103 protein-coding genes (2 of these 103 running past the window's edge) are annotated in these 115,343 nt (G+C 70.9%); 33 read left to right on the forward strand and 70 right to left on the reverse strand.

Features of this window, described 5'->3' with window-relative positions; all coding sequences use genetic code 11:
* The 4 genes from ACQPZF_RS32330 to ACQPZF_RS32345 form a co-directional block, all read right to left on the reverse strand.
* On the reverse strand, nt 1–105 hold the beginning of the coding sequence (locus ACQPZF_RS32330) for a helix-turn-helix transcriptional regulator (protein ID WP_433263484.1). The gene continues 384 nt to the left of window position 1, outside the view; 105 of the gene's 489 nt are visible here — the first part of the coding sequence; the start codon lies at nt 103–105; its stop codon lies off the left edge, out of view.
* A 191-nt stretch (nt 106–296) separates the two neighbouring features.
* Complete coding sequence (locus ACQPZF_RS32335) at nt 297–458, reverse strand: hypothetical protein (RefSeq protein ID WP_433263486.1); 162 nt, start codon at nt 456–458, stop codon at nt 297–299.
* Nucleotides 459–867: 409 nt separating this feature from the next.
* A complete protein-coding gene (locus ACQPZF_RS32340; RefSeq protein WP_433263488.1) occupies nt 868–1,998 on the reverse strand; it encodes a CaiB/BaiF CoA transferase family protein in 1,131 nt (376 codons plus the stop codon).
* Nucleotides 1,998–3,122, reverse strand: a complete 1,125-nt coding sequence (locus ACQPZF_RS32345) for an acyl-CoA dehydrogenase family protein (protein ID WP_433274800.1) — start codon at nt 3,120–3,122, stop codon at nt 1,998–2,000. The genes ACQPZF_RS32340 and ACQPZF_RS32345 overlap by 1 nt, the downstream gene beginning before the upstream one ends.
* A gap of 130 nt (nt 3,123–3,252) precedes the next feature.
* Here ACQPZF_RS32345 and ACQPZF_RS32350 point away from each other — a divergent pair, with 130 nt between their 5' ends.
* From ACQPZF_RS32350 to ACQPZF_RS32360, 3 genes are all read left to right on the forward strand, one after another.
* A complete protein-coding gene (locus tag ACQPZF_RS32350) occupies nt 3,253–3,696 on the forward strand; it encodes an N-acetyltransferase family protein (protein ID WP_433263490.1) in 444 nt (147 codons plus the stop codon).
* 271 nt (nt 3,697–3,967) lie between these two features.
* Nucleotides 3,968–5,170 (forward strand): acetyl-CoA C-acetyltransferase, encoded by a 1,203-nt coding sequence (locus ACQPZF_RS32355; RefSeq protein WP_433263492.1) that lies wholly within the window; start codon nt 3,968–3,970, stop codon nt 5,168–5,170.
* Nucleotides 5,170–7,233: a 3-hydroxyacyl-CoA dehydrogenase NAD-binding domain-containing protein gene (locus ACQPZF_RS32360; protein ID WP_433263494.1), complete on the forward strand. Its 2,064-nt coding sequence runs from the start codon at nt 5,170–5,172 to the stop codon at nt 7,231–7,233. Before ACQPZF_RS32355 ends, ACQPZF_RS32360 begins: the two co-directional genes overlap by 1 nt.
* Nucleotides 7,234–7,320: 87 nt before the next feature.
* Here ACQPZF_RS32360 and ACQPZF_RS32365 read toward each other — a convergent pair whose 3' ends face one another.
* From ACQPZF_RS32365 to ACQPZF_RS32385, 5 genes are all read right to left on the reverse strand, one after another.
* Nucleotides 7,321–7,785, reverse strand: a complete 465-nt coding sequence (locus tag ACQPZF_RS32365; RefSeq protein ID WP_433263496.1) for a hypothetical protein — start codon at nt 7,783–7,785, stop codon at nt 7,321–7,323.
* Nucleotides 7,786–7,844: 59 nt separating this feature from the next.
* The gene (locus ACQPZF_RS32370; RefSeq protein ID WP_433263497.1) at nt 7,845–8,960 is read right to left on the reverse strand and encodes a helix-turn-helix domain-containing protein; all 1,116 of its coding nucleotides are present in this window, start codon (nt 8,958–8,960) and stop codon (nt 7,845–7,847) included.
* A gap of 612 nt (nt 8,961–9,572) precedes the next feature.
* Nucleotides 9,573–13,025 carry a phosphodiester glycosidase family protein gene (locus ACQPZF_RS32375; protein ID WP_433263499.1) on the reverse strand — a complete coding sequence of 1,151 codons (3,453 nt, stop codon included), beginning with the start codon at nt 13,023–13,025 and terminating at the stop codon, nt 9,573–9,575.
* A 115-nt stretch (nt 13,026–13,140) separates the two neighbouring features.
* Nucleotides 13,141–14,133 carry an AraC family transcriptional regulator gene (locus ACQPZF_RS32380; RefSeq protein WP_433263501.1) on the reverse strand — a complete coding sequence of 331 codons (993 nt, stop codon included), beginning with the start codon at nt 14,131–14,133 and terminating at the stop codon, nt 13,141–13,143.
* A 248-nt stretch (nt 14,134–14,381) separates the two neighbouring features.
* Nucleotides 14,382–14,942: a DM13 domain-containing protein gene (locus tag ACQPZF_RS32385; RefSeq protein WP_433263503.1), complete on the reverse strand. Its 561-nt coding sequence runs from the start codon at nt 14,940–14,942 to the stop codon at nt 14,382–14,384.
* Nucleotides 14,943–15,061: 119 nt separating this feature from the next.
* Between ACQPZF_RS32385 and ACQPZF_RS32390 the strand changes: the two genes are divergently transcribed.
* Both ACQPZF_RS32390 and ACQPZF_RS32395 read left to right on the forward strand, forming a co-directional pair.
* Nucleotides 15,062–15,460, forward strand: a complete 399-nt coding sequence (locus ACQPZF_RS32390; protein WP_433263504.1) for a hypothetical protein — start codon at nt 15,062–15,064, stop codon at nt 15,458–15,460.
* Nucleotides 15,457–16,554, forward strand: coding sequence for a winged helix DNA-binding domain-containing protein (locus ACQPZF_RS32395; RefSeq protein WP_433263506.1), 1,098 nt, complete (start codon nt 15,457–15,459; stop codon nt 16,552–16,554). Before ACQPZF_RS32390 ends, ACQPZF_RS32395 begins: the two co-directional genes overlap by 4 nt.
* A 10-nt stretch (nt 16,555–16,564) precedes the next feature.
* Here ACQPZF_RS32395 and ACQPZF_RS32400 read toward each other — a convergent pair whose 3' ends face one another.
* Nucleotides 16,565–16,960, reverse strand: a complete 396-nt coding sequence (locus ACQPZF_RS32400) for a hypothetical protein (RefSeq protein WP_433263508.1) — start codon at nt 16,958–16,960, stop codon at nt 16,565–16,567.
* Nucleotides 16,961–17,191: 231 nt separating this feature from the next.
* On the opposite strand from ACQPZF_RS32400, the gene ACQPZF_RS32405 reads away from it, so the two are divergent.
* From ACQPZF_RS32405 to ACQPZF_RS32415, 3 genes are all read left to right on the forward strand, one after another.
* Nucleotides 17,192–18,223, forward strand: coding sequence for a LacI family DNA-binding transcriptional regulator (locus ACQPZF_RS32405; RefSeq protein ID WP_433263510.1), 1,032 nt, complete (start codon nt 17,192–17,194; stop codon nt 18,221–18,223).
* Between the two features lie 355 nt (nt 18,224–18,578).
* Nucleotides 18,579–18,959, forward strand: a complete 381-nt coding sequence (locus tag ACQPZF_RS32410; RefSeq protein WP_433263512.1) for an RNHCP domain-containing protein — start codon at nt 18,579–18,581, stop codon at nt 18,957–18,959.
* A gap of 24 nt (nt 18,960–18,983) precedes the next feature.
* Entirely contained in the window at nt 18,984–19,400 is a 417-nt protein-coding gene (locus ACQPZF_RS32415) for an RNHCP domain-containing protein (RefSeq protein WP_433263513.1), read from the forward strand.
* Between the two features lie 105 nt (nt 19,401–19,505).
* On the opposite strand, the gene ACQPZF_RS32420 is transcribed toward ACQPZF_RS32415, so the two are convergent.
* The 11 genes from ACQPZF_RS32420 to ACQPZF_RS32470 all read right to left on the reverse strand — a co-directional run bounded on the left by ACQPZF_RS32420 (nt 19,506) and on the right by ACQPZF_RS32470 (nt 38,679).
* Nucleotides 19,506–20,927: a GH1 family beta-glucosidase gene (locus ACQPZF_RS32420; protein ID WP_433263515.1), complete on the reverse strand. Its 1,422-nt coding sequence runs from the start codon at nt 20,925–20,927 to the stop codon at nt 19,506–19,508.
* Between the two features lie 4 nt (nt 20,928–20,931).
* Nucleotides 20,932–21,765 (reverse strand): carbohydrate ABC transporter permease, encoded by an 834-nt coding sequence (locus ACQPZF_RS32425; RefSeq protein ID WP_433274802.1) that lies wholly within the window; start codon nt 21,763–21,765, stop codon nt 20,932–20,934.
* Between the two features lie 16 nt (nt 21,766–21,781).
* A complete protein-coding gene (locus ACQPZF_RS32430; protein ID WP_433274804.1) occupies nt 21,782–22,642 on the reverse strand; it encodes a carbohydrate ABC transporter permease in 861 nt (286 codons plus the stop codon).
* A gap of 119 nt (nt 22,643–22,761) precedes the next feature.
* On the reverse strand, nt 22,762–24,036 hold the full coding sequence (locus ACQPZF_RS32435) for an ABC transporter substrate-binding protein (protein WP_433263517.1): 1,275 nt from the start codon (nt 24,034–24,036) through the stop codon (nt 22,762–22,764).
* A gap of 335 nt (nt 24,037–24,371) precedes the next feature.
* Nucleotides 24,372–26,876: an ABC transporter permease gene (locus ACQPZF_RS32440; RefSeq protein WP_433263519.1), complete on the reverse strand. Its 2,505-nt coding sequence runs from the start codon at nt 26,874–26,876 to the stop codon at nt 24,372–24,374.
* Between the two features lie 4 nt (nt 26,877–26,880).
* Complete coding sequence (locus tag ACQPZF_RS32445; protein WP_433263521.1) at nt 26,881–27,633, reverse strand: ABC transporter ATP-binding protein; 753 nt, start codon at nt 27,631–27,633, stop codon at nt 26,881–26,883.
* A 967-nt stretch (nt 27,634–28,600) separates the two neighbouring features.
* On the reverse strand, nt 28,601–31,588 hold the full coding sequence (locus tag ACQPZF_RS32450) for a helix-turn-helix transcriptional regulator (protein ID WP_433263523.1): 2,988 nt from the start codon (nt 31,586–31,588) through the stop codon (nt 28,601–28,603).
* An 11-nt stretch (nt 31,589–31,599) separates the two neighbouring features.
* Nucleotides 31,600–31,788, reverse strand: a complete 189-nt coding sequence (locus ACQPZF_RS32455; protein WP_433263525.1) for a hypothetical protein — start codon at nt 31,786–31,788, stop codon at nt 31,600–31,602.
* Nucleotides 31,789–31,950: 162 nt separating this feature from the next.
* The gene (locus tag ACQPZF_RS32460; RefSeq protein ID WP_433274806.1) at nt 31,951–34,287 is read right to left on the reverse strand and encodes a chitinase C-terminal domain-containing protein; all 2,337 of its coding nucleotides are present in this window, start codon (nt 34,285–34,287) and stop codon (nt 31,951–31,953) included.
* 468 nt (nt 34,288–34,755) lie between these two features.
* Nucleotides 34,756–37,608: a BTAD domain-containing putative transcriptional regulator gene (locus ACQPZF_RS32465; RefSeq protein ID WP_433263526.1), complete on the reverse strand. Its 2,853-nt coding sequence runs from the start codon at nt 37,606–37,608 to the stop codon at nt 34,756–34,758.
* Nucleotides 37,609–38,022: 414 nt separating this feature from the next.
* Nucleotides 38,023–38,679 (reverse strand): DedA family protein, encoded by a 657-nt coding sequence (locus tag ACQPZF_RS32470; RefSeq protein ID WP_433263528.1) that lies wholly within the window; start codon nt 38,677–38,679, stop codon nt 38,023–38,025.
* Between the two features lie 53 nt (nt 38,680–38,732).
* Here ACQPZF_RS32470 and ACQPZF_RS32475 point away from each other — a divergent pair, with 53 nt between their 5' ends.
* On the forward strand, nt 38,733–38,882 hold the full coding sequence (locus tag ACQPZF_RS32475) for a hypothetical protein (RefSeq protein WP_433263530.1): 150 nt from the start codon (nt 38,733–38,735) through the stop codon (nt 38,880–38,882).
* Nucleotides 38,883–39,227: 345 nt separating this feature from the next.
* Here the strand turns inward: ACQPZF_RS32475 and ACQPZF_RS32480 are convergent, their stop codons facing one another.
* Nucleotides 39,228–39,419, reverse strand: coding sequence for a DUF397 domain-containing protein (locus ACQPZF_RS32480; RefSeq protein WP_433263532.1), 192 nt, complete (start codon nt 39,417–39,419; stop codon nt 39,228–39,230).
* Between the two features lie 7 nt (nt 39,420–39,426).
* Nucleotides 39,427–40,287: a helix-turn-helix domain-containing protein gene (locus ACQPZF_RS32485; RefSeq protein WP_433263534.1), complete on the reverse strand. Its 861-nt coding sequence runs from the start codon at nt 40,285–40,287 to the stop codon at nt 39,427–39,429.
* A 101-nt stretch (nt 40,288–40,388) separates the two neighbouring features.
* On the opposite strand from ACQPZF_RS32485, the gene ACQPZF_RS32490 reads away from it, so the two are divergent.
* Nucleotides 40,389–40,790, forward strand: a complete 402-nt coding sequence (locus ACQPZF_RS32490) for a hypothetical protein (RefSeq protein ID WP_433263536.1) — start codon at nt 40,389–40,391, stop codon at nt 40,788–40,790.
* 264 nt (nt 40,791–41,054) lie between these two features.
* On the opposite strand, the gene ACQPZF_RS32495 is transcribed toward ACQPZF_RS32490, so the two are convergent.
* The 4 genes from ACQPZF_RS32495 to ACQPZF_RS32510 form a co-directional block, all read right to left on the reverse strand.
* Nucleotides 41,055–43,271 (reverse strand): SulP family inorganic anion transporter, encoded by a 2,217-nt coding sequence (locus ACQPZF_RS32495; protein WP_433263538.1) that lies wholly within the window; start codon nt 43,269–43,271, stop codon nt 41,055–41,057.
* Between the two features lie 310 nt (nt 43,272–43,581).
* A complete protein-coding gene (locus ACQPZF_RS32500) occupies nt 43,582–44,196 on the reverse strand; it encodes a rhomboid-like protein (protein ID WP_433263539.1) in 615 nt (204 codons plus the stop codon).
* A gap of 24 nt (nt 44,197–44,220) precedes the next feature.
* Nucleotides 44,221–45,660, reverse strand: coding sequence for an NADP-dependent phosphogluconate dehydrogenase (gndA, locus tag ACQPZF_RS32505; RefSeq protein ID WP_433263541.1), 1,440 nt, complete (start codon nt 45,658–45,660; stop codon nt 44,221–44,223).
* 96 nt (nt 45,661–45,756) lie between these two features.
* Nucleotides 45,757–46,341 carry an isochorismatase family protein gene (locus tag ACQPZF_RS32510; RefSeq protein WP_433263543.1) on the reverse strand — a complete coding sequence of 195 codons (585 nt, stop codon included), beginning with the start codon at nt 46,339–46,341 and terminating at the stop codon, nt 45,757–45,759.
* An 84-nt stretch (nt 46,342–46,425) separates the two neighbouring features.
* Between ACQPZF_RS32510 and ACQPZF_RS32515 the strand changes: the two genes are divergently transcribed.
* The gene (locus ACQPZF_RS32515; RefSeq protein ID WP_433263545.1) at nt 46,426–46,890 is read left to right on the forward strand and encodes a MarR family winged helix-turn-helix transcriptional regulator; all 465 of its coding nucleotides are present in this window, start codon (nt 46,426–46,428) and stop codon (nt 46,888–46,890) included.
* Here ACQPZF_RS32515 and ACQPZF_RS32520 read toward each other — a convergent pair.
* Both ACQPZF_RS32520 and ACQPZF_RS32525 read right to left on the reverse strand, forming a co-directional pair.
* Nucleotides 46,887–47,660 (reverse strand): hypothetical protein, encoded by a 774-nt coding sequence (locus tag ACQPZF_RS32520; RefSeq protein WP_433263547.1) that lies wholly within the window; start codon nt 47,658–47,660, stop codon nt 46,887–46,889. The two genes, ACQPZF_RS32515 and ACQPZF_RS32520, sit on opposite strands and share 4 nt — an antisense overlap.
* Before the next feature lie 406 nt (nt 47,661–48,066).
* The gene (locus tag ACQPZF_RS32525; protein ID WP_433263548.1) at nt 48,067–48,663 is read right to left on the reverse strand and encodes a LysE family translocator; all 597 of its coding nucleotides are present in this window, start codon (nt 48,661–48,663) and stop codon (nt 48,067–48,069) included.
* A gap of 59 nt (nt 48,664–48,722) precedes the next feature.
* Here ACQPZF_RS32525 and ACQPZF_RS32530 point away from each other — a divergent pair, with 59 nt between their 5' ends.
* The 3 genes from ACQPZF_RS32530 (at nt 48,723) to ACQPZF_RS32540 (ending at nt 51,127) form a co-directional block, all read left to right on the forward strand.
* Entirely contained in the window at nt 48,723–49,232 is a 510-nt protein-coding gene (locus ACQPZF_RS32530; RefSeq protein WP_433263550.1) for an Lrp/AsnC family transcriptional regulator, read from the forward strand.
* Nucleotides 49,233–49,379: 147 nt separating this feature from the next.
* Nucleotides 49,380–49,694: a hypothetical protein gene (locus tag ACQPZF_RS32535; protein WP_433263552.1), complete on the forward strand. Its 315-nt coding sequence runs from the start codon at nt 49,380–49,382 to the stop codon at nt 49,692–49,694.
* Nucleotides 49,695–49,744: 50 nt separating this feature from the next.
* Nucleotides 49,745–51,127 carry a pyridoxal phosphate-dependent decarboxylase family protein gene (locus ACQPZF_RS32540; protein ID WP_433263554.1) on the forward strand — a complete coding sequence of 461 codons (1,383 nt, stop codon included), beginning with the start codon at nt 49,745–49,747 and terminating at the stop codon, nt 51,125–51,127.
* A 174-nt stretch (nt 51,128–51,301) separates the two neighbouring features.
* Here the strand turns inward: ACQPZF_RS32540 and tesB are convergent, their stop codons facing one another.
* Nucleotides 51,302–52,228, reverse strand: a complete 927-nt coding sequence (tesB, locus tag ACQPZF_RS32545; protein ID WP_433263555.1) for an acyl-CoA thioesterase II — start codon at nt 52,226–52,228, stop codon at nt 51,302–51,304.
* Between the two features lie 9 nt (nt 52,229–52,237).
* On the reverse strand, nt 52,238–53,662 hold the full coding sequence (gene pyk / locus ACQPZF_RS32550) for a pyruvate kinase (protein ID WP_433263557.1): 1,425 nt from the start codon (nt 53,660–53,662) through the stop codon (nt 52,238–52,240).
* A 106-nt stretch (nt 53,663–53,768) separates the two neighbouring features.
* Here pyk and ACQPZF_RS32555 point away from each other — a divergent pair, with 106 nt between their 5' ends.
* A complete protein-coding gene (locus tag ACQPZF_RS32555; protein ID WP_433263559.1) occupies nt 53,769–54,086 on the forward strand; it encodes a VanZ family protein in 318 nt (105 codons plus the stop codon).
* Between the two features lie 93 nt (nt 54,087–54,179).
* Here the strand turns inward: ACQPZF_RS32555 and ACQPZF_RS32560 are convergent, their stop codons facing one another.
* Nucleotides 54,180–54,833: a DUF2461 domain-containing protein gene (locus ACQPZF_RS32560; RefSeq protein ID WP_433263561.1), complete on the reverse strand. Its 654-nt coding sequence runs from the start codon at nt 54,831–54,833 to the stop codon at nt 54,180–54,182.
* An 82-nt stretch (nt 54,834–54,915) separates the two neighbouring features.
* Here ACQPZF_RS32560 and ACQPZF_RS32565 point away from each other — a divergent pair, with 82 nt between their 5' ends.
* A complete protein-coding gene (locus tag ACQPZF_RS32565) occupies nt 54,916–56,868 on the forward strand; it encodes a helicase-associated domain-containing protein (protein ID WP_433263563.1) in 1,953 nt (650 codons plus the stop codon).
* Here ACQPZF_RS32565 and ACQPZF_RS32570 read toward each other — a convergent pair whose 3' ends face one another.
* Together ACQPZF_RS32570 and ACQPZF_RS32575 are read right to left on the reverse strand one after the other, a co-directional pair.
* A complete protein-coding gene (locus ACQPZF_RS32570; RefSeq protein ID WP_433263565.1) occupies nt 56,869–57,348 on the reverse strand; it encodes a nuclear transport factor 2 family protein in 480 nt (159 codons plus the stop codon).
* Nucleotides 57,349–57,572: 224 nt separating this feature from the next.
* Nucleotides 57,573–58,415, reverse strand: coding sequence for an RNA polymerase subunit sigma-70 (locus ACQPZF_RS32575; protein WP_433263566.1), 843 nt, complete (start codon nt 58,413–58,415; stop codon nt 57,573–57,575).
* A gap of 92 nt (nt 58,416–58,507) precedes the next feature.
* Here ACQPZF_RS32575 and ACQPZF_RS32580 point away from each other — a divergent pair, with 92 nt between their 5' ends.
* Nucleotides 58,508–59,911 (forward strand): MFS transporter, encoded by a 1,404-nt coding sequence (locus ACQPZF_RS32580; RefSeq protein ID WP_433263568.1) that lies wholly within the window; start codon nt 58,508–58,510, stop codon nt 59,909–59,911.
* Here the strand turns inward: ACQPZF_RS32580 and ACQPZF_RS32585 are convergent.
* The 4 genes from ACQPZF_RS32585 to ACQPZF_RS32600 all read right to left on the reverse strand — a co-directional run bounded on the left by ACQPZF_RS32585 (nt 59,877) and on the right by ACQPZF_RS32600 (nt 63,698).
* Nucleotides 59,877–61,553, reverse strand: a complete 1,677-nt coding sequence (locus tag ACQPZF_RS32585) for an endonuclease (protein WP_433263570.1) — start codon at nt 61,551–61,553, stop codon at nt 59,877–59,879. The two genes, ACQPZF_RS32580 and ACQPZF_RS32585, sit on opposite strands and share 35 nt — an antisense overlap.
* A gap of 84 nt (nt 61,554–61,637) precedes the next feature.
* Nucleotides 61,638–62,627, reverse strand: coding sequence for a serine/threonine protein phosphatase (locus tag ACQPZF_RS32590; protein ID WP_433263572.1), 990 nt, complete (start codon nt 62,625–62,627; stop codon nt 61,638–61,640).
* Nucleotides 62,628–62,638: 11 nt separating this feature from the next.
* Nucleotides 62,639–62,821, reverse strand: a complete 183-nt coding sequence (locus tag ACQPZF_RS32595; protein WP_433263574.1) for a DUF397 domain-containing protein — start codon at nt 62,819–62,821, stop codon at nt 62,639–62,641.
* A 16-nt stretch (nt 62,822–62,837) separates the two neighbouring features.
* The gene (locus ACQPZF_RS32600; RefSeq protein WP_433263576.1) at nt 62,838–63,698 is read right to left on the reverse strand and encodes a helix-turn-helix domain-containing protein; all 861 of its coding nucleotides are present in this window, start codon (nt 63,696–63,698) and stop codon (nt 62,838–62,840) included.
* Between the two features lie 107 nt (nt 63,699–63,805).
* On the opposite strand from ACQPZF_RS32600, the gene ACQPZF_RS32605 reads away from it, so the two are divergent.
* A complete protein-coding gene (locus tag ACQPZF_RS32605; RefSeq protein WP_433263578.1) occupies nt 63,806–64,006 on the forward strand; it encodes a hypothetical protein in 201 nt (66 codons plus the stop codon).
* 49 nt (nt 64,007–64,055) lie between these two features.
* Here ACQPZF_RS32605 and ACQPZF_RS32610 read toward each other — a convergent pair whose 3' ends face one another.
* The 4 genes from ACQPZF_RS32610 to dctA all read right to left on the reverse strand — a co-directional run bounded on the left by ACQPZF_RS32610 (nt 64,056) and on the right by dctA (nt 72,438).
* The gene (locus tag ACQPZF_RS32610) at nt 64,056–64,532 is read right to left on the reverse strand and encodes a hypothetical protein (protein WP_433263580.1); all 477 of its coding nucleotides are present in this window, start codon (nt 64,530–64,532) and stop codon (nt 64,056–64,058) included.
* A gap of 47 nt (nt 64,533–64,579) precedes the next feature.
* A complete protein-coding gene (locus tag ACQPZF_RS32615; RefSeq protein WP_433263582.1) occupies nt 64,580–66,085 on the reverse strand; it encodes a glutamate synthase subunit beta in 1,506 nt (501 codons plus the stop codon).
* The gene (gltB, locus tag ACQPZF_RS32620; RefSeq protein ID WP_433263584.1) at nt 66,078–70,616 is read right to left on the reverse strand and encodes a glutamate synthase large subunit; all 4,539 of its coding nucleotides are present in this window, start codon (nt 70,614–70,616) and stop codon (nt 66,078–66,080) included. Before gltB ends, ACQPZF_RS32615 begins: the two co-directional genes overlap by 8 nt.
* Before the next feature lie 454 nt (nt 70,617–71,070).
* Nucleotides 71,071–72,438 (reverse strand): C4-dicarboxylate transporter DctA, encoded by a 1,368-nt coding sequence (dctA, locus tag ACQPZF_RS32625; RefSeq protein WP_433263586.1) that lies wholly within the window; start codon nt 72,436–72,438, stop codon nt 71,071–71,073.
* Nucleotides 72,439–72,581: 143 nt separating this feature from the next.
* Between dctA and ACQPZF_RS32630 the strand changes: the two genes are divergently transcribed.
* The gene (locus tag ACQPZF_RS32630; protein ID WP_433263587.1) at nt 72,582–73,511 is read left to right on the forward strand and encodes a TAXI family TRAP transporter solute-binding subunit; all 930 of its coding nucleotides are present in this window, start codon (nt 72,582–72,584) and stop codon (nt 73,509–73,511) included.
* A 27-nt stretch (nt 73,512–73,538) separates the two neighbouring features.
* On the opposite strand, the gene ACQPZF_RS32635 is transcribed toward ACQPZF_RS32630, so the two are convergent.
* Entirely contained in the window at nt 73,539–74,909 is a 1,371-nt protein-coding gene (locus ACQPZF_RS32635) for an ATP-binding protein (RefSeq protein ID WP_433263589.1), read from the reverse strand.
* Nucleotides 74,910–75,152: 243 nt separating this feature from the next.
* Between ACQPZF_RS32635 and ACQPZF_RS32640 the strand changes: the two genes are divergently transcribed.
* Entirely contained in the window at nt 75,153–75,683 is a 531-nt protein-coding gene (locus tag ACQPZF_RS32640) for an AMIN-like domain-containing (lipo)protein (protein ID WP_433263591.1), read from the forward strand.
* A gap of 77 nt (nt 75,684–75,760) precedes the next feature.
* Here the strand turns inward: ACQPZF_RS32640 and ACQPZF_RS32645 are convergent, their stop codons facing one another.
* The 8 genes from ACQPZF_RS32645 to ACQPZF_RS32680 all read right to left on the reverse strand — a co-directional run bounded on the left by ACQPZF_RS32645 (nt 75,761) and on the right by ACQPZF_RS32680 (nt 83,392).
* Complete coding sequence (locus tag ACQPZF_RS32645; protein ID WP_433263593.1) at nt 75,761–76,429, reverse strand: response regulator transcription factor; 669 nt, start codon at nt 76,427–76,429, stop codon at nt 75,761–75,763.
* 5 nt (nt 76,430–76,434) lie between these two features.
* Entirely contained in the window at nt 76,435–77,595 is a 1,161-nt protein-coding gene (gene lgt / locus ACQPZF_RS32650) for a prolipoprotein diacylglyceryl transferase (RefSeq protein ID WP_433274808.1), read from the reverse strand.
* A gap of 35 nt (nt 77,596–77,630) precedes the next feature.
* A complete protein-coding gene (locus ACQPZF_RS32655; protein WP_433263595.1) occupies nt 77,631–78,185 on the reverse strand; it encodes a Uma2 family endonuclease in 555 nt (184 codons plus the stop codon).
* 151 nt (nt 78,186–78,336) lie between these two features.
* The gene (gene trpA, locus ACQPZF_RS32660; protein ID WP_433263597.1) at nt 78,337–79,122 is read right to left on the reverse strand and encodes a tryptophan synthase subunit alpha; all 786 of its coding nucleotides are present in this window, start codon (nt 79,120–79,122) and stop codon (nt 78,337–78,339) included.
* Nucleotides 79,119–80,342 (reverse strand): tryptophan synthase subunit beta, encoded by a 1,224-nt coding sequence (gene trpB / locus ACQPZF_RS32665; RefSeq protein WP_433263599.1) that lies wholly within the window; start codon nt 80,340–80,342, stop codon nt 79,119–79,121. The genes trpA and trpB overlap by 4 nt, the downstream gene beginning before the upstream one ends.
* A gap of 11 nt (nt 80,343–80,353) precedes the next feature.
* Nucleotides 80,354–81,163, reverse strand: coding sequence for an indole-3-glycerol phosphate synthase TrpC (gene trpC, locus ACQPZF_RS32670; protein WP_433263601.1), 810 nt, complete (start codon nt 81,161–81,163; stop codon nt 80,354–80,356).
* Nucleotides 81,164–81,372: 209 nt separating this feature from the next.
* The gene (locus tag ACQPZF_RS32675) at nt 81,373–81,858 is read right to left on the reverse strand and encodes a Trp biosynthesis-associated membrane protein (RefSeq protein WP_433263603.1); all 486 of its coding nucleotides are present in this window, start codon (nt 81,856–81,858) and stop codon (nt 81,373–81,375) included.
* The gene (locus ACQPZF_RS32680; RefSeq protein WP_433263605.1) at nt 81,851–83,392 is read right to left on the reverse strand and encodes an anthranilate synthase component I; all 1,542 of its coding nucleotides are present in this window, start codon (nt 83,390–83,392) and stop codon (nt 81,851–81,853) included. The genes ACQPZF_RS32675 and ACQPZF_RS32680 overlap by 8 nt, the downstream gene beginning before the upstream one ends.
* Before the next feature lie 428 nt (nt 83,393–83,820).
* Here ACQPZF_RS32680 and ACQPZF_RS32685 point away from each other — a divergent pair, with 428 nt between their 5' ends.
* The gene (locus ACQPZF_RS32685) at nt 83,821–84,435 is read left to right on the forward strand and encodes a TetR family transcriptional regulator (protein WP_433263607.1); all 615 of its coding nucleotides are present in this window, start codon (nt 83,821–83,823) and stop codon (nt 84,433–84,435) included.
* Between the two features lie 22 nt (nt 84,436–84,457).
* Here the strand turns inward: ACQPZF_RS32685 and hisI are convergent, their stop codons facing one another.
* From hisI to hisF, 3 genes are read right to left on the reverse strand one after another with little or no spacing between them, the layout of a single operon-like run.
* Nucleotides 84,458–84,817 (reverse strand): phosphoribosyl-AMP cyclohydrolase, encoded by a 360-nt coding sequence (gene hisI / locus ACQPZF_RS32690; protein WP_433263609.1) that lies wholly within the window; start codon nt 84,815–84,817, stop codon nt 84,458–84,460.
* Entirely contained in the window at nt 84,814–85,182 is a 369-nt protein-coding gene (locus ACQPZF_RS32695) for a hypothetical protein (RefSeq protein WP_433263611.1), read from the reverse strand. Before ACQPZF_RS32695 ends, hisI begins: the two co-directional genes overlap by 4 nt.
* Nucleotides 85,183–85,956, reverse strand: a complete 774-nt coding sequence (gene hisF / locus ACQPZF_RS32700; protein ID WP_433263612.1) for an imidazole glycerol phosphate synthase subunit HisF — start codon at nt 85,954–85,956, stop codon at nt 85,183–85,185.
* Nucleotides 85,957–86,393: 437 nt separating this feature from the next.
* Between hisF and ACQPZF_RS32705 the strand changes: the two genes are divergently transcribed.
* A complete protein-coding gene (locus ACQPZF_RS32705) occupies nt 86,394–86,597 on the forward strand; it encodes a cold-shock protein (RefSeq protein ID WP_184690597.1) in 204 nt (67 codons plus the stop codon).
* Nucleotides 86,598–86,668: 71 nt separating this feature from the next.
* Here the strand turns inward: ACQPZF_RS32705 and ACQPZF_RS32710 are convergent, their stop codons facing one another.
* Nucleotides 86,669–86,863, reverse strand: a complete 195-nt coding sequence (locus tag ACQPZF_RS32710) for a hypothetical protein (protein WP_433263615.1) — start codon at nt 86,861–86,863, stop codon at nt 86,669–86,671.
* A 55-nt stretch (nt 86,864–86,918) separates the two neighbouring features.
* Between ACQPZF_RS32710 and ACQPZF_RS32715 the strand changes: the two genes are divergently transcribed.
* Complete coding sequence (locus ACQPZF_RS32715; RefSeq protein WP_433263617.1) at nt 86,919–87,305, forward strand: PPOX class F420-dependent oxidoreductase; 387 nt, start codon at nt 86,919–86,921, stop codon at nt 87,303–87,305.
* Between the two features lie 31 nt (nt 87,306–87,336).
* Nucleotides 87,337–88,059 carry a Clp protease N-terminal domain-containing protein gene (locus tag ACQPZF_RS32720; RefSeq protein ID WP_433263619.1) on the forward strand — a complete coding sequence of 241 codons (723 nt, stop codon included), beginning with the start codon at nt 87,337–87,339 and terminating at the stop codon, nt 88,057–88,059.
* Here the strand turns inward: ACQPZF_RS32720 and priA are convergent.
* The 5 genes from priA to ACQPZF_RS32745 form a co-directional block, all read right to left on the reverse strand.
* Nucleotides 88,025–88,756: a bifunctional 1-(5-phosphoribosyl)-5-((5-phosphoribosylamino)methylideneamino)imidazole-4-carboxamide isomerase/phosphoribosylanthranilate isomerase PriA gene (gene priA, locus ACQPZF_RS32725; RefSeq protein ID WP_433263621.1), complete on the reverse strand. Its 732-nt coding sequence runs from the start codon at nt 88,754–88,756 to the stop codon at nt 88,025–88,027. The genes ACQPZF_RS32720 and priA overlap by 35 nt on opposite strands.
* A 64-nt stretch (nt 88,757–88,820) precedes the next feature.
* Nucleotides 88,821–89,456 (reverse strand): imidazole glycerol phosphate synthase subunit HisH, encoded by a 636-nt coding sequence (gene hisH / locus ACQPZF_RS32730; protein WP_433263623.1) that lies wholly within the window; start codon nt 89,454–89,456, stop codon nt 88,821–88,823.
* 9 nt (nt 89,457–89,465) lie between these two features.
* The gene (locus tag ACQPZF_RS32735) at nt 89,466–89,951 is read right to left on the reverse strand and encodes a hypothetical protein (RefSeq protein ID WP_433263625.1); all 486 of its coding nucleotides are present in this window, start codon (nt 89,949–89,951) and stop codon (nt 89,466–89,468) included.
* A gap of 118 nt (nt 89,952–90,069) precedes the next feature.
* The gene (locus ACQPZF_RS32740) at nt 90,070–90,966 is read right to left on the reverse strand and encodes a transketolase family protein (RefSeq protein WP_433263627.1); all 897 of its coding nucleotides are present in this window, start codon (nt 90,964–90,966) and stop codon (nt 90,070–90,072) included.
* Nucleotides 90,967–91,656 carry a thiamine pyrophosphate-dependent enzyme gene (locus tag ACQPZF_RS32745; RefSeq protein ID WP_433263628.1) on the reverse strand — a complete coding sequence of 230 codons (690 nt, stop codon included), beginning with the start codon at nt 91,654–91,656 and terminating at the stop codon, nt 90,967–90,969. It lies immediately after the preceding gene.
* A 71-nt stretch (nt 91,657–91,727) separates the two neighbouring features.
* Here ACQPZF_RS32745 and soxR point away from each other — a divergent pair, with 71 nt between their 5' ends.
* Nucleotides 91,728–92,171, forward strand: a complete 444-nt coding sequence (soxR, locus tag ACQPZF_RS32750) for a redox-sensitive transcriptional activator SoxR (protein WP_433274810.1) — start codon at nt 91,728–91,730, stop codon at nt 92,169–92,171.
* 66 nt (nt 92,172–92,237) lie between these two features.
* On the opposite strand, the gene ACQPZF_RS32755 is transcribed toward soxR, so the two are convergent.
* The 5 genes from ACQPZF_RS32755 to ACQPZF_RS32775 all read right to left on the reverse strand — a co-directional run bounded on the left by ACQPZF_RS32755 (nt 92,238) and on the right by ACQPZF_RS32775 (nt 96,215).
* Nucleotides 92,238–92,375 carry a hypothetical protein gene (locus ACQPZF_RS32755; RefSeq protein WP_433274992.1) on the reverse strand — a complete coding sequence of 46 codons (138 nt, stop codon included), beginning with the start codon at nt 92,373–92,375 and terminating at the stop codon, nt 92,238–92,240.
* A 17-nt stretch (nt 92,376–92,392) separates the two neighbouring features.
* Nucleotides 92,393–92,992: an imidazoleglycerol-phosphate dehydratase HisB gene (gene hisB / locus ACQPZF_RS32760; RefSeq protein ID WP_433263630.1), complete on the reverse strand. Its 600-nt coding sequence runs from the start codon at nt 92,990–92,992 to the stop codon at nt 92,393–92,395.
* The gene (locus ACQPZF_RS32765) at nt 92,989–94,092 is read right to left on the reverse strand and encodes a histidinol-phosphate transaminase (protein ID WP_433263632.1); all 1,104 of its coding nucleotides are present in this window, start codon (nt 94,090–94,092) and stop codon (nt 92,989–92,991) included. The genes hisB and ACQPZF_RS32765 overlap by 4 nt, the downstream gene beginning before the upstream one ends.
* Complete coding sequence (gene hisD, locus ACQPZF_RS32770) at nt 94,089–95,405, reverse strand: histidinol dehydrogenase (RefSeq protein ID WP_433263634.1); 1,317 nt, start codon at nt 95,403–95,405, stop codon at nt 94,089–94,091. The genes ACQPZF_RS32765 and hisD overlap by 4 nt, the downstream gene beginning before the upstream one ends.
* 72 nt (nt 95,406–95,477) lie before the next feature.
* Nucleotides 95,478–96,215, reverse strand: a complete 738-nt coding sequence (locus ACQPZF_RS32775; protein WP_433263636.1) for a hypothetical protein — start codon at nt 96,213–96,215, stop codon at nt 95,478–95,480.
* A 261-nt stretch (nt 96,216–96,476) separates the two neighbouring features.
* Here ACQPZF_RS32775 and ACQPZF_RS32780 point away from each other — a divergent pair, with 261 nt between their 5' ends.
* Nucleotides 96,477–97,775, forward strand: coding sequence for a M14 family metallopeptidase (locus tag ACQPZF_RS32780; RefSeq protein WP_433263637.1), 1,299 nt, complete (start codon nt 96,477–96,479; stop codon nt 97,773–97,775).
* Here the strand turns inward: ACQPZF_RS32780 and ACQPZF_RS32785 are convergent.
* Complete coding sequence (locus ACQPZF_RS32785) at nt 97,756–98,931, reverse strand: aminotransferase class V-fold PLP-dependent enzyme (protein ID WP_433263639.1); 1,176 nt, start codon at nt 98,929–98,931, stop codon at nt 97,756–97,758. The two genes, ACQPZF_RS32780 and ACQPZF_RS32785, sit on opposite strands and share 20 nt — an antisense overlap.
* 98 nt (nt 98,932–99,029) lie before the next feature.
* On the opposite strand from ACQPZF_RS32785, the gene ACQPZF_RS32790 reads away from it, so the two are divergent.
* Complete coding sequence (locus tag ACQPZF_RS32790; RefSeq protein ID WP_433263641.1) at nt 99,030–99,404, forward strand: hypothetical protein; 375 nt, start codon at nt 99,030–99,032, stop codon at nt 99,402–99,404.
* A gap of 318 nt (nt 99,405–99,722) precedes the next feature.
* On the opposite strand, the gene ACQPZF_RS32795 is transcribed toward ACQPZF_RS32790, so the two are convergent.
* Nucleotides 99,723–101,267: an ABC transporter substrate-binding protein gene (locus ACQPZF_RS32795; RefSeq protein ID WP_433263643.1), complete on the reverse strand. Its 1,545-nt coding sequence runs from the start codon at nt 101,265–101,267 to the stop codon at nt 99,723–99,725.
* A gap of 28 nt (nt 101,268–101,295) precedes the next feature.
* Between ACQPZF_RS32795 and ACQPZF_RS32800 the strand changes: the two genes are divergently transcribed.
* From ACQPZF_RS32800 to ACQPZF_RS32820, 5 genes are all read left to right on the forward strand, one after another.
* The gene (locus ACQPZF_RS32800; RefSeq protein ID WP_433263645.1) at nt 101,296–102,069 is read left to right on the forward strand and encodes a carbon-nitrogen hydrolase family protein; all 774 of its coding nucleotides are present in this window, start codon (nt 101,296–101,298) and stop codon (nt 102,067–102,069) included.
* A 301-nt stretch (nt 102,070–102,370) separates the two neighbouring features.
* Nucleotides 102,371–108,730: a polymorphic toxin-type HINT domain-containing protein gene (locus ACQPZF_RS32805; RefSeq protein ID WP_433263647.1), complete on the forward strand. Its 6,360-nt coding sequence runs from the start codon at nt 102,371–102,373 to the stop codon at nt 108,728–108,730.
* Nucleotides 108,727–109,365, forward strand: a complete 639-nt coding sequence (locus ACQPZF_RS32810; RefSeq protein ID WP_433263649.1) for a hypothetical protein — start codon at nt 108,727–108,729, stop codon at nt 109,363–109,365. Before ACQPZF_RS32805 ends, ACQPZF_RS32810 begins: the two co-directional genes overlap by 4 nt.
* Nucleotides 109,366–109,390: 25 nt before the next feature.
* Nucleotides 109,391–110,425: a hypothetical protein gene (locus tag ACQPZF_RS32815; protein WP_433263651.1), complete on the forward strand. Its 1,035-nt coding sequence runs from the start codon at nt 109,391–109,393 to the stop codon at nt 110,423–110,425.
* A 116-nt stretch (nt 110,426–110,541) separates the two neighbouring features.
* Nucleotides 110,542–111,405: a DUF2382 domain-containing protein gene (locus ACQPZF_RS32820; RefSeq protein ID WP_433263653.1), complete on the forward strand. Its 864-nt coding sequence runs from the start codon at nt 110,542–110,544 to the stop codon at nt 111,403–111,405.
* Nucleotides 111,406–111,525: 120 nt separating this feature from the next.
* Here the strand turns inward: ACQPZF_RS32820 and nadC are convergent, their stop codons facing one another.
* The 3 genes from nadC to nadA are packed head-to-tail and all read right to left on the reverse strand — an operon-like array spanning nt 111,526 to nt 115,000.
* Entirely contained in the window at nt 111,526–112,368 is an 843-nt protein-coding gene (nadC, locus tag ACQPZF_RS32825) for a carboxylating nicotinate-nucleotide diphosphorylase (protein ID WP_433263655.1), read from the reverse strand.
* Entirely contained in the window at nt 112,365–113,984 is a 1,620-nt protein-coding gene (locus ACQPZF_RS32830) for an L-aspartate oxidase (RefSeq protein WP_433263657.1), read from the reverse strand. Before ACQPZF_RS32830 ends, nadC begins: the two co-directional genes overlap by 4 nt.
* Nucleotides 113,981–115,000 (reverse strand): quinolinate synthase NadA, encoded by a 1,020-nt coding sequence (nadA, locus tag ACQPZF_RS32835; protein WP_433263659.1) that lies wholly within the window; start codon nt 114,998–115,000, stop codon nt 113,981–113,983. Before nadA ends, ACQPZF_RS32830 begins: the two co-directional genes overlap by 4 nt.
* Nucleotides 115,001–115,064: 64 nt before the next feature.
* Between nadA and ACQPZF_RS32840 the strand changes: the two genes are divergently transcribed.
* A protein-coding gene (locus ACQPZF_RS32840; RefSeq protein ID WP_433263661.1) for an NUDIX hydrolase crosses the window boundary here: on the forward strand, nt 115,065–115,343 show its 5' portion. It continues 411 nt past the right edge of the window; only the first 279 of its 690 coding nucleotides appear in the window; its start codon is at nt 115,065–115,067; its stop codon lies beyond the right edge, outside the window.

Consider the following 115,343-nt stretch of genomic DNA (forward strand, 5'->3'; position numbering starts at 1 on the left):
CAGCCACTCGTCCTTGATCCGGTTCACCTCTTGCAGCTCGGCGTCGTCCGAGCGCTCAGCCGCCCACTGCCGCAGCAGCTCGTCGACTCCGGAGTCCTCGACCATTCTGCCTCCTCATCGGTCGAAGATCAGCCAATGCAGCGCACCGTATTAGCGGGTACCGACAACCGCTAGACCCTGGATTGTCAAAAACCCTGTTACCAGGGCGTTATAGCCCTCATTCCACCCAGACGGTGCAACGGTCGGACTTGACCGTCACCCCGGGTGACCAGACCACCGAGGCCTCGCGAGGTGGACTAGCCGAAGAGCCCCCGGACGAACGTGATGATCGACTCGGCGCCCTGGCGGAGCCAGCCGAGGCCCGTCTTCACCGCCTCCGCGGACTGGTCGGGCTGGGTGATCAGGAGGAACAGCAGCAGCGCGACGGCTGCCAGCGTCACCACCTTCTTGACGTTCACGAGTCCCTCTCCGTCCGTTCACAGGTGCCCGGCCGACAGGCGTGGTGCCCGCCGTGTTACCCGCCATGGTCCCCCATTCACCCGGACGATGAACGCCGGACCCGCCGTGATCCCACGTCTGGGCGTACGATCACGCAGGGAGCTACGCCTGAGCCGTGCCGGCAGTCACCCGAACGGACGATCAAGGGCCGCCGGGCCCCGGCCGATGACCAAGGTACGGGCCACTCGCCCACTCCCCCTGGCACTGACACCGAGGTTCCGCGACATCGTCATCCCTCCGCCGCAAGCCGCGCCGATCACCCGGTTGCGCTGACCCACACACCGTGCGTCATTAGGCCGACACCGGCCGTCCTCATTCTTCCGCGCACTCCGGGCGATTTAACGCGGCCATTTTCCGGTCACCGTTCGGTCACCCCACGACGCCGGCCCGACGTAGTTCCGCGATCTCCTCGTCGGCCAGTCCCAGCGCCTCCAACACCTCGATCGTGTGCTGCCCCGCCGAGGGCGGCACGGAGGGTGTCTCCGCCGGAGTGCGGTCGAAGCGCGGCGCGGGCGCGGGCTGCGCCAAGCCCCCTACCTCCACGAACGTGCCGCGCGCGGCGTTGTGGTCGTGCCCGGCGGCCTCGTCGGGCGTCAGCACGGGGGCCAGGCAGGCGTCCGTCCCCTCCGCCAGCGCCGCCCATTCATCCCTCGTTCGAGTGGCCACGGCCCCGGCGATCCGCGCCCGCAGCGCCGGCCACTGCGCCGGGTCGTGCCGGTTCGGCACGTCCGGGCCGGTCAGCCCCAGCACGACCAGCAGGTCCGCGTAGAACTTCTCCTCCAGCGCCCCGATGCTGACGTACTTGCCGTCCGCGGCGGCGTACACGTCGTAGAACGGGGCCCCGCCGTCGAGCAGGTTCGTGCCGCGCTCCCCCGGCCACGACCCGGCGGCCTTCATGCCGTGCAGGAACGTCGTCAGCAGCGCCGCGCCGTCCACCATGGCGGTGTCCACCACCTGCCCCTTCCCGGACCGCTCGCGCTCGTACAGGGCCGCGAGCACGCCCATCGCGAGCAGCAGCCCGCCGCCGCCGAAGTCGCCGACGAGGTTGAGCGGCACGGTGGGCGGCGCGCCCGCCCGCCCGATCGGCTCCAGCGCGCCGGCGAGCGCGATGTAGTTGATGTCGTGCCCGGCGCGGTCGGCCAGCGGCCCGTCCTGGCCCCAGCCCGTCATCCGGCCGTAGACCAGGCGCGGGTTGCGGGCCAGGCACTGCGCGGGCCCGATGCCCAGCCGCTCGGCCACGCCCGGCCGGAAGCCCTCGACCAGCACGTCCGACCGCTCCACCAGGCGCAGCACCAGCTCCGCGCCCTCCGGCCGCCGGATGTCCACCCCGATCGACCGCCGGCCGCGCCCGAGGACGTCGCCGGGCACGTCGAACCCGCCGGACACCCGGTCGACGCGGACCACCGACGCGCCGAGGTCCGCGAGCACCATGCAGCCGAACGGCGCGGGCGCGAGGCCCGCCAGCTCGACCACGCGCAGTCCCGCCAGCGGCCCGCCCACTAGAGCGACCTCGCGATGATTTCCTTCATGATCTCGTTCGTCCCACCGTAGATCTTCTGCACCCGCGCGTCCGCCCACGCGCGCGCGATCGGGTACTCGGTCATGTAGCCGTAGCCGCCGAATAGCTGCACGCACTCGTCCACGACGACGCAGAGCCGCTCGGTGGACCACCACTTGGCCATGGCCGCCGTGGGCACGTCGAGCCTGCCCTCCAGGTGCGCCTCGACGCACTCGTCCACGAACGCGCGGGTCACGCGGGCCTCGGTGGCGCACTCGGCGAGCTTGAACCGGGTGTTCTGGAACTTGATCAGCTCCCGGCCGAACGCCGTGCGGTCCTTCACGTAGTCCACGGTGAGGTCGACGGCGGCCTCGATGCCCGCGATCGACGCGACGGCGATGATCAGCCGTTCCTGCGGTAGCTGCTGCATGAGCTGGACGAAGCCCTGCCCCTCGGCCGAGCCGAGCAGGTTGTCCGCGGGCACCCGGACGTCGTCGAAGAACAGCTCGGCGGTGTCCTGCCCCTTGAGGCCGATCTTGTCCAGCACCCGGCCGCGCCGGAAGCCGGGCGCCAGCGGGGTCTCCACCACCAGCAGCGAGATGCCGGTCGCGCCCTGGCTCGGGTCGGTCTTGGCCACCACGATCACCAGCTCGGCCTGCGCGCCGTTGGTGATGAACGTCTTGGACCCGTTGATGACGTACTCGTCGCCGCTCCGGACCGCGCGCGTCTTCACGTTCTGCAGGTCGGAGCCGCCGCCGGGCTCGGACATGGCGATCGCGCCCACGTACTCGCCGCTCGCGAGCTTGGGCAGCCAGCGGTGCTTCTGCTCCTCGGTGCCGTAGGCGAGGATGTAGTGGGCGACGATCCCGCTGTGCACGCTGTTGCCCCACGCGCTGTCGCCGGCGCGGGCCTGCTCCTCCAGCAGCACCGCCTCGTGCGCGAACGTGCCCCCGCCACCGCCGTACTCCTCGGGGACGGACACGCACAGCAGGCCGAGTCCGCCCGCCTTGGTCCAGAACTCGCGGTCCACGTGCTTCTGCGCGGCCCAGCGTTCGAGGTTCGGGACCGATTCCTTCTCGAAGAACGTCCGGGCGAGCTGACGGAGCTGGTCCAGGTCGTCGGTCATCCAGGGGGAACGGCGCGTAGGCATGGCGTCGACGGTCCCACCGCCACCGGCCCGCCGCCATGACCGCCACACCCACAACTGCCGGCCGATCGTGAGCACAACTGTCAGGGTGGTGCGCAACACTGCGGACATGAACCTCCGAAGGCTGTCCCCCAGGGACTGGGCGACTTGGCGTGACCTGAGGCTCACCGCACTGGCCAGCGACCCGCAGGCGTTCGCCTCGACGCTGTCGCGCGAGCAGGACTACGACGAGGCCCGCTGGCGCGAACTGCTGCATCCGCGGTGGGGTGTGAAGGTGGTCGCAGAAGCACCGGATCCGGTGGGAATCGTGGCCGGCGTGCCCCACGACGACCATCCTGACGTGCTGTACCTCTACTCAATGTGGGTGATACCGCCGTTCCGCAGGCGCGGTGTCGGAGAGGCCTTGGCCGCAGAGGTCCTCGCCTGGGCGCGCGAGCACGGCTGGCGTCGCGTGCAGTTGCGCGTGTACCGCGGCAACCTCGCCGCCCGCCGGCTCTACGAGCGGCTCGGCTTCTCCGGCGAGGGCGAGGTGATGAGCTTGGCGGTGAGCTAATAAGTCACTCCTTGCGGTCATGGGCTTGCCGGTCACGGCTGCCTACCGTGGGAGCCTGACGTCCCCCGACCACCCTGTCGGGCGGTGGGATGTCCGGCCGGCGACGGGTATCCGGCCGCCGGCCGGGCCGCACGCGGCCGAACGCGCGGGACAGCTCGGCAGCCGATCGCGGGCCGGGTGGCCGAGGGGCCGCCTGACCGGCGCGTCGGCGATCGTGCACAGCTCAACCGACTGTGCGACGACCGTTTACACACACCGGATTGGAAGGGCGATGAGCGAAGCCTTGATCTTCGACGCGGTGCGCACACCGCGTGGCCGGGGGAAGCGCGGCTCGCTGCACAGCGTGAAGCCGATCACCCTGGCCTCCGGGGTGCTCGCGGCGCTGGCGCGGCGCAACGACCTGGACACCTCGGCGGTGGACGACGTGGTTTTCGGCGTCGTGTCGCCGGTAGGCGAGCAGGGGTCGGACATCGCCCGCACCGCCGTGCTGGCGGCCGGGTGGGATTTGAGGCCGGCCGGCGTGCAGCTCAACCGGTTCTGCGCGTCGGGCCTGGAGTCGGTGAACCTCGCGGCGGCCAAGGTGGCGTCCGGGTTCGAGGACCTGGTGGTCGCGGGCGGCGTGGAGTCCATGTCGCGGGTGCCGATGGGGTCCGACGGCGGCGCGTGGATGGCCGACCCGGAGACGAACCTGGCCACGAACTTCGTGCCGCAGGGCGTGAGCGCGGACCTCATCGCAACGCTGGAGGGGTTCAGCCGCGAGGACGTGGACGCGTTCGCGCTCAAGTCGCAGCAGCGGGCGACGCTGGCGCGCGACAAGGGCTACTTCGACCGGTCGATCGTGCCGGTGGTCGACCAGAACGGGCTGGTGGTCCTGGACCACGACGAGGCGATCCGCCCGGAGACCACGCTGGAGGGGCTGGGCGCGCTGAAGGCGTCGTTCTCCTTCCACGGCGACCTCGGGTTCGACGCGGTGGCGATCGACCGGTATCCGTCGGTGGAGCGCATCGACCACGTGCACACGCCGGGCAACTCGTCGCAGATCGTGGACGGCGCGGCGGCCATGCTGATCGGCAACGCCCGCGCCGGCCGCGACCTCGGCCTCACGCCCCGCGCGCGCATCCTGTCCGTCGCGGTGGTCGGCTCGGAGCCGACGATCATGCTCACCGGCCCTGCCCCGGCGGCGCGCAAGGCGCTGGACCGCGCCGGCCTGTCGGTGGAGGACATCGACCTGTTCGAGATCAACGAGGCGTTCTCCTCGGTGGTGTTGAAGTTCCAGCGCGAGCTGGACCTGCCGGACGAGAAGGTCAACGTCAACGGCGGCGCGATCGCCATGGGCCACCCGCTGGGCGCGACCGGCTGCATGATCCTCGGCACCCTGCTGGACGAGCTGGAGCGCCGGGACCTGCGCCGCGGCCTGGCGACGCTGTGCGTGGGCGGCGGCATGGGCATCGCGACGATCATCGAGAGGGTCTGATGGCCATCCACTACGAGCGGGACGACGAAGGCATCGTCACCCTCACCATGGACATGTCGGGCTCGGCGAACGTGATGAACGCCGAGTACCACGAGGCGATGGGCGAGGCCGTCGGGCGGCTCGAAGCCGAGCGGGACGACATCACGGGTGTCGTGCTGACGTCGGCCAAGAAGACGTTCTTCGCGGGCGGCGACCTCAAGCTGCTGATCCAGGTCACGTCGGACAACGCCGGTGAGGCGCTCGGCTTCCTGGAGGATGTGAAGGGCCAGTTGCGCCGGCTGGAGCAGCTCGGCAAGCCGGTCGTCGCCGCGATCAACGGCAGCGCGCTGGGCGGCGGTTTCGAGATCGCGCTGGCCTGCCACCACCGCGTGGTGCTGGACGACGACAAGATCAAGCTCGGCCTGCCCGAGGTGACGCTGGGCCTGCTGCCCGGCGGTGGCGGCGTGACGCGGATGGTGCGGCTGCTCGGCGTGCAGCCGGCGCTGCCGCTGCTGATGGAGGGCAAGCAGCTCAGGCCCGCGCGGGCGTTGCAGGCGGGGATCGTGCACGCGCTGGCGTCGTCCCGCGAGGACCTGATCGCGCAGGCCCGTGCGTGGATCAAGGCGAACCCCGCGCCGCAGCAGCCGTGGGACCAGCCGGGTCACGCGGTGCCGGACGTGAAGTTCGGCGACCCCAACGTGTACGGCCTGCTCGCCGCCGCGCCCGCCGTGCTGCGCAAGAAGACCCACGGCGTGTACCCGGCCCCGGAGAAGATCCTGGCCGCGGCGGTCGAAGGCGCGCTGGTGGACTTCGACACCGCGCTGAAGATCGAGGGCCGGTACTTCGTGGAGCTGGTGTCCGGCCAGGTGTCGAAGAACATGATCTCGACGTTCTGGTTCCAGCTCAACGAGATCGGCGCGGGCGGTTCCCGCCCGTCCACTGTGGACGCTTCGAAGGTGACCAAGGTAGGGGTGCTCGGCGCGGGCATGATGGGCGCGGGCATCGCCGAGGTCAGCGCCAAGGCCGGCATCGAGGTCGTGCTGAAGGACGTGACCCTGGAAGCGGCGACACGCGGCGCCAACGGGAATCCCGGTATCACGCCGACCGATTCCGACGCCGACCTGGCCGGCTGCGACCTGATCATCGAGGCGGTGTTCGAGAACCGCGAACTGAAGAACAAGGTCCTGCCCGCGGCCGAGTCCGCCGCGCTGCCGGACGCCGTGATCGCGTCCAACACGTCGACCCTGCCGATCACCGGCCTGGCGTCGGCCGTCGCCGACCCGTCCCGGTTCATCGGCCTGCACTTCTTCTCACCCGTGCCGAAGATGCGGCTGGTGGAGATCATCCGCGGCGAGCAGACGTCCGACGAAACCCTGGCGCGGGCGTTCGACTACGTGCTGCAGATCGGCAAGACCCCCATCGTGGTCAACGACAGCCGCGGCTTCTACACCTCGCGGACCTTCGGCACGTACGTGACGGAGGCGACGTCGATGATCGCGGAGGGCGTCCAGCCGGCCCTCATCGAGAACGTGGCGAAACGCTCCGGCATGGCCGTCGGCCCCTTGGCGGTGTCCGACGAGGTAACCCTGACCCTGCAACTGAAGATCCGCGACCAAACCCTGGCCGACGACCCGTCGATCGCGGGCGCGCTCGGCGACCACCCGGCGTTCAAGGTGCTGGAGGAGCTGGTCGCGGAAGGCCGCACCGGCAAGGCGAGCGGAGCCGGGTTCTACGAGTACCCGGAGGGCGCGAAGAAGTTCCTGTGGCCGGGCCTGGCGCGGTACGCCCGGGACGACGCCGGCGTGACCGAGCAGGACGTCGAGGACAGGCTCCTGTTCATCCAGTCGCTGGAAACCGTGCGGTGCCTGGACGAAGGTGTACTGACGTCGGTCGGGGACGCCAACGTGGGCAGCGTGTTCGGCTTCGGCTTCGCACCTTGGAGCGGCGGAACCCTACAGTTCGTCAACGCCTACGGACTCACCGAGTTCGTGGAACGGGCGGACTACTTGGCAGACACCTACGGCGAACGCTTCCGACCTCCCGCTTCACTGCGGGAACGCGCCGCCAAGGGCGAGAAGTTCTAGCACCGACATGACGCTGGGGAGCCCGGCCCCAACCGGGCTCCCCAGTCGTACCTGTGTGTGCATGGCAGTTCGAAGGGCCGAGCCGATTCAGACCAGTCCCTTGCCTCGTGCCCAAGGGACAAATCCGCCGAGCCCACAGGGATAGCGGGCACCCGTCTTGATCAGGATGTCGACGAAGCTGCTCGCGCTCGCCGGGGAAATCCGTCCGGCGCGGACGGCCTCGGTGATCACCCAGAGGCTCCCGTGCACCGGTAGACCGGCCCGCGCGGCGACCTCTCTGGCGTCCTGGTCATCGATGATCGCCATCGCGCCGTGCACCTCCGCCCACGCGCACACCGTGGCCTCGCCGAGGTTCGCCCCTCGCGCGGGGTCGACTCCCATCGCTTCCGACCAGCGGACCGTGGCCAACAACTCGTCCAACTCGTCCACGTGCACGACTTCGATCCAGTCGAGGGGCAGCAGGACGTCGTTGCGCTCCAGCTCGCTGATCACCGTGGCGGTCGTGACGTTGCGCCACGGCTCGGGTGATCCGTACGCACAGTCGCCCAACACATCGAGACGGTCGGCGACACTCGCGTGGAACAGCGGTGACGTGTCCCGGACAGCGGTTATCACAGGGGACGATCCACTCCGGTCCGCGTTGGCAGATCAGCCACCGACTCGACCGCTCCGTGCAGCATTTCGAGCGCACGCACTCCGGTGATCAGCGCACGTTGGTACGCGGACAACACGGACTGCTTCCACACGGCAGACGTGGTACCGAGGGAAAGATCCACCGCAGGTGCGCTTCCGAGCACCGACAGGAAGTCGCCGTGCACCGGCTTGCGCGCCGCAAGAGTGCTACCGGAAGCCGCATCGATCAGCCCGTGCTCCTTCGCGGTACGGACCACCAGCGACCACGACACCCGATACCGCGCCGCGACGCGGACCAACGTCGGCCATGGATCGCCGGCTCCCTCCGCCGCGAGCGCTCCACGCAGATCGTCACCCGGCAACAACAACTCCTGGGCGAACGCGTTGATGAGACGCTCCCGTTCGTCACGGCTGGCACCGACCCCCACGTCACTGGAGTAGGGGTCCTGGAGCAGGTGGTGCCCCAACTCGTGCGCCGCCGTGAACCGCCTGCGCCCCGGATCGGCTTGATCCCCGATCACCGAAGCGCCATGACCAGGCGCCTCGTCCACCTGCACACTCGCGCCGTCGGCATCGCGATGCACGACCAGCATGTGCAATCCCCAGTATGCGCAGACATCCGCCAGAGGACCAAGCGGCCCTTCGGGCGCACCCATGGCGCGACGGACGCGCTGCGCGAAGGCCTGCGCGGCAGCCACCGTGGCCAGTTCTTCGCGCGGCCAGTCCGGGACCGCCGCAGCGGGCAGCAGGTCGGCCTGAGCCAGCCAGGCGACATCCCGGGCATGCGCCTCCAACGCGATGTCAAGCCGCCACACCTCGCGCGCAGCCGCATCCGGCTCGTCAACGACGGCGGCCCGCCTGGAGACCACCGCAGCCAGCGGACTGTGCACGAAGTAGCCCAGCGGCACCTCGAACAACTCGGCCAACCGAGCCAAGTCCAGCGCCGACACCTTCCGAGCACCCGACTCCATGCGCATCACGCCCGTGCGGTCGATCCCCAGACGAGCAGCGACCTGGTCCTGCGACAGCTTGCACAGAGTGCGGGCAGCCCGTATCCGACCGCCGATCTGCCTCCAATCGAGCTGCTGCACCATAGCGCGATTTTCGCACAACTCGCAGCTCAGCGCGACCCTCTAGACACCACGACCGCAATCATCACCCTACCGAGCACCCCACCACTCTCCGCGCTCTTGCCCTCGGCGCCGTGGCGCGCGCAGCGCGCACTCCGGTCGGTGGGCTGCGTGTCATCCCCGTATGGCCTGCCCGCAGGGAACCGCGCTTGGGTGGGGAGTGCAAGCACGCTTTTCGCTTGCGCTCCCCACCCAAGGGTGGTGGTCTTTGACCAGGCCATGCGGGGATGGCACGACGCCCTGGTCCTGCTTTTGTGATCATCCTTGGCGGCCTGCCTGTCCGGCGAGGACGCTTGAAGCTCTTCGTCGAAGCGCGATCGCGACCGCTTCAAGACGAAGAGCGGGCGCTCGCCGCTGGGCAGGCCTCCGGGGAGGAAATGCCAAGGCGTCGTGTTCTCCCCGTATGACCTGGTCAAAGACCACCACACTTGTCAAGGAGGTGCAAGCGAAGAGCGTGCTTGCACCTCCTTGACAAGCGCGGTTGCCCTGCGGGCAGGCCATACGGGGAGAACACGAGGCCCCTTCTTTGTGCTCGCGCAGGCTTCCGGTCGGTCGGTGTGCTCGCGCAGGCTTGGGTTATGCCGCCTTGCGGCCTCGTTCGGGCCAGGCGGTGGTTATGTCTGTCCGTTGGGTTACCCCGTTGACAGTTACGGCCACGGTTGTTCTGCCTGGGCGTAGTGCGGTGAGTGTGCCGGTTGTGGGGTTCAGCCAGGCTACGTGCCAAGGGCGTACGCCCGACTTCTGTCCGATGTGGACGTTGAGTGAGCCCTTCCAGTCCGTGCTCACCGGGTACTGCACCGGGACTTGGCGCGTCCCCTGCGTGATGGAAGCGGTTACCTTCGCAGGCGACCCGACGAGGACCGTTTCCGGGGCAGTCAAGGAGAGGGCGTCCACGTGTGGCCTGATTTCCGCTGCTACCCATTCCTGGCCGTGTCGTGGTGACGGGTCCACGCCGAGTAGTGACCAGCCCGAGAAGCCGCCTTCCGCCGGAGCCTTGCCGGAGTTTCCGTTGATCAGGTAAGGCACACCGTCCACTCTGGACGCATGGAAAACACCTACGTGCGCACCGATGAACAGTGCGCCCTTGCCGGTGGTGCGGCGGAAGTCCGCCAGCCAGTCCTCCACCAAGTCGGCTTCCAGCCTGTCGTTCAACTGACTGCCCTTGGTAGGCGTCGGATCACGAGGGGGATGGTGCTGCATCACAACGACGGACTTGACCGCGCTGTGGTCGCGAAGGGTGTTGCGCAGCATCACGGTCTGGTCGAAGCCGCCGCCTCGTAGGGTGCCGGTGGACGAGTCCAGCAGTACGAAACGGGTGCCCTTGTGGTCGAAGACTCGGTTGGTGGTGCCGAATTCGCGGCGGAAGTTGTCGATTCTGCCCGGACCCATGATCTCGTGGTTGCCCGGCACGTAGTACCACGGTAGGTCGTCGCCCAGTTCCTCGGTGAGGACGCGTCGGGCCAGTGCGAGGTCTTCGGGTGCGGCCTCGTCCACGAAGTCTCCGTTGATCACTACGAAGTCCGGCTTCTGCGCTTTGATCTCGCGCAGGGTTCGCCGGGCCGCGCGTACCAGTTCGCTGTCCGGGTTGCGCGCCACGAATTGGGCGTCCGACATCACCGCGAACCGCCACCGATGTCCGTCGACCGTGCCGTCCTGGACCACCACTCGGTCCGAGATCGGTTGAGCCGCAGGCAGATCCACCGCGGGCGGCACCTTGGCCACGATGTCGTCCACCAGTACTTCACCGGTGTACTGACGGTCCGCCTTGGTTTCGATGGTGTAGAACCTGTTGACCCGCAACGGGAACTCCAGACCGGCGGGCACCGCGACCTCCAGGTATCGCCAGCCGGTCCAGGTGATGTACGGGCCGTAGAGGGACCTGGTGAGTCCGGCGTTGTCTGTCACGGTGAACGCCGTCCACTCGCCACGGCCGTGTCCGTACACCCACGCGCCCAGCGCCAGTGGCTGGCCTTCTACCACGATCGGCTTCGGTGGGATGGCGTAAGCCGTGCGGGTGCCGGTGGACTGGCTGAAGTCATACTCGATCTTCAGGCCGGGGCCGGTCCGTCCGGCGACCGGGGCCACCGAGCCCGAGCCGCGTGCCGAGCCGAACGTCCAGGACGCGCCGTCGTCGAAGCCTGCGATCAGTTTCTCTTCCAGGCCGACGGTCACCGGCACACGTACCAACTGCCCGCCGACGCGGGCGGTGACGGTGGTTGCGCCCGGGTTCAGGGCCTTGACTCGTAGCGTGCCGTGGTCGCCTGGCGCGATGTCTACCACCGCGCGGTCGTAGTCCAGGGCGATATCGGTCGGCTCGATGGGCGCGGTGAAGCCTTCGGGGTCGTGGCCTACGACGCCTAGTGTTCCGGTGCCGCCTGTTTCCGGCAGGCTGAGTCGGTTCGAGGTGGCCGACAGCCGGGTGAGCGGGCCGAGCACGGTCAGCTCGACTTCGCCGGTCACGCCGCCGCGTCGGGCGATGGCCTTGGTCGTCCCCTTGGTGGCCGCGCGGAACACGCCGTCCGTGACCCAGCCCACGTGCGGGCGGGACGACTGCCAGTGGCGGGCCTGGTCTCGGGAGGGGCCGTAGGTCTCGTCGTAGCCGTCCGCGACCAGTCGCCGCGTCAGGCCGGGGAACACGCGTTCCGGGTGGCCGCCTGCCACGGTGTCCGCACCGGGTGCTCGACGTGGGTCGATCGCGGTGCGCGTCCAGAAGCCGGTGAGGTTGCCGCTGCCTTCCGGCGCGTAGAGCGCGAGACCGTTGGGCACCGGGCGTTCCCCGCCGTCCGACGGCGTGTTCTCCACGACCACGGCGTCCGTGCCCGGTGTGCGGGCGAGCATGGTGGACGAGCCGCCGCCGTCGAGGTTGAGCGCGTTGTGCGCGCCCATCTCCTTGAGCATCGACGCGATGTCCCGGAGGTTCAAGCCGAGCAGGAACGGCGCTTGGCGGCCGTCCACGGTCAGCAGGAACATCTTCTTGCCGTCCGCGGAGAAGCCGACCGCCGTGCGCGGGTGGAGCGGGTCGTCGGGCGCGACGACCGTGCCGTCCTTGATCAGCAGTTGGTTGCCGCCGATCGCGGATTTCGGTGTGCCGCCGTCGTTTGCCTTGGCGGTGTAGTCGACGGAGATCCGCCGGCCCGGCGTGAGGCCCGCCAACGCGTCCGCGCCCGCCTCACGGCCGACCAGGACGTAACCGTCGGCGGGTATCGGGTCGTCGCCCGCAGCGCCGCGCAGTTCGGTGACGATGTCGTTGCGCACCACCACTTCCGTGACCTTGGTCGCGCCGCGGACGGCGCGGGCGCGGCTGTAGGCGCCCCACAGCGGGTTGAACACGCCGACCGCGCCGACTCCGATGGATGCGCTGTTGAGCTGTGCCAGCGGGATCGTGCTGCCGTCGGGTCGGGTGACCCGGCCGTCGAAGAGGATGTCCATCACGCGGCCGATGCCGGCGGCGTCGATGCCGACCGCCCGCTGGTGGCCGGCGGCGGGCGACTTGACCGTCGTGCCGCTCCGGATGCCGACGCCTTCGGGGGCGTTGGAGTTGTTGATGTCGAAGAAGTCCCCGTTGACGGCGGCCACCGCGCGGGTGCGGTTCGCTTGCGCGGACAGGGGTTCGGCGCTGGTGACGTGGCCGGGGTGCAGGTAGTCGACCTTCGTGCCGGCGGTGAGGTCGACGGTCAGCGCGTCGCCGCGCACCCAGCCGCCCGCGTCGCCCGGCTCGTACCAGTCGAAGGAACTCAGGGACACGCCCGGCGCGACCGGGCGGGTGGTGCGGACGGTCTCGATGCGCCGCGCCGGGTCGACGGCGGACCTGGTGGAGACCGCGTCGGGCAGGTCGAGGACGCCTGCTCCGGCGCGGTCGGGCTCGGCGACGGCCGAGGGCGAGTCGGTCGCTTCGGCGGCGGTGGTGGAGAGAGCGCCGGCCGGTTCGGCGGCGGTGGAGACGACGCCGACCGGTTCGGCGTGGGCGGGTGGAATCGGGATCAGGGCGAGGACCAGGGTGGCCGCGAGTGGCCACACACGTCTGGACACGAGGACTCCGCAGCGGTGTGGTGAACGACTTTCCCGTCGCAAGTTCACCCTGTTGGGAGTTGTCCGCATACGGCCATTCGGCCGCAATCACGGCCGCCGGCAAGCCACCCTCGCACTAGGTAGCAGCTCCCGTCCGGTACGCGCCAGGGCTGTTGCCCGTCCACCGCTTGAACGCCCGGTGAAAAGCGCTCGCCTCGGAGAAACCCAGCCGCAGCGCCAACTCCTCCACCGACTCACCGCCCCGCACCAGGCTCGCCACCGCCTGGTCGCGCAGCAGTTGCTCCCGCACCTCGCGGAACGACGTCCCCTCCGCCGCGAGCTTCCGCCGCAACGTGGGCGCGCTGACCCCCAGCCGCGCGGCCACGTTCTCCAGCCCCACCACCCCGCTACCGAGCATCCGCCGCACCTGGCTGGACGCGTCCGCCCCGTAGTCCCGCCGGGACAGCAGCTCGGCGGGCGAGTTGCGCAGGAACCGCCGCAGCGCGGCCTCGTCCTGCACCACGGGCATCCGCAGGAACCGGGTGTCGAACGTCAGCACGGTCTCCGGCGCGGCGAACCGCAGCGGGCACCCGAAGATCAGGTGGTACTCGGCCGCGTGCGGCGGCTCCGGGTACGCCAGGTCGACCGCGCGCAACGGGATGCGCCGGCCGATCAGCCACGACGAGAACCGGTGCCACAGCACCAGCAGCGACTCGATCAGGAACCGGTCCGGGTCGTCCACGCCCTCGGCGGCCAGCGTGAACCGGGCGACGCCGTCCCGCTCGCACAGCGTCATCGACGGCCGGACGTCGAACAGCCCGTAGAACGCGAGCCCGCGCCGCAGGGCGTCCTCCAGCGAGGAGCAGTGCACGGCGAGCAGGCACATGGTCGGGAACGTGCCGCGCTTGCTGCGCTGCGGCCCGAAGCCCATGAACTCGTCGTCCAGCACTTCCCACAGGTTCTGGATCAGCTTGCTGTACTGAGCGGGCGTCACCCGCGCGCGGTCGTCGGCCAGCAGCGCCTCGGGAATGCCCGCGATGGCGAGCAGCTCCGACACGTCGTGCCCGTGCCGGATGGCGCCCCGCAGGGCGGCCGTGACGTAGTGGATCGCGATGGTCCTCGTGAGCATCACTCACAGTGTGACAGCACCCGGGAATGGCCGGGTGCGGCGGCGCGGCGTGGGGAGAGAGACATTACCGCGCCGCCGCACCCGGTGGCCCACCCCAGTGAGCCGGCGCCTCGTCGATGGGGCATCCGCCCGCCCATCCACGAGGGACGATGTGGCGCCCACCACTTTAAGTGGTCTAGACCAGATACGTCAATACGGCGAAAAGGCTATATCTGGCCCAGACCAATGCGGGATTTCGTGAATACCTGTCACGTCTGTTCCAGCGGTGCTACGGCGAAGCCGGCGGAGAACCTCGCGCACCAGATCACGACGCTGCGCACGCCGGTCAGGTCGGTGCCGGCGGGCACCTCGTACACCTGGTTGCCCTGGTTCGCCTTCAACTTCCCCAGGTTCGTGAAACCGGAGCCGAACGCCGCTTCCGCGGAGTCCGACGCCTTGTCCGACAGGTACACGTAGAGATCCGGGCCGTCGCTGGTGTCCAGCGCCGCGAACTGCACGGCGTGGCCGCCGCCCGGCAGGCGCACGAGGGTCGCGCTGCCGGTCGTCGCGTGCTCCAGCGAGCGGAACGGGCCGGACGCCAGGGCGACCGGGCCGGCGGGCGTGGTCGTGGTGGTCACCACCGGTGTGGAGGCCGTGGGCTCCACCGCCGTCGACGTCGGCGTCGACGTCGGCGTGGACGTCGGCACCAGCAGCGCCTCGTTGGCCGTGGTGTTGGTGAACACCCGCCACGGCTGGAACAGGTACAGGCCCACCGCCAGTGCCACGACGAGCACCGCCGAGACTCCGATCACCACCACACGCTTGGACATCGCACGCCTCTCCGTTTCGTCTGTTTCGACAACTCTGACGAATCGGACACCCATCAGAGTCCCGGAAACGCCTTACGAACTTCTGACGTCTCGCCGGCGGCGCGGGTTAGGGTCGGCGCGTGGGTGAACGGACCGGTCTCGCCGTGGTGGCCTCGCTGATGCTGGGCTGCGCGGTGTTCGGCCCGTTCCCGCACCCGGTGCCGCTGCTGTTCGCGATCGCGGCGATGGGCGCGGCCAACGCCGCGTTCCCGCTGATGCGCACGTTCGGGTCGGCCCTGCTGGGCGGGGTCGCGGCGGCGGGCATCGGGTTGGCGGCGGTGCCGTTCGTGACCTGCTCGTCCGAGCGGTTCACCGAGGTTTTCACCTGCACGGGTGACGCGCCGACGTGGCACATGACCGGCGCGGTGCTGGTCGCGGGCCTGTCCGGCGCGGCGCTCGTGCTGGCACGGGTGCTCGGCGCGGCGAGCTTGGAGCGGCGGCTCGCGGTGATCGAGCGGGCGGTGAAGGAGCGAGAGTGAACGTGACCTGGCGGCAGGTTGCCGCGTGGCGTGTCCGTGCGCACAGCCTGGACGTCCGGCGGCCCGCCGAGGACGCCCTGGACGTGGTGTCCGAGCTGTGCGGCCTGCACGCGCAGTTGATGGCGTCGGCCGAGGCGACGCTGCACGCACGGGTCGACGGGCTCCCTCCGGACTTCGTCGCGAAGGCGCTGTGGGACGACCGGACGCTGGTCAAGACGTGGTCCATGCGCGGCACGCTGCACCTGCTGCCGTCCCGCGAGTACGCGTTGTGGCAGGCCGGTTTCGCCACCTACCAGCACTACCGCAAGCCGGTCTGGCACCGGGGCTTCGACATCACCGCCGAAGAACTCGAAGCCCTGCTGGAGGGCGTGTCGGACGCGTTGAAGGGGCAGGTGCTGACCCGCGCCGAGCTGGCCGACGAGGTGGCCCGGCGGACGTCACCGCACATCGGCGACAAGCTGCGGGAGAGCTGGGGCGTGTACCTCAAGCCGGCGTCGTTCCAGGGCCGGCTGGTGTTCGGGCCGGGTGAGGGGCAGCTCGTGCGGTTCACCCGACCGGACACCTGGATCGACGTCGGCCCGCCGCCGGCCGACGCGGTGGCGGAGATCGCGCTGCGGTTCCTCGCCCAGCAGGGGCCCGCGACGCGGGAGGAGTTCGCGCGCTGGTGGGGCGTCAGCCCGGCGGAGGGCGGACGGGTGTTCAAGACGTTGGGTGATCGGATCATGCCGGTCGAGGTCGACGGTGTGCCGCGCTGGTTCCGCACCGATTCCGCGTCCGCGTTGCGGGACGTCGAGCCGGTGGCCGGCGTGCGCCTGCTGCCCGCGTTCGACCAGTACGTGGTGGCCGCGAGCAGGCACGCCGAGCACCTGCTCGACGGCGGCTCGCCGGCCCGGGTCTACCGGCCGCAGGGGTGGCTGTCGCCGGTGCTGCTGGTGGACGGGCTGATGGCCGGTGTGTGGTCGGCCGAGCGCAAAGGACGCCGCACGGCCGTGACCGTGGAGCCCTTCCGCTCGTTGTCCGCAAAGAGGCGGAAGGCCGTGCTCGCCGAGATCGACCGGATGGCGGAGGCGGCCGACGTGACGTGGGTCGACTGAGACCTGTCGATCAAGCGGTACTGTTCTGCCGCCTTACCGTTTGCGCCAACAACGAGAAAACGCCCACGAAGAGATGTCGGAGGTCGGCCGTGCGGGTGCTCTGGGCTGCGAGCGGCCTGGCCGTGGCGGCGTCGGCGCTGACCGGCGTGCTGATCGGCGTGTACATCGACGGCATGGACGACGGGCAGAAGGCCGAGCCGCCCGCGTCCACGTGGATCACCAGCAGACCGTCCGCCACCTCCAGCACGTCGACCACCGTGCCGAGCGTGGTGACCACCGACCCGGTGACCGCGCCGACGAGTTCGACCACCTCCCGCCCGCCGACGACCGTCACGACGACGACCACGACGCCACCTCCGGCGCCCGAGACGACGACCGTGCCGCCGACCACGACGACGACCTCCACGTCGAGCAGCTACCAGCGCGGGGTCTGGCCGTGCCACGTCCTGAACCGCAACCCGCCGCCGGGGTGTCCCGACTGAGTTCGCCGGGCGCCGCCGACCGGTGCCGGCACGGCGGCATCGTTCCGGCGGGAGGGCGGGTCGCTGGGCGCGTCCCGACGTGAGAGCGCTTCCAAGCAGGTGGGGACGGGCTAAGCTGAGTCGGTCAGGCTCGGTGTGGCGAGGAGTTGGTGTACGTGTCCGTCCAATCGCACTCCAGCGCCCGGCCCACGCTGGAGGACGTGGCGGCCAAGGCGGGCGTCTCGCGTGCGACGGCGTCCCGGGTGCTCAACGCGTCGCCGAGGGTGAGCCCCGAGGCGCACGAGGCGGTGACGGCCGCCGTGGTGGAGCTGGGCTACCAGCCGAACCAGGCGGCGCGGGCACTCGTGACCCGGCGGACCGGCGCGGTGGCGGTGGTCTTCTCCGAGCCCGAGCCGAAGATCTTCGACGACCCGCACTTCGCCTGGCTGATCCGCTCGGCGGCCCGGTCGCTGGCCGACGCGGACGTGCAGATGGTGCTGCTGCTCGTGCACTCGCCGGAGGACATGGCGCGGGCGGAGCGGTTCCTGGCCGGCGGGCACGTCGACGGCGCGCTGATGTTCGCGCCCCACAAGGGCGACCAGTTGCCTGCCGTGGCGCGGAAACTGCCGCTGCCGGTGGTGTGCGCCGGGCGGCCCTGGGGCCCGCTGCGCGGGCTGCACCTGGTGGACCACGACAACGAGGGCGGCGGGGTGCTCGCGACCGAGCACCTGATCTCGTTGGGGCGCAAGAGGATCGTGTCCGTGACCGGGCCGTTGGACGAGCACTCGGCGATGGACCGGCTGGCGGGGTGGCGGTCGGCGGTCGGTGCTTCCGACGACGAGGTGGCGTTGTCGACCGAGGACGGCGGCTTCTCGCGGGAGGGCGGGAAGCGGGCCATGGCCGCGTTGTTGGCCCGGGTGCCCGATCTCGACGCGGTGTTCGTGGCGAGCGACCTGATGGCGGCCGGGGCTCTGGACGCGTTGCGCGAGGCAGGCAAGCGGGTGCCGGAGGAGGTGGCCGTGGTGGGGTTCGACGACCACCCCATGATCGCGCCGCACACCTCGCCGCCGTTGACCAGCGTGCGGCAGGACACCAGCGATCAGGTGAAGCACATGGTGACCCACCTGTTGCGGCTGCTGCGCGGGGAACCGATCCGGGCTCGTCGCGAGGTCCTGCCGACGGTGCTGGTGCGCCGCGCCTCCGCCTGAGCGCGGGAGCCTGGTCGGTGCTGTCCTTGACGGGGCATGGGCCGTCGCCGCGAAAACACGGTGGCGGCCGCCGGGGCCCGGTGGGTAGCGTCCGACCCGTCCGACCGTGAACTCGTGGGCGTCAACGCCCTGGAAAGAGCTGATCTATGCCCCGGCATGGGCCGAGTGTGCCTCCCCACCGCACCTCGGCCGGGTCCTGTCACTGACCGCTCGCGCGCGTCGGTTTTCCCGGCATCCTCCGGTGCGGCTTCGGGCTGCCCGTTTTCCGACACGGCCCGCCCCACGGGTGAGGACCGCTCGGCCCCCTCCGGCCTTCGACCGTACGAAGTACGAGATCCGGCTAGGAGAGTTCCGGGTGTCCAACACCGACAAGAAGAACAACCCATCCCACTCCGGCTCGCGCACGGAGACCTTCGCCTGCGTGTGGTGCGGGCTGACGGTCGCCGCGGCGGCCCCCGACGGCAGGCGGCGCAACCACTGCCCGAGCTGCCTGCACTCCCGGCACGTCCAGGACCACGTCGAGGGCGGGCCGTCCGAGTGCCAGGCGCGGATGTCGCCCATCTCGATCGCGGTGCTGCGCAACGGCGACTGGAAGGTCGTCCACCGCTGCACGCGGTGCGACGAGCTGACCGCGAACCGGGTGCAGGGCGACGACAACCAGCTCATCCTGATGCGGCTGGCCGTCCGCCCGCTGGCCCAGCCGCCGTTCCCACTGGAGGTTTTCGGCGACCTGTGAGGTCGTCGGGGACGGGAGAGGACCATGCCACGGCACAACTCGCGGCACACCGACCGGCGCGTCCAGCGGCGCAAGGACGCACCGCCCGGCGCCGACCGGCGGCCCGGCGGCGCGTTCCGCTGCGCGGGCTGCCGGCTGGACGTGCCGCTCGCCGCGCCCGGCACGGCGCACCGCAACCACTGCCCGCAGTGCCTGAGCAGCCGGCACGTGGACGGCCGGGTGCCCGGCGACCGCGCGGCCGACTGCGGTGGGCGGATGGAGGCGCTGAGCCTGTCGATCCGACCGGACGGCGAGTGGCTGCTCATCCACCACTGCCTGGTCTGCGGTGAGCTGAGCGCCAACCGCATCGCCGGCGACGACAGCCCGCTGGCGCTGCTGAGGATGGCGGTCCGGCCGCTGTCCGACAGCAGCGTCCCGGTGCGGGCGTTGCTGGCGCTGTGACACCAGGACCCCGGCGTCGACCCTGCCCGGTCGACGTCGGGGTTCCGGCGTCGACCCTGCCCGGTTGACATCGGGGTTCCGGCGGCGGCGAAAGCCGTGAGCCGGTCAGCCCAGGTCGTACCCGCTCGTCGGCACGGCGTTGCGGCTGATCACCCGCGCCAGGGTCCGCCCGCTGTGCTTCACCGTCCGCGCCTGCGTCCGGTAATCGACGTGCACGATCCCGAACCGCTGGCTGTACCCCGCCGCCCACTCGAAGTTGTCCAACAGCGACCAGGCGAAGTACCCGCGCACGTCCACGCCCCGCGAGATCGCCGTGTGCACGGCCCGCAAGTGGTCGACCAGGTAACGGGTCCGTGCCAGGTCGACCACCTCCCCGTCACTCACCGCGTCGGGGAACGCCGACCCGTTCTCGGTGATCACCAGAGGCACCGCCACGTCCCGGCCCAGCCGCTCCAACAGCTCCGTGAACGCCCGCGCGTCCACCTCCCACCCGAACCCGGTCAGCTCACCCCGCGGCGGCAGCAACGCCACGCCCCTCAACCCCGCGAAAGGCCCGTCGGGAACGTGGTCGGCCGGCGCGGGGGCGACCCGCGTGGGGCTGTAGTAGTTGACGCCCATCCAGTCGACCGGGCTCGCGATCACCTCCAGGTCCCCGTCGCGGACCACCCTCTGCCAGTCGCCCAGCCACGCTGTCCGCGCAACGACGTCCTCGGGATAACCCCGTCCCGCCAACGGGTCCAGGAACAGGCGGTTCTGCAACCCGTCGACCTTGTGGGCAGCCGCGCGGTGCGCCTCGTCGTCCTGGTCGACCGACACCGAGCACAAGTTCAGCACGATCGAGAACCGGTGGTCGGCCGGGGCCGACGGTCTCATCGCCCGCATGGCCAACCCGTGGCCGAGCAGCAGGTGGTGGGCGGCTTCGAGAGCACCGCGCGGGTCGACCAGGCCGGGCGCGTGGATCCCGTTGCCGTACCCCAGGAACGCCGAGCACCACGGCTCGTTGATCGTGGTCCACAGTTGCACGCGGTCCGCCAGGTGGGCGTGGGTGAGGGCCGCGTAGTCCGCGAACCGGTAGGCCGTGTCACGGTTGCGCCAGCCGCCGTGGTCCTCCAGTTCCTGCGGCAGGTCCCAGTGGTACAGCGTGGCCACGGGTTGGATGCCCCGGTCCAGCAGCTCGTCCACCAGGCGGTCGTAGAAGGCCAGCCCCCGGGGCTCCACCCGGCCCGCTCCGGACGGCTGGATCCGGGGCCACGCCAGGGAGAAGCGGTAGGCGCCCAGGCCCAGCTCGGCCATCAGCCCGACGTCGGACGCGTACCGGTGGTAGTGGTCGCACGCCGGTTCGCCGGTGTCCCCTCCGTGGACCTTGCCCGGTGTGGCGGCGAAGGTGTCCCAGATCGACGGCCCGCGGCCGTCGGCCGTGGTGGCTCCCTCGATCTGGAAGGCGGCTGTCGCGGCGCCCCACACGAAATCCGGTGGGAAGCGCAGCAGCTCCTGGCCGACCTGAGCCTCCGGGTCGGTTGTGGTCATGTGTTCACCCCTTCACGGCGCCCTGCATGATGCCGCCGACGATGTGGCGGGCCAGCAGGAGGAAGATCCCTACCACCGGCAGCACCGCGAGGGACGCGCCGGAGAGCATGAGCGAGTAGTCCGTGTAGTACCCACTGGCCAAAGTGGACAGTGCGACCTGCACGGTGGGACTGTCGTTCGGGTCGAGGACGATCAGCGGCCAGAAGAAGTCGTTCCAGGCCGTCATGAACGTGAACATCCCCATCACCGCCGCCTGTGGCCGCACGGCCGGGAACGCCACGTGCCAGAACGTCCGCAGCACCGAGCAGCCGTCCATGCGCGCGGCCTCGACCAGTTCGTGCGGAACGGATTCCTCGCACGCCTGCCGCATCCAGAACACCGAGAACGCGCCGATCAGCGCGGGCACGATCACCGCTTGCAGGGTGCCGTACCAGTCCAGGTCCGACATCAGCAGGTAGAGCGGGATGACACCGAGCTGGGTGGGCACCATGGACGTGCCGACGACGACGAGGAACAGCGAGTGGCTGCCCCGGAAGCGCAGGCGGGCGAAGGCGAACCCGGCCAGCGTGCCCAGCACGACGTTGGTCAGCGCCACCGTCCCGGCGACGATCAGCGAGTTCTGCATCGCCAGCCAGAAGTCGACGGTGTCGAAGACCCGGCTCAGGTTCTCGACCAGGTTGCCGCCCGGCACGAGGGACGGGATGGCGTCGCCCAGCGCCGAGTTGTCCTTGCTGGCGATCAGGAACGAGTAGTACAGCGGGAAGGCGGACGCGAGGAGGATCACGACCAGCAGCGCGTACGCGATCGGACCGGCGTTCGTCAGACGCCGTGCGGTCAGGGCGGCCACGGCGCGGTCACCCCTTGGACGCGATGCGCCGCGTCAGCGTGAAGTTCACCAGGGCCACCAGGAGGATCAGCAGGAACAGCACCCACGCGATCGCCGCCGAGTAGCCCGCGTCGAACAGCCGGAAACCCTTCTCGTACAGGTACATCACCAGGGTCTGGAACTGCCGGTCCGCGCCGCCGGTGCCGAGCGCCGTGCCGCCCGGGTCGAATAGCTGCGGCTCCACGAAGAGCTGCATGCCGCCGATAGTGGACACGATGACGGTGAACAGGATCGTCGGGCGGATGCTCGGCACCGTGATGGACCAGAACAACCGCCACCGCGACGCCCCGTCCAGCATCGCCGACTCGTACATGTCCTTGGGCACGGACTGCATGGCCGCCAGGTAGATCAGGGCGTTGTAGCCGGTCCACCGCCACATCACCATGGAGCTGATCGCGAGGTGCGACGCCCACGTCTCGGCACGCCAGTCGACCGGGTCGACGCCGACCAGGCCGAGCAGGTGGTTGACGATGCCGAAGTCACGGCCGTAGAGCTGCGCGAACACCAGTGCCACGGCCGCCACGGAGATCACGTTGGGCAGCAGCACGCCCGCCCGCCAGAACGACCGGCCGCGCAGCCCGCGGTCCAGCAGCGCCGCCAGGCCCAGCGCCGCCAGTAGCTGGGGCACGGTGGACAGCACGAACAGGCTGACCGTGTTGCCCAACGCGTTCCAGAAGTTCCGGTCCGCCAGCAGCTCCCGGAAGTTGTCCAGGCCCGCGAATCCCTGTGCGCCGTCGATGAGGTGCCAGTCGTGCAGCGAGACCCACGCGGTGAACAGCAAGGGGTACAGGCCGAAGACGCCGAACACCACGAAGAACGGCGCGACGATCAGGTACGGCGTGAACCTGGTGTCCAGGCGTCCCAGGCGATGGCGCCACGACGGGCGCCCGGCGCGCGGCGGCGGGACGGGACGCCCGGCCCCCGCCCCGCGTCGAGCCGGTGCGACCGTCACTCGGCGGCGTCCCGCGCTTCCTGCAACGCCTGCGCGAAGGAGTCCGAAGTGGACTGCTTGCCGGTTTCCACGCGGGTGAGGGCGTTGTTGAACACGGGCGTGACCTTGGAGTCCTTGGTGCCCCGGTAGGTCGGCTTCAGGCTTTGCGCGGAGTTGCCGAAGATCCGGCCGACGGGAGCCTTGTTGAAGTACTCGTTCACGGTGGAGGTGACTTCGGGGTCCTGGTAGGCGGCCGGCTCGCTCGGCAGGTTGCCGGTCTCCTTGAAGATCCGCTTCTGCTGCTCGGGCGCGGTCAGCCACTTGGCCAGCTCGTAGGCTTCCTTCGGGTGCTTGCCCTGCTTGGGCACGGCCAGGAACGAGCCGCCCCAGTTGCCGCCGCCGCCGGGCGCGGCGGCCACGTCCCACTTGCCGGCGGCCTCGTCGCCCGCGCCGGCCTTGATCAGCGCCAGCGCCCACGCCGGGCACGTGGTGGTGGCGAACGACGCCTGCTTCAGGGCCACGTTCCAGTCCTGGCTGAACGGCTGGAGCGCGCCGGTCTGCTTCTTCTCGCCCAGGCCCGCCGCAAGCTCGAACGCGTCCGCGACCTTCGGGTTGCGGTCGGCGATGTAGGAGTCGTCCTTGGCGAAGTAGCCTTCCTCCGTCTGGTCGAGGATCGCCTTGTACACGTTCTGCGCCGTGTCGACGAACTTCACGTTCGGCGTGGCGGCGGTGAACCTGTCCGCCGTGGCGAGGAAGTCGGCCCACGTCGGCCACAGCGCGCCGACCGCCTCCCGGTCGACCGGCAGGCCGGCCGCCTCGAACAGGTCGCGCCGGTAGCAGACGGCCAGGCTGCCCATGTCGGTGCCCAGGCCGAGCACGAAGTTCCCGCCGTCGGCGGTGCCCTGCTGCCACTTCCAGGCCGCCCACTGGGACTTGAGGTCCTGCGCGCCGTAGTCGGCGAGGTTGACGAACTTGTCCTTGGACTGCCGGAACTGGGCGACGTTGCCCTCCTCGATGGCCACGATGTCCGCCGCGCCCCGCCCACCGGCGAGCTGCGTGGCGAGCTGCGTGTGGTGCTGCTCCATCTTGACCTTGCGCTGCTCGATCTCCACGCCGGGGTGCGCCGCCTGGTACTCCTTGATCAGGTTGTCGTAACCGAAGTCGGAGAAGACGCCGATGGACAGCTCGACCTTCCCGCCGCCGGCGTCACCTCCCCCGCACGCGGCCGTCATGGTGGCGGCCATGGCGATCGCGATGACCGCCGCCGCCCGGCCGACCGGTGTCCTGCTCATCCGTCCTCCTCGACGCGCCCGTCGGGCTCGACCCGTAGTGAGAGCGCTCTCACAGTTGTGAGTGAGTCACCTCACTGTCAAGCGGAGGCTGAACGGTCGACACCGTTCCGTAACTTTCCGGAACGCTTTCGCTCACGGTTAGTAACGACCGACCAACCGTGAGCGAGCGGAACGAGAGGGCGGGGTTGGCTCGGCCCTCGCCCGAGCCAACCCGCACTCAGGTAGAGGGGCTCGGGCGGCGGATATGACGCGCGCACCCAAAGAATCTTGTGACCCGGAGCACACGGGTGGCCCGTTCCGCGCCCCGAACGCGGAACGGGCCACCTGACCCCCCATTACGCCTCGGCCATCCCCGCGACGACCGAGGTGCGGGCCGCCCGCCGAGCGGGCAGGGCGGCGGCGAGGACGGCGGCCACCACCGCCGCCGCGAGCATCACCCCGATCTGTCCGAACGGGACGGTGAACGCGAGCTTGATGGCGTCCGAGGACAGCGCCGTGGTGATCACCCAGCCGAACCCGACGCCGAGCACCAGCCCGATCGCCGCGCCCATCAGCGCCATCAGCATCGACTCGATCACCAGCATCAGCCGCAACTGGCCCCGGGTCAGCCCCAGCGCCCGGAGCAGCGCCGACTCCCGCGTCCGCTCCAGCACCGACAGCGTCAGCGTGTTCGCGATGCCGAACAGCGCGATCACCACCGCCAGGCCGATCAGCGCCCACACGAACGCCAGCACCTGGTCGAGTTGCTTGTTGAGCTGCGCCTTGGTCTCCGCCGCCGAGTCGATCACCGCGAGCGGCGAGGCGTCGGTCACCTTCTCCACCGCCGCACGGCCGTTCGCTGCACCGGGCTTGAGCTTGACCATGATGCTGGTGTAGCCACCGAGCTTCGGGTCGAGCCGCGCGGAGGTCTCCAGCGTCACGACGCCGTCGCTCAGCCGCTGCCCCGACAGCAGCGCCACGACCTTCAGCGACCCCGACCCGTTGTCGGTCTTCACGGTCGCCGTGGAGCCGACGGTCAGCTTGTGTTCCTTGGCGTAGTCGGCGTTCAGCGCGATGGTGCCCTCACGCAGGTCGTCCAGGGCGCCGCTCTCGACCTTCGGCCGGAACAGGTCGCCCAGCGAGTCCCGCGACACACCGGTGAAGTACGCGTTCTCCCCGAGCACCCGCGTCGTCGGCGCGACCTTCGCCACCTCCGGCACGCCGGCGAGCCGGGTCGCCAACTCCTCCGGCAGCGGCCGGTCGTAGACCGAGGACGTCACCGTGTAGTCGGCCGGCAGCCGCTCGTCGACCTGCGCGTTCGCGGTCTCCTTGGCGCTGTTGGCGACCACCGTCACCAGCGCCACGATCGTCACGCCGATCATCAACGCGGCCGTGGTGGCGGCCGTGCGCTTGGGGTTGCGCCCCGCGTTGGCGGCAGCCAGCTTCGCCGGCACCCCGAACAACGCCCTCGGGACCACGCCCAGCACCCGGTTCACCGGCCCGACCAGCAACGGCCCGAGCACCAGCACAGCGGACAGCACGACCATCGTGCCGATACCGCTGACGATCATCGGCAGTTCTTCGCCGTCCATCCGCATACCGAGGACGATCGTGCCGATACCGCCGACACCGAGCAGCGCCGCGAACAACACCCGCAACCTGCCGGTGCGCGACACCTCTTCACTGCTGTCCAACTGGCTGCGCAACGCCGCCACCGGAGCGACCCGCGTCGCCTTGCGAGCGGGCAGCACCGCCGCCAGCACCGTCACCAGCACACCGACGCCGAACGCCGCGAGCACCGTCGACACGGACATCGGCAGCCGGACCGGAACGTCGCCACCGCCGAAGCCGATGATCACCTTCTGGAGCAGCGCGGACACGCCGAGCCCACCGAACAGGCCGATCACCGACGCCACGAGGCCCATCGCGAACGCCTCGGCCAGCACGCCCCGGAAGACCTGCTTGCGACTCGCGCCGACACAGCGCATCAACGCCAGCTCACGGGTCCGCTGGGCGACGAGGATCGTGAACGTGTTGTAGATGACCATCGCCGCGACCACGAGCGCGATCACCGCGAACGCCAGCAGGAACGTGGTGAACTCGGCGGACTGCGAGCTGACCTGCTTCAGCATGTCCTGGGTGAGCTGCTCACCGGTCTGCACGGTGTAGTTGGCGCTGCCCAACGCATTCCGCACGTTTTCGGCGACCTGCTCCTGCGTGAACCCCTCGGCGGCGACACCCACCACCTGGTACGGCAGTCGCTCCTGGTCGAACGCGGCGTAGGCCCCCGGCGTCAGCACCACGTGGTCGTTGCCCGAGATCGAGACTTCGCCGACACCCTGCTTGTAGGTGCCGACCAGCAGGTACTCGCGCTTCTGCTCGTCCTTGCCCAGCAACGTGACCGACTTGCCGATGGACAGCTTCGCCGTCTCGGCGGTGCGGACGTCGACGGCGATCTCGTTGTCACTGCCGGGATACCGACCGTCCGCGAGGTCGTACTCCCGCAACTTCTCCATCTCCGCGAGCGGAACCGCCATCGCGGGCTTCGCCTTGCCGTCACCGGTGATCAGCGGCACCTGCTGGTACGCGCGAGCATCGGCACCCGCAACGCCCGGTGCCTGCCGAATCTTCTCCAGGGTTTCCGGTGTGATCCCTTTGACGTCACTACCACTACCGGACAGGTAGACGGAGACGTCGACACCACGGGCACTTTTGGCGAACTCATCACGCATACTCGCGTTCATCGCGTCGCCGAGCACCAACGTGCCGGTCACGAACGCGACCCCGAGGGCGATCGCGACCGACGACAGGACAAGCCGCGCGGTGCGGGCCTTCAGACCCGCGATGATCGTGCGCAGCATTACGTCACGCCCCCAGGTGCTTCAGGGCGGAGAGCACGGAGTCGGCGGTCGGGCTGTCGATCTCGCCGGCCAGGTGGCCGTCGGCCAGCAACACCACGCGGTCGGCGTACGAGGCCGCGACGGGGTCGTGCGTCACCATGATCACCGTCTGCCCGAGCTTGCGCACCGACATCCGCAGGAAGTCCAACACCTCCGCGCCGGACCGCGAATCGAGGTTGCCGGTCGGCTCATCCGCGAACACCACATCCGGCTTCGACACCAGAGCCCGCGCACAGGCCACCCGTTGCTGCTGCCCACCGGACAGTTCACTGGGCTTGTGCTTCAACCGGTCCCGCAAACCCAACACGTCGACAATCGTGTCGAACCACTGCCGATCGGGCTTGCGCCCGGCCAACTCCAACCCCAGCAGGATGTTCGCCTCGGCCGACAACGTGGGAAGCAGGTTGAACGCCTGGAAGACAAACCCGATCCGATCCCGCCGAAGCTTGGTCAGCTCCTTGTCCCCCAACGACGTGATCCCGGTCCCGCCGATCTCGACCGACCCACCGTCGACGTTGTCCAACCCGGCGAGGCAGTGCATCAACGTGGACTTGCCGGACCCGGAGGGCCCCATGATGGCGGTGAACTTCCCCGCCTCGAACGCGACGCTCACGCCGTCCAGCGCCCGGACAGCGGTGTCGCCCTTGCCGTAGACCTTCACCAGGCTCGCGGCGGCTACAGCGGTACGAGTCCCGACGTCGGACACCAGTGCGGACATGCTCCCTCATTCCCTCTCGTCAAGCGGACAGGGGAAAACCTATGGGCAGCCCACGTACACGGTCGTCACCTCGCCGACGGAACCAGACATCAACCTGCGGTATGACCCGGCCTAGTCCCTACGTCTACCCAGCCCGACACCACCACCTCACCCCAAGCAGAGACGCACGACACGCCCGAGCAACGGGCGCCAGCGCCACACCCCCAGGTGGGCTGCGTGTCATCCCCGTATGGCCTGCCCGCAGGGAACCACCCTTTTCCTGGGGATGCAAGCACGCTTTTCGCTTGCATCCCCAGGAAAAGGGTGGTTGTCTTTTGACCAGGTCATGCGGGGATGGCACGACGCCCGAGTCTTGCTTTTGTGTACATCCTTGGCGGCCTGCCGGTCCGGCGAGGACGCTTTTAGCTTTTTGACCCAGCGATCGCGACCGCTCTTGGTCTAAAAGATTAAAAGCGGGCGCTCGCCGCTGGGCAGGCCTCCGGGGAGGAAATGCCAAGGCGTCGTGTTCTCCCCGTATGACCTGGTCAAAGACCACCGCGCTTGTCAAGGAGGTGCAAGCGAAGAGCGTGCTTGCACCTCCTTGACAAGCGCGGTTGCCCTGCGGGCAGGCCATACGGCAATGCCACTAACTTAAGCTTTCCGCTGGTCAGGGCCAGGTTCGTCCGCCGAACAGGCCGGATGACACTGCGAAAGTTTGTCCACTTAGGACATCGATGCATCGCGCAGGCGCAGATCCCCAGGTCGCCTCTCGCCCCAACGAGCCCGAGATGGCCCGGATCCGGTCGAGCTGAACGCCTTCTGGATCGATTTGAGCTGCGGAAACGTGGCTTAAGTTAGTGGCATTGGGCCATACGGGGAGAACACGAGGCCCCTCTTATGTGCTCGCGCAGGCTTCTAGTCGGTGTGCTCGCGCAGGCTTTAGGTCGCGGTGCAAGCGCAGGCTTTGAGTCGCTGTACATGCGCGGATTTATGCATCGGGAAAGCTCGGCTGTTCCAGCAGGCCTCGGTCGTACGCGATGGCCACCGCCTCAGCGCGTCGGCTGGCACCCAGCTTGGCCATGATCCGGGTGAGGTGGACGCTGACCGTCTTCTCCGAGATGTACAGCTCCTCCCCCACCTCCCGGTTGGTCCGCCCCAACGCCACCAGCCCGAGCACCGACCTCTCCCGAGGGGTGAACGGGTCCACGTGCGATCGGGTCGTCTCCGCGTGCAGCGCGACCCGGGCCCGTCGGGCCACCAGGTGCACGGAGTCCCGCAACGGCACGGCGCCCAGTCGGTCGGCGACGGCGTCGGCGAGCCGCAGCTCGGTGATGGCGGCGTCGCGCTGGTCCGCAGCCAGCAGCGTCTCCGCCAAGCGCCAGCGGCAGACGGCTTCCTCGAACACGGAGCCGAACGCGAACCCGTCGGCTGCCGCGCGCCACAGCCCGGGATCACCGGGGCCGTCGAGTCGACTCTCCTCAGCCGCCACGCGGGCGAGCCAAGCCCGGCCCTCAGGTCCCATCGAACCGGTCCGGGGCGAACCCAGCTCTGCGGTGGTCCGCGCGTACTCCGCCAGCTCATGTCCGGCGCCGACGGCGGCACTCTCCGCCACGGCATCTCGTCGACGCCGGGCGCGGGCCGCGATCTCGGCGTGGCCGGCGACTCCCAGCGCCGCCAGGCGGATGCCGGCCAGTGCCCAGTCTCCGCCTTCCTGGCGGGACCACTCGATGGCGTCGGTGATGCGCTCGACCGCCAGTTCCGGCTGGCCGCGCCACAACGCCAGCTCCGCGCCGGTGCCGCCGGTGATCAACGCGATCTGGAGGTCCCGGTGCCAGTCCGACCGCAGCTCCCCGATCAGCCGCTCGGCCTGCTCGAACTCCCCGCGGCTCACCGTGACGTGGGTGCCGGCGGCGGCCAGCCGTGCCGACACCGTGCTGGACACGCGGAGGCCGGGAGGCTCGGCGGCCACCGCCGCGCTCTCCCACTCGCCGGTGTAGTACCGGGTCAGCACTTGCAGAATGCGCAGCTCCAGGCCGTAAGAACTCCAGGACAGGCCGGTCTCCTTGGCCCGCGCCATGCCTTCGTCGAACACCCGGAGCGCGTCCGGCAGCTCGCCCAGGTCGTAGTGGTGCATCCCGAGGAAGTACCGGGCGCGCAGTTCCGTGCTGACGGCCTCGGCCTCCATCGCGCACGCCACGGCCGCCTCCAGGTGGGACCGGGCGGACGCCACGTCCGTGGCGGCCTCGTCCAGCAGCCCCAGGGTCGCCAGCGCGTCCGCCACCGCCGACTCGGCACCGGCGGCACGCCCGTCCCGCACGGCTTCCTCGGCCCGTTCGCGCGCCTCGGTGTACTTCCGGTCGTGGCGCAGCGCAGCCGCCCACACCGCCAACACCCAGGCACGCGCCGGCGAGGCGGGCCGGTCGCGCACCAGGTGCCACGCCGCTTCGATCGCCGCGTACTTCTCGTCCTCCGTGCCGTCGAGCACCTGCAACGCCTGCGCGAACCGCCGCCACATCTCGGCGGCCTCCTCGGGCGCCTCGGCGTCGACCAGCAACGTCCCGCTGCGGGCGAACGCGATGGCGCGCTCCGGCTGCCCGGCCGTCCCCGCCACCCACGACGCGCGCCGCAGCAGCCGCAGTTCGGTCACCCCGGCCGGGCGCTCGGCGGCGGGCACCGCGGACCACAGCTTCAGCGCCTGCTCCAAGTGCCGCAACGCCTCGGCGGGCGCGCCGGCGGCCTGGGCCTCGTGCGCGGCGTCCACCGAAGCCCGCAGGGCGCAGGCCAGGTCGTGGCTTTCCAGGGAATGGTGGGCCAGCGCCGCCGCCGCGCCCCGGTGATCGGGCATTGCGGCGATCCGCGCGGCGTAGGCGGAATGCAGCCGCACCCGCTCGCCGGGCAGCAGATCGCCGTAGACCGCTTCGCGCAGCAAAGCGTGCCGGAACGTGTAGACCTCGTTCCGGTTCACCAGCAGGACGTGGTGCTGAACAGCTTCCCGCAAAGCGCCGTCCAACGCGACGTCGTCCGTGCCGGCCACTTCCCGGAGCAGGTCGTGCCGCACCGACCGACCGCCGACCGACGCCACCCGGACCACGTGCTGCGCGGCCGGCGACAGCCGCTCGATCCGCGCCAGCAGCACCTCGGCCAGCGTCCACGGGATACCGGACCCGTCGGTGGCGACCGCGATCAGCTCCTCCGCGAAGAACGGGTTGCCGTCCGAGCGCTCCGCGACCTCCAGCACCACGTCGTCCGGCAGGTCGTCCGCCAACGCCGCGACGAACGACCGGGCGTCGATCGCGCTCAACGGCGTCAGATCCAGCCGATGGACCGCCGGCAGCCGCACCAATTCGTTCAACAACGGCCGCAACGGGTGGCTGCGGTGCAAATCGTCGGACCGATAAGTCCCGACGATGAGCAACCGCTGCGACCGCAGCCGGGAGAACAGGAAAGACAGCAGATAACGCGTGGACGCGTCGGCCCAGTGCAGGTCCTCCAGGACCAGCAGCACCGGCTGCGACTCGGCCAGGTCACCCAGCATCCCGTGCACCGCGTCGAAGAGCTGCAACTGGCCGACGTCCTGCTCGGGACGCCGCCCCACCAGGTGCGACGGCAGGCCGGACAGCCCGCTGCTGTCCTGCGACACGGGCAGCGCCAGCTCGGGCAGCAGCCGGCCGAGCGCGGGACGTGCCGAGATGTCGAGCAGACCGGCCTCCCGCACCTGCCCCAGCGCTTCGGTGAAGGGCAGGTAGGGGAGGCCGGTCTCACCCACGTCCAGACATCGCCCGGTGAGCACGAGGGCATCGGCGGCGGAGGCGAGTTCGTCCACCAGCCGCGTCTTGCCCACGCCCGCGTCGCCGGCGAGCAGGACCGCGCCCGCCAGGCCGCGGGCGGCTTCGTCGAGGGCGGCGCGCAGCCTGGTCATCTCCCGGCTACGCGCCACCAAGGGGATACCGGAACCAAGGCGTGCCACGAGTGGCATGTTCGCACACCTCAGGCGGCGTCGCGGTGGCCATTTCGCGGTACCGGCAGCTCCGGGTGTGACCGGTGACCCAGCCGCCGCCACCACGAGCGCTTCGGCGCGGCGCTCTGCCGGGCGACGCGGGCGTGTGCCGCATCGGCGCGCAGGGCCGCCTGCCGGTAGTCGATCTCCGCCTTCAAAGCCTCGGGCGTCCACTCCATGATGACCGACTCCTCGTTGCGTTCGTTCTCGCTGACGAGGAGAAGAGTCGTCCTGAGGTGGACGCCCGGGCATCGGGTGTTCACGTGGGTTCGGGTGCTGGTCCCCTTACCCGCCGCTGTAAGGGGTGGCAAACGGCGGGTAAGGGATGCCTCAGCAGGGCCTCAGCAGGCCCCCAGGTCCTTCCAGACGCCCCACTCGCCGGTGGTGCCGGGCTCCTCGCCCTGCGTCCACCACTTGGCCTGCCACTTCTTGCCCTTGTGGCCGACCTGGTTGCCGCCGTTGTAGACCTTGGCGCTCTCCCAGGCGGCCACCGTGCAGGACGGGTTGGTCGTGGTCGTGGTAGACGTGGTGGTCGACGTCGACGTCGACGTAGAGGTGGAAGTCGAGGTGGAGGTGGAGGTGGAGGTCGACGTCGGGATGCCGCCGTCACCACCACGCGGGTGGTCGGAAGCGATGGCGTAGGACTTGCCGCCGAAGGTCACCTTGAAGTTCGACGGCGACGCGATCGGGAGCTGGTAGCTGAGCGCGACGTCCACCGACGCGCCCGGGGCCAGCGACTGCCACGACGGGAGCGTCAGCTCGACGTGCTGGAAGTCGCCCCTGATCCCGCCGACGTTCGCGCCCGTGTGCCCCTTCGCGGTGACCCGCAGCCCGAACCCGGACTGGTCGGACATCGTGCCCGGAGCGCTGGTGCCGTAGTCGAACTCGATCTTCGTGCCACCCGGCAGGGTGCTCGTGGAGTTGTTGGTGAGCTTCAGCTTCGGGTTGATCGGGTAGTTGTTGTCGCCCAACGCGAACCCGGACACCGTCGCCGACACGTTCAGCACGTCCTTCGGCGGCGTCCCGGCGGCCTTCTGGTTGCCGTACGGGGACGCGCCACGCAGCCCGTCGTTGAGCTTGGTGAGCAGGGTGTCGCCGATGGTGTACTGGTTCTTGGCGCTGTCGAAGCGGTAGTCGCCCGCCAGCTCCCAGATCATCACGCCGCCGAGACCCTTGTCCGCCACGTACTTCGCCTTGGTGGCGATGGACTGCTCGTCCTCAGTGGACAGGAACACCTTCTTGTCGGCGTTCCACAGCCACGGGGTGGTCAGCGTGTTGTCGTAGTGGCGGGTGTACGTGCCGGAGAGCCGGTCGGTCGGGTCGGTCTTCGGGGTCAGCCCGTACTGCTCCAGGTAGTCCGGCGTGATCTCGTTCTCAAGGTTCTTGGCGTGCCACATGGGGTTCGCGCCCGCCGGCGTCTCGGCCCCGGCCTTGTCCAGGTCGTGCCACAGGTTGTCGATGCCGATCGCGCCGTTGCCGCACGGCGTGGTCGAGCCGACGTTGCCGCCGGTGCCGGGCGGGCACTTCTTCTGGTCGGGCAGCGCGGCCTTGCCCCACATCCCGTTCGTGCCGCCGGTGACGCCCTGCCAGCCACGCGTGTAGAACGGCACACCGATGTTGATCCGGCCGGCCTGCATGGCTCCCCGGAAGTAGTGGTACGACCAGTCGGTGTTCAGGTAGCCCATGCCGTCGTACGCGCCGTAGACGCCGCCCTCCGCGAGTTCGCCGTCCTTGCCGTCGTCGTAGAGCGCGGCGTTGGGGCCGACGAAGTGGTTCCACGCCCCGTGCAGGTCGTAGGACATGATGTTGACGTAGTCCATGTAACGCGTGACCTGGTAGGCCTCCTGGCCGCGCAGCAGCCAGCCGGACGCCGGAACGGCAGCGGTCAGCAGGTAGTGCTTGCCGTCGGCGACCGAAGCGCGGTCCAGCTTCTCCCGCAACGTCTTCATGATCTTCTCGTAGCCGGCCCACAGCGTGCCGCGGTTGGCGTCGGAGATCCAGTAGTCGTCCGGGTTGCCGGCGTACTTGTTGGAGGTCGCGTACTCGTAGTCGATGTCGACGCCGTTGAACCCGTACTTGCGGATGAACTCCACGGCGGAGTCGGCGAACGTGTCGATCGTGGCCTGCGACTGGCCCATCTTGTAGAAGCCGCCGGACGCGTTGCGGGTGCCGTCCGGGTTGAGGAAGCCACCCGTCTCGGCCCAACCGCCGACGGACACGAGCGTCTTCACGTTCGGGTACTGCTTCTTGTACTTGTTCAGCAGGTTGAAGTGCCCCTTGTAGGGCAGCGACGGGTCGAGTTCGACACCGGGCCAGGTCATCCCGGTGGCGGCGTTGTCCGGCCCATCGGCCCCGACCGACACCTTGTTCTGCGCGTTGACGTGCGCGAACGCGTAGTTGAGGTGCGTGACCTTGTTCCACGGGATGTCGGACGCCAGATAGGAAGGCGCACCGTTCTTGCCGGTGCGCCAACTGGTGAAGTAGCCGATCACACGACGGGAGTGGTCGGTCCCCATCGTCTCCCGGCCGTCGGTGTCGTAGACCGAACAGTAGGGGACGGCGACACCGGGGGTCTGGTAGAGGCCGTCAGGACGACACTCCTCCCCCGCGGCGGCGCTGGACGTGGATGGTGACACGACAGCGATGACGAGTCCGGCCACCGTGGCGAGCAACGCCATCAGCGGCAGCAGCTTTCTGGACACTAGCCGTACCTCCTGCACCAGGCGGCGGCCGAACGCAGAGTGGAGCGAACGAAACGTAAATAGGTCCAGACCTTTCTGTCAATAGGTCCAGACCACTCAACCGATCACGCAGAACGCCACAACGCGATGAGAGCGCTCTCACGCCACCATGACACCGCCAACCAGCGCAAACGAGCCACGACCGGACCAACCGCCAGGAGCGCCCACCGGCAGGCAGTCGATCACCACCAGCCAAAGCTGAAAAGATTTCGTTTTTTACGCAAAACGGCGGCAGAAGGGCAACCACGGACTCAAGGCCACCGGGAGCACGCAGGTCTGGACTCAAGTCGGAACAGCACGCAAATGGACCACACCACTCGGCTTTGACCAGACCACAGCGAGCGCAGCGAGGACCCCCTGCACCAAAAGCCGGCACCGACCCCCGCACAGCCCGAAGCCCGAAGCTCACCCCACCGAAGCAGACCGAACCCGAGCCAACCGAGCCCGAACCTGATCAGCCTCAGGAGCGTTCAACTCGGTGAACAACGCCAACGCCCGCTGCCAGTGGGCCAACGCCCCGGCCATCCCCTGCCGCTCGAACACACTGGCCAACCGATCATGGGCCAGCGCCTGGTGATAGGGACTCATCGCGGCCGAAGCCACCGACAACGCGGTCCGAGCGGAAGCCACCGCCTCCGACAACTCCCCGGACTCCAACAGGACAGCGGCCAGATCGGTGTGACAGGTGGATTCCCCGCACTGCTCACCGACCTCCTGATAAATCCGCACCGCAGCCCGCAACCAGGTCTTGGCGTCGTCATACCGGCGCATGGCGAGGTACAAGGGCCCGAGGTTGTGGTGCGCCGCGGCCTCCGCCCACCGAGACCCGGCAGCACGGCTGACCTCCAACGCCTCCCGGTAGAACGTCTCGGCCTCGTCCATCCGCCCCAACGTCTGCAACATGTCGCCCACCGTCGTCAAAGCCCGAGCCTGGGCGTTCACATCGCCGGACGACCGCGCGACCTCCAACGCCTCCCGCAGCCGCACCAACGCCTCGTCCCACCGCTGGAACTGCGCCAACGCCACGCCGAGGTTGAACAACGTCACGAAACGGGCCTTGGGATCGCCCAACGAGGTAGCCGCCCGCATCGCGGCTTCCGTGGTGCGCAGCCAAGTCGACCGGTCGGTGCGCAGCCAGAAGAACCGCGACAACGTGTAGGGCAACTGCCAGGCGTGCACGAGCCAAGCCCGTTCCACGCCCTCCCCGGCGAACTCGGCCGCCGCGATCAGGTTGCCCTGCTCGGCGTCCAGCCAGGCCGTCGCATCTCCGGCCCCGGTCAACCGCGGCACCTCCGAAGGCACCAGCTCCGGAGCGACCTGCACGCTCCCACGCCCCACCGGCAGCAGCCCGTCGGCGAGATCGGCGCAGTGCAGGTAGAAGTCCAGCATCCGGCTGGTCGCCTCGTGCCGCAGCTCCGGAGGCAGCTCGGCCGCCAACGTCCGGGTGTAGACCCGCACCAGGTCGTGCGCCCCGTACCGGCCGGGCTCCCCGACCGACAGCAGGTTCGCGGCCGTCAACGCGTCCAGCGCCCGCTGCGCCTCGGACACCCTGATCCGGGCCATCGCCGCGACCACGTACGCCGTCACGTCCGGCCCGGGGTGCAGGCCCAGCAACGCCAGCAACCGCGCGGGCAGCGGCGACAGCGCCCGCCGTGACGCGTCCAGCGCCGCGCGAACGGTCGAGTCCTCGTCCTCCAGGCCCAGCGCGGCCAACCGCCCGTGCTCGTCGTCCAGCTCGGCGACCAGTTCGGCGACCCGCAGCGCGGGCGACACGGCCAGCCGGGCCGCGGCGATCCGCAACGCCAGCGGCAGCCCGTCGCACAGCACCGCCAACCGCCGCAACGCGTCCAGCTCGGTCCCGTCGCGCCCGGCGACCCGGCCCAGCACCTCCACGGCCGCGTCGGTGTCGAGCATGTCCAGCTCCAGCAGCCGGGCGTCGGCGTGCGCCACCAGCCCGACCAGCCGCCGCCGCGAGGTCACCACCACGCACGACGGCGAGCCGGGCAGCAGCGGCATCAGCTCGGTCGACCCGCGGGCGTTGTCCAGCATCACCACCATCCGCCGGTCCGCGACCAGCGTCCGGAACAGCGCCGAGCGCTCCTCCACGGTCACCGGGATGTCCGCCGACGGCACGCCCAGCGTCCGCAGGAACCGGTTGAGCACCTCGCCCGCGCCCAACGGCTCCTGGTTCGGGTCGTACCCGTGCAGGTCGATGTAGAGCTGGCCGTCCGGGAACTCCTCCCGCACCCGGTGCGCCCAGTGCAGTGCCAACGCCGTCTTGCCGACCCCGGCGGGCCCCGTGACGACGAGCACCAGGCCGCCGGACGGGTAGGACCCCAGCAGCCCGTCCAACCGCTCCACCTCGGCGTCCCGGCCGATCAACGCGACCGGCGCACGCGGAAGCTGCGCGGGGATCGTCGGCAGCGCCTGCTCCGGCGTCGGCGCGGGGAGCGCGATGGGCCGGGTGGGCCGTTCGGGCTCGGGGTCCTCCCCCGACAGCACGGCCTGCTGGAGCCGGCGCAGCTCGGGGCCGGGCTCGACGCCCAGCTCCTCGATCAGCACCCGCCGGGCCTCGCGGTACGCGGCGAGCGCCTCGGCCTGCCGTCCCGCCTGGCACAGCGCGCGCATCAGCAGCCCGTGCCCGCGTTCCCGCAGCGGGTGCTCGGCGACCAGCGCGGTCAGCTCCTGGACCAGTTCCGTGCCGCGCCCGGTCAGCAGCAGCAGTTCGGCCCGCTCCTCCAGCACCGCGAGCCGGCGCTCGGCCAGCCGGCCGCGTTCCACCTCGGCGAACAGCCCGGCGACGCCGCCCAAGGGCTCGCCCCGCCACAGCGCCAGCACCTCGTCCAGGGTGCGCGCGGCGCCTTCGAGGTCGCCGGTGGCTCTCAGCCGCCCGGCCGCGACCACGCCGTGCTCGAACGCGTCCAGGTCCACCGCCGAGGGAGCCAGCCGCAGCAGGTAGCCGTCGCCGACGGAGGTCAGCAGCTCGGCGGGCGCGCGGCGGGCGCGGCTGGGCTCCAGCGCCCGCCGCAGCCCGGCCACGTAGGTCTGGACGAGGTTGACCGCGCTGCTGGGCGTGGCGTCACCCCAGACCGCCTCGATGATGTGGTCCCGGCTGACCGGGGTGTTGCGGCCGAGCAGCAGCACCGCGAGCACGGCACGCTGCTTGGCGGCGCCCAGGTCGACCTCCCGGTCGCCGCGCCGCACCCGGAGAAGGCCGAGCACCTCGAACCGCAAGGGCTCCACGCCGTCGTACTCCACCGACCGATCCTTCGCCGAAGGGCTCAAAGCTGACCCGACCTCACGACGCAGACTAGGAGATCACTCCAGTCCGGCTCCAGTCGCGCTGTAGCCGCATTCTTACGCTAAGCGTGTCCGACCAACCACACAGGGCGAACCCCGGTGGGGAAGGTTGGGCCAGACAGCGGAACATCCGCTGCTCTCCCAGAACGACGAGGGCAGGCCGGCGTGCAAGGGGCATCCAGCCCGCGGCGGCGGAACGCCGGCCCGCCCTCGTCCCCGTCTCCACGGGGAAGACCATCCGGTAGGGGATGGCTCTTCCCTCCTGCCCTCCCCCCAGTCGAAGGGGCCGCGTCCAGGACCCGAACCCCTGGACGCGGCCCCTTCGACTGCGTTCGACCGCGTGCGGGCTCCCGCCCGCCGCACGGACTTCGGTCAGCCGACCTCTTCCAACTCCTGCCGCTCGGCCGGCGCGGCGGCGGCGGCGGCCTTCCGGCGACGGCGCAGGAACACCACCAGGCCGACGACGATCGCGACACCCATCAGGGCCCACATCGCGCCGTTGAACACCGACTCGATGTACTTCGCCGAAGCCCCCGCCGCCGAGCCGATGCCGATGTGCAACGCGGACCAGCTCACCGCGCCCGCGATCGAGGCCGGCAGGAAGCGCCGGTACTCCAGCTTCGACGCACCGGCCGACGCGGGCACCAGGGTCCGCACCACCGGCATGAAGCGGGCGAAGAACACCGCCCAGGCGCCCCGCCGGCGCAGCAGCGCACCGGCCTTGTCCCAGTGCTCCTGGCCGAGCTTTCGGACCACCTTGCTCTCGCGCATCCGGTCGCCGTACCGGCGGCCCAGGAAGTACCCGATGCTGTCACCCGCCACCGCGCACACCGACACGACGAGCCACATGACGAGGAACCTCGGCACGCTGGTCACCGTCGTCGCCGCGAGCAGCAGCGCGCTCTCGCCGGGCGCGATGAACCCCACGCCCAGCGTGCACTCGGCCAGTGTCAGCGCGCCCGTCACCGCCAGCACGGCGGGCTGCGGCAAGCCGGCCAGCCCTTCCAGCGCGTCGGTCAGGAAGGCCATGTCTTCTCCCCCGGATAACGATCAGAGCCGCGCCGTGCAGGGGCGGCCACCCAGTGCGGGATCGTGCCATCACGGCCGGCGCGCCCGCCGCGCAGGTTAAGGCCGCCGAGGTGCCACCAGCCGAGCAGCGCGCCAACGGCCGGTCGGCGGCGGGCAACGCGCGGATGAACTCGCCGAGCACGATGACCGGCAACGCCCGGTAACACCGTTCCCGACGCACGCAAGGCCCGAACCACCGACACCACCCCCTCCAGCGAGAAGTTCACCGGAACAGGGACAGTCGCGCATCGGACCGGGGTCTGGTGCCAGATCAGACCTTGGTCGTACGGACTCATGGGCAGAAGTCAGGGACTCTCGGGCAGAAGTCAGGGGCGGACCCCGATGGACCCGCCCCTGACTTCCCGGCTATCCGGAACCGGCGTCCGGCACGAGCACCCACGCCAATCCGACGCGCCCCCGCCCGGCACCAGCACCCGCGCCCATCCGACCCGGCGTCCGGCACGAGCCTGGCGATCGGCACGAGCGCCCTCAGCGGCGCGGCGCCGGGCTCAGCGTTCGTCGTAAGCGCCTCTCTTCGCGACACCCAGGAATCGCGACCACTGCGGGGAACCGAAGCTCAACGCGCCACCGGTCCGGTTCTTCGAATCCCGCACGGCCGCACCGCGGCCGGCCACCGCGATTTCCACGCACTCCGGCCCGGAGGCGGACGAACGCCTGCTCTTGCGCCACTCCTGCTGCATGGGTCTGTTACTCCCGGTTCGCGAGAAGTTCGCGCGAGACCTCCTCGATCAACGCCGCCGAATCGGCTGTGCCCAAAGACGCTGCGGCCAGTCGCGCGAACATGTCGGAATACCTGACGACGTCGGACGGCTGTTCCAAATAGATGTCACTTCGCGTGCTTTCGATGTATACCACGTCGGGATCCGACCTTTCCGGGAAAGCCAGGATCACGAACGGCCCGTCCATCGCAGCGTGACCGCCCGCAACGAATGGGATGATCTGAAGAGTGACATTGTCGAGCTTTCCGACTTCGTTCAGTCGCCGTAGCTGGCGGCCCATCACGTCGGGCCCGCCGACCAGCCGCCGCAGCGCGGCTTCGTCGATCACCACGTGCAGGCTGAGCGGGACCTCCTCGCGCAGCAGCGCCTGCCGGGCCTTGCGCAGCGCGACCCGCCGGGCCACCTCGCCCGGCGCCGCGTCCGGCAGCACGTGGGCGATCAGCGCCCTGGTGTAGTCCTCGTGCTGGAGCAGACCGGGGATCATCAGCCCCTGGTAGGTGCGCACGGACTCGGCGTCGGCCTCGAACCCGATGTACCGGCCGGGCACGATGTCGCCGAACTCGTCCCACCACGCCTTGCGCCGGGCCTCGCGGGCGAGCTGGACCAGCTCGTCCAGCGTGTCGCGGTCCGCGCCGTACGCGGAGAGCATGTCCCGGACGTCGCGGGGCGTGACCCCGACCCGGCCGGTCTCGATGCGGCTGATCTTGGACGCCGAGCACTCCAGCCGCTCGCCGACCTCCTCGATGGTGAGCGCGGCTTCCTCGCGCAGCCTGCGCAGCTCGCTGACCAGCCGCCGCTTGCGCAGTGTCGGGCTGCTGCCACGTGTCATCGGCACACCTCCTCGTGATCCGGTGAGCAGAGTCTGTTGGGCGGGTGCAACCGGAGCAAAGGGCCGTCATCCATTCGTGTACTGCAACTTGCAGTCGGCCGGTGGACAGTCGCAGGCTGCTGGAGCACAACTCCGGGGCCCGCACCCCGGACACGACGCCGCAAGGCCGGGAAGGAGCGCTGGAGATGTCCGTCACGGTCTTCAGCCAGCTCGACAAGTCGCTGCACGAGCACTTGGACGCGGTGGTGCGGTTGGCGACCACCGGTGACGACGAAACGGCGACCGAACTGGCCCGTTCCGAACTGCCCCTGGTGGTGGCGGCGCTGAGAGCGCTGCTGGACGAGCACACGCCCGACGAGCACGGCCGCTGCCAGACCTGCCGGACCAAGCGGTTCAGCCGCAAGCTGCCCGCGCCGTGCCGCGCCTACCTGGGCGTGCAGCTCGCGATGACGATGGCCGCCGAGTCGTCCGGCCGGCGCAAGCACGTGCGGAGCGTGGTGTAGCCGGCCCCAAGGACGAGCGGGACGACCCCGCTCCCACGGCGGGCGACGCGCCTCCCCCCGATGATCGAGCCCCTCCGCGCCGCCCGACCGCTCCCGTGGCGGAACCGACCTCGAACCCCCGACCGGGGCCGGTTCCGCCACGGACCTCTTACGGACGACCCAGGGCCGTTCCGCCGTCGCAGACATCTCACGGACGACCGGAGCCGTTCCGCCACGGACCTCCCCACCGACGCCGGCCGGATCGGCGGCCCCGGAAGCGAACCGCTAGGCCCGCACGGGCTCCAGCCCGTCCCGCTCCGGGTCGACCAGGTAGACCCGGGCCTCGGAGATGTCGAAGTACATCCCCACCAGCCGCAGCGACCCCGCCGCCACGGCTTCCCGCACGCTCGGGTAGGTCATCAGGTTGTCCAACTGCTGCGCCACGTTCGCCACCGCCAGCCGCTCCACCACGGGCAGCTCCACCACCGGCAGCTCCGCACCCGGCGCGTGGAACCGGATCAGGCTCGACTCCGCCGCCCGCAGCCACGACCGCAGCTTCGACTTCGGCCGCGCCGACCCGGTGACCAGCGCCTTCATCGCCCCGCAGTCCGAGTGCCCGCACACCGCGATGGTCTCCACGGCCAGCACCTCCACCGCGTACTCGACCGCCGCGCCCACCGAGTCGTCACCGTCGACCGGCACCAGGTTGCCGATGTTGCGCACGCAGAACAGGTCGCCCGGCCCGCTGGTGGTGATCAGGTTCGGCACCACCCGCGAGTCCGCGCAGGTGATGAAGAGCTGCCGGGGACGCTGCCCCCGCAGCGCCAGCTCCGCCAGGAACGGCCGGACCAGCGGCGCGGCCGAGCGCTCGAACTCGTGCATCCCGCGGATCATCGGGTCGGCGTCCTCGCGCGGCCGGGGCAGTGTCACGGCCCGGCGGCGCTGCCAGTGCGACCACGGCGCGAACCACCGGGGCAGCGGCGACAGCGGGGTCTTGCCGAGCGCCGGAATGCCGCGCGTGGCCTTGGAGAACCAGGTGTCGTGCACCTCGTCGACCTCCACGTGCCCGCCCAGCCGGACGTAGCCCGCGCGCCAGTCGTCGATCGCCTCGAACGCGCCGTGGTCCAGGAAGTCGATGTGCAGCTCCAGCACCACCAGCCTGCCCAGCGGGATCGTCCGCAGGTCCCGCACCAGCCGCCCCACGCCGAGGAACACCAGCGAGCCGCGGATCACCACCCGCCAGCCGTCCGGCTCCTCCTCGATCCGCACGGTGCTGCGCGTCAGCCGGCACAGCGACCGCACCGCCGCCGCGGCGACACCGAGCAGCACGCCCTCCACCAGGCCCAGCACGACCACGCCCGCGGCCGTCACGGCGTAGGCGGTGAACTCGCCGTGCCGCCACAGGGTCCGCATCCGCCGCACGCTCACCAGCCGCGCGCCCACCACGAGCAGCACCCCGGCCAGCGCGGCCAGCGGCACCAGCTCCAGCAGTGAGCCCAGGGCCAGCACGAACACCGCGATCCACACCCCGTGCAGCACGGCGGAGGCCCGCGTCCGCGCCCCGGCGGCCACGTTCGTCGACCCGCGCGCGATGCCGCCGCTGACCGGCAGCCCGCCGAGCGACCCGGCGACCGTGTTCGCCACGCCCTGCGCCACCAGCTCGCGGTCCAGGTCGGCGCGCGGCCCGTCGTGCAGCTTGTCCACGGCCACCGCCGACAGCAGCGACTCGACGGCCGTCACCACGGCCACGGTCAGCACGGCGAACGCGATCCCGGCCACCGTCCCGGACGGCATCCGGGGCAGCGTGAACTGGCTCAGCGCCTCGGCGGGCAGGTCGACGCGCGCCACGGCCAGCCCGCTGCCCGCCACCGTCGCGGCCAGCACCGCCACCAGCGGCGCGGGGACGTAGGACGAGCGCGGCACCCGCGGCCACAGCAGCAGCACCGCGACGGCGACGCCGCCGACCAGCAGCGCGGCGAAGTCCACCGGTCCGGCCAGCCGCCCGAGGCTCGCGACCACCGACGCGCCGGCCTGACCGCCCAGCACCACCGCGATCTGGCCGGCGACGATGGTCACGCCGATGCCCGCCAGCAGGCCGTGCACCACGGCGGGCGACAGCGACAGCGCGGCCCGGCCGACCCCGGTCAGGCCGGCCGCGACCTGCACCAGGCCGGCCCCGGCGGTGATCATCGCGGTGGCCGCCCAGCCGTACTCGGCGATCAGCCCGCCGACGATCAGCACCATGCCCGCCGCCGGTCCGCTGACCTGGAGCGGAGCCCCGCCCAGCGCGCCCGCCACGACGCCGCCGACGACTGCGGAGAGCAACCCGGCCAGCAGCGGCGCGCCGGTGGCGGCGGCGAAGCCCAGGGACAGCGGCACGGCGATCAGGAACACCACGATCGACGCGGGCAGGTCGTAGCGCAGCGCCGACACCAGGCCGCCCGGAGGACCGGCCGTGGTGTGCTCGCCGGCGTGGGACTTGTTGGGGCGTGGGCGGTTCATCGGTTTCCCTTCCGTCGGCATGGGTTCAGCGCCCCACGCCGGTCGGCTGGGGCGCCGGAGAGCGGTGGTTCAACGCGGCGATAAGGGCAGCGGGAGGCGCGGCCTGAAGGCGTCGAGTCTCGGCTCGGCCTCGGCGCGGTGGTCCGGGGTCGCCACGGTGGCACCTCCGTGTCGGCACAGGGGACGTGTCGGCACAGCCCGCGTCGCACAGCTCGCGTCCCCACCATGATGGCGACGACGTGGCGTGCCGGACAGCGGTTCCACCCGGTCGTGTTGATCTTTACCGAGAACGTCACCCCAGGTGACGGGGCTAGCGGCCGACCGCCGCGTAGACCCGGTGAACGGCCAGCGCGCCGCAACCCGATCCGATGAACACGGCGGCTACCTGGCCGACCGCGCCGAACTCGGGGAAGGCGCCGAACCACTCGGCGGTGAACAGCGGGCAGGCGACCAGCAGCGCCAGCCACGGCCCGCGCAGCACCACGGGCATCAGCGCGGTGACCGCGCCGGCGGCGGTGAACGCGACGTACCCGGCCCCGACGTCCGTGACGTCGGTGAGGTCCATCGGGTACACGCCCTGGGCGATCACCACGGCGGTCACGAGGGTCGCGCCGACGTGCCCGACCAGCGCGACCGCGCCCGCCCGCCACGGGCCGACCTCGCGCTCGAAGGCGCCCAGGCACACCGCGACGCCGAGCAGCAGGAGGCCGGTGAGCACCACGCCGTCGGCCGGGTCCAGCACCAGCGCGCTGCCCAGCAGCGCGTTCACCGGGTGGTCGGCGAGGTTGCCCGCGTTGGTGCTCAGCGAGGCTCTCACCTGCACCGGCATCCCGTCCGCCAGGACGAACCGGACCAGCAGGGCAAGGCCCGTCACGGCGAGCAGGTAGCCCGCCGTGACGGGGTTGCGCCGGAAGCGATCACGCACCCGGCCATGATCGAGCCGGCCGGGTCAGGCGTCCACCTGAGACCGGTCACCTGACCAGAGAGTGTGAAAACTGCCGCCCCGATCGGTGCGCCGGTAGGTGTGCGCGCCGAAGAAGTCCCGCAGGCCCTGCACCAGCGACGCGGGCAGCCGCTCGGAGCGCAGCCCGTCGTAGTAGGACAGCGCGGACACGAAGCCGGGCGCGGGCACCCCCGCCGACACCGCCTTGACCACGACCCGCCGCCACGCCTCTTCCGCGTTCGCCACGGCGTCCCGGAAGTAGTCGTCCACCAGCAGCGACGCCAGCTCCGGCTGCTTGTCGTAGGCCTCGCGGATGCGGTCCAGGAACCGGGCCCGGATGATGCAGCCACCGCGCCAGATGGTCGCCATCGCGCCCAGGTCCAGGTCCCAGCCGTACTCGGCGCTCGCGGCGCGCATCTGGTCGAAGCCCTGCGCGTAGGCGACGACCTTCGACGCGTAGAGCGCCAGCCGAACGTCCTCGACCAGGTCCGCGTCCGGCTTCGCTGTCACGTCGGACGGCCCGAACGCGTCCCGCACGGCCGTGCGCTGGTCGACCCGGCCGGACAGCGACCGGGCGAAGACCGCCTCCGCGATGCCGGTCACCGGGACGCCCAGTTCCAGCGCCTCCTGCACGGTCCAGCGGCCGGTGCCCTTCTGCTCGGCCTCGTCGGCGATCACGTCGACCAGCGCCGCGCCGGTCTCCGCGTCGGTGTGGCCGAGCACCTCGGCGGTGATCTCCACCAGGTACGACTCCAGGTCGCCGGTGTTCCAGGTGCGGAACACGTCGGCGATCTGCGCGGGCGTCCGGCCGCCGACGCGGCGCAGCAGGTCGTACGCCTCGGCGATGAGCTGCATGTCGGCGTACTCGATGCCGTTGTGCACCATCTTGACGAAGTGCCCCGCGCCGTCCGGGCCGACGTGCACGCAGCACGGGACGCCGTCCACCTGCGCCGCGATGGACTCCAGGACCGGGCCGAGGTGCCGGTAGGACTCCGCGGAGCCGCCGGGCATGATCGACGGGCCGTTGAGCGCGCCCTCCTCGCCGCCGGAGATGCCCGCGCCGACGAAGTGCAGGCCCGCTTCGCGGAGCGCGGCCTCACGGCGGCGGGTGTCGGCGTAGTGGGCGTTGCCGCCGTCGATCACCATGTCGCCGGGCGCGAGCAGCGGGACCAGCTCGTCGATCACGGCGTCGGTGGGCGCGCCGGCCTTGACCATGATGATGATCTGGCGCGGCGTCTGGAGGCTCGCGACGAGTTCTTCGAGCGTGTCGGCGGGCACGAAGTCGCCCTCGTGGCCGTGCTCCTCGATCAGCGACTTGGTGCGGGCGGAGCTGCGGTTGTGGACGGCGACGCGGAAGCCGTGCCGGGCGAGGTTGCGCGCCAGGTTGCTGCCCATGACGGCGAGCCCGGTGACGGCGATCCGCGCGGATGCCTCGGAGGTGGTCATCTCCACAGCCTGCCCAAACCGGCGTCCGCGCGCACGTGTGAGCGGCCCCTCATTCGCGGTTGTCGTCAAGTGGGCGGGTCGTCGGGTCGCCGGTGGTCAGACGGGGATGAGTTCGCCGACAACGGGGATGAGGGCCTGCCCGGCCGGGGACGACCAGTCCCGCGCCAGTCCGGTGAGGACCATGTTCGTCGAGGTGATCACGGCGCCGGCTCGTTCCATTTGGCGCAGGGCGATGTCGTCGGCGATCTTGCTGGTCGAACCGCCGGCGTCGGCGACGACGTAGGCGGTGTAGCCCTTCTCGACCGCGGTGAGGGTGGGGTAGACGGTGCACACGTCGTTGGTCACACCGGCGATGACCAGCGTGCGTCGGCCGGTCGCGGTGACCGCGTCGGCGAAGTCGGGGTCGTCCATGGCGTTGACGACGCCGCTGCGCCTGACCCGCCCGGCGAACTCCTCCGGCGCGATCCGCGCGAACTCCTCGGCGAGCGGGCCCTGTGCGTTGTCCTCCAGGGACGAGGTGAGGACCAACGGCATGTCGAGGGCTTTGGCCGCCTTGGCGAGGGCGAGGGCGTTGGCCTTCATCACCTCGCGGTCGGTCGACCCGACCCAGCTCATGGTGCCGACCTGGTGGTCGATCAGCAGCACGGCGGTGTCGGCGGGTAAGAGCATCTGCAGTGGCATGTAAGGCAACATATCAGGTGCCTTACATTATGGGGAAGGTTGTACCTTGCCGATCTGAACGAAGGACTGGGGAGCGTCGCGGACATGGTCAGGGATTACGGGCAGCGGCTGCCCTACATGATGCGGATGGTCAGCAACGCGCTGTCCCAGGACCTGGAGCGCGCACTGCGCCCGTTCTCGCTCAACCACGCGCAGTTCGCCGCCTTGGCCCAACTCGGCCTGGAGCACCCGGACGGGCTGTCCGGGGCCGAACTCGGGCACCGGGCCGGCGTCACCGCGCAGTCCATGTCCACCGCGATCGCGTCCCTGCTCGACCGGGGGCTGGTGGTCCGCACCCCGCACCCCACGCACGGCCGAATCCTGGAAGTCCGGATCACCGCCGAGGGCCGGCGACTGGTCGAGCGCGCCCAGGAGGCGGCCAAGTCCGTCGAAGACCGCGCCGTGGCCGGGCTGACCCCGGCGCAGCAGGACGAGTTGCGCGCCCTGCTGCGCCACATGACGCGCATCCTCGGCCTCTACGTGCCCGAGGTCCGGTCGACCACGGCTTAGCTTCCCGACTGGAGCAGGGTGTTGCGCAAGGCCGTCGAGATGTCGCAGTCGTCGCCGTGGTCGAGGGCCGCGTAGATCTGCCCTTGGACGGCCTCGGCCAGCAACGCGCAGCCGTCCTCGCCGGGCACCGGCGACTCGTCCCCCGTCCCCGCGATGTGCTGCGCGAACCCGGAGGTGAGCGCGGAGAGCGTCGCGCTGAGCTTCTTCGGGGTCATGCCGGGCCGGAACCGCACCCCGAGCTGGCGCAGGCCTTCCTCGTACACCGGCACCCAGCGATCGGTGTACGCGTCGAGGAGTTCGCGGTACGCCTTCGTCGCGACGGCTTTCCACTTGGCGTCCATCGTCAGGGACAACTGGAAGAGCCAGTACTTCGCCAATCGGGTGCGCATTCTCAGGTCGTGCGCCGAAATCTTGCCGATGAGCGCCGTGAGGTCCATTTCACCGCTGCGCACCCTGGCCAGCTCGGCCAACGCCCGACGCGGCCCGTAATCGAGGAAAAGGCCCCAGCGGGGCGCCGTGCAGGTGTATTTGATGACGCACATGAAGAAGTTGGCCGTGCCACCCAGTCCGGGCCACCGGTCCTTGAAGCCCCCATCGCCCACGCGCAGGCCCTCGCGGTCGTGCGCCGGCAGTTCACCCGCCACCCGGACCGCGCGTTTCACCACGATCTCCCGGGTGAGCCTGGCCCCGGCCAGCTCGTCGCGACTGAGCGGGCTGCGGCCGGAGAGCTGGTCGTCTATCTCCCTCAGCGCGCCTTCCAGGAAGAGCATCGTGGTGACGTAGGTCGATCGTCTGGGGTTGCGGGGATCGGCGAGACTGGGCCTGGAAATGTATCCGCGAAAGATTTCCGGCCAATCGACTTCGTCATTGAAGTTCATGAGCGCCTCTCGTGGCTCCACGGTCGACTGCCATCTCAGCACAGGGCCGGTTCACGTGCAACGTCCTGGCCGGGATGACGCCGCCATCCTGATACGGATGATGCGGCCGGCCGGCCTTTCGACGTTAATGGTGGTGAGCCGAATTCGACCGGGAGGAAATCCGATGCGCGCTGTCATCGAGAGTTCGCTGCTGTCCGCCAGGGTGCTGGAGGTCCTGCTGATCGTCGTCCTGGCGGCGGTGTGCGGCAAACCGGGAGGACGGCCGCCGACGTCCTCCCGGTGAACCCGTGGCGCGGCGTTACGCGGCCAGGACCGACGCCGCCATGCCGATGAGGGCCGTGCCGCAGAGGCGTTCGAAGACCGGCCGGACCTTGGGGCGGGTCAGCAGGCGCGCCAGGCGGCCGGCGGTGGGCACCACGCAGGCCCAGAACGCCGCGAAGACGCCGACCGTGACGGCGGACAGCAGGGCCGCCTGCGGCAGTGGCGGCGCGGTCGGGTCCATGGCCTGCGGGATCAGGCTCAGGAACGTCAGCATGACCTTCGGGTTCAGCAGGTCGCAGAGCATTCCCCGCAGGAACACCGACTTCTCCGACGGCGGGGCGGGCGCAGCGGGCGACTTGCGGGACCGCAGGGTCATCAAGCCCAGGTAGCACAGGTAGCCGGCGCCGACCGCCTTGACCACCCACAGGGCCGCCGGCGCGGCTGCGACCAGCGCCGACAGGCCGACGGTGGCGAGGACGGCGTGCACCAGCAGACCGGTCATCACGCCCAGGGCGGTGAGGGCGCCCAAGCGGACGCCGCGGACGGCGTTGCCGGTCACCAGCACGAAGTCCGGGCCGGGGACGATGGTGATCACCACCAGCGCCAGCAGGAAGGAGGTCCACGCGATGTGCACGGCGCGATCCTCGTTCCGACGTTCGGCGCAATTCCACCCGACAGGTAAAGTGTTCGGCTGTGAACGAGGTAGCCGAACTGGATTCGGTTGACTGGCGGATTCTGGAGGAGTTGCAGAACGACGCCACGCTGCCCAACCGCACCCTCGCCGAACTGGTGGGGCTGGCCCCGTCGACCTGCCTGCACCGGGTGCGGCGGCTGCGCGAGCTGGGCGTGATCACCGGCTTCCACGCCGTGGTCGACCCCCGGCTGACCGGGCTGCCGCTGGAGGCCGTCGTGTCGGTGAACGTCCGGCCGCACACCCGGCCGGTGGTGGCGGCGTTCCGGGCGTTCGTGATGGCGCAGCCCGAGACCCGGTCGCTGTTCCACGTGAGCGGGCAGGCCGACTTCCTCGTGCACATCGCGGTCGCCGACAGCACGCACCTCCAGGCGTTCCTGGTGGACAAGATCGCCTCCCGCACCGAGGTGCGGAACCTGACCAGCGCGGTCGTCCTGGAACGCGTCGAGACCCGCGCCCTCACGCCGCCCGACGACCAGCGGCCTACCCACCGCCGGCGGAGGGTGCCTTAGCGCCGTCCCCTACCCGGCCGGTTCCGATTCCCGACCGCCCCCGCGGCACCCGGCCGACTCACGGCGGGGTCGGTCGTTCGACCGACAGTGCGCGGCGGCGCCTGCGGATATCTTGCGGCCGACCCCCACAACATCCAAAGGAGCACCATGACGACCACCCGGCGCTTTCTCACCGGTCTGGCCACCGCAGGTCTGGTCATCTCGGTCCTCGGCACGGGTTCCGCCACCGCCGCGACCAAGGGCAAGATCTACATCTCCAACAACTGCGGCAAAGCGGTCTCCACCACCATCCACATCAACGGCCGGACCATCGCGGGAACCGGCGCCGCCCCGGCGGGCAGCTACTTCGGATACCCGGTCAACCCCGGCACCTACCAGGTCTACGTGCCCGCCGGCAACAAGACCGTGCGAATCCTCGACCTCAGCCCCAAGTCCCACTCGGCCATCGTCAAGGCCTGCTGACGTCCACCGAGGGGCTGAACTCCCTGATTCCGGCCGGCTAATGTGCAGTCATGCAGCCTGACGAGTTCCGCCGGATCGGCCACGAGGTGATCGACTGGATCGCCGACTACCGCGAACGCCTCGGCGACCTGCCGGTGCGGTCCCAGGTCGAGCCCGGCTGGGTGCGGTCGCAGTTGTCGGCGCTCCCCGAGCAGGGGGAGGGGTTCGGCGGGCTGCTCGCCGATCTGGACCGGGTCGTCGTGCCGGGCACGACGCACTGGCAGCACCCCGGTTTCTACGCGTACTTTCCGTCGAACGCCTCGCTGCCGTCCGTGCTGGGCGACCTGCTGTCGTCCGGGCTCGGCGTGCAGGGGATGCTGTGGTCCACCTCCCCCGCGTGCACGGAGGTCGAGCAGCACCTGATGGACGAACTGGTCGACGCGATGGGACTGCCGCCGTCGTTCCGGGGCGGCGGGGTCATCCAGGACACGGCGTCCAGCGCGGCGATGGTGGCGATGCTGGCGGCGCTGCACCGGAAGTCCGGGAAGTGGCGTCAGTCCGGTGTGGACGGTGACGAGACGGTTTACGTTTCCTCACAGACACATTCCTCGATCGAACGGGCCGCGCGGATGGCGGGGCTCGGCGAGGACTCCGTGCGGGCCATCGAGGTTTCCGCGGCGACGCTGGCGATGGACATCGACGCGCTGACCCGGCAGATCGAGTCCGATGTGGACAGTGGCCGCACACCCGTGCTGGTGTGCGCGACCGTCGGCACCACCGGCACGGGCGCCGTCGACCCCGTCCGGGCGATCGCGGAAGTCTGCGCGCGCCACGGGATCTGGCTGCACGTGGACGCGGCGTGGGCCGGTCCGGCGGCGCTGTGCCCGGAGCACCGGGACCTGTTCGACGGGCTGGAGCTGGCGGACTCGTTCTGCGCCAACGCCCACAAGTGGATGCTGACGGCGTTCGACCTGTCCCTGTTCTGGACCGCGCACCCGGACGTGCTGGTGGACGCGCTGACGATCCTGCCGGAGTACCTGCGCAACAGCGCGACCGAGTCCGGGGCGGTCGTGGACTACCGCGACTGGCAGATCCCGCTGGGCCGCCGGTTCCGGGCGCTGAAGCTGTGGTCGGTGCTGCGCTGGTACGGCCTGGAGGGCATCCGGGCGCACCTGCGCGGGCACGTGGAGCTGGCCGGGCTGCTGGAGTCGTGGGTGGCGGCGGACGAGCGGTGGGAACTCGTCGCGCCCCGGTCGCTGTCCCTGGTCACCCTCGCCCACCGAGACGGCGACGAGGCCACCCGCCGGGCCATGGACACGGTGAACGCCGAGGGCAGCGCGTTCCTGACCCACACGGTCGTCAACGGGCGCTTCGCGATCCGGGTGGCCATCGGGTCGGAGGCGACCCGTGAGCACCATGTCCGCGCGTTGTGGGACGCCTTGAGCGCGGTCTAGCGAACAGGCATTGCGTGAGGTCGAAGGGATCGGGAAGGACTCGGAGCCTTCCCGATCACGCCTGCCATGTGCTCGGACTCGCTGTCGAACTCGCGTGGACGTGGACGAGTGGTCGGCTGCGCGCAGCCGGTGGCCGCTGGGGAATCGCGTTCCAGTCCTCGATGGTCAGACCGGTCACGGCAGGACCCGCAGCAGGCCCTCCTGCACCACCGTCGCCACCAGCCGCCCGTCCGACGAGTAGACCCGCCCGGTCGCCAAGCCGCGCGCCCCGGAAGCGGACGGGGATTCGCAGTCGTACAGGAACCACTCGTCGGCTCGGAAGCGGCGGTGGAACCACATCGCGTGGTCCAGGCTCGCGCCCAGGACCTTGTCGGTGCCCCAGTACACGCCGTGCCGCACGAGGATCGAGTCCAGCAGCGTCATGTCGGACGCGTAGGCCAGCACGCAGACGTGCAGCATGTCGTCGTCCGGCAGCTTGCCGTCCGCCCTCATCCACACCTGGCTGCGCGCCTCGCCCGGTCCGTCCTCCCGCGCCCGCCACGGCGGTTCGGTCACGTACCGGATGTCGATCGGGCGGGGCAGGCGTGCCATCCCGACCTTCTGCAGGTACCCGGCGGCCGACTCGGCGTAGGTCGGCAGCGAGTCCGGCGACGGCACGGAGGGGACGGGTTCGAAGTGCTCCATGCCCGGCTCGTCGAGCTGGAACGACGCGGACAGCGTGAAGATCGCCTTGCCGTGCTGCACCGCGACCACTCGCCGGGTGGTGAACGACCGCCCGTCGCGAATCCGGTCCACCTCGTACACGATCGGGACGGTCGGGTCGCCGGGCCGGATGAAGTACGAGTGCAGCGAGTGCACGCGGCGCTCCGGCGGGACCGTCCGGCCGGCCGCGACGAGGGCCTGGCCGGCGACCTGCCCGCCGAACACCCGCACGGGCGACTCGGCGGGCGACACCCCGCGGAAGATGTTCTCCTCGATGCGTTCCAGGTCCAGCAGCGCCACGAGGCGGTCCAGCACGGGCTGTCCGTGCGGCACGCCGTCGGTGTCCAGCGGCAGGTCCGCGTATCCGGCGGCGGCTGCGGCGCGGGCGGCCTCTGTCACGGGTAACCCCTAAGCGTGGTCGTCCTCTCCGAGGCGGTGGACCCGGATGAGGTTGGTCGAGCCGATGGTGCCAGGCGGGGAGCCTGCCACGACGACGACCAGGTCGCCCGGCTGGTACCGGCCGATGTGCAGCATCGACAGGTCCACCTGGCGGACCATCTCGTCCGTCGAGTCCACCTTAGGCACCAGGAACGTCTCCGTGCCCCACGTGAGAGCAAGCTGACTGCGCACGCTCTGCTCCGGCGTGAACGCCAGCAGCGGCAGGTGCGTGTGCAGCCGGGCCAGCCGGCGCACCGTGTCACCGGACTGCGTGAACGCCACCAGCGCCTTCGCGTTCAGCCGCTCGCCGATGTCGCGGGCCGCGTACGAGATGACGCCGCGCTTCGTGCGCGGCACGTGGGTCAGCGGCGGGACCTGCGTGGACTCGGTCTCCACGGCCTCGATGATCCGGCCCATGGTCTTGACGGACTCGATGGCGTACCGGCCGACGGACGTCTCGCCGGACAGCATCAGGGCGTCCGCGCCGTCCAGCACCGCGTTCGCCACGTCCGAGGTCTCGGCGCGGGTCGGGCGGGAGTTGGTGATCATCGAGTCGAGCATCTGGGTGGCCACGATGACCGGCTTGGCGTTCTCGCGGGCGATCTGGATCGCGCGCTTCTGCACCAGCGGCACGTGCTCCAGCGGCAGCTCCACGCCCAGGTCGCCGCGGGCGACCATGACGCCGTCGAACGCCAGCACGATGGCTTCCAGGTTGTCGACGGCCTCCGGCTTCTCGATCTTGGCGACGACCGGGCGGCGGCCGTGGCCCACGCGGTCCATCACCTGGTGCACCAGGTCGATGTCGGCGGGCGAGCGCACGAACGACAGCGCGATGAAGTCGACGCCCAGGTTGAGCGCGAACTCCAGGTCGTCGATGTCCTTCTCGGACAGCGCGGGCACGGACACGTCCATGCCGGGCAGCGAGAGGCCCTTGTTGTTGCTGACCGGGCCGCCCTCGGTGACCTCGCAGACCACGTCGGGGCCTTCGACGTCGGTGACGACCAGGCCGACCTTGCCGTCGTCCACCAGCAGCCGGTCGCCGACCTTGGCGTCCTTGGCCAGCTCCTTGTACGTGGTGGACACCCGGTCGTGCGTGCCTTCGACGTTCTCCACGGTCACCCGGACGACATCGCCGGTGCGCCACTCGACGGGGCCGTGCGCGAACCGGCCGAGCCGGATCTTGGGGCCCTGGAGGTCGGCGAGGATGCCCACCGCGCGGCCCGTCGCGTCCGACGCGGCGCGGACGAGGTCGTAGACCTGCTTGTGGTCGGCATGGCTGCCGTGGCTGAAGTTCATCCGGGCAACGTCCATGCCGGCCGCCACCAGCTCGTTGACCTTGTCCTCGGTCGCGGTGGCTGGGCCCAGCGTACAGACGATCTTCGCGCGTCGACTCACGTCGGTAGAGCCTAGTCCCCTTCACTGGACCGATCAGGTTGTACCGGGAAGTAATCTGTCCGAACCAGGCAGAATCGTCCTGGTGGGGCTTAGAATCCTTCCTTTCGTGACCGCTGTGTTGCTCAGCGTCATCATCCTGTTCATCCCTCAGTCAGGTGTCCCGGACTCGCCGCCGGGCACCGACAAGGTGGTCCACTGCCTGCTGTTCGCCCTGCTCACGGTGACCGGGCTGGTCGCCCGGCTGCCGCGTCGACCGCTGCTCGCGGGCCTGGTGGCCTACGCGGCGGTGTCCGAAGTGCTCCAATGGCTGATCGTGGCGCTCGGCCGCGGCGGGGACGTGGTGGACGGCCTGGTGGACGTGGCGGGCATCGCCCTCGGCTGGCTCGTGGCGCGCTACGCGCTCAGCCGGAACCGATCTCGGTGACCCCGATCCCGACCGGCTCGTGGCGCGCTGCGCGCTCAGCGGAAGCCGACCTCGGTGAGTCCGATCCCGGCCGGCTCGTGGCGCGCTACGCGCTCAGCGGAAGCCGACCTCGGTGAGTCCGATGTGGTCGGCGCACCAGTCCACGAACGGGTTCATCTCGCGCCACGCGTCACGCACCCGGTCGAAGCACGCCGGCTCGTGCAGCACGTCGTCCGGCGGCCACGTCTTCGCCACGTAGAGCCGCTTGTGCTTGAGCAGGTCGATGCGCGGGTGGTCGGGGTCGAACCCGCGCGGCGGGCGCTTGAGCCGGTCGCCGCGCACCTCCCAGCCGTTGCGGGTGAGCTTCCCGAGCAGCTTCTCCAACGCCCGCCCGCGCACGTCGTCCGCGACGGACTCGCGGTAGCGGGCGACCTGGTCGGACGCCATCGCGAACGACCCGCCGCCCACGAACAGCCCTTCCGGGCCGATCTGGACGTAGTGCGCGCCGCCGCCGCGCCCGAGTTCGACCACGCCGCCGCAGTGGTCCTTGTACGGCGTCTTGTCCTTGCTGAACCGCACGTCCCGGTACGGCCGGAACACCTTGCCCTTGCCGAACTCGGGCTCCAGCGCGGCCAGCAGCGCCTCCATCGGCGCGCGCACGTCGGACTGGTAGATGTGCTTGTGGTCCTCCCAGTACGCCTTGGAGTTGTCGACCTCCAGCCCGTCGTAGAAGTCGATGGCGTGTTCGCCGAAGCCGCTGAATTCCACGACCCACAGCTTACGGCCGCCCATTCGCCGGCTCTATCGCAGGGAATAACCGCGTGGTGACCCACAGTGCATAATGAGCTGAGTGGGTAGGAAATCGGCGCTGGCCAGTTGGCTGCACGAACTCGACGCTCAGGACATCCGGGACATCCTCGTGCTGCGCAAGGACGCGGCGGACACCCAGCCCCACTCGCTGCGCGGGCTCGCCGACGAGCTGAGCACGCCGTCGTCGCTGCGCCTGGCGGTGGACGGCCTGGACCGCGCGTGCCGTGACGTGCTGGACACGGTGGTGCTGCTGGGCGCGGCGGCGAGCACCGAGGCCGTCGCGGAACGCTTGCGCTGCAACGGGAAGTCGTCGCGCGCCGAGCTGAAGCGCACGCTCGGGCAGCTCCGGCGGCGCGCCCTGGTGTGGCCGGCGGGCGACCGGCTGCACGCGGCGACGGGGCTGCGCCCGGCGGACGGCGAGCCGCCCAGGCGCATCACGCCCGCACCCCGCGCGCCACGCCGGACCGTGCAGCACCGGGGTTTCGCGGACCGCGCGGCGATCGCCCCGGCGACGTCCACTGTGGACGGTGTTACCCGGCTGGTCGAGTTCTGTGACAACGATGTCGTCGCCACCCGCAGCGGGGTCGGCCTGCGCGAGCTGCGGCGGATCGCGGGCGCGCTGCGCGCCGACGAGACCCGCACCCGGCTGTGGCTGGAGCTGGCGGTGGAGGCCCGGCTGCTGGCGGTGGCCGACCAGGACCGGCGGGTGCTGCCGACGACCAGGTCGGACGGCTGGCGCGGCTCGTCGCCCGCGAACCGGCTGGCGGGCCTCGCGAAGGCGTGGCCGCGCATGACGTGGACGCCCGCCAAGCCCCGGCCGGCGCTCGCCGAGCAGCCGGCGGACACCGGCGACACGATCCGGCGGGGCGTGCTGGGGCAGTACGCGGAGCTGGCCGAGGACGAGGCGTTCGAGCACCGGCACGAGGTGGTGGCGGACCTGGTGTGGTCCCGGCCGGCCGCGCACAGCCCGGCGGCGACCGAGGCGGCGCTGGTCGAGGCGGAGACCATCGGCCTGGTGGCGCTGGGCGCGCTGACCACGCTCGGCCGTGCGGTGCTGGCCGGGGAGGAGGCGGCGGTGGCGGCGGATTTCGTGCCGCCGGCCGCGTCGAAGGCGTGCCTGAGACCCGACCTGACGGCCGTGGTGGCGGGGCTGCCGAGCCGGGAGCTGGGCGCTGCGCTGGACCTGGCCGCGGACCCGGTGGACGGCGGGTGGCGGTTCTGCGCGGCGAGCGTGCGGCGGGCGCTGGACGCGGGGAACACGCCGGAGCGGCTGTTGGCGCGGCTGGCGGAGGTGGCCGAGCACGGCGTGCCGCAGACCCTGGAGCGCCTGGTGCGCGAGGTGGCGCGGCGGCACGGCCGGCTCAGCGTGACGGCGGTGGCGTGCTGCGTGCGGGCGGACGACCCGCACCTGCTGGCGGAGATCGCGCGCCACCGGTCGCTGACACCGCTGGAGCTGCGTCCGCTGGGCCCGACCGTGCTGGCGTCGGCGAAACCGGCGGGCGAGACGGTGGCCCTGCTCCGCTCCGCCGGCTACGCCCCCGCCGCCGCGACCGCCGACGGCCGGCCGGTGGTGGAGCGGGTGTCCCGCCGCCGCGTCGAGCCACCGGCCCGCCGGATCACCGCGTGGGCGCCGTGGCGGGCTCCGCTGACGGAGCAGGAGGTGGCGAAGCTCGCCACGGCGCTGGTGGAACGCGAACGCCCGAAGCCGAGGTCCGTGCCGCCCCGCGCGGAATCCCGGCGGATGAGCACCGTGCGGCTGTTACGCGACCAGTCCCTGGTGCTGCGCGACTCCGAGGTCGTGCTGCTGGCGGAAGCCCTGGTGACGCGGACGTCGGTGGAGATCGACGTGGCCGACGGCCCGCGCACGACGATCCGCCACGTGGTCACGCCGGTGGACCACGCGTCGGGCAGCCTCACCGTCAACGACCCGCACGGCGAGCCGCACGTGTTCCTGGTCAGCCACCTCCGCTCGGTGCGGTCGGTCATCACCTGATCATCGGAACGCCCCCACGGTGTCGTGGCCCGAACTCCAGGTGACGCCGAGCCGTTGCCGGGTCAGCCGCCAACCGGCGGAGGACCGGACGAACTCCCATTCGTACCGCCCGCCGAAGTCGTAGTGCTCGCCGGGCTCGTCGGCGTTCGGCACACCGACGAACCACAGGTGGCCGACCCCGGTGGCACGGTCGCCGCGCACCTCGAAGTGCGTGTTGAGCAGGTGGTGCGTAATCGCGCCGTAGGGCGCCTCGGCGGCGATGACGGTGTCGCGGATGGTCCGGCGTCCGCGGTGCGCCTTCCACGGGCCGAACGCGAGTTCGGCGTCCTCCGCCCAGCACGCGGACCAGGTGTCCCAGTCCTTGTGGTCGAGCGCACGCCAGCCCCGCACGAGCAGTGCCCGAAGCGCGTCCTTGTCCTCCAGCACCTGAAGCCGCTCCTGGAGCGCGTCGAGGCGGTTCCGCTCGGAGTCTGCGCCCATGTCTGCCTTCCTTCCCCTTGGTGCCCCGTGGGTCCTGTCCCCTGCCCACGACCCTAGGGATGGTCCGGCCGGCCTGGGTAACCCCGCCGCACCCCGGCAGCGGCGACCTCCGGGCGACACTTGAGTAGTCCGCTACTCAGACGTGCCGAACACGGCGACCTGTTCGGCGGAGCGGAACCGCTGCGTCGAACACGGCGACCTGTTCGGCGGAGCAAAACCGCGGGTCAGCCGAGCACCGCCGGCAGCCCCAGCGTCCGGAACAGGCTCCGGTCGTCCATCATCTCCAACCGCTCCACCCCCGAACCCGACACGGTCAGCACGTCGACCGTGTGCGGCCGGTACACCCCCTCCGCGTCCGCCCGGTACACCCCGAACCCCGGTCGCCCGCGCACCGCGATCGGCACCTTCCGGTACTCGCTCGCCAGCGGGCAGTAGGCGATCAGCCGCACGATCGACTCCCAGCCGTTCTCCGCCGGCGTCTCCTCGGTCAGCTCCCGCATCAGCAGAGACACGTCACCGGTCTCGAACGCCGCCGCGTACTCGGCGAGCCGCCGGTCGTCCGGATCGGGCTGCGAGGGCGCCGCCGCGAGTTGCGCCCGCGCCCGCCGCACCATGCTGTGCACCGCCGAACCGGACGTGCCGAGCAGGTGCGCGATCTCGTTGGCCTGCCAGCTCATCACGTCCCGCAGGATGAGCACCGCACGCTGCTGCGGCGGCAGGCGCCGCCACACCGCGGACAGCGCCTGCTTGCGGTGCTCGCGGGTCGCCACGATCTCGGCCGGGTCGACCCCGTGCGGCAGCTCGTCCTGCAGGTCGTCCGCGGCGAACCCGGCGGGCACGGGCCGCCGTCGCCTGCTGTCCAGGGCGTTCAGGCACGCGTTGGTCGCGATCCGGTACAGCCACGTCCGCAGCGACGACCGCCCCTCGAACGAGTCGCGCGCCCGCCACGCCCTCAGGTACGTCTCCTGCACCAGGTCCTCTGCGTCGTGCACCGAGCCGAGCATCCGCGCGCAGTGCGCGAGCAGCTCACCCCGGTACGGATGCACCAGTTCCACGAAGTCGTCCACCAGTCCCCCTACCTGTCCTCACCTCTGTAGACCGGCGCGGCCGGCGGAATTCGTCGCGACGAATCGCCGGCAGCCCCGTGGTCTACCCCCACGTGTCAGAACAAACGACCACCGCGACCACTTCCCTGGACCCGCGCCGCTGGCGCGCACTGGCCCTGCTGTGCGTCGCGTACTTCATGATCATCGTGGACTCGCAGATCGTCGTGCTGGCGCTGCCGTCCATCGAAGCCGAGCTGGCGTTCGCCCGCGGCGGCTCGCAGTGGGTGATGAGCGCCTACCTGCTCGGTTTCGGCGGCCTGCTGCTGTTCGGCGGGCGGACGGCGGACCTGCTCGGCGGACGGCGCATGTTCATGGTCGGCACGGCCCTGTTCCTCGCCGCGTCCGTGCTGTGCGGGTTCGCGTGGAGCGGCGGGGTGCTGATCGCCGCACGGGTCGTGCAGGGCGTGGCGGCGGCGATCATGGCCCCGACCGCCATGGCGGTGCTGATGAGCACCTTCCCCGAAGGCCCCGAGCGCAACCGCGCCATCGGCGTCTGGACCGGCCTCGGCGCGTTCGGGGCCACGGCCGCCCTGCTGGTCGGCGGGTCCGTCACCGAGGGCCTCGGCTGGGAGTGGATCTTCTTCATCAACGTCCCGCCGGCCGGCGTCGTGCTGCTGGTCGGCCCGCGCCTGCTCCGCGAAACCCCGATCCGGCCGGGCAGGCGCTCCTTCGACCCGCTCGGCGCCGTCACGGTGACCGGCGCCCTGGTCCTGCTCGCCTACGCCGTCGTGGAGGCTCCCACGATCGGTTGGGGCGCACCGCGGACGCTGGGACTCGTGGCGGGCGCGCTCCTCCTGTTCGCGCTCTTCGTCGTGGCCGAGCGGAAGGCCGGGGCTCCGCTCGTGCCGCTGCGGGTGTTCCGCTTGGGCTCGCTGGTCAGCGGCAACGTAATGACGTTGCTGGTCGCCATGACGATCTACGGCGGCGCGCTGATGATGTCCGTCTACGCCCAACAGGTGCTCGGCTACTCGGCGGTGCTGTTCGGCCTGAGCACGGCCGTGTACGCCGTCGCTTCCGTGGTGGGCTCGAACCTGGCCGGCCCGCTCACGACCAGGTTCGGTTATCGCAAGGTCGCCGTGCTGGGTGCGTTGGCGTTGACGATCGGCGCGTGGCTGCTGTCGCGGCTCACCGAGCAGGGCGGCTACTGGACCGATTTCCTGCCCGCCATGGTCGTTTTCGGTTACGGCATCGGCACGACGGTCGTGGCGGCGGCGATCGCCGCACTGGCCGGCGTCCCGTCCGACGAGTCGGGTCTGGCGTCGGGCATCAACAATTCGGTGTTCCAGATCGGCGCGGCGTTCGGCATCGCCGTGTCCGGCACGCTGTCGATCACCGATGGCAGGCTCGTCGACGGCATCCGGGCCGGGTTCACCGGAGCGTTCGTGTCCGCCGCCGTGTGCCTGGTGATCGCCCTCGCCCTCGTCACACGTCGAGCGCCCAGCCGGGGTGGTCGATGAACGGGTTGCGGTTGCCCTGGATCTCCGCGATGGCCGCGTTGCGGTGCAGCTCGTACTCGGTCACGGGGTCTTTCCGGTGCCACGCCACCAGTTCGGACACCCTCCGGTCGTCCACGATCCCCGGGTAGCGCACCAGGAAGTAGAGCGTCGCCCGCGCGACCGCGCCGCGTCCCTCCCACGGTTCGGAGGTGTCCGCGTCGCCGGTCCCGCGGGCGAACAACTGGTGCAGGTCCCCGCGCATCGGCTCGCGCTTGTCGTACAACGCCTGCGGCACAACGTGTTCGCAGTTGAACGGCAACTCCTCCTCCAACCGGTCGAACTCCGCAGCCAGCGTTCCCGGATCAGGCAGTCCGCCCGCCGCCAAGTCCCGGAACCGCCGGGCCCGAGCCGCTTCCGCCGCCACGTCCGCCCGGATGAAGTCCTCGGGGTCGACGGCGACACCCGAGTGCAGGCTGCGCAGCTTCAGGTCCGGGTGCAGATCGACCCACGGGTACACCATCCGCGCCGGGCGGTAGGCGGGCCGCCGCACGTGCGTCCGTTCGAGCAGCTCGTGCAGTGACTGGCGGGTGGGGAACGCGATGTCGGCGTAGTAGCGGTCCCGCGCCGCCCGATCCGCCGCGGCGTCGTAGTAGACCCGGCCACGCCCGATGTCCAGGTTCACCAACGCCGCTCGGAGTTCCGCGTCCACCTCCGCCGCGACCGGTGCGGCGTCGAAGATCCCGGCACGCAACCGGGCGGCCTCCCCGCTGAGCGGACGGTCCCGCAACGCCCGCAGAACACGGCTGATCCGCACGCCTTCCCCGGCACGCCAGGCCAACCGGTGCTCACCGAGGCCGGCCGACCACCGCGACCCGTCGGCGGTCACCGGCTCGCCCTCGTCGTCCGTGACCGGAACGCCGGAGTGGTGCAGGGCCACGACTTCCCACTGGTCGTTGAACACCGGCGCACCCGGAGCGCCGACACCGGCCTCGTAATGCAGGAAATTGTCCAACACGTCCACCAAAGTGTGGTCGCGCAAGGCGAACTGCTTCGGCCCACCCGCCGGGCACAGGACGAGGTTGAGCCGTTCCCCGAGGATCACCTTCCCCTCCTGCTCGACCAACGGCAGGTGCGTGGGAAGCGCGGGATCGTCCTCCACCGCCACCACGGTGAAGTCCAAAGCCATGTCACCGAGGAAGAACAGCTCGGGCCGACAAGCCACCAGGACTCCGTCGAACTCCACCGAGGCCTGCGCCGCGTCCGTGACGCTGGGCAACACGTGGCCGGCGGTGAGCAACAAGGAAGGTGCGATCAGGAATCCGGTCCCCCACCGCCCACCGACCCGGACCCGCCCCACGGCCCGCGCCGCCGCGACCCCGGACTCCAGGAAATCCGAGTCCACCAAGGTGTTGCGGCCGATCAGCCGCTCCAGGTCGAGTTCCCGCGACCCGCCGACCGGTGCGGTCGCGCCACGTTCGAAGGCGGACGCGAGCTGCCAGTCCACCCCGAGCCGGTCCAGCCGGCGCGTCACGCGGTGTGGGACGTCGGTGTGCAGGACGCCCCGGCGTTCGACCGAGGCGCGGGCGCGTTTGCGTTGCGCCGCACGGCCTTCGTAGCGGGCACGGGTGATCGCCAGGCGGGACGGCAGGGCGTCGGACGTCATCGCCACCTCCTACAGGGGAAGCGTCGACGCAGGTGGCCCCACCGTTACGCCATGATGGGGACAGATGCCGTTGGACCGTGACAGCTACCGGCCGGGGTACTCCGCGTCCACCTCGCCGTCGAACAGCTTCCAGTAGAAGCCGTTCATCCTCGCGGCTGTGAGTGCGTGCCGACGCAAGATCGCGGCGACGTTCGGCGGCACGCCGTCGGGGATGTGCCCGGCGGCGCACCGACGCACGTACTCGTTGCGAACCGCAGGACCGGCCGACACCCCGCACACCTCCGCGACCAGCCAGTTGACCAGTCGCATGGCGGCGTAGCCGGCGTCGTGCGTGGCGTTGCGCCGAACGAACTCACGCTCGGCGTCCGACAGGTCGAACTTCGGCGACGTGACCAACCCGAAGTCGGCAAGGTAGATCCGCCCACCGTCGACGCGCATGTTGCCGAAGTGCCCGTCCATGTGCAGCAACTCCCGCCCCCGCAGGAAGCCGACGATCTCCGCCAACTGCCGCTCGACCGTGCCGGCCTTGCCTGCGGGGTCTTCTTTGAGCCAGTCTTCCAGCGGGTGCGGGACGTACTCGCTGAACAGCACGAGACTGCGCGACGCGGCGGCCAGCGCTTCGAGGCGGACGCGCACGGCCGGATGGTTGTTCAGTGCGGCGACAACCGCGTCGGTGTCGGCGTGCTCGTCGGCGATCGGCGCCCGACCGGGCAGGATGCGCCAGTGGTGGAGCACCGGGAACGATTCCGTCTCGCCCGCCAGCACCGCGTCGGTGAGGACGAGGTTGGCGGCCAGCTCGCGCCAGGCGTTGAACCCCGGGCTGACGACGCCGTACTGGCAGAAGGTCGGCAGGTCGAACAGGTTCGCGGTGGAGTGCGGGTGGGCGTGTTCCCGGTCGGTCAGCGGGATGCGCTTGACGAACACCGCCACGCCGTCGACACCGAGCACCGCCGACCCACCGCCCACGCCCACGTCGCCGGGTTGGCCTGTGCTTATGAGTTCGGCGAGCTGGTCGTCTTCGCGCGATGCGAGGAAGGCTGACAGGTTCTCGTGGCGGGTACGTCGGGTAGGCATCGTCGGCCGACTCAGCCTCGACTGAACCGATCCCGCTTGGCGGCCGTCAGGAACCGACCGAACCCCGAAGAGCCTAGCCGCACCTGGCCGCCCTCCGGAGCCTTGCTGTCCCGAACAGCCACTCCCGCCACCAGCCGCGCCACCTCAACACAGTTGTTGCCGTTGTCCCCGCTGTAGCTCGACCTGCGAAACATCAGATGCCTCCAAGCACTAGCTGTACTCGGAAGCAACCTTACGCATAAAGCGCCGGGTCTCCTCAAATCCCAGCGAAGCACCCGTCAGCCGAGCCCACTGACCATCGAGGGTGGCGACAACCTTCTTGTCGTCGATGTACCGGACCTCGGCCTGGTTCTCCGTGTAGGCGAACTCCAACGGCCCGGCGACTCCCGGCGACGGGATGCGCAGCAACACGAACCCATCCCGGATCGAGGTGGCTTGCAGGAGGGTCTTGAAGGGCAGCACCTGGAGCCGGATGTTGGGCAGCTTGGACAGCTTGATCATGTAGTTGATCTGCTCCCGCATCACCTCTGGTGCCGCATACTGCCTGCGCAGCGCCGATTCCGAGATCACGAATGCGACCTGCGGCGGGTTCGGCTTGTGGAAGATCTCCTGCCTCACCAGCCGCGCCTTGACTCGCGCATCCAGGTCCCGGTTGTCATCGACGTGGGAGTACAGCGCCCGGATGAAGCGCTCGCACTGCAGCAGACCGGGCGGCACCTCGCTCTCCACCGTGCGGATGAGATCGCAGTTCTCTTCAAGGTCGATCATGGTTCGGAACTGCTCGGCATACATGCTGCGCACACCGGTCCACATGCCGCGCTGACCGCTCCCCCGGCGCAACGCCATCAGCGTCTCGATGTGGTGCTCGTCGGTGACACCGAACCCCTTGAGCAGCAGAAGCAGGTCGCCGGGGGTGATGCTGGACTGCCCGGCCTCCAACTCGGTCAGCTTGGTCTGGGTCCTCTCGATCAACGCAGCCGCCTGCGCCTGGGACAGGCCCGCGCGCCCTCGGAGGTACGCGATCTCCTTGCCCAGCAACAGTTTCTTCGTCGTCGGGGTGACCTTCGCCATGAGCCAACCCTACCGGCACCCACCTGCTCAGACATCACTCGATCAGGCGAGTACTAAAAATCCGTTTATTGGAATAGCGTGGTGTCACCTCAGAGCTAGGAGGAACTATGGGGCTAGGGGTCGAGGTCGACTCGTTCGTCCAACTCGAAGACAACTGCACGATCAAGGTCGAAGACCTGCGGAGCCGGTACATCCACCTGCGCATAGGGGGCAGCGACACCGGCCTGACGCTGTCACTCACCGAAGGCGCGCTCAGGAAGCTCGCCGAGAAGGCCGCCGAAGCCCTACAACCCGTCGAACCGACGTAACGACAGCAACCGCCCGCGAACGTCGTTCGCGGGCGGCCAGGGCATCCGCTCAGATGCGCTTGAGGGTGAACAGGTTGTCAAACGGGTCGACCACAGCCTTGATGCGGGCTCCGACCTTGAAACCCGGTTCGGGACGACAGCGGTAGGTCGCCGAGAACGGTGGGACGTCATCGCCGCTGATGCGCAGGCTCAGCACCGCCATGGTGGGCCCCTCGGGGTCTTCGTCCAGTTCCAGCCCGACGACCTCCGCGACGGCAGGCCGACCGGACTGCCGCAGCCGTGCGATGTCCGCTCTGGCCCGGTTCGCCCCGGACCACATCACGAAGCCGATGGGCCCCAGGATCAGCAGCGAGCCGATCGTGGCCGGCACCTCCCACCAAGCCCAGTCCTCGCCGTCCAGGAACAGCGCGACGGGCACGAGCGGAACAGACAGCCAGCACAGGATGGCGACCAGGCGGTTCACCGTCCGCCCACCGACGCCGTCGACCGACGCCTGCCTGGCGCTCGCGCCTTCGTCACCGGTCACCCGGTGATCGTAAACCTCAGCCCGCCCGGGCTGTCAGCACAACGCGGTCACACCACCGCGAGCGGCAACTGGTTCGGGATCACCGGGGACGGCAGGTCCGACGAACCGGTCAGGTAGTTGTCGACCGCGTTCGCCACCGACCTGCCCTCCGCGATCGCCCACACCACGAGCGACGCACCGCGATGGGCGTCGCCGCACACGAACACGCCGGGAGCCTGGGTCTGCCAGTCCGACCCGCACGAGATGGTGCCACGCGAAGTCAGGTCGATCCCCAACCCGTCCAGCAACGGCATCCGTTCCACGCCCTCGAAACCGATGGCCAGCAGGACCAGGTCGGCCGGCAGCACCTCGACCTCTTCCGACGTCGGCACGACCGCCCGCCGGCCGGAAGCGTCCTTCTCCACCCGCACCTTGCGCAACTGGATCTGCCGGACGTGCCCGTCCTCGTCGCCGACGAACTTCTCCACCGCCACGGCGAACTTCCGCTCACCCGCCTCCTCGTGCGCGGGGTACGTCCGCAGGATCCACGGCCACACCGGCCACGGCGAGCGCTCGTCGTCGCGTTGCGAAGGCGGCTGCGGGTACTGGTCGAGTTGCAGCACCGACGCGGCGCCCTGCCTGGACGCCGTGCCGTAGCAGTCGGCGCCGGTGTCGCCGCCGCCGATGATCACGACGTGCTTGCCGGCCGCGTCGATCCCGGGCGCGCCGTCGCCCTCGCACGCCCGGTTGGCCGGCACCAGGTGCTCCATGGCGAGGTGGATACCCGCCAAGTCGCGGCCGGGGGTGGACGTGTCGTCACGGCCGCGCAGCGCGCCCACCGCCAGCACCACCGCGTCGAACCGCTCGCGCAGGTGCTCGACGGTCAGGTCGACGCCGACCTCGCAGCCGGTGACGAACTTCGTGCCTTCCTTGCGGAGCTGGGAAAGCCTGCGGTCGAGGACCTTCTTCTCCATCTTGAACTCGGGGATGCCGTACCGCAGCAGCCCGCCGAGCCGGTCGTCCCGTTCGTAGACCGTGACCTCGTGGCCGGCCCGGGTGAGCTGCTGGGCCGCCGCGAGACCGGCCGGGCCGGAACCCACCACGGCGACGCGCTTCCCGGACGACACGTGCGACTGCGTGGGCCGCACGAGGCCCTGCTCCCACGACACGTCCGCGATGGCCTGCTCGACGCGCTTGATCGCGACCGCGCCGCCGGCGTCGTGGCTGATCGCCAGCACGCACGCCGACTCGCACGGCGCGGGGCACAGCTTGCCGGTGAACTCGGGGAAGTTGTTGGTGGCGTGCAGGCGTTCCGACGCCTGCTCCCAGTCGCCCCGGCGCACCAGGTCGTTCCACTCGGGGATGAGGTTGCCCAGCGGGCAGCCGGCCGAGCCCGAGTGGCAGAACGGGACGCCGCAGTCCATGCACCGGGCGGCCTGGGTCCTCACCTCGGGGTCGCGGGTCTCCGCGTCGAGGTCCTGGTAGACCTCGTTCCAGTCGGACAGCCGCTCGGCCGCCGGGCGCTTCTTCGCGTCGGCGCGGGTGTGCTTGAGGAAACCGTACGGGTCAGCCACGGGAAGCCTCCATGATCGCCTGGTCGACGTCCCGTCCTTCCGCGCGGGCGAGCCTCATCGCTTCGAGCACGCGCTGGTAGTCGCCGGGCATGACCTTCGTGAACGACGCGGATCGCCGGGGCCAGTCGCCGAGCAGCGACGCGGCCACGGCCGATCCGGTGAGCTTGTGGTGTCGCTCCACCACTTCGCGCAGCCAGCGCAGGTCCTCGCCGCCGGGCCGCTGCAACTCGACCATCGCCCGGTTCACCGAGGCGGGGACGAGGTCCAACACGTACGCGATGCCGCCGGACATGCCCGCGGCCAGGTTGCGCCCGGTCGGTCCGAGCACCACCGCACGGCCGCCGGTCATGTACTCGAACGCGTGGTCGCCCACGCCTTCCGCGACCGCCAGCGCGCCGGAGTTCCTTACGCAGAACCGTTCTCCGACACGTCCGCGCAGGAAGATCTCGCCGCTGGTCGCGCCGTAGCCGATGACGTTGCCCGCGATCACCTGCCGCTCGGCCGCGAACGGGGCGTCCGGGTGCGGGCGCACGACGATCCGGCCGCCGGACAGCCCCTTGCCCACGTAGTCGTTGGCGTCGCCGACCATCTCCAGCGTGATGCCACGCGGGATGAACGCGCCGAGCGACTGGCCTGCGGAGCCGGTGAACGTCACGTGGATGGTGTCGTCGGGCAGCCCGTCACCGCCGAACCGGCGCGTCACCTCCGCGCCGAGCAGCGTGCCGACGGTGCGGTTCACGTTGCGCAGCGGGAGTTCCAGGCGCACCGGGAGCGCATCTTCCAGCGCTGCCTCGGCAAGCTGGATCAGCGTGCGGTCGAGTGCCTGCGCCAGACCGTGGTCCTGCTCGCGGACGCGCCGCTTCGCCGTCCGGTACGGGGTTTCCGGCACCTCGAAGACCGGCGTCAGGTCCAGGCCCGCCGCCTTCCAGTGCTCGACGGCCCGGTCGGTCGCCAGCAGCTCGGCGTGGCCGACGGCCTCGTCGATCGTCCGGAAACCCAGTGCCGCCAGGTGTTCCCGCACTTCCTGGGCGATGAACTCGAAGAAGTTCACCACGTGGTCGACCTGTCCGGTGTAGCGCTTGCGCAGCTCGGGGTTCTGCGTGGCCACGCCGACTGGGCAGGTGTCCAGGTGGCAGACCCGCATCATCACGCAGCCCGCGACGATCAGCGGCGCGGTGGCGAAGCCGAACTCCTCCGCGCCGAGCAGCGCCGCCACGACCACGTCCCGGCCGGTGCGCAGAGCGCCGTCCACCTGCACCGTGATGCGGTCGCGCAAACCGTTGAGCAGCAACGTCTGCTGGGTCTCGGCGAGGCCGATCTCCCACGGCGTCCCGGCGTGCTTCAGCGAGTTCAGCGGCGACGCGCCGGTCCCGCCGTCGTGGCCGGAGATCAGCACGACGTCCGCGTGCGCCTTGGCGACGCCCGCCGCGACCGTGCCGACGCCGACCTCGCTGACCAGCTTGACGTGCACGCGGGCCTGCTCGTTGGCGTTCTTCAGGTCGTGGATGAGCTGCGCCAGGTCCTCGATCGAGTAGATGTCGTGGTGCGGCGGCGGGGAGATCAGGCCCACGCCCGGCGTGGAGTGCCGGGTCCGCGCGATCCACGGGTACACCTTGTAGCCGGGGAGCTGCCCGCCCTCGCCGGGCTTCGCGCCCTGCGCCATCTTGATCTGGATGTCGCTCGCGTTGACCAGGTACTCGCTGGTCACACCGAACCGACCGGACGCCACCTGCTTCACGGCCGACCGGCGTTCGGCGTCGTACAGCCGCTCCGGGTCCTCGCCGCCTTCACCGCTGTTGGACCGGCCGCCGAGCCGGTTCATCGCGATGGCCAGGGTTTCGTGCGCCTCGGCGGAGATCGAGCCGTACGACATCGCGCCCGTGTTGAACCGCTTGACGATCGAGGACACCGGCTCGACCTCGTCGATCGGCACCGGCTCGCGCTCCGTCTTCAGCGTGAACAGGCCGCGCAGCGTGCCGCCCTGCCGCGCCAGCCGCTCGACCTCCTCGGTGTAGCGGCGGTAGACGTCCCGCTTGCCGGTCTTCGTGGCGTGCTGCAACAGGAACACCGTCTCCGGCGTGAACAGGTGCAGCTCGCCCTCGCGGCGGTAGGAGTACTCGCCGCCGACCTCCAGCCGTCGGTGCACGCGGTCGGTCGGGTTGTCCGGGTGCGCGCGGCGGTGGCGCAGCGCGACTTCCTCGGCGAGCACGTCCAGCCCCGCGCCGCCGAGCTTGGAGACGGTGCCGCTGAAGTACTCGTCCAGCAGGTCCTTCGACAGGCCGACGGCCTCGAAGACCTGGGCGGCGGTGTACGCGCCGACCGTGGAGATGCCCATCTTGGACATGATCTTCAACGTGCCCTTGACCAACGCGGACACGTAGTTGCGGATGGCCCTGCGCGGCTCGATGCCGGTGATCGCGCCCTGCGAGATCAGGTCTTCGATGGTCTCGAACGCCAGGTACGGGTTCACCGCCGCCGCGCCGTAGCTCAGCAGCGCGGCGATGTGGTGCACCTCGCGGGCGTCGCCGGTCTCCACGACCAGGGCCACCCGCAGCCGTTCCTTGGTGCGCACCAGGTGGTGGTGCACGGCGGAGACCAGCAGCAGCGACGGGATCGGCGCCATCCGGTGGTCGGAGTCGCGGTCGGACAGCACCAGGATGCGCGCGCCGGCGGCGATCGCCTCGGACGCCTCGCGCCGGACCCGTTCGACGGCCTGCGCCAGCGCCGCGCCACCACCGTCCACTTCGTACAGTCCATTCAGGACGGTGCAGGCGAAGCCGGGCAGGTCGCCGTCGTCGTTGATGTGGATGAGCTTGGCCAGCTCGTCGTTGTCGATCACCGGGTAGGTCAGCTTGATGTGCCGGCAGCTCACCGGGCCCGGCTCCAGCAGGTTCTGCTCCGGGCCCATCACCCGCGACACGGACGTGACGATCTCCTCGCGGATCGCGTCCAGCGGCGGGTTCGTGACCTGGGCGAAGTTCTGCACGAAGTAGTCGTAGAGCAGCCGGGAGCGCTGGGACAGCGCGGCCACCGGCGTGTCCGTGCCCATGGAGCCGAGGGGTTCCATGCCGCCGACCGCCATCGGTCCGAGCAGGATGCGCAGCTCCTCCTCGGTGTAGCCGAACGTGAGCTGGCGGCGGACCACGGACTCGTGGCTCTGCACCACGTGCTCGCGGTCGGCGAGGTCGGCCAGCTCCAGCAGCCCGGCGTGCAGCCACTCGTCGTAGGGCAGGTCGTCGGCGAGGCGGGACTTCACCTCGTCGTCGTCCACCAGCCGGCCCTCGACGGTGTCGACCAGGAACATCTTGCCCGGCTGGAGCCGTCCCTTGGCGACCACCTGGTCGGCCGGGACGTCCAGCACGCCGGTCTCGGACGCGAGCACCACCCGCCCGTCGGCGGTCTGCCACCACCGCGCCGGCCGCAGCCCGTTGCGGTCCAGCACCGCGCCGACCAGCGAGCCGTCGGTGAACGTGACGCAGGCCGGCCCGTCCCACGGCTCCATCAGGGACGCGTGGAACTCGTAGAACGCGCGGCGCTTGGGGTCCATCGAGACGTGGTTCTCCCAGGCCTCGGGGATCATCATCAGCACGGCGTGCGGCAGCGACCGCCCACCGAGGTGCAACAGCTCCAGGACCTCGTCGAACGAGGCCGAGTCCGAGCCCTCGGGGTCGCAGATGGGGAACAGCCGGGCCAGGTCGCCGGGGATCAGGTCGGAGGCCAGCAGCGCCTCGCGCGCCCGCATCCGGTTCCGGTTGCCGCGCACGGTGTTGATCTCGCCGTTGTGCGCGACGTAGCGGAACGGGTGCGCCAGCGGCCACGACGGGAAGGTGTTGGTGGAGAACCGCGAGTGGACCAGGGCGATGGCGCTGGCCAGCCGCTCGTCCCGCAGGTCGGGGAAGAACACCGGTAGCTGGCCGGTCGTCAGCATCCCCTTGTAGACCATCGTGCGCGCGGACAGCGACGGGAAGTAGGCGCCGACCTGGGCCGCGACCGTCTCGTGCTCGATCCGCTTGCGCAGGACGAACGTGCGGCGGTCCAGCTCCACACCGGACTTCCCGCCGTCCCCGTCCTCGACGAACAGCATCGCGAAGTGCGGCATGACCGACTGCGCCGTCGGCCCGACGTCGGCGAGCTCCGGGTCCACCGGCACGTCCCGCCAGCCGAGGACGCGCAGCCCTTCCTCTTCCGCGATGCGCTCCGCAAGCGCTTGCGCCTTGGACCGCTCCTCCGGGTCGCGGGGGAGGAAGGCGATGCCGGCCGCGTACGAGCCCGCCTCGGGCAGGGCGAAGTCCACTACCGACCGCAGGAACACGTCGGGTAGCTGCACGAGGATCCCCGCGCCGTCACCGCTGGTCGGCTCGGCGCCGGCGGCGCCGCGGTGCTCCAGGTTCGCGAGCGCCGTCAACGCGTCCACCACGATGCCGTGGGACCGCCGCCCCTGGACGTCGGCGACCATCGCCACACCACAGGCGTCACGCTCCGCAGTCGGGTCGTAGAGCCCCTGCGGGGACGGGATGGCGGAGAAGATCACTGCGCAGACCTCCTTCGTCGTCCTTCAAAAGAACGAGTCCTCGTGTCCAGTTACTGGAAATCCGGTTTCTGGGCACGGGACGACGATGGCCCGCGTGTTGACGCGACTTTAACAGCCGCGAAACCGGGACACACCATCCATTGGGTGATCCAGGTCATTGACGCGTAACGATTGAGGCGGGCGGAGCGACATTGGGGCCGACCTTGTTACGCCTTGTCCAGCATAACCGAGGCCTCGGTCCATTGCGCACCGGTGAGAGCCTGCCTGCCGCGACGCGCGCGGTTGACCGGGTCGTCTCCGGTACCCGGATGGGGACGTTCACCGTATCGAGTGACACGCTGCCTGAACGAGCAGTGTTCGGCACCGGCAGGCTCGCCCCGCACGTCGGACGCGGGCGGGCCCCGCAGCTCCACCGGCGCGGTGGTCGAGCTGCGGGGCCCGTGGGCCGGGTGGTCTAGCGGGAGCCCGCGCCGACCGGCTCGCGGTCGGTCGGGTCGTCACCGTGCTGCCGGTCCATCAACGCGTCGACGTCCACGTCCGACGGGTTGTCCAGCACCTCCTTCAGCCGCGCCCGGTCCAACTGGCCCTGCCAGCGGGCGACCGCCAGCGTGCCGACACCGTTGCCGATGACGTTGGTGATGGCGCGCGCCTCGGACATGAACCGGTCGATGCCGACGATCAGCGCGATGCCGACGGCCGGGATGGCGCTGTTCGCCTCGAACGCCGTCAGCGAGGCCGCGAGCGTCACCAGACCGGCCCCGGTCACGCCCGCCGCGCCCTTGGACGCCAGCAGCATGAACAGCAGCAGGCCGACCTGCGTGCCGAGCCCCACGTCGTGGCCGGTGGCCTGGGCGATGAAGATCGCGCCCATGGTGAGGTAGATGCACGTGCCGTCCAGGTTGAACGAGTACCCGGTCGGGATCGTCAGGCCCACCACGGACTTGTCCGCGCCGGCCGCCTCCATCTTCACCAGCATCCGGGGCAGCACCGACTCCGACGAGGACGTGCCGAGCACGATCAGCAGCTCGTCCTTGATGTACCGCAGGAACTTGAAGATCGAGAACCCCGCGTACAGCCCCACGCCGCCGAGCACCACCAGGATGAACAGCAGGCAGGTCGCGTAGAACGACCCCATCAGCCACGCGAGCTTGCCGAGGATCGTGCCGCCGAACTTGCCGATGGTGTAGGCGATGCCGCCGAACGCGCCGATCGGCGCGGCGTACATGACGATCTTGATGACGCCGAACATGATCTTGGCGAAGGTGTCCAGCGCGGACACGACCTGCTCGCCCCGCCTGCCCATCCCGGCCACCGCGACGGCGACCAGGATCGCCACCACCAGCACCTGGATCAACTGCCCGTCGGTGAACGCGCCGAAGAACGACTTGGGCACCAGCGACAGGATGAACCCGGTCACGCCGGTCTCCGCGGTCTTGGCGTCGGCCAGCGTCTTGGACGCCGCGTCGTCGTTGATCGGGATCGGCGGCCCGTGGTGGCCGGGCTGCACGACGTTCACCACGATCAGCCCGATCGCCAGCGCCACCGTCGTCATCGCCGTGAAGTAGAGGATCGTCCGCAGCGCCAGGCCACCGGCCTTGGCGAGGTTGCCCAGCCCGGCGATGCCGACCACGACCGTGCAGAAGATCGTCGGCGCGATCACCACCTTGACCAGCGCCACGAAGAAGTCCGCCAGCCACTTCATCTCCGACGCCTGCGCGGGGAACGCGTAGCCGACGATCACCCCCAGCACGATCGACACCAGCACCCAGAAGTACAGGTGCCGGTAGATCGGCTTGCGCTCACGGGTTGGCGCGGTGACCACGTCTCCTCCAGGGGGCTGCTGCGGCGGGGTTGGTCAGTGATCCTGAGCACAGCCCCGACCTGCGACAAGACGCCCGCCGGAAACTTCAGGTCCCTCTGACGTAACACGTCGTCCACTGGTCCGACGGGACTAGTCTGGCCGGCGTGCAGGTGACCCGCCGCTCGCTGCTGCTCGCCGCCGTGGCGGCGGGCGTGCCCGCGTGCACGTCGTCCGGCGTGGTCGCGCCCGCGGAGCTGGTGTTGGCCACCGGGCCGGACGGGGCGGTGTTCCGGGAGATCGGCGGCGCGCTGGCGCTGGCGCTGGCCGACCAGTTGCCGGACACGCGGGTGGTCGCCCGGCACACCGCGGCGTCGGTGGAGAACGTCCGGCTGCTCTCCGAAGGATGGGTCCACTTGGGACTGTCCTCTTTGGACCCGCTGTTCGAGGCGCTGCTGAGTGCCGACGACCCGGCCGGGATCAGTGCGGTGGGCCGGCTGTACGACAGCTTCCTCCAGGTCGTGGTGCCGGCGGACGCCCCGGTGCGGCGGATCGCGGACCTCGCCGGGCGCAGGGTCTCGTTCGGGCCGGTCGAGTCCGGGACCGAGTTCACCGCCACCCGGCTGCTCGGCCTGCTGGGGGTGGGGGTGGACGCCCGGCGGATGGCGCACGCCGAGGCGGCGCGGCAGTTGGCGGCGGGGTCGATCGACGCGTTGGTGGCGTTGACCGGGATACCGACGCCCGCGATCACCGGCCTGCTCGGCAGCCTCCCGATCCGCCTGGTGGACCTGCCGGACGAGGCCGTGCGCCTCGCCGAGGCCTATCCCGGGCCTTACGCGCCGGCGACGATTCCGGCCACCACGTACGGGGCTCTGGGGCCTTGCCGGACGTTCGCGGTGCCCAACCTGCTGCTGGCGCGGAGCGCGCTGGACGCGTCCGTGGTGGAGGTCGTGACCCGGACGGTGTTCACCGAGTCGGCCCGCATCGTCGCCGGACACCCAGAGGCCAGCCGGATCAACGTGCGCACCGGCATCGCCACCGGGCAGGTGCCGCTGCACCGGGGGGCTGAGCGCTGGTTCCGTTCCGTGAAGCGGTGATACGCCTGCTCTACGCACCTTGTCCGGCTACGCGTCGAGCCCTCCGGACTTGAGCACGACCACGGCGTCCAGTCCGTGCGGCTCGACCGGCTGGAGCCGGAGGTCACCGCCGGCACTGGCGATCAGCTCGGCGCAGATCGACAGCCCCAACCCGGTGCCCGCGATGTTCTGGTGCCGTGCCGCGCGCCAGAACCGGCGCATCGCCAGCTTGCGGTCCTCCGCGGCCAGCCCTGCGCCGTCGTCGGTGACGTGCAGCTCGACCTTGTCGCCGTGCGCGGCGCCCCAGACCTCGATCCGGGTCGCGCCGGACAGGCGGATGGCGTTGCCGACGAGTTCGTCCAGCACACTGCCGAGCCCACCGGGCGGCTCCAGCACGCGCAGGCCCGCCGGCACGTCGACGTCCAGCGCGATGTCCCCGGCCAACGCCCGCCAGCCGGGCACGTGCGTGGCCAGCAGCGAGTCGACCTCGACCGGTTCGGCGGCGGAGGCGCTGTCCAGGCGGGTCGCGGCGAGCAGGGTGTCCAAGACGCGGCCCATCTCCTCGGCTTCGTCCACGGCGATGCGCTGGGCTTCCCGGCCGGCGTCGTCCGTGACGTGCGGCGCGAGGTTGTCGACCGCGAGCCGGAGGCTGGCGAGGGGGTTGCGAAGCTGGTGGGAGGCGTCCGACACGAAGGCCCGCTGGCGGCGGAGGGCGCGGCTGACGACGTCCACCATGGCGTTGAAGGACGCGGCGAGCCTTCGCAGCTCAGGCGGCCCGTCCACCTCGTCGGCCCGCACGTCGAGCTGCCCGCCGGCGACGGCGGCGGTGGCGTCGTCCAACGTCCGGACCGGCCGCAACACCCACCGCGACATCGGCCACGCCACCGCCACCACACCGAGCATCGGCACCAGGCCGATCAACGCCAGCAGCCCCCACTGCCGCAGGATCGCCGCGCGCAGCCCCCCGGTGGGCGAGATCGTCACCACCGCCGCGACCACTTCGCTGTCCCGGCCGACCGGCTCCACCACGACGAGGTCGACGTCCTCCCACGGCCAGATCGACCTGTCCGCTTCGCCCCGGTAGCCGCTGAACGCCGCGTCCAGGCCGGTCTCGACGTCCGGGTCGGTGAGGTGGAACGGCTCGCGGGAGCTTTCGAGCACCGTGCGGTCGGTGCTGATCAGGGCGGCGGCGATGCCGTAGAGCTGGTCGTAGCGGAACAGCTCCTCGCGCAGGGCGGTGCGGCGGCCGGAGGCGAGGGCGTTCTCGGCGAGCGAGGCGAACCGGCCGGCGTCGCCCAGGCGGTCCAGGTAGGTCTCCTGGCTCTCGCCCTGGACCACGGCGAACGCGAGCGGCACCCCGAGCGCCGCGACCAGCGCCACCAGCAGCGGCACGATGAGGACGAGCAGTCGGCGCAGCATCACACCTCGTCAGGGGGTCGGCACGCCATCCTGCCCCACCCGGTCGGCTTCCTCATCCGGAACGGCCCCGGGCGGCGGAGGTGCAGGCAGCGACTGAGCGGGTGCACGGCTGCCGTTGGGCCAGGCGAGTGGTTGCGAGGTGTGCGAACCGGAGCGGCGAGGGGATGGCGCAACCTCGGCGGTGTGACCGGCGTCATGTGGGAGTACCGGGGATTCCCGGTCGTCTGAAGGGGGATGGTGTCGATGGTTCGCCGTCTTGCGTTATCGGTCTTCGCCCTGGTCTCGGCCTTGGTGGTTGTGGTGGTGCCCGCGGCGTCGGCCGCGCCCGGGTACTGCGGTATCGAGTGGGGCTCGTCGCCCAAGGTCGCGTCGCCTACCGCGTCCGGGAACCTCACCGACATCAGATCCGGTCGCCAGGACTGCTACGACCGGCTGGTGTTCGACTTCCGGGGCACGAACGACGGGTACTTCGTCCAGTACGTCGACGACGTGTACGAGGACGGGTCCGGGCGGTTGGTGCCGCTGCGGGGCGGGGCGAAGCTGCAGGTGGTCGTCTACTCGCCGGCCTACGACGACGCCGGCAACCCCACCTACACGTACCCGAACCGGGCCGAGCTGGTGGATGTGACCGGGTATTCGACGTTCCGGCAGGTCGCGTGGGCCGGGTCGTTCGAAGGGCAGACCACGGTCGGGCTCGGGGTCCGGGCCCGGCTGCCGTTCCGGGTGTTCACGCTACCGGGGCGGGTCGTCGTGGACGTCGCCCACCTCTGGTGATCCCGGTCGACCACGGGATTCCGGTCAGCCGGGACTCGGTGAGCCGAATTCAGTGAGCCCGACTCGGTGAGCCGACGTCAGGAGTGGGCTGCCGCCCGGTAGCCCACTCCGCGGATCGTCTCGATCTTCACCGCGTCGCCCAGCTTGCCGCGCAGGGCGGCGATGTGGGTGTCCAGAGTGCGCGACGGGGCCTCCCAGTGCGCCTGCCACACCTGGTCCACGATCAGGTCCCGGCTGACCACCGTCCCCGCCCTCGTCACGAGCAGGGCGAGCAGGTCGAACTCCTTGCGGGTCAGCGGGACCGGTTCGCCGTCGACGGTCGCCTCGCGGGTCGCGGAGTCCAGGGACAGCGGCCCGAGGGTCACCCGGTGTCCGTGGTCCTCGGCCGCCCGTGCGGCGCGGGTGCGGCGGAGCACCGCTTCGATGCGGGCCAGCAGCTCGGCCGTGCCGAAGGGCTTGACCACGTAGTCGTCCGCGCCCGCCCGGAGGCCCAGGACCCGTTCGCGCTCTTCGCCTCGCGCGGTGACCGTGATGACCGCCGTGCCCGGCCGGTGCCTCAGCTCGCGCAGCACGTCCAGGCCGTCCTTGTCGGGCAGGCCCAGGTCCAGCAGCACGACGTCGGCGGGCGGCGCGTCCAGCGCGGCGGCGGCCGTCGCCACCCGGTGGACCTCGTAGCCCGCGTGCCGCAGAGCGGTGAGCAGTCCACGCGCCACCCGGTCGTCATCTTCGACGACGAGTATGCGCATGGGACCTACTCGCCCGGCTTCTCACCCGGCTTGGTGTCCGGGACCTTGGACGACCCGCCCTTGGTGTCCGGGACGGTGGCCGACTCGGGCTTCGCGTCGGGGACCGAGGTGGGCTCGGACTTCGCGTCCGGGACCGCGGCTGACCCCGACTTCACATCCGGGACCACCGCGGACCCCGACTTCACATCCGGGGCCACGGCGGACCCCGGCTTCGCATCCGTTCCGTCGGCGTCGTCGGCCCGGTCGGCGGCGCTGTCGGCGGCGTGAGGCTCCGCACCGGACCCGCCGCCGTCTACGGTCGCGCCGCCGTCACGCACGATGACCTCGCGGTCGCCCCTCTTCGCGGCCAGCAGAAAGTAGGCGACCGCGCCGAGGAACACCACCACCGACGTGATGACGTTGATGCGCAGCCCGAGGACCTGCGTCGCCGGGTCGGTCCGCATGATCTCGATCCAGAACCGGCCCGCCGTGTAGCCCGCGACGTACAGCGCGAACACCCGCCCGTGGCCCAGCCGGAACTTCCGGTCGGCCCACACGATCACCAGCGCCACGCCCAGGCACCACAGCAGCTCGTACAGGAACGTGGGGTGCACGATCTCGACCGGCGTGTGGTCCAGCGCCACGCCGCCCAGCTCGTCCTTCAGCCCGGTCGCCGGGTTGACCCGCTCGTAGATCTCCAGACCCCACGGCAGCGTGGTGGGACCGCCGTAGAGCTCCTGGTTGAAGTAGTTGCCGAGCCGCCCGACGGCCTGCGCGACCACGATGCCCGGCGCGACCGCGTCCGCCATCGCGGGCAGCGGAATCCCCCGCCGCCGACACGCGATCCACGCCCCGACCGCGCCCAGCGCGATGGCGCCCCAGATGCCGAGGCCGCCGTTCCAGATGGCGAAGGCGTCCCACGGGTTCTTGCCCTCGCCGAAGTACTTGTCGTAGTCGGTCGCGACGTGGTAGAGCCGGCCGCCGATCAACCCGAACGGCACGGCGAACACCGCGATGTCCGTGACCTCGCCCTTCAGCCCACCACGGGCCACCCAGCGCCGTTCACCCCACCAGATGGCCAGGATGATGCCGAGGATGATGCACAGCGCGTAGGCGCGGATCGGGATCGGCCCTAGCTGCCACACGCCCCGATCGGGACTGGGGATCGTCGCGAGGAAAGTCGTCACCACGGCCACCACCGTAGTGGGTGGGCCGAACCGGCCTACGGCGACAGCTCGATTGTTACCGGGAAGGGTCTGTCGAGCTTCAGCACGCCCGCCTCGCTACGTGCCGCTTCGACGTACTCCCCCGCCTCCAACTCGAACAAGGTCGCCGTGACCTCGGCGTGCTTGGGGTCGACGACCAGGTAATACGGCACCCCGGCCTCGGCATACCGCTGACGTTTGACGCCGTAGTCCTTGAACCGGGTACTGGGCGACGCGACCTCCCCGACGAGCACCAGGTCCTCGACGGGGAAGAGCAGGCCCTTGAAGTCGGGACGTTTGGTCACGGTGAAGTCCGGAATCAACAGGACGCCGCTCGGCAGCGCCACGTTCAGCTCGACGGTGGCCTTGTGGCCGGGTGGACAGGCGGACCGCAGCGCGGCGTAGGCGTCGCCGATGAGAGCCTGGTGATGACTCGTGCCGAGCGGGCTCACGATGAGCGAACCGTCGATGAGCTCCACCCGCTGGGAATTGTCCTCGGGCAACGCGAGAACGTCGTCCAAGGTCCAACTGCCGCTGTGCCTGGGCAACAGGTAGTCGGCCGGCACCGCCACGGTGCATCACCTCCAGAGATTGCCCGACACGCGCCAGTGTCGCACGTCGGATCGGTAGCGGGCGTGTTCATGGGGCCAGCTTGCCGACGCGCACCGACAATTCCGGGGCCTGATCAGGGCCCCGGAGGTCGGTTCACACGATGGTGTGTTCTCAGGCCGGAGTGGGAACCTGGCGGACGCCGTGAGCCAGCTCCGCGGTCAGCGCGGCCACGGTGTCGTCGCGCACGGCTGTCACGAAGGCCGAGCCCACGATGACCCCGTCCGCGAACGCCGCCAGCTCGGCCGCCTGAGCCCCGGACCGCACGCCCAGACCGACCGCCACCGGGATGTCCGTGTGCTCCCGCACGCGCGAGACCAGCGCCGGAGCGGCCGAGGACACGACGTCGCGCGCGCCGGTCACACCCATGACCGAAGTCGCGTACAAGAACCCCCGCGAAGATCGCGCGGTGAGGTCGATGCGCTCCTCGGTGGACGAAGGCGCCACCAGGAAGATCCGGTCCAGGTCGTGCTCCTCGGACGCCGCCAGCCACTCCGCGGCCTCGTCGGGCACCAGGTCGGGCGTGATCAGCCCCAGCCCGCCGGCCGCCGCCAGGTCACGGGCGAACGCGTCCACCCCGTACTTCAGCACGGGGTTCCAGTACGTCATCACGACCGCCCGCCCACCGAGCGCGGCCACCGACTCGACCACCCCGAACAGGTCCCGCACCCGGAACCCGCCACGCAACGCCTGCTCCGACGCCACCTGGATGGTCGGCCCGTCCATCACCGGGTCGGAGTACGGCAGCCCGACCTCCACCAGGTCGCACCCGGACGACACCATCGTCCGCAGCACGTCCTTCGACCCCTCGACCGTGGGGTACCCGGCGGGCAGGTAGCCGATCAGCGCCGCCCGCGACTCGGACCGGCACGTGTCGAACACCTCGGCCAGCCTGCTCATGACTCCACTCCCAGCCCGAACCACTCGATCGCGGTGTCCATGTCCTTGTCGCCCCGGCCGGACAGGTTCACCACGATCAACCCCTCCGGGCCCAGCTCACGGCCCAGGACGAGCGCGCCCGCCAGCGCGTGCGCCGACTCGATGGCCGGGATGATGCCCTCGGTCCGGGACAGCAGCGCGAACGCCTCCATGGCCTCCGCGTCGGTCACCGGGCGGTACTCGGCGCGGCCGGTGTCCTTCAGGTGCGCGTGCTCCGGGCCCACGCCCGGGTAGTCCAGACCGGCCGAGATGGAGTGCGCCTCGGTGATCTGGCCGTCCTCGTCCTGCATCACGTACGACATCGCGCCGTGCAGCGAGCCCGGCGTGCCGACGGTCAGGGTCGCCCCGTGCCGGTCGGTCTCGATGCCGTCGCCGCCCGGCTCCAGGCCGACCAGGCGCACCGACGGGTCGTCGATGAAGCCGTGGAAGATGCCGATGGCGTTCGACCCGCCGCCCACGCAGGCCGCCACCACGTCGGGCAGCCGGCCGGCCTGCTCCAGCACCTGGGCGCGCGCCTCGACGCCGATCACCCGGTGGAAGTCCCGGACCAGCACGGGGAACGGGTGCGGACCCGCCGCCGTGCCGAGCAGGTAGTGCGTGTCGTCCACGTTGGCGACCCAGTCGCGCAGGGCCTCGTTGATCGCGTCCTTCAGCGTCCGCGACCCCGTCTTGACCGGGATCACCTCGGCGCCCAGCAGCCGCATCCGCGCCACGTTCAGCGCCTGCCGTTTGGTGTCGACCTCGCCCATGTAGATGACGCAGTCCAGGCCCATCAGGGCGCACGCCGTGGCGGTCGCGACGCCGTGCTGGCCCGCGCCGGTCTCGGCGATGACGCGCTGCTTGCCCATCCGCTTGGTGAGCAGCGCCTGGCCCAGCACGTTGTTGATCTTGTGCGAGCCGGTGTGGTTCAGGTCCTCCCGCTTGAGGAACACCCGCGCCCCACCGGCGTGCGCGGCGAACTTCGGGGCCTCCGTAAGCAGCGACGGCCGCCCGGCGTAGTCGCGCAGCAGCCGGAAGAACTCGTCCAGGAACTCCGGGTCGATCCGCGCCTTCTCGTAGAAGGCCGCCAGCTCGTCCACGGCGGCGATGAGCGCTTCCGGCATGTACCGGCCGCCCCACGGCCCGAAGTGGCCCCGCTCGTCGGGGTCGTGGGGTGTCGGTGCCAAGTGGCCGCGCGACATGCGCTACTCCCTTACCGGCTCGGCCGGGGACATGCGGGGTGCGAGCCCGCCGTCACCAGCTTGTTCACCGCGACCTTGGGGTCGCCGCTCGTCACGAGTGATTCGCCGACCAGCACCGCGTCGGCCCCCGCGCCCGCGTAGGCCATCAGGTCGCCCGGCCCGGTCACCCCGGACTCGGCGATCTTGATCGTCTCGAAGGGCAGGCCGGGCGCGATCCGCCCGAACACGTCCTTGTCCACTTCCAGCGTGTGCAGGTTGCGCGCGTTCACGCCGATCACGCCCGCGCCCGCCTCCAGCGCGCGGTCGGCCTCCTCGGCCGTGTGCACCTCCACCAGCGCCGTCATGCCCAGCGACTCCACCCGGTCCAGCAGCGACACCAGGGCGTTCTGCTCCAGCGCCGCCACGATCAGCAGCACCAGGTCCGCGCCGTGCAGGCGCGCCTCGTGCACCTGGTACGGGCTGACGATGAAGTCCTTGCGCAGCAACGGAACACCGACCGCCGCCCGCACCGCGTCGAAATCCGCCAACGACCCGCCGAAGCGGCGCCGCTCGGTCAGCACGCTGATCGCCCGCGCGCCGCCCGCCTCGTACTGCGCCGCCAGGTCCGCCGGTTCCGGGATCTCGGCCAGCGCGCCCTTGGACGGGCTGCGCCGCTTCACCTCCGCGATCACACCCACGCCCGGCGACCGCAGGACCGCCATCACGTCCTGCGGCGGCGCCACCTTGGCGGCCCTCTCCCTGAGCACGTCGAAGGGCAGTTCCGCCTCGCGCGCGGCGAGGTCTTCGCGGACGCCTTCGATGATCGACTCCAGCACGGTCATCCGAGCACCTCGCCCGTGTCCGTCAGTCCATCCAGTTCGCTCGCAAGCTCCCGCACGTCATGCTCCCCTTCCCGCCACGAGGATGCTAACCCCGTCACAAACCCCGTCCGGCCACCGGGTAGTCCCGTTCGCGCAGTTGACCGGGGCCCTTCCGAGCCGACGTGCGCAAACGTGCGGCGGCCGGAGGTCAGCCGGCCGTCAGCCGCCGGTCAGTCCCGGTCCGTGGGATCGTCACCGCGCTCCAAGGCGTTCCACAGCTCCCGTTCGGGATCGGTCGCGCGCTTGGCCGCGCCGGGCGTCTGGTAGCCGCCGCCCAGCCGCGGCATGGCGGCGCCGCGCACGACCAGCAGGACGCCCGCGCCGAGCACGAGCGCACCGCCCAGGACGGCCGGTGCGCGGCCTGCAAGAGCCCCGGACTCCGCCAGCCCGAGGAACGCCGCCGTGCCGCCCGCGGCGACCACGACGACGCCGAGGACCCGCCGCACCCAGCCGCTCAACGCCACCACGGCGGCGATCGCGGCCAGGCACAGCAACGCCAGCGGCACGAGGGCGGGCACGACCTCCTCGCCCCTCCGATCCGCCGAAGCGTCCCAGACGAGCCGCGAGGAGCCCCACAGCGCTGCCGCGCCGAGCAGCAACAGCAGCACGGTGATCCACAGTGGACGCTTCGGGCGTCCGGCAGGCGCCTCAGACACGCGCGGGGTCCACCGCCGGGGCCATGGTCTGCGCGGTCGCGATGGCGGAGAGCACCGCGCCCGCCTTGTTCAGGCACTCGTTGTCCTCGGCCACCGGGTCGGAGTCGGCCACGATGCCGCCGCCCGCCTGCACGTACGCGACGCCGTCCCGCACCAGCGCGGTGCGGATGGCGATGGCCGTGTCCGCGTCGCCCGCGAAGTCCAGGTAGCCCACGACACCGCCGTACAGGCCGCGCCGCGTCGGCTCCAGCTCCTCGATCAGCTCCATCGCGCGCGGCTTGGGCGCGCCGGACAGCGTCCCCGCCGGGAAGCACGCGGCCACGGCGTCGAACGCGGTGCGCCCCTCGGCGAGTTCCCCGCTGACCGTGGACACGATGTGCATGACGTGGCTGTACCGCTCGACCTTGAAGAAGTCGACCACGGTCACCGTGCCCGGCTTGCACACCCGGCCCAGGTCGTTGCGGCCCAGGTCGACCAGCATCAGGTGCTCGGCGCGTTCCTTGTGGTCGGCCAGCAGGTCCTTCTCCAGCAGCGCGTCCTCCTCCTCGTCCACGCCGCGCCAGCGGGTGCCCGCGATGGGGTGCGTGGTGGCCTTGCCGTCGCGCACGGTGACCAGCGACTCGGGGCTGCACCCGACGATGTCGAAGTCGTCCAGCCGCAGCAGGTACATGTACGGGCTGGGGTTGGAGGTGCGCAGCACGCGGTAGATGTCCAGCGGGTCCGCGCTCGTGCGCATCTCGAACCGCTGCGACAGGACGACCTGGAACGCCTCGCCCGCGCGGATCGCCTCCTTGGCCTTCTCCACGACCGCGTGGTGCTCCTGCTGCGACCGGCGGCGCACGAACTCCGGCTTCGGGCGGGCGAACACGGCGACCGTGGGCGGCGCGGGGCTCTGCAGGTCCTGGGTCATCAGGTCCAGGCGGGCCACCGCGTCGTCGTACGCGGCGTCGACGCGCTCCTCGGAGTCGTCCCAGTTGATGGCGTTGGCGATGAGCGTGACGGTGCTCTCGTGGTGGTCGAGGGCGGCCAGGTCGGTGGCCAGCAGCATCACCAGCTCGGGGAGCGCGAGGTCGTCCTCGGCGAGGTCGGGCAGCTTCTCCAGGCGGCGCACGGCGTCGTAGCCGATGTAGCCGACCATGCCGCCGGTCAGCGGGGGCAGGCCGGGCAGCGGGTCGGTGCGCAGCACCTCGATCGTCTCGCGCAGGGCGGCCAGCGGGTCGCCGCCCTCGGGCAGGCCCACCGGGTGCGGCCCGAGCCAGAACGCCTCGCCGCCGGTCGCGGTGAGGGCTCCGGCGCTGCGTACGCCGACGAACGACCAGCGGGACCACGAGCGGCCGTTCTCGGCGGACTCGAACAGGAACGTGCCGGGCCGGTCGGCCGCCAGTTTGCGGTAGAGGCCTACGGGGGTCTCCGCGTCCGCGAGCAGCCGGCGCACCACCGGGATGACCCGCCGCTGCGCGGCGAGTTCGCGGAACTCCTCACGCGTCGGGCTGACCTCGCCCAGACCCGCGCCTGCACCGATGACGCTCACCATGGGCGCCATTCTGCCGTGCCGTCCTATATGGGCTTCGGCCGCCGGACTCAAGGTGGCCTCGGGCCGCCGGACCCGGCCGGTTGCCGGGCGCCGGCGGTGGGCGTGGTCTCCGGGGCGGCGGCTCGCACCGGCTTCGGCTCGGCGGCTCGCACCGGCTTCGGCTCGGCGGCTCGCACCGGCTTCGGCTTGGCAGCTCGCGCCGGCCCCGGCTTGGCGGCTCGCACCGGCGCTGGTCAGGCGCTCGGCGGGTGGCCTCGCCCGCTCATCGCCGTCGCCCTCCGCGTGCGAAGGGCGTGGCCTCCGGCCCCCGGTTTCGATCGTCCCACGAGGTACCGACAATGCCGGGGAGTCCGGCTGAGAGTGACGCTGGGTGACCGATATTTCATCGCACGTTGAAATATACCTGTGACTTGGCCCATGATGGAGAAGTGAACGAAGGCACGCAAGAGACCGAGCCGAAACGCCGAGGCCGCCGCGCGGGTGGTGAGGACACCAAAGCCGCGTTGCTCGCCGCCGCCCGCGAGACGTTCGTCGAGCGGGGCTACGAAGGCGCGACGGTGCGGTCCATCGCCGCTCGGGCGGGGGTGGACGCGGCCATGGTCAACCACTGGTTCGGGAGCAAGGAAGGTCTGTTCGCCAAGGCGGTGCTCCAGGTGCCGATCGACCCGAACGAGTTGGTCGGACGGCTGCTCCAAGGGCCGGTCGAGGAGATCGGCGAGCGGATCGTGCGCAACTTCCTCGGCATCTGGGACGCGACCGAGGGCGGTCACTTCGCCGCACTCATGCGCAGCGTCACCGCCCACGACCGGGTGGCGGAGGTGCTGCGGGAGTTCTTCGTCCGCACCCTGCTGCGGCGGGTCGTGGCCAGTGTCGGGACCGACCGGCCCGACCTGCGGGCGACGCTCGCCGCCAGCCAGATCTTCGGCATGGGCATGGTCCGGTACGTCGTCCGGTTCGAGCCGCTGGCCTCCGCCGACGTCGAGACGATGGTCAAGGCCGTCGCGCCCAACCTCCAGCGCTACCTGACCGGCGACATCGGCTGACGGCGACATCGGCCGACCGGCTTCAGTCGGCCGGGGCCTCGCCCAGCAGCACGGTCGAGTCGAAGCACGTCCGGTCCCCGGTGTGGCAGGCCGCGCCCACCTGGTCGACCAGCAGCAGCACGGTGTCGCCGTCGCAGTCCAGCCGCACCTCGTGCACGTACTGCGTGTGGCCGGACGTCTCGCCCTTCACCCACAACTGCTGACGACTGCGTGAGTAGTACGTGGCACGGCGCGTGGTGAGGGTGCGGTGCAGGGCCTCGTCGTCCATCCACGCGACCATGAGCACCTCGTTCGTCCCACGGCGCTGCGCCACCGCGCACACGAGGCCGTCCGCGGTGCGCTTGAGCCGCGCGGCGATCGTCGGGTCGAGGGCGCCGGTCACCGGGGTCCTCCGAAGTGCAGCCGGGCGGGTCGGGTGTTCAGCAGGACGACGGCGAAGATGTGCGCGGCGGACAGCACGCCGGACAGCAGGCGGACCCAGACCGGGCCCTGGTTGAGCACCGCCAGCAGGTGGATCAGCCCCACCAGGCCGTAGACGAACGCGGCGGTCAGGCGGGCGGGCCGGAACCTGGCCAGCAGGCCGCCCACCGCCAGCAGTTCCAGCACCAGGACGATGAGCGGGAACTTGACCACCGCCCCGTCGCCGTCGAGCTGCCAGCGGATCAGCCCTTCGAGGACGAACAGCAGGCCGCCCGCCGCGCCGATCAGGGCCGCCAGCCGGACCTCCGCGGGTGCTTCGCGCAGCATTCAGCGCACCTCCACGCCCGCGTCCCGCAGGCCCTTCTTGACGTCGCCGATGCGCAGCTCGCCGAAGTGGAAGACGCTCGCGGCGAGCACGGCGTCCGCGCCGGCCCCGATCGCCGGCGGGAAGTGGTCGACCTCCCCGGCACCGCCGCTGGCGATGAGCGGCACGTCGACCACCTTGCGGACCATCCTGATCAGCTCCAGGTCGAACCCGGCCTTCGTGCCGTCGGCGTCCATGGAGTTCAGCAGGATCTCGCCGACGCCCAGCTCCTGGCCGCGGGCGGCCCACTCGACGGCGTCGATGCCGGTGCCCGTGCGCCCGCCGTGCGTGGTGACCTCGAAGCCGGAGGGCGTCGGCCGCCCGCCCTCGGGCACGCGGCGGGCGTCGACCGACAGCACGATGCACTGCGCGCCGAACCGCCGGGACAGCTCGCCGAGCAGCTCGGGGCGCGCGATGGCGGCGGTGTTCACGCCGACCTTGTCCGCGCCGGCCCGGAGCAGCTTGTCCACGTCCTCGGGGGTCCGCACGCCGCCGCCGACGGTGAGCGGGATGAACACCTGCTCGGCCGTGCGGCGGACCACGTCGAACGTCGTCTCGCGGTCGGACGAGGACGCCGTCACGTCCAGGAAGGTCAGCTCGTCGGCGCCCTCGGCGTCGTAGGCGCGGGCCAGCTCGACCGGGTCGCCGGCGTCCACCAGGTTGGTGAAGTTGACCCCCTTCACCACCCGCCCCCGATCGACGTCCAGGCAGGGAATCACGCGTACCGCGACCGACATGGGACGAAGCCTACGGGGACGTCACACGGCGATTCCCGCCACCCGTGTGACCTTTCGCTCAGCCGCGACACGCCCGGTGCGCGGATCGACCCGCCGCTTCCCGGAACTCCGGCCGGCGCACCGCGTGCACCCAGGCCAAGGCCTCGCGGACGAGGTCGAAAGCCCGCGCCCGGCGACCGGTGGGTGTGGCCGGAATCTCCCCGACGGCCACTCGGGAGGATCGCCGGGCCACGATTTCGGGATGCCGATGCACCATTCGCGGCCCGGCCGTGGTTCACTGGTAGTGGTCGTAGGTTTTGTGTCCGTGTCATCCACGCTCGCGAAACGTGTTTCGAGCGTGTGATTTTCCTGCGGGTTCCTCGGGAGAGTCCCCGCCGCGAACCGGCCAACGGTGGCGCACAAGCGCCCGCCGGCACCCGTATGAGAAGAGATTTCAGATGGCCCAGGGCACTGTGAAGTGGTTCAACTCGGAGAAGGGCTTCGGCTTCATCTCCCCCGAGGACGGCGGCACCGACGTGTTCGTCCACTACTCGGAGATCCAGGGCAACGGCTACCGCAGCCTGGAGGAGAACCAGCGCGTGAGCTTCGACGTCGGCCAGGGCGCCAAGGGCCCCCAGGCCACGAACGTCAACCTGATCTGATCCACGGATCGAACCGAGGGCCCCGTTCCGGCTGGAACGGGGCCCTCGGGCTGTCAGCGGCGGCCGGTTCGCTAGCGGCGGTCCTCCGCCAGTTCGATGCCGAGCATCTCCAGCAGCAGCGAGCACTCTTCCGCGCTGCCCGCGCGGCCCGCGATCATGCGGGCCGCCCTGACGTTCCGGATCGCCGCATGAGCGCGTTCGTCCTCACGGGCGTCCGCAAGCCGGTCGCGTTCCTTCGCCGGGCCGATCCGTCGTTCAGTGGACATGCGTCTCCTCTGTAGGCCCCGAGCGTGACACTACGCCCCGGTCTAGCGTGTCCCCATGACCCTCGGGGACGACAAGTACCTCTTGCTCACGACGTTCCGCAGGAGCGGCATCCCGGTGCACACGCCGGTCTGGGCGGTGCGCCAAGGCGAAGTGATCTACGTCTGGTCCGCCGCCGAGGCGGGCAAGGTGAAGCGGATCCGCAACAACCCCGAGGTCACCATCGCACCCTGCGACTTCAAGGGCAACCCGACCGGCGACCCCGCGCCCGCGCGGGCGAAGGTTCTGGACGAGCGGGCGAGCGACCACGCCCGCCACCTGATCGGGCGAAAGTACGGGATTGTCGGCAAGCTCACCCTGTTGGGCAGCCGTTTCCGCCGGGGCCGCACCGGCACGGTGGGCATCGAGATCAGCCCGGCCCGACCTCCGTCAACTCTAGGTTGACGCTCGCTTTCCGTCAACCTAGAGTTGACGGGTGGTCACCACGCCGGTCCAGTTGACCGACCTCATCGTCACCGTCGCCCACGAGCACGTGGACGCGTTGGCGAGACTCACGGCGGCCGTGGAGCTGAGCGCGCAGCTCGACGAACTCGGGGATCACCTGATCGGGCACTTCGTGGACGAGGCCCGCCGCTCGGGCGCGAGCTGGACCGACATCGGCGAGAGCATCGGCGTCACCAAGCAGGCCGCGCAGAAGCGCTTCGTGCCCAAGGAGTCCCCGGAGCTCAAGCCCAGCTTCGACCGCTACACCGACCGCGCCCGCCGGGTCGTCGTGCTGGCCCGCCACCACGCCCGGTTCAGCGAGCGGATCGGCACCGAGCACCTGCTGCTCGGCCTGATGGACGAGTCCGGCGGCCTGGCGGCGAAGACCATCGCGAAGCTGGAGGGCGCCGAGGGCACCACCCGGCTGGCCACCCTGAACGCCCTGGACAACACCAGCCGGCAGCGACCGGAGCAGCAGCCGTTCAGCGCGCACTGCAAGAAGGCCCTGGAGCTGACCGTCCGGGTGGCGCTGCGCCTGGGTCACACTTTCGTCGGCACCGAGCACATCCTGCTGGGCCTGCTGGCCGAGGGAGAAGGCACCGCGGCCAAGGTGATGGCGGCGACCGGCATCACCTCGGCCGCGGCGGAGGCCCACATCACCGCGGAGTTCCGGAAGGCGGTCAGCGCACAGCTTCGAGCGCCTCGGGAAGCGTGAACGCCCCGGCGTACAGGGCCTTGCCGACGATCGCGCCCTCGACCCCGTCCCGGGCCAGCGCGGACAGCGCCACCAGGTCGTCCACGCTGGACACGCCGCCGGACGCGATCACCGGCGCGTCGGTCCGCGCGCAGACCTCCCGCAGCAGCCCGACGTTCGGCCCCTGCAACGTGCCGTCCTTGCTCACGTCGGTGACGACGTAGCGGGCGCAGCCGTCCCGGTCCAGCCGATCCAGCACCTCCCACAGGTCGCCGCCGTCCTGCGTCCAGCCCCGCGCGGCCAGCCGGTGGCCCTCCTCGGTGATCCGGACGTCCAGCCCCACGGCGATCTTGTCCCCGTGCTCGGCGATGACCTTCGCGCACCACACCGGGTCCTCCAGCGCGGCGGTGCCCAGGTTCACCCGGGCGCAGCCGGTCGCGAGCGCGGCGGCCAGCGACTCGTCGTCCCGGATGCCGCCGGACAGCTCCACCCGGACGTCCAACTCGCCCACGACACGGGCCAGCAGCTCGCGGTTGCCGCCCCGCCCGAACGCGGCGTCGAGGTCGACCAGGTGCACCCACTCCGCGCCGTCGCGCTGCCACGCGAGCGCGGCGTCCAGCGGTTCGCCGTAAGAGGTCTCGGTGCCGGCTTCGCCCTGCACGAGTCGGACGGCCAGGCCGTTGGCCACGTCAACAGCCGGAAGCAGCGTGAAAGTCACGCCGAACAGCGTAGTTGCCACTGCTCCGGGGCAGTCGCACCCCCTGGCTTGCGCCGGCGGCGCGTCACCGGAAGCTGTGCAGCCAGTTCTCCAGCAGTCGAGCCCCCGCGTCACCCGACTTCTCGGGGTGGAACTGCGTGGCCCACAACGGCCCGTTCTCGACGGCGGCCACGAAGTCGTCGCCACCGTGCGTCGCCCACGTGACCAGCGGAGGACGGATCACGTCGGACGACTCCAACTCCCACTTGCGCACCCCGTACGAGTGAACGAAGTAGAACCGCGTGTCGGCATCCAACCCGGCGAACAACTTCGTGCCCTCAGGCGCACGGACGGTGTTCCACCCCATGTGCGGCACGACGGGTGCCTCCAGCCGCTCCACCGTGCCGGGCCACTCGCCGCAGCCGTCGGTGAGCACACCGTGCTCGATCCCCCGCTCGAACAGGATCTGCATGCCGACGCAGATCCCGAGCACCGGACGCCCACCGGCCAACCGCTCGCCGACGATCCGACCGCCCTTGACCGAGTTCAACCCGGCCATGCAGGCGGCATACGCCCCGACGCCCGGCACGACCAGCCCGTCCGCGTCCAGGGCGGCCCGATGGTCGGAAGTCACCTCGACGGAGGCGCCGACGCGTTCGAGCGCGCGTTCGGCGGAACGCAGGTTGCCGGATCCGTAGTCCAGTACGACGACTCGTGCCACCGGACCAGGCTAGGCCAACGGCGCCCCACCCTGCGTCACCGGCACCACGGGAAGCACCGTGTTGATCGCCAGCCCGGCCCGGTCGGGCAACGCGGCAACCCAGGTGTCGGCCCGACCTTCGTCGACCAGGGCACGGACCTCGGCGACATCGGCAGGCAACGACAACTCGCCGACCACGGCCTTCAACCGCCACCACCCGACCACACCGACCAACCGCCGGGCGCCCCCGCTGTACGAGAAGCCGGCGAGCGCCCCGTCCGACCAGACCACACCGCCACCGTCCCACCGGACCAGGAACGCGGAGCCGCCGCCGACCTCCCGAACCTGCGCGGCGAACCGGACGGCGGCCGAAAAGCCGATCGACCGCCGGGGCAACAACACGGTCCCGGACCCCACCGGCACCAGGGCAGCCGGGCCGGCCGCCGCACGGTGCAACGCCAACTGCAACGAAGCAGCGGGCACCGGAGTCCAGATCAACGTCCGAGACAAGCTCACGACAGGAGATCATGCCGCACCAAGCCGACCAGAAGCACCCGACGCACGGACCAAGTCCGGCGCGAGCACACAGAAGAGGTCTCGTGTCCTGCCCGGCGGCGAGCGTCCGCTTTTATTTTTAAACCCGAAGCGGTCGCGACCCCCCGAACATCCGCCGGACAGCCGCCGCAATCCCCAGCACATCCAGGTCATGCGCGGAATCGTGGTCCGAAGCCGTCCCATAAGCCCGCAACTCGGATTCCCGCCGCACCCCCAAAGACCTCAACCGATGAGGCACATCCTCCAAGGCCGAGGAAGCGAGATGAGCCGAAGTCCCCTCCAGATAAGGCTCGACCAACAACACATCAGCCCGCCCACGACCAACAGCGGCCCGCAGTCCGGCACCATCGAACGGCCGCACGGAAGTCGCGTACAACACGGTCACATCCACCCCCTCGGTAGCGGCCAGCACCGTGTCCAACATGGGCCCAACAGCGACAACAACCCCACCAGACCCACGACGCACCTCGGTGAACCCCTCGACCACCGGGTACGCCACAGCATTCTCCCGCAACGACAGCCGGATATAGATCCGATCAGCAGAAGCCAACGCGGACCGCACCACGGACTCGACCTCGCCGGAATGCCCCGGCACCACTACCCGCCACCCGGGCAAGGTGTCGAACAATGCGACATCCCCCGGCGCCTGATGAGTCCGCCCCCACACCGGATCGTCATAAGACCCGCCGATGCTCACGAGCACCCCACCCACATCCTGGTGCCCGAAATCCAACTTGATCTGCTCGAACGGCCGCTCGACCAGGAACGGCGCGTAGGTGTGCACCACCGGCCGCATCCCGCTCAACGCCAGCCCGCTCCCGACCCCCACCATCGCCTGCTCGCGAATTCCCACGTTGATCACCCGAGGCGACGGCTCGAAAGCGTCGCGTGATATCTCCGCGAGCACGACCGCGACCCGGGGATCGTGCGCCATCACGTCCTGCACGGTGTCCGCGAACACCTGCCGCATGGTCATTCAGTCCCCCCTGCTGATCCGCGCGACCACGGCCAGCGGACGGCCGGGGTGCTCCTGCGTGAACGCCGAGTGCAGCGCGTCCTCGTCACGTCCGTCCACAGTGGACGTCTCCCAGCCCTCCACGGCGAAGCGGGCAGCCACCCCGCCGGGCCACCCGTGCGTGCCGGACTCGTTGTCCACCACCACGACCGTGAAGTTGTCCAGCCCCAGCCGCCCCGCCAGCGCGATCGCCTCGTGGTTGCTGCCCTCGTCCAACTCGGCGTCCCCGACCAGCACGACCACCCGCGAGGACCGCTGCTGCAACCGCAGCCCGAGCGCCACGCCGACGCCGATGGGCATCCCGTGCCCGAGCGACCCGCTGCTGATCTCGACGCCCGGCACCAGCACCCGGTCGGGGTGCTGCCCCAGCGGCGAGTCCCACTCGGTCCAAGTGTCCAGAACGGACGGATCGAGGAAACCCTTGGCGGCCAGCACGGCGTAGTACGCCATCGGCCCGTGCCCCTTCGACAGCAGGAACCGGTCCCGATCCGGGTCGTCCACCCGGTCCGGCGACACGTCCAGCACCCGGTCGTAGAGCACCCACAGCACGTGCAGCGTCGATGCCGCCGCCCACTCGTGCTTCTCGTCCCCGGACATCCGCTGGAACAGCGCGGGGATGTCCGCGAAGCCCAACTCGCTCGTCACTGCCATGTCCCCACCCAACAACTTCGACTTAGGTGGAGGTCAAGGCTTAGGATGGGCAGGTGAGCAAGTTGCCGGAGATGTTGACCATCGGCCAGGTCGCCGAGCGGAGCGGTGTGCCGCACACCGCGCTGCGGTTCTACGAGGACCGGGGCCTGATCGCGTCCGAGCGCACGGCGGGCAACCAGCGCCGGTACGCGCGCTCGGTGCTGCGGCGGTTGGCGTTCATCCGCACCGCGCAGCGGGTGGGCCTGAGCCTGGAGGACGTGCACGACGCGCTGGCCACGCTGCCGGACAACCGGACGCCGACCAAGTCCGACTGGAGCAGGCTGTCCACCGCCTGGCACGCCGAACTCGACGCGCGCATCGACGCGCTGATCCGCCTGCGCGACCGGCTGACCTCGTGCATCGGCTGCGGCTGCCTGTCCCTGCGGAGCTGCTTCCTGCACAACTTCGAGGACGAGCAGGCGGTGGACGGCCCGGGCGCGCCCAAGCTCAAACCCGCCAGCGAAGGCGGCACCTGACCGGCGGCTGTTCGCGAAAGCTCGACGGCTGAACGACCGGCGGGCGAACGACCGGCGGCCGAACGGCTACAGCAGCCACACGACCGCACCGCCCACCGCGATCAGGGCCAGCACGCCGAGCACGACCGCCATCCCGCGAGCCGTCTTCCACGTGCTGTACACCCCGCCGATCAGGAACCCCGCCAGGGCGAGGAGTCCGATCACCACGTACTCCTTGGGCATTACAGGACGCCCTTGGTGGACGGCACCCCGCCGACCCTGGGGTCCGGCTCCACGGCGGCCCGCAGAGCCCGCGCGATCGCCTTGAACTGCGCTTCGGCGATGTGGTGCGGGTCGCGCCCGTACTCCACCCGCACGTGCAGCGCGATCCCGGCGTGGAACGCCAGCGAGTCGAACACGTGCCGGTTCAGCACGAACGGGTAGTTGCCGCCGATGGTGAAGGTGGTGAACTCGGCCGGCTCGCCCAGGTGCACGCAGTACGGCCGCCCGGAGACGTCCACCGCCGCGTGCGCCAGCGTCTCGTCCATCGGGATCCACGCGTCGCCGAACCGGCGGATGCCCGCCTTGTCCCCCAACGCTTCCCGCAACGCCTGCCCCAGCACGATGGCCACGTCCTCGACCGTGTGGTGTGCGTCGATCTCCACGTCGCCGGACGCGCGCACGACGAGGTCCAGCGACCCGTGCACGCCCAGCGCGGTCAGCATGTGGTCGTAGAACGGCACCCCGGTGCCGATCTCGACCTGGCCGGAGCCGTCGAGGTCGACCTCGACGTACACCGACGACTCCTTGGTGGTCCGCTCCACCTTGCCGACCCGGCTCACCGGCCAACCTCCTTGCTCGCCACGAGGAACGCGTCGTTCTCCTCCGGAGTCCCGACCGTCACCCGCAGATGACCCGCGATACCGACGTCCCTGATCAGCACACCACGCTCCAAATAGGACCGCCACGTCGCGTGCGCGTCCTCGAACCACCCGAACAGCACGAAGTTCGCGTCGCTCGGCACGACGTCGAACCCCAGGCCCGCCAACGCGTCCATCACCCGGTCCCGCTCGGCCGCCAGCAGCGCCACCGATCCCAGCGTCTCGGCCGCGTGCCGCAGCGAAGCCCTGGCGGCGGCCTGCGTCAGCGCCGACAGGTGGTACGGCAGGCGCACCAGCAGCAACGCGTCGACCACGGCGGGCGCGGCGGCCAGGTAGCCCAGCCGGCCGCCGGCGAACGCGAACGCCTTGCTCATCGTGCGGCTGACGATGAGCTTTTCGGGATAGGAAGCCAGCAGCGACACCGCGCTCTCCCGCGACGAGAACTCCGCGTAGGCCTCGTCCACCACGACCATGCCGGGCGCGGCCTCGATCAGGCCCCGCAGGTCCTCGGTCGGGATGCTCTGCCCGGTGGGGTTGTTCGGGCTCGTCACGAACACCACGTCCGGCCGCCGGGAGGCGATGATCTCCGCCGCTTTCCCGGTGTCCAGCGAGAAGTCCGCGCGCCGGGGCGTGGGCGTCCACTCGGTGCGGGTGCCGGCCGCGATGATCGGGTGCATCGAGTACGACGGCTCGAAGCCCAGCGCGGTCCGGCCCGGACCGCCGAACGCCTGGAGGATCTGCTGGAGCACCTCGTTGGAACCGTTGGCGGCCCACAGGTTCCGCTCGGTCAGCGACACGCCGGTGGACGACGACAGGTAGGCCGCCAGGTCCCGGCGCAGCGCCACCGCGTCGCGGTCCGGGTACCGGTGCAGCCCGCCCGCCACCGCGGCGACCTCCCGCGTCACGTCGGCGACCAGCGCGGGCGTCGGCGGGTACGGGTTCTCGTTGGTGTTGAGCCGAACGGGGACGTCGAGCTGCGGCGCTCCGTAGGGCGTGCGGCCACGCAGGTCCTCGCGCAGGGGCAGGTCGGCCAGTTCCACCCGGTCGCCGATCGGCCTCATCCGCGGAACCTCGCGGTGACGGCCTGGCCGTGCGCGGGCAGGTCTTCGGCGTTGGCCAGCGCGACCACCTTCGACGCGACCTCGCGCAGCGCGTCCTCGCTGTAGTCCACGACGTGGATGCCGCGCAGGAACGTCTGCACCGACAGGCCCGACGAGTGCCGCGCGCAGCCGCCCGTGGGCAGCACGTGGTTGGAGCCCGCGCAGTAGTCGCCCAGCGACACCGGGGAGTGCGCGCCGACGAAGACCGCGCCGGCCGCGCGGACCCGTGCCGCGACCTCCCGCGCCTCCGCGGTCTGGATCTCCAGGTGCTCGGCGGCGTAGGCGTCCACCACGGTCAGCCCGTCGTCCACAGTGGACACCAGCACCGTGCCGGACTGCCTGCCCCGCAACGCGGTCGCGATCCGGTCGGCGTGCTTGGTCGCGCCGACCTGGCGCTCCAGCTCGGCGTCCACCGCGTCCGCCAGTCCGGCCGACGTCGTCACCAGCACGCTCGCCGCCAGCGTGTCGTGCTCGGCCTGGCTGATCAGGTCCGCCGCCACGTGCACCGGGTCGGCGGTGTCGTCGGCCAGGATCGCGATCTCGGTCGGACCGGCCTCGGCGTCGATGCCGATCACCCCGCGCAGCAGGCGCTTGGCGGCCGTCAGGTAGATGTTGCCCGGCCCGGTCACCAGGTCGACCGGCGCGAGTTCGCCGCCGTCGGTGTCGACCCCGCCGTACGCGAGCAGCGCCACCGCCTGCGCCCCGCCGACCGCCCACACCTCGGTCACGTCGAGCAGCGCGGCGGCGGCCAGGATCGCCGGGTGCGGCAGGCCGCCGAACTCGGCCTGCGGCGGTGAGCAGACCACCAGCGACTCGACGCCGGCGATCTGCGCCGGGACCACGTTCATGACCACGCTGGACGGGTAGACGGCCAGGCCGCCGGGCGCGTAGAGGCCGACCCGCGCCACCGGCACCCAGCGCTCGGTCACCGTGCCGCCGGGCACCACCTGCGTCGTGGTGTCGGCGCGCCGCTGGTCGGCGTGCACCTTGCGGGCGCGGGCGATGGACTCCTCCAGCGCCTCCCGCACGGCGGGGTCCAGCCCGGCCAGCGCGCGGTCCAGTTCGGCCGTCGGCACCCGCACCGTGGCGGGGCGCACCTTGTCGAACCGCTCGCCGAACTCCAGCGCGGCCTCCGCGCCGCGTTCCCGCACCGCTGCCACCATCGGCCGCACGTGATGCAGCACCGCGTCGACGTCCACTTCGGCGCGCGGCAGCGCGGCGCGCAGTTCAGCCGGAGACGGAACCCGACCTCGCAGGTCGATGCGGTTGAGCATGCCACCTAGGGTAAGCCGTCCGGACCAACCCGTCGCAGCCCCACCCCGGAACGGACAGGATCCGAAAACGGTTCAGTTCGGCAGCCACGTGACGCTCCTCTCGGACGGCCAGACGATGGTGTTCGAGGTGATCGTGCCCCGCGCGGTCCGGACGTAGACGTAGACCTCGGCGCCGGGCACGTCGTAACGGGTCGTGTTGCAGTCGTCCGCGCCGTTCGCGTCGGTCCGGGCTTCGCACGGCTCGCTGAATTCGCGGCCGTTCCCGACTGCGACCACCTCGTATCCGGTGTTCGGCGCGAACCCGGTCAGCCGGGTGGCGATCCAATAGCATTTCCCCTTCTCGCAACGGGAACTGCTGGTGGCCCCGCCGACCGCGATCACGATCGAGGGCGGGGGCGGCGTCGGCGCGGAGGTCGGGGCGGGTTGCGTCGTCGTGACGGGCGTGGCGCGCGGAAGCTGGTCGGCCGGCACGAGCGGCTGCCCGACGGGCCGCGGCACGCTGCCGATCACCACGGGCGTCGTCGTGGTGGCAGCCGTCGTCGTGGTCGTCGCAGGAGCGCGGGCCGACGTGAGCGAGGGCGTGGCGTACGTGACCCGCTGCCTTCCCTCGGGCCAGAGAACGCTCGCGACCACCCCGGCCGCCACCAGCGCGACCCCGCCGGCCACACCCAGCCAGAGCCGCCACGGCCGGCGTGCCGCCGGGGAGGGAGGCCGGTGGACCTCGATGTAGACCACGTTCCCCCGGGCCGAGATGGCCCGCGAGTGGTCGCTGGCCTCGGCCTTGCTGGACCCCTGGTCGTGCTGTTCCACCGCTGCGCCGCCCTGTCGCCGGAACGTCCGTCCTCCCCGAGACCAAACTAATGGTGACCGACATTAGGCCGAACAGGGGGTGGTTATACACCCGAATGGCCGCACAATTGCGGAATTCGGTCCTCACGGCGGCGTCTGTCAACTGTCAGCCGCGTCCGGGGCGGGGAACCCGACAAACGGGGGCTATGCCGGCCTGTGACAACCGGGCCACGCTGCGTAGGCAGCAACTCCGTCGCAAACCCTGCTGATGATGGAGGCGAAATGTCGCCCAAGCGGCGCGGCCTGGTGGCCGCCGTGCTCGGCGCTTGTCTGACCCTGGTGTTGCCCCTGAACACCGTGACGGCGCAGCCGGGCACGACCAGCACCCCGGAGCGGACGCTCTTCGAGATCATCGCGAACACCCCGCAGGACCGGACCAAGGTGGCCCGGACCGGGGTCGACGTGCTCGGCACGGACGGGCCGCGGCTCACCGTGATCGCCGAGGCCCGGCAGCAGTGGGCGCTGCGCGCCACCGGGCTGCCGATGACGGACCTGGGCGATGTCGACGCCCAGCTCGCGGCGCTCGGCAAGTCCGACTTCACCGACCCGCAGGTCGGGACGCAGGACTTCCCGTCGGGCTACGCGGGCTACCACAACTTCCGGGAGACGGTCGCCGAGCTGAACCAGACCGTCACCGACCACTCGGACCTCGTGAAGCTGTCGAGCATCGGCAAGTCCTACGAGAACCGCGACCTGTGGATGCTGAAGATCAGCGACAACCCCGGCGTGGACGAGAACGAGCCCGAGGTGCTGTTCACCTGCAACCAGCACGCCCGTGAGCACCTCACCGTCGAGATGTGCCTGCGCATCATCAAGCAGTACACCGACAACTACGCCACCAACCCGACGGTCAAGAACCTGATCGACTCGCGGGAGATCTGGGTCATCCCGATGGTGAACCCGGACGGCGTCGAGTACGACATCGCGAGCGGCCAGTTCCGGTCGTGGCGCAAGAACCGGCAGCCGTCCAACGGCACCGACCCCAACCGGAACTGGGGCTTCCAGTGGGGCTGCTGCGGCGGCTCCAGCGGCAGCGCGACCAGCGAGACCTACCGCGGCCCGTCCGCGTTCTCCGCACCGGAGACCGCGCGCATCCGCGACTTCGTGAACGGCCGGGTCGTCGGCGGCACACAGCAGATCAAGACGCACATCGACTGGCACACCTACTCGGAGCTGATCCTGTGGCCGTACGGCTACACGTACGCGGACACCGCTCCGGGGCTGGACGCCAACCAGGCCAACGCGTTCGCCACGCTCGGCAGGCGGATGGCGGCGACCAACGGCTACACCCCGCAGCAGTCCAGCGACCTCTACATCACCGACGGCAGCGTCAACGACTGGATGTGGGGCGTGCACAAGATCTGGAGCTACACCTTCGAGATGTACCCCAAGGGCGCCAGCCCCGGCTTCTACCCGCGGGACACCCTGATCGCCGCCCAGACGGCCCGGAACGACAGCGCCGTGGAGCTGTTCCTGACCTACTCGGACTGCGTGCCGCGCATCATCGGCCGCACCTGCTGACAGCCTCCACTGCCTGATCGACCTGCGCGGGCTCGACGAAGTAGTGCGGTGACGCACGAACCAACTCGCCGAGCCCGCGCTTGGTCATGTCCAACAACGTCGAACCCCGATGGCTCGTGCTCACCGTGACGTCCTCCGCGGCCAGCCGATCGCGCAGCCCGACGACGTCCCAGCCCTCGACGGTGAACGTGACGATGCCCGCCTGCTGCTCGCCGATGTCCCGCACCTCCACCCCCGGCAGGGCGCGCAGCCCCTGCCGCAGCCGCTCGGCCCTGGCCCGGACCTCCCGCGCGATGGCGTCCAGCCCGAGGTCCAGGGCGTACCTCGCGGCGGCGATGAGCCCGAGCCGGTCGGCGACCGAGGTCTCCCACAGCTCGTAGACGCGGGCGTCCTCGCGCAGTTTGATCTCCCGCGGTCCGACCCACTCGCCGCTGTGCAGGTCGACCAGCCGGGGCCGGAGCCGGGACCGCACGTCCCGGCGCACCACCAGCACACCGGTGCCGCGCGGTCCGCGCAGCCACTTGCGGCCGGTCGCGGAGATCAGGTCCACACCCAGCTCCTCGGCCCTGACCGGGAGCTGGCCGATCGACTGGCAGGCGTCCAGCAGCACCAGCGCGCCGACCCCGTGCGCCGCTTCGGCGACCTCCTTGACCGGGTTGACCAGGCCGCCGTTGGTGGGCACGTGCACCAGCGAGACCAGCTTGACCCGCTCGTCCAGCAGCTCTTGCAACGCCTCGACGTCGACCTGGCCGGCGGCGTCGGACGGGATCGTGTCGACGGTCGCGCCGACCTGCCGGGCGCGGTGCAGGATCGGGATGGCGTTGCCCGCGTACTCGACCTCCGTCACCAGCACGCGGTCGCCCTCGCCCAGCGGGACCGCGTCGAACGCCGCCAGCCAGGACCGGGTGGCGCTGTCGGTGAACGCGATCTCGTCCGGCTCCGCGCCCAGCAGCTCGGCGAACACCCCGTAACCCGCTTCGAGGTCGTCGTGACGTTCCCGCGCGGCGACGTACCCGCCGACCTCGGCCTCGCGCTCCAGGTGGCCGATCACCTCGTCCAGCACCGGTCGTGGCGGCAGCGAGGAGCCCGCGGAGTCCAGGAAGATCCGTCGGCCCGCACCCGGTGTGTCGGCGCGCACGGCGTTCAGGTCGATCACGGGTGACCCCCTCCGGCCGGTACGGAGTCTCCGAGTCGGCCGCTCACCTTTTCGTGTACACCATGGCATGGGGACACCGCGAGAGGGGAACCGATGCGATGGCCGCCGAACCGGAGGGCGTCGAGCCCGCGCACACCACGCCCACCGTCCGCAACGAGATCACCAGCCCGTCCGTCCAGGGCGTGCAGGCGGGCCGGATCGACAACGTCTACCTCACGCCGCCGGTCCGGCGCCGGGTGTGGCCGCTCGCGCTCGCGGCCGTCGCCCTGCTGCTGACCGGGTTCGCGGTGTCCCAGGCGCTGCGGTACGGCCCGGCCGCCGAGACGCCGGCCGCCACCGCGACCGGGCCGGACCCGGCGACGCCGGACGACCGGCCGCGGGCGACCACGCGCCCACCACCCACCGGACCAACGCCGACCCGACCACCGGGACGCCGGCCGGCCGAGTGTGGTGGCGCGGCAGCACGGAACTGAACGGCCTGTCGTACGGGAAATTGGACTTCGACGCCGGCAGTCCGACGGAGGCGTTGGTCGGGAGCGACGTGTCCTACGGCGACCTGTCCCACATCACCGGCCACACTCTCGTCGCGTGGCACGGCGACGGCCCGCCCGACCACGCGCAGTGCGCCGGAGAGCTGGAGGGCCACGTGGGGCAGCGCCGGGTGTCGGTCAAGAAGGCTCGGTGGTGTGCTTCGGGACCACGGACCAACGGGTCGGCTACCTGACGGTGGTCCGGATCGGGGCCGGGCTGGACCCGTCCATGACCCTTGAGGTCACGGTCTGGGACGTGTCCTAGCGCGCCGTCCACTTCTCCAGGTTCCACCACGGGCCCCAGGACAGGGCGCCGTGCGCGTGCGGGTCGACGACCTCCTGGTACCCGGTCCAGTTGTCGCGCACCACGTAGGTGTGCTGCACGGCCGCGAGCACGACCATGCCCGGTGCGGCCAGGTAGGCGTGTTGGAGCTGCCGGTACGCCGCCGCCCGCTGCGCCGGGTCCAGCAGCCTGCGGCCGGCGTCCAGGGCGGCGTCCACCCGCGGGTTCGAGTAGCCCCACGGGTTGCCGGTGTGCAGCGGCTGGTAGGCCGTCAGGTCCGGGTCGAACGGGGTGCCGCCGCCGTGCAGCAGGGCGTCCGCGCCCAGGCGCGGTGCGATGGCGTCCCAGCCCAGGCCGGCGAGCTGGACGTCCACGCCGACCGCCTTCGCGTCGGCCACGAACGCCGTCGCCAGGTCGGCGCGCACCACGTCGCCGATCGGGTACATCAGGGTGAACCGGGCCGGCACGCCGTCGCGGGCCCGCACGCCGTCCGCGCCGCGCGCCCAGCCCGCCTGGTCGAGCAGGAGTTCCGCCTGCGCCTTGTCGTAGGCGAAGGACGCCGCCGGGTCGTAGAACTCCGGCAGGGTGTCCGGTATCGGTGTGGCGGCCGGGGAACCGTTGCCGCCCAACAGGTTGTCCACCACGCCCTTGCGGTTCACGGCGTGGTTGAGGGCCATCCGCACCGCCGGGTCGCCGGTCACCGGGCCGGCCGGGAGGGTGACGGCGCGCAGGTCCGTGGAGCGGTGGGTCACCACGCGCATCCCGCTGGCGTTGGCGAACGGCTGGGCCAGCCGCGGCGGGAGTTCCACGCCGTCGAACTCGCCCGCCTGCATGCGCTGGCCACGGGTGTTGTCGTCCGGCACGAAGACGACGGTGAGCCTGCGGATCCGCGGCTCGCCGCCGAAGTGCGCCGGGTTGGACTCCAGCACCATCCGGTCGCCCTTGCGCCAGTCCACCAGCTTGTACGGGCCGGTGCCGACCGGCCGCACGTCCCTCAGCGGCACGCTGAACGCCTCGCTCGGCAGTACGCCCAGCACGAGCTGGTGCGGGAACGCCGCCCACGGCTCGGTCAGCGCGAACCGGACCGTGCGCACGTCGAGCTGCTCGACGCCGGCCAGGCTGCCGAACGCCGCGCGTTCCGTGGAGCCCGACGCCGGGTCCAGCAGCGCGCGGTAGGTCGCGACCACGTCCTCCGGCCCGAACGCCGAGCCGTCGGCGAACTTCACGTCGTCCCGCAGCCGGACCGTCCAGGACAGGCCGTCGGCGGCGGGTTGCGGCAGGTCGGCGGCGAGCTGGGGCCGCAGCGACCGGTCCGCGCGGTGCTCCACGAGGCCGTCGTAGATCTTGGACACGCCGTCGCGGCCGTAGCCGAGCAGCGGGTTCAGCGTGGCCGGCTCGGTGGCGTCGGCCAGCACGATCGAGCTGCCGTCCGCCGTGCCCTCCGCGTTGGGTGTCGTCGTCCCCGTGCACCCGGCGGCGGCGAGCACGGCGACCAGGGCGAGCGGGGGCAACAGGGAGCGCACGGGACCTGACACTACCTAGAGTGGGGGTATGCGTGTCGCCCTCTGCCAGATCACGTCGTCCACCGACCCGTCGGCCAACCTGGACCTGCTGCGGGCGGGGGTCGAGCGCGCGGCGGGCGCACGGGTGGTCGTGTTCCCGGAGGCGGCGATGTGCCGGTTCGGCGTGCCGCTCGGACCGGTCGCCGAGCCGCTGGACGGCCCGTGGGCGACGGCCGTGCGGGACATCGCGGACGAGCACGGGGTGGTCGTCGTGGCGGGCATGTTCACGCCGTCGCCGGACGGGCGGGTCACCAACACGCTGCTCGCGACCGGCGGCGGACTGCACGTCGGGTACGACAAGATCCACCTGTTCGACGCCTTCGGGTTCACCGAGTCGCGGACCGTCGCGCCGGGCGGGAAACCGGTGGCCGTCGAGGTGGACGGCGTCACCTTCGGCCTGGCGACCTGCTACGACGTGCGTTTCCCCGAGCTGTTCCGGGCCTTGGCGGACCAGGGCGCGTCCGCCGTCCTGCTCGGCGCGTCGTGGGGCGCGGGGCCGGGCAAGCGGGAGCAGTGGGAGCTGCTGGTCCGGGCGCGGGCGCTGGACTGCACGTCCTGGGTCCTGGCGTGCGGCCAGGCCGACCCGCGCGAGGACCACGACGGCGCGCCCACCGGCATCGGGTACAGCACCGTCGCCTCGCCGCTGGGCGCGGTCGAGCACCAGCTCGGCGCGGAGCCGGGCGTGCTCTTCGCCGACGTGGACGTGGCGGCGGTCGAGCGGGCGAGGCGTGCGCTGCCCGTTCTCGCGAACCGCCGGATGTAGCGGAATTCCACCTCGGCCGGTATGCCGAATTTGACCCGTTCGGCGTACTGCCGCTTCGTGCCCGACCGGTAATGTCACTTTTACACGAGGCTTACGAGGGGTGAGTTTCCGCCGGGCGCGAGGGGGCTGCCCGGTGCGCTTGGGGAAGCGCGAAGTCTGAGGTCAGACCACACCCGACGGTATTGCGAACCGTCTTCTTCGGCGTGCACGCGAAATACGCCGACCGCATTGCTGTTTCCGGCCGCACGGCCTGCCCTGCGTTAGCGGGCTGCCCGGAAACATTTCCGAGGGGGCATGGCACATGCGTATTTTGACCAGGATTTTCGCGGTCGGCGCGGTGTCCGCGCTGGTGGCGTCGGGCGCGGCGCAGACGGTGTCCGCGGCGCCCGCGCAGGCGGATCGGAGACCGGCGCAGGCACAGGCCGTGAGATGCGACACGCCGACCGCGCCGGCGGTGCCGCGGGTGTCCCGCGTCGCCGCCGCGCCGAGCAGGCCGTTGGCCGAGACCACCGAGGCCGCCGATACGACGTACTCCGCGCCGGACACCCCGCTGCGGATGATCCCCGGCGACGAGCACCGGGTCCGGGTGACGCTGCGCAACACCACCGCGACGGCGTGGCCGAAAGCCGCGTATGCGCTGTCCTACCACTGGTTCCTGCCCGACGGCAGCGACCAGACCAACGCCGGCAACCGGCTGGAGACCGAACTCCCGGCCGACCTCGCTCCCGGTGCGACGGTCACCGTGGACGCCAGGCTCAAGACGCCGCCCAACGCCGACGCCGGCAACCGGCGCGAAGCCTGGGTGCTGAAGTGGGACCTGCTCGACCGCACCACCCGCCGCTGGCTGTCGCAGGCGGGCGTGCCGACGCTGGACCAGGCCGTCACCGTCGAGCACCCGACGTCCGACCAGTTGGGACTGGAGAAGTTCCACCAGTACAGCGGCAAGCCGACCGGGGCGGGCACCGGGGTGTCGGTCAACCAGTACGCGGGCAACGCGGTGCTGTCCTACAACGCGTTCAGCAACCCCGGCCGGGGCCTGGCGACGTTCGGCCGGCTCACCTACAACAGCCAGGACACCTCGAACTCCTACGCGGGCCGCGGCTGGTCGGTGGCCACGTCGACGTTGCAGCGGCTGGGCACGCCGCTGCAGTTCGACGGCCTGCTCACGCCCGTCCTGACCGGGCACCCGAACAGGATCACCCTGGTCGACGGCGACGGCACGAGCCACGAGTTCGAGCTGGACAAGCACGACAGCGCCGACAGCCGCAAGTGGACGTACGCGAGCCCGGCCGGCGTGCACCTGCTGCTGGAGCGGTCCTCCGGTGACGACGACAGCCGCCGCTGGGTGTTCACCAGCCCGGACCGCACGCGGATGTTCTTCGACCACCGCGGCTACCAGACCGCGACCGCCGACCGCAACGGCAACGAGCTGGAGTTCCACTACCAGAACGGTTTCGTGGGCGCGCGCGGCGTCCGGCTGCTCACCCACGTCACCGACGCCGCCGGCCGCCGCACGCTGAGCCTGGACTACTACCACCACGGCGACGACTACTCCTTCTTCCGGGACGGCCGCAAGGTCGCCGCGACCGGCCTGTCCGACGCCTCGATCGTCAACCAGCTCCGGTCGGTCACCGACATCTCCGGCCGCCGGATCACCTTCACCTACGGCGAGGGCGGCCTCCTCCAGGAGGTCGTGGACGGCGCGGGCACGCCCGACGAGAAGCCGTTCACCTTCTTCTACGACAACGCCCACAACCCGAAGCTGACCAGGGTCGTCGACCCCAACGGCGGCGCGAGCAGGCTCCGCTACACCAAGGACGCGAAGCTCCAGGACCTGGTGGACCGGCTGGACGGCGTGACGTCGTTCGGCTACGCCGACCCGGACGGCGACCGGGGCTCCAAGGTCCAGTCCACGGTGACCGACGCGAACGGCCACACCGCCACCTACCTCATCGACGGCTTCGGCCGCACCGAGAAGCTGACCAACGCCAACGGCGAGACCACCGAACTGGCCTGGGACGCCGACAACAACGTGGTCAGGCTGCGCGAGGACAACGGCGCGACCACCACCTGGGTGTACGACCGGAAGACCGGCTCGCCGCTGGAGGTCCGGGACGCCGAGGCCAACGCCAACGACTGGCCCGCGACGAGGCTGGAGTACCGCACCGACCTCGACGGCCACGTCGCCGACCTGACCGGCAAGACGTCGCCGGAGGGCCGCAAGTGGACGTTCGTGTACGACGACAAGGGGAACCTGGCCGCCGTCACCGACCCGAAGGGCACCGCGACCGCCGCCGACGGCGACTACACCACGCGGTACACCTATGACGACTTCGGGCACCTGATCACCACCACGGACGCCAACGGGAACACGACGACCTACGGCGACTACGACGCCAACGGCTACCCGCAGCGGATCGTGGACCCGTTGGAGTGCGCCAGCTTCTTCCGGTACGACGACGTGGGCAACGTCGTGTCCACTGTGGACGCGAAGCAGAAGGTGCGCTGGTTCACGTTCGACATCTTCAAGCGCCCCCTGGACTCCCGCGTGCCGAAGGACGCGGCGGCCGACCAGCACATCGTGACGCCGGGCGCGACCTACGACCGCAACGACAACATCGTCGCGCTCACCGCCGCGAACCGGGCGGTGACCACCACCGCGTACGACGCGATGGACCGCCAGGTCGCGGTCACCTCCCCGTCCGACGACTGGCCGGGCTCGCCGACCAAGACCCGGACGTTCGCCTACGACAAGGTGGGCAACCTGATCCGGGAGACGACGCCGAAGGGCACGCTCACCCCGGAGCCCGACGACTACACCGCGAAGGTCCGCTACGACGCCGTCAACCAGCCGGTCGAGGGCACCGACGCCAAGGGCCAGCGGTTCACCGTGGCCTACGACCGGGTCGGCAACGCGGTGACCGAGGCCGACGCCAAGAAGACCGCCACGCCGGACCCGGCCGACTTCACCACCAAGTACGTGTTCGACCTCAACCACCGCGTGGTCAAGACGATCGACGCGGCCGGGCACGACGTCGAGAAGCGGTTCGACCGCGACGGCAACGTGGTGGAGACCAAGGACGAGGACGACGTCGCCACCACCATCGTGCTCGACGAGCGGGCCAAGCCGGTGGAGGTGCGCGCACCGCACGACAACGGGGTCGTCCGCACCACGCGGTACGAGTACGACCAGGTGGGCAACAAGACCCGCACCACCACGCCGCGCGGCGTGGACACCGCGGACGACCCGGACGACTTCGTGCACGAGGTCGTCTACGACGAGCTGAACCGGGTCAAGGAGCAGCTCCAGCCGTTCGACCGGGACGACGCGGACGTCGAGGCGCCGGACCGCATCCTCAACTCCTACGACGAGATCGGCAACCTGACCGAGGTCAGCGCGCCGCCGTCGAACGGGCAGACGGTCCGCAACACCACCAGGTACGCCTACTTCGACAACGGCTGGACCAGGTCCACCACCGACGCGTGGGGCATCGGCACCCAGTACGAGTACAACGACCTCGGCCAGCAGATCCGCCGCACGCACCTGAGCGCGGGCGGCGGCTCCAGCCGGACCCAGGAGTGGTCCTACCACCCGGACGGCAAGCGCAAGTCCCGTTCCGACGGCGGTGTCCCGGTCGGCAAGCACGTGGCGCTGGTGGACAACTCCGACCCGAACGACACCGAGGTCGTCGGGAACTGGGCGACCGCGTCCGGCGACGTCGACCACGAGGGCTTCGACTACCGGACGCACCCCGCGGGCGGTGGCGGCGACAGCTTCACGTGGAAAGCCGACATCCCGGCCGGTGGCCGGTACGAGGTGTGGGCCCGCTACGGCACGGCCACCGCGACCGACGCCACCTACACCGTGGAGCACGACGGCGGCGTGGCGACCGTGGCGGTGGACCAGAGCAAGGACACCGGCAAGTGGGTCAGCCTCGGGACCTACCAGTTCACCGAGGACACCGTCCGCAAGGTCACGCTCACCGACCGCGCGAACGGCTCGGTCAGCGCCGACGCGGTCCGGCTGGTCCGCGACAACAGCGGCGACGTGGACGCGGAGTCCAAGGAGTTCCAGTACTTCTACGACGCCGACGACAACCAGACGCTGATCAAGGACCTCAGCTCCGGCGCGCGGGTGGACGAGTACAGCGTCGCCTACGACGTGCTCGACCGCGCGGACAAGGTGGAGGAGCGCAAGGGCGGCGAGGTCCGGAACACCACCACGTTCACCTACGACGCCAACGGCAACGTCGCGGAGTGGCGGCACGACGACCAGTCCGCGGTCTTCGAGTACGACGTGCGGGACCTGGTCGCCAAGGTCACCAACCGGAAGTCCGGCGACGACCCGGCGGACAAGGTCACCACCTTCTCCTACACGCCGCGCGCGCACCTGGCCAAGCAGGTCAAGCACAACGGCAACACCGTGGACTTCGAGTACTTCCTGGACGGGATGCTCAAGCACCAGGTGGAGAAGAAGAAGTCCGGCGACACCGTCGTCAACGAGCACCGGATCGAGTACGACGCGAACGGCAACCGCGCCAGGGACGAGTCGCGCAAGCAGAACGCCGACGACCACGGGGCGGCCAAGAACAGCACGTTCGCCTACACCTACGACCCGCGCGACCGGGTGCGGAAGGTCGAGAAGACCGGTGACGACCCGGCCACCGAGGAGTACCGGCACGACGGCAACAACAACGTCGTGCGGCAGAAGATCAAGGACGTCGAGACGACCTACGCCCACGACCGCAACCGGCTGGTGTCGGCCACCGCGGGCGAGACGAAGTCGACCTACGCCTACGACCCGTTCGGGCGGCTGAGCAAGGTCAGCTCGGCGGGCGAGCAGACCGAGAAGTACATCTACGACGGGTTCGACCACACCGCCGAGCACCGCGCGGGCACCGGCGACCTGGCCCGCACCACCAAGTACGTCTACGACCCGCTGGACCGCACGGTGTCGCAGAGCACCACGGCCGCCGGCCGGACGAAGACCACCGACATGCTCTACCTCGGCCTGTCCGAGCAGGTGCTGACCGAGCGGCTGGACGGCGAGGTCCGCAAGACCTACCAGTACTCGCCGCACGGCGAGCTGCTGTCCCAGGTGTCGGTCGAGGAGGACGGCACCGAGGAGGACCTGTTCCAGAGCTTCAGCCCGCACTCGGACGTCGAGTCGGTCACCGACTCCGAGGGCGACGCCAAGGCCACCTACGGCTACACGGCGTACGGGCAGGACGACGAGTCGGCGTTCACCGGGGACGACAAGCCGGGCGCCGGCGACCCCGACGGGGAGCCGCTGAACTCCTACCGCTTCAACACCAAGCGGTACGACTCGGCGTCCGGCAACTACGACATGGGCTTCCGGGACTACAGCCCGAGCCAGAACCGGTTCCTGTCGCTGGACCTGTACAACGGGGCGCTGAACGACCTCGGGCTGGCGACCAACCCGTTCACCATGAACCGCTACTCGTTCGGCGGCGGCAACCCGATCAGCGCGGTGGAGATCGACGGGCACCTGTTCGGCCTCTCGTTCAGCGACATCGGGCACGCCGTGCTGGACGTGGCGGGCATGATCCCGGTCGTCGGCGAGGTCGCCGACCTGGCGAACGCGGCCTGGTACGCGGCCGAGGGCAACTACGTCGACGCCGCGCTGTCGGCCGCGTCGGCGATCCCGTTCGCGGGCTACGCCGCGACCGCCGTGAAGGCGGGCAAGTACGCGGACAAGGCCATGGACGCCGTGCAGGCGACCGACAACGTGGCCGACGCGGCGCGCACCGCGAGCAAGGTCGACCCGCCGCCCGCGCCGAAGGCCGACGCGCCGCGGCCCAAGGCGGAAGCCGACGCCCCGAAGCCGCAGGAGCCCGCCGCGCCGGCGTGCAAGGTCGGCAACAGCTTCACCGGCGACACACCCGTGCTGATGGCGGACGGCTCCCGCAAGGCGATCCGCGACGTGCGGGTCGGCGAGAAGGTGCTGGCGGGCGACCCGGTGAGCGGGCAGTCCGACGCGGGCCGGGTGACCGGGCTGGTGGTCGGCGAGGGCGTGCGCGAGCTGGTCGGGGTGACCGTGGCCGGCGGCGGCGAGGTCGTCGCGACCGACGGCCACCCGTTCTGGGTGGAGAACGAGGGCGACTGGGTGCCCGCCGGCGCGCTGGAGGTCGGCGACTGGCTGCGCGGGCCGGACGGCGAGGCGGAGCGGGTCACCTCGATCCGCACCTGGACGTCGTTCCTCCGGGTGCACAACCTGTCCGTCGCCGGTTTGCACACCTACTACGCCGACGCGATCCTGGTGCACAACTGCGGGACCGGCGGCGAGGCGCCCCGGACCCCGGACGGCAAGTACGCCAAGCGCAACGGCGAGCCGGGCCGTGACGGCGCGGGCCACGAGCGCGAGGTGTGGGACCTGTTGGAAGCCGAGGGCTACGACGTGATCCGCGGCGACGTCCGCGTCCAGGGCGACTGGGACGGCGGCGTCCGGATCTACGACGGGGCGATCAGGGTGGGTGAGGACGAGCTGATCGGCATCGAGGCCAAGACCGACGGTCGCAAGCGCACCGACCAGCGGGCGAAGGACGACTGGATCAACACCGCCGGCAACACCGGCACCGCGACCGGCAGGCACCGGGGCGCCAAGGTCGTCGGCACCATCATCGTGCAGGTGTTCCGGTGATCGCGGACCGCGCCGGGGGCAGACGGGTGCTGGCCGACGCGCTGACCGGCCGGGTCGACCCGGCGGCGGCGGAGTTGGGGCTGCGGCGGCGCAAGGACGCGCTGGTGTACCGGCGGAACGTGGCGGACGGCTTCCAGCGGCTGGTGTTCGACTTCGAGCTGCACCCCCGGTACGCGAAGGACTCGATCGTCGTGCAGCCGTACGGCGAGGTGGCGTTCCCGGACGTGGTGGCGCTCGCCAGGAAACTCGACCCGCCCAGGCACGGGGTGGTCGTCGACTTCACCCTGCGCTTCGACGTGCGCGAGTACGCCGTGGGGTCGCGGCGGGAGCTGCTGGTCGACGGGCCGGAGGCGGCGGCCGACGTGGCCGGGTGGGTCGGCGGCCTGCTGCGCGACCGGTTCGGGGCGCTGTTCACCGCGCTGTCCTCGCCCGCCGCGTTCGTCGCCTGGGCGCTGGGCGACCGGGACGGCATCGGGCTGGGCGCGCGGGGCTGGATCGCCGTGGCCGCGGCCCAGGTGACGCTCGGGGACGCCAAGGGGGCGCTGGCGACGCTGGAAGCGCACCTCGATCTCGACAACCCGCACAACAAGGAGCACGTCCGCGCGTTCGACCTGGTCCGCGCCGCGGCCGGGTGACGCGTCGTCCACAGGGGGAGGAACCATGCGAAAGCTCACGCTCGCGATCGTCGGTGCGGTGGGCGCCGCGCTGGCGCTCGCGACACCGGCGCAGGCGACCGACGACCGGCTGCCGCTGCCCGGCTACGGCGACATCGCGGTCGACCAGGCGCACCAACGGGTGTTCGTCAGCGGCGGCCCGACCGCGAACGGCATCGTGGTCACCGATTTCCGGGGGCGGGTGACCAAGCGGATCGACGGCCAGCAGGGCGCCACCGGGCTGGTGCTCAGCGCGGACGGGGCGAGCCTGTACGTGGCGCTGGCGGCCGGGGACGCGATCTCCGTCATCAGCACCGAGACGCTGGCCGAGACCGGTCGGTTCGAGGTCGGGCCGCAGACGTGCCCCACGCACCTGGCGCGGACCGGCGCGCTGGTCTGGTTCGGCTACGGGTGCGCGGCGGACTGGAACGCCAAGATCGGCAAGCTCGACCCGGCGGTCGGGGTCGACATCGGCAAGGTGCACGGGAACGCGACGTTCCAGCGCGCGCCGCTGCTGGCGTCGAACGGGACGGACGCCGGGCCGCTGGTGGCCGGGCAGCTCTCGCTGAGCCAGTCGACCGTGCGCGTGTTCACCCAGAGGGGTGGCGAGCTGACCGCGAGCGCGTCCGGTGACGTCGTCGGGGCGAGCCTGAACGACCTGTCCGTCACCCCGGACGGTGCGACGCTCTACAGCGCGTCCGGGTCGCGCGACCACGTGGAGGCGTTCGCGCCGGCGAACCTGGCGCGGCGCGGGGCGTACCGCACCGGGACGCGTCCGGTGGCGGTGGCGGCGTCACCCGACAGCGCGTACCTGGCCACCGGCATCGGCACCAGCGGCGACAACGACGTGCGGGTGTACGCGGCGGGTGGCACGCAGCCGGTCCGCACGGTGCAGGTGGACCGGTCGGAGACGGTGGCGACGCGTGGTCTGGCCTGGGGGTCCGACCTGAAGCGGCTGTTCCTCGTCACCCAGGACGCGGTCGACCCGGCGCCTCGGCTGGTGATCGTCAACGACCCGACGAGGCCCTCGCACGACGACTGACGACCCGAATCTCTTTCGGGGGGAACGAGCCACACGTCCGGGTGACGGACGGTGGCTCGTTCCACGTCACGGGTAATCCGCCCTCGCACGTGTACGGACGATGCGAAGGGAAGACCATGATCAACCAAGCCGAGGTGGACCGGCTGTACGACTGCGACGTGATCGATTCGCACGGCGAGCGGATCGGGTCGGTCAAGCAGGTGTGGCTGGACGACCGCGACGGGCGGCCGATGTGGGCTTCGGTGCACACCGGGCTGTTCGGGCTCAAGGAGACGTTCGTGCCGATCCAGGACGCGCGGATGGGCAAGGGCCACATCACCGTGCCGGTGGAGAAGCAGCAGGTCAAGGACGCGCCGCGGATCGACGTCGACGACCAGCACATGTCCGACGCGCAGCAGGACGAGCTGTACTCGTACTACGGGATGATCCCGACCGCCCGGCCCGGCGAGCACGACCGGATGCCCGGTGGCCGGCGGACCGCGGGGCAGCAGACCACCGGCCGGACCACCGGGCAGCAGACCACCGGGCGGACGACCGGGCAGCAGACGACTGCGCAGCAGACCACCGGCCGGCAGCCCCAGGCGCGGCAGACGCGTGACGACACCCGCGCCGGGCGCACCCGCGACGACCAGTCGGTGACCCGGTACGAGGAGCAGCTTGACGTCGGCACGCGCGAGACCGGCGGTGAGCGGGTGCGGCTGGTCAAGCACGTCGTGACCGAGCAGCAGAACGTGACCGTGCCGGTGACGCACGAAGAGGTGCGCGTGGTGCGGGAGCCCGCCGACCGCGGTGACGCCCGCGAGGCGTTCGCCGAAGAGGAGGTCGAGGTGTCGCTGCGCCGGGAGGAGCCCGTGGTGCGCAAGCGGGCCGAGCCGGTGGAGAAGGTGCGGCTGGACAAGGAGACGGTGACCGAGCAGCGGCAGGTCGGTGACCAGGTGCGCAAGGAACGCATCGAGGTCGAACGTGACGACAAGGCCTGAACGCGGAGGGCCCGCGCCCTCGACGACGAGGGCGCGGGCGGCTCAGCGCGGGTCCGCTCCCGAACCCGGGGCGCGGGCGGCTCGGCGCGGGTCCGCTCCCAGGTCCAGGGCGCGGGCGGCTCAGCGCAGGTCCATCCCCAGGTCCAGGGCGGGGGCCGAGTGGGTCAGGCCGCCCACGGCCAGGTAGTCCACGCCGGTCTCGGCGTAGGCGCGGGCCACGTCCAGGGTGAGGCCGCCGGACGCCTCCAGCGTGACGCCACCGGCCCGCCGCACGGCCTCCGCGCACCCGGCGACCGTGAAGTTGTCCAGCAGCACCAGTTCCGCGCCCTCCGCGACGGCTTCGTCAAGCTGTGCCAGCGAGTCCACCTCCACCTCGCACGGCAGGTGCGGGGCGTGGGCGCGGACGGCGGCCAGCGCGGCGGTGACCGAGCCGGCCGCGCGGACGTGGTTGTCCTTGATCAGCACGGCGTCGCCGAGGCCGAGCCGGTGGTTGACGCCACCGCCGCAGCGGACCGCGTACTTCTCCAGCAGCCGCAGGCCGGGCAGCGTCTTGCGGGAGTCCCGCACCTTCGCCCGGGTCTCGGCGACCTCCCCCACCCACGCGGCGGTGAGCGTCGCGACGCCGGACAGGTGGCACAGCAGGTTCAACGCCGTGCGCTCGGCGGTGAGCAGGCCGCGCACCGGGCCGCGCAGCACCAGCGCGGGCTCGCCGGGGACGGCCTTGTCGCCGTCGTCGCGGCGGTCCAGCACCTCGAAGTCCAACACCTCCTCGAACACCGCCAGCGCCACCGGGATACCGGCCAGCACACCGGCTTGGCGCGGGGTCAGCTCGGCGACGGCCACCGCGTCGGCGGGCACCGTCGCCTCCGTCGTCGCGTCCGCGCCGTAGCGGAGGTCTTCGGCGAGCGCCGTCGTGATGACCCGCCGCAGGTCGTCCGGATCGAGTCCGGGTCCGGTCGTCATGCCACTCCCCTCGAAGCCGTCACCGGGTCGGCCAGCACCGGCTGGCCCGACGGGTTGAGCCGCACCACCTGGCCGCGCTGCCACCGCACGTCGTCGCGGGACGGGAAGTCGGTGCGCACGTGGCAGCCGCGCGACTCGGTGCGCTCGGCCGCCGCCGCGATCAGCGCCCGTGCCGCCACGGTCAGCGCCGCGTCCTCCACCAGTTGCCGGGTGTCCAGCTTCCGGTCCACAGTGGACAAGTCGAGCACCGAGCCGACCACGGCCAGCCCTTCGGCGTCCCGGCCGATCGCCGCGTACCGGCTCATCACGCGCTGCAACGAGTCCCGGTCCGCGACCGGCGCGGTAGGCAGCTCCGCCGTGCCCGTGCAGCGGGCCAGCACGCCCAGCGCGAGGTCGCTCGCGACCGCCTCGGCGGCCCGCGTGCCGACCACCAGGCCTTCCAGCAGGCTGTTGGACGCCAACCGGTTCGCGCCGTGCAGGCCGGTCCGCGCCACCTCGCCCGCCGCGTACAGGCCCGTCACGCCGGTGCGTCCGTCCACATCGGACACCACGCCGCCGCACGCGAAGTGCGCCGCCGGGGAGACCGGGATCGGCTGCCGGGCCGGGTCGACGCCGGCCGTGACGCACGCCGCGTGCACGGTCGGGAACCGCCGCGCGAAGTCGGAGATGCCCGTGGCGTCGAGGAAGACGTGGTCGTCCACGCCGCCGGGGGCGTCCGCCACGTGCCGGGTGATCGCCGCCGCCACGACATCGCGCGGCGCGAGGTCCTCCAGCGGGTGCACGCCGCGCATCACGCGGGCGCCGGTCGCGTCGAGCAGCACCGCGCCCTCGCCGCGCACCGCCTCGGTGACCAGCGGGCACCGGCCGCGCGCGCCCCGCCCCGTGTACAGGACGGTCGGGTGGAACTGCACGAACTCCACGTCCGCCGCCACCGCGCCCGCCCGCAGCGCGAGCGCCAGCCCGTCGCCGGTCGCCACCTCCGGGTTGGACGTGGCCTGGTAGAGCTGCCCCAGGCCGCCGCTGGCCAGCAGCACGGCGGGCGCGGTCAGCACACCGGGCACGCCGTTGCCGTCCAGCACCAGCAGGCCGCACACCTGGCCGAGCGGCGTGCGCACCGCGTCCACCGCGATGTGCTGCTCCAGCACCGGGACGCGGCCGTCGCCGGCGGCGGCGAGCAGCGCCCGCTCCACCTCGGCCCCGGTCGCGTCGCCGCCCGCGTGCACCACGCGGAACGCGCTGTGCCCGCCCTCGCGGGTGCGGGCCAGCCGGCCGTCCGCGGCGGCGTCGAACACCGCGCCCCGCCGGCGCAGTCCGGTCACGGCCGCCGGCCCGCCCGCGATGATCGCGCCCACCGCGCCCTCGTCGCACAGGCCCGCGCCCGCCACCAGGGTGTCGCGGACGTGCGCGTCGACCGTGTCGCCCTCGTCGTGCTCGTCGGGCAGCACGACGGCCACACCGCCCTGCGCCCAACGGGTGTTGCCGTCACGCTGTTCCGCCTTGGTGACGACGAGCACCCGCAGTCCCAGCTCACGCGCGCGCAGCGCCGCCGTCAGCCCCGCGACACCCGTGCCGACCACCACCAGGTCGGCGCGGGCCTCCCACAGCGGAGTGCTCACTCGCCGCCGCCGGGCTTGCCGATCTCGATCATGCGCTGCACGGCGCCCCGGGCGCGCCGCGCGGTCTCCAGGTCGACGTGCACCTCGTCCTTGCCCTCGCGCAGGCAGCGCAGCAGGGCGGTCGGGGTGATCATCTTCATGTACCGGCAGGACGCCCGCTCGTTCACGGCCCGGAAGTCGATCTCCGGCGCGGCGCGGCGGAGCTGGTGCAGCATCCCGATCTCGGTCGCGACGAGCACCGACTTGGCGCTCGTGCGGCGGGCGGCGGTGATCATGTCGCCGGTCGAGAGGATCTTCACCTGCTCGGCCGGGACCGTGCCCTCGCCCGCGAGGTAGAGCGCCGAGGTGGCGCAGCCGCACTCGGGGTGGATGAACAGGTCGGCGTCCGGGTTCGCCGCCGCGCGCTCGGCCAGCTCCGGGCCGTTGATGCCCGCGTGGACGTGGCACTCGCCCGCCCAGATGTGCAGGTTCCCGCGGCCGGTCTCGCGCTTGACGTGCGCGCCGAGGAACTGGTCCGGCAGGAACAGCACCTCGCGGTCGGCGGGGATGGAGGCCACCACGTCGACGGCGTTCGAGGACGTGCAGCAGATGTCCGTCTCGGCCTTCACCTCGGCGGTCGTGTTCACGTAGGACACCACCACCGCGCCGGGGTGCTCGGCCTTCCACGCGCGCAACTGGTCGCCGGTGATCGAGTCGGCCAGCGAGCAGCCCGCGCGCTCGTCCGGGATCAGCACCGTCTTGTGCGGAGCCAGGATCTTCGCGGTCTCGGCCATGAAGTGCACACCGCAGAACACGATGGTCGACGCGTCGCTCGCGGCGGCGATGCGGCTGAGCGCCAGCGAGTCGCCGGTGTGGTGCGCGATGTCCTGGATCTCGGGTAGCTGGTAGTTGTGCGCGAGGATCACCGCGTCCTGCCTGCGCGCCAGCTCCAGCACCTCGTCCCGCCAGGCGGCGTCCGGCGCGATGCCGTCGTACGCACCGTCAGAGGTTCGCTCCACATAAGCGGTAGCGACCATGGATGTCCTCCTTCAGCCAGGTTTTCGCCTTTCGGGCGAAAACGTGGCCGATAGTATCAGCCGAGTGGGTCTAGCGGGACATGAGGTCGTGGCCGCGGTGCTCCAGGTGAGAGCCGGATCACTCCAGGTCATGCTGTGGGAACGCGCGCGGGAACCGCACGCTCACCGCTGGTCACTACCGGGCGGCGGACTCGGCGACGACGAGGACGTGGAGGCGTCGATCCGACGCCAGCTCGCGGAAAAAGTGGACGTGAGACAGCTCTCACACGTGGAGCAGCTAGCCGTCTTCAGCGCCCCCGGCCGGGTGCCCGGACCGCGCGTGGTGGCGACCGCGTTCCTCGGC

It is taken from the genome of Actinosynnema sp. CS-041913 (genome assembly GCF_050942485.1).
In the GTDB taxonomy this organism is placed as follows: domain Bacteria; phylum Actinomycetota; class Actinomycetes; order Mycobacteriales; family Pseudonocardiaceae; genus Actinosynnema.

Bases quoted from the DNA above. Each gene is read 5' to 3' on its own strand.
- ACQPZF_RS32345 (WP_433274800.1), bottom strand. From the start codon at position 3,122: ATGACCGACGACCTGGACCAGCTCCGTCAGCTCGCCCGGACGTTCTTC.
- ACQPZF_RS32350 (WP_433263490.1), top strand. From the start codon at position 3,253: ATGAACCTCCGAAGGCTGTCCCCCAGGGACTGGGCGACTTGGCGTGAC.
- ACQPZF_RS32355 (WP_433263492.1), top strand. From the start codon at position 3,968: ATGAGCGAAGCCTTGATCTTCGACGCGGTGCGCACACCGCGTGGCCGG.
- ACQPZF_RS32360 (WP_433263494.1), top strand. From the start codon at position 5,170: ATGGCCATCCACTACGAGCGGGACGACGAAGGCATCGTCACCCTCACC.
- ACQPZF_RS32370 (WP_433263497.1), bottom strand. From the start codon at position 8,960: ATGGTGCAGCAGCTCGATTGGAGGCAGATCGGCGGTCGGATACGGGCT.
- ACQPZF_RS32380 (WP_433263501.1), bottom strand. From the start codon at position 14,133: ATGCTCACGAGGACCATCGCGATCCACTACGTCACGGCCGCCCTGCGG.
- ACQPZF_RS32385 (WP_433263503.1), bottom strand. From the start codon at position 14,942: ATGTCCAAGCGTGTGGTGGTGATCGGAGTCTCGGCGGTGCTCGTCGTG.
- ACQPZF_RS32415 (WP_433263513.1), top strand. From the start codon at position 18,984: ATGCCACGGCACAACTCGCGGCACACCGACCGGCGCGTCCAGCGGCGC.
- ACQPZF_RS32420 (WP_433263515.1), bottom strand. From the start codon at position 20,927: ATGACCACAACCGACCCGGAGGCTCAGGTCGGCCAGGAGCTGCTGCGC.
- ACQPZF_RS32435 (WP_433263517.1), bottom strand. From the start codon at position 24,036: ATGAGCAGGACACCGGTCGGCCGGGCGGCGGCGGTCATCGCGATCGCC.
- ACQPZF_RS32440 (WP_433263519.1), bottom strand. From the start codon at position 26,876: ATGCTGCGCACGATCATCGCGGGTCTGAAGGCCCGCACCGCGCGGCTT.
- ACQPZF_RS32445 (WP_433263521.1), bottom strand. From the start codon at position 27,633: ATGTCCGCACTGGTGTCCGACGTCGGGACTCGTACCGCTGTAGCCGCC.
- ACQPZF_RS32450 (WP_433263523.1), bottom strand. From the start codon at position 31,588: ATGCCACTCGTGGCACGCCTTGGTTCCGGTATCCCCTTGGTGGCGCGT.
- ACQPZF_RS32455 (WP_433263525.1), bottom strand. From the start codon at position 31,788: ATGGAGTGGACGCCCGAGGCTTTGAAGGCGGAGATCGACTACCGGCAG.
- ACQPZF_RS32460 (WP_433274806.1), bottom strand. From the start codon at position 34,287: ATGGCGTTGCTCGCCACGGTGGCCGGACTCGTCATCGCTGTCGTGTCA.
- ACQPZF_RS32470 (WP_433263528.1), bottom strand. From the start codon at position 38,679: ATGGCCTTCCTGACCGACGCGCTGGAAGGGCTGGCCGGCTTGCCGCAG.
- ACQPZF_RS32480 (WP_433263532.1), bottom strand. From the start codon at position 39,419: ATGCAGCAGGAGTGGCGCAAGAGCAGGCGTTCGTCCGCCTCCGGGCCG.
- ACQPZF_RS32485 (WP_433263534.1), bottom strand. From the start codon at position 40,287: ATGACACGTGGCAGCAGCCCGACACTGCGCAAGCGGCGGCTGGTCAGC.
- ACQPZF_RS32495 (WP_433263538.1), bottom strand. From the start codon at position 43,271: ATGAACCGCCCACGCCCCAACAAGTCCCACGCCGGCGAGCACACCACG.
- gndA (WP_433263541.1), bottom strand. From the start codon at position 45,660: ATGACCACCTCCGAGGCATCCGCGCGGATCGCCGTCACCGGGCTCGCC.
- ACQPZF_RS32510 (WP_433263543.1), bottom strand. From the start codon at position 46,341: ATGCCACTGCAGATGCTCTTACCCGCCGACACCGCCGTGCTGCTGATC.
- ACQPZF_RS32515 (WP_433263545.1), top strand. From the start codon at position 46,426: ATGGTCAGGGATTACGGGCAGCGGCTGCCCTACATGATGCGGATGGTC.
- ACQPZF_RS32520 (WP_433263547.1), bottom strand. From the start codon at position 47,660: ATGCTCTTCCTGGAAGGCGCGCTGAGGGAGATAGACGACCAGCTCTCC.
- ACQPZF_RS32535 (WP_433263552.1), top strand. From the start codon at position 49,380: ATGACGACCACCCGGCGCTTTCTCACCGGTCTGGCCACCGCAGGTCTG.
- ACQPZF_RS32540 (WP_433263554.1), top strand. From the start codon at position 49,745: ATGCAGCCTGACGAGTTCCGCCGGATCGGCCACGAGGTGATCGACTGG.
- ACQPZF_RS32570 (WP_433263565.1), bottom strand. From the start codon at position 57,348: ATGGGCGCAGACTCCGAGCGGAACCGCCTCGACGCGCTCCAGGAGCGG.
- ACQPZF_RS32585 (WP_433263570.1), bottom strand. From the start codon at position 61,553: ATGACGTCCGACGCCCTGCCGTCCCGCCTGGCGATCACCCGTGCCCGC.
- ACQPZF_RS32590 (WP_433263572.1), bottom strand. From the start codon at position 62,627: ATGCCTACCCGACGTACCCGCCACGAGAACCTGTCAGCCTTCCTCGCA.
- ACQPZF_RS32595 (WP_433263574.1), bottom strand. From the start codon at position 62,821: ATGTTTCGCAGGTCGAGCTACAGCGGGGACAACGGCAACAACTGTGTT.
- ACQPZF_RS32600 (WP_433263576.1), bottom strand. From the start codon at position 63,698: ATGGCGAAGGTCACCCCGACGACGAAGAAACTGTTGCTGGGCAAGGAG.
- ACQPZF_RS32605 (WP_433263578.1), top strand. From the start codon at position 63,806: ATGGGGCTAGGGGTCGAGGTCGACTCGTTCGTCCAACTCGAAGACAAC.
- ACQPZF_RS32635 (WP_433263589.1), bottom strand. From the start codon at position 74,909: ATGCTGCGCCGACTGCTCGTCCTCATCGTGCCGCTGCTGGTGGCGCTG.
- ACQPZF_RS32640 (WP_433263591.1), top strand. From the start codon at position 75,153: ATGGTTCGCCGTCTTGCGTTATCGGTCTTCGCCCTGGTCTCGGCCTTG.
- ACQPZF_RS32645 (WP_433263593.1), bottom strand. From the start codon at position 76,429: ATGCGCATACTCGTCGTCGAAGATGACGACCGGGTGGCGCGTGGACTG.
- trpA (WP_433263597.1), bottom strand. From the start codon at position 79,122: ATGAGCAGGCTGGCCGAGGTGTTCGACACGTGCCGGTCCGAGTCGCGG.
- trpB (WP_433263599.1), bottom strand. From the start codon at position 80,342: ATGTCGCGCGGCCACTTGGCACCGACACCCCACGACCCCGACGAGCGG.
- trpC (WP_433263601.1), bottom strand. From the start codon at position 81,163: ATGACCGTGCTGGAGTCGATCATCGAAGGCGTCCGCGAAGACCTCGCC.
- ACQPZF_RS32680 (WP_433263605.1), bottom strand. From the start codon at position 83,392: ATGGTGAGCGTCATCGGTGCAGGCGCGGGTCTGGGCGAGGTCAGCCCG.
- ACQPZF_RS32695 (WP_433263611.1), bottom strand. From the start codon at position 85,182: ATGCTGCGCGAAGCACCCGCGGAGGTCCGGCTGGCGGCCCTGATCGGC.
- hisF (WP_433263612.1), bottom strand. From the start codon at position 85,956: ATGTCGGTCGCGGTACGCGTGATTCCCTGCCTGGACGTCGATCGGGGG.
- ACQPZF_RS32705 (WP_184690597.1), top strand. From the start codon at position 86,394: ATGGCCCAGGGCACTGTGAAGTGGTTCAACTCGGAGAAGGGCTTCGGC.
- ACQPZF_RS32710 (WP_433263615.1), bottom strand. From the start codon at position 86,863: ATGTCCACTGAACGACGGATCGGCCCGGCGAAGGAACGCGACCGGCTT.
- ACQPZF_RS32715 (WP_433263617.1), top strand. From the start codon at position 86,919: ATGACCCTCGGGGACGACAAGTACCTCTTGCTCACGACGTTCCGCAGG.
- ACQPZF_RS32740 (WP_433263627.1), bottom strand. From the start codon at position 90,966: ATGACCATGCGGCAGGTGTTCGCGGACACCGTGCAGGACGTGATGGCG.
- ACQPZF_RS32745 (WP_433263628.1), bottom strand. From the start codon at position 91,656: ATGGCAGTGACGAGCGAGTTGGGCTTCGCGGACATCCCCGCGCTGTTC.
- soxR (WP_433274810.1), top strand. From the start codon at position 91,728: ATGTTGACCATCGGCCAGGTCGCCGAGCGGAGCGGTGTGCCGCACACC.
- ACQPZF_RS32765 (WP_433263632.1), bottom strand. From the start codon at position 94,092: ATGAGGCCGATCGGCGACCGGGTGGAACTGGCCGACCTGCCCCTGCGC.
- hisD (WP_433263634.1), bottom strand. From the start codon at position 95,405: ATGCTCAACCGCATCGACCTGCGAGGTCGGGTTCCGTCTCCGGCTGAA.
- ACQPZF_RS32780 (WP_433263637.1), top strand. From the start codon at position 96,477: ATGTCGCCCAAGCGGCGCGGCCTGGTGGCCGCCGTGCTCGGCGCTTGT.
- ACQPZF_RS32790 (WP_433263641.1), top strand. From the start codon at position 99,030: ATGGCCGCCGAACCGGAGGGCGTCGAGCCCGCGCACACCACGCCCACC.
- ACQPZF_RS32800 (WP_433263645.1), top strand. From the start codon at position 101,296: ATGCGTGTCGCCCTCTGCCAGATCACGTCGTCCACCGACCCGTCGGCC.
- ACQPZF_RS32805 (WP_433263647.1), top strand. From the start codon at position 102,371: ATGCGTATTTTGACCAGGATTTTCGCGGTCGGCGCGGTGTCCGCGCTG.
- ACQPZF_RS32815 (WP_433263651.1), top strand. From the start codon at position 109,391: ATGCGAAAGCTCACGCTCGCGATCGTCGGTGCGGTGGGCGCCGCGCTG.
- ACQPZF_RS32820 (WP_433263653.1), top strand. From the start codon at position 110,542: ATGATCAACCAAGCCGAGGTGGACCGGCTGTACGACTGCGACGTGATC.
- nadC (WP_433263655.1), bottom strand. From the start codon at position 112,368: ATGACGACCGGACCCGGACTCGATCCGGACGACCTGCGGCGGGTCATC.
- nadA (WP_433263659.1), bottom strand. From the start codon at position 115,000: ATGGTCGCTACCGCTTATGTGGAGCGAACCTCTGACGGTGCGTACGAC.